General features: G+C 73.0%; 81 protein-coding genes and 4 tRNA genes (1 of these 85 only partly in view). 35 read left to right on the top strand and 50 right to left on the bottom strand.

Annotated elements, in window-relative coordinates:
* Positions 1-86 precede the first annotated feature (86 nt).
* Positions 87-854 carry a YcnI family protein gene (locus ACIQTO_RS26655; RefSeq protein ID WP_402392803.1) on the bottom strand — a complete coding sequence of 256 codons (768 nt, stop codon included), beginning with the start codon at positions 852-854 and terminating at the stop codon, positions 87-89.
* Positions 855-1,044: 190 nt separating this feature from the next.
* A complete protein-coding gene (locus ACIQTO_RS26650; protein ID WP_402392800.1) occupies positions 1,045-1,887 on the bottom strand; it encodes a hypothetical protein in 843 nt (280 codons plus the stop codon).
* Between the two features lie 228 nt (positions 1,888-2,115).
* Here ACIQTO_RS26650 and ACIQTO_RS26645 point away from each other — a divergent pair, with 228 nt between their 5' ends.
* Positions 2,116-2,760, top strand: a complete 645-nt coding sequence (locus tag ACIQTO_RS26645) for an ATP-binding protein (protein WP_402392797.1) — start codon at positions 2,116-2,118, stop codon at positions 2,758-2,760.
* Positions 2,761-2,826: 66 nt separating this feature from the next.
* On the opposite strand, the gene ACIQTO_RS26640 is transcribed toward ACIQTO_RS26645, so the two are convergent.
* Positions 2,827-3,813 carry an LAETG motif-containing sortase-dependent surface protein gene (locus tag ACIQTO_RS26640; RefSeq protein WP_402392795.1) on the bottom strand — a complete coding sequence of 329 codons (987 nt, stop codon included), beginning with the start codon at positions 3,811-3,813 and terminating at the stop codon, positions 2,827-2,829.
* Between the two features lie 159 nt (positions 3,814-3,972).
* On the opposite strand from ACIQTO_RS26640, the gene ACIQTO_RS26635 reads away from it, so the two are divergent.
* The 5 genes from ACIQTO_RS26635 (at position 3,973) to ACIQTO_RS26615 (ending at position 8,930) form a co-directional block, all read left to right on the top strand.
* Positions 3,973-4,881, top strand: a complete 909-nt coding sequence (locus ACIQTO_RS26635; protein ID WP_402392933.1) for a LysR family transcriptional regulator — start codon at positions 3,973-3,975, stop codon at positions 4,879-4,881.
* A 59-nt stretch (positions 4,882-4,940) separates the two neighbouring features.
* Positions 4,941-6,029: an allantoicase gene (alc, locus tag ACIQTO_RS26630; RefSeq protein WP_402392792.1), complete on the top strand. Its 1,089-nt coding sequence runs from the start codon at positions 4,941-4,943 to the stop codon at positions 6,027-6,029.
* A 122-nt stretch (positions 6,030-6,151) separates the two neighbouring features.
* Complete coding sequence (locus tag ACIQTO_RS26625) at positions 6,152-6,382, top strand: hypothetical protein (protein ID WP_402392790.1); 231 nt, start codon at positions 6,152-6,154, stop codon at positions 6,380-6,382.
* A gap of 24 nt (positions 6,383-6,406) precedes the next feature.
* Entirely contained in the window at positions 6,407-7,759 is a 1,353-nt protein-coding gene (locus ACIQTO_RS26620) for an amidase (protein ID WP_402392788.1), read from the top strand.
* 349 nt (positions 7,760-8,108) lie between these two features.
* Positions 8,109-8,930 (top strand): integrase, encoded by an 822-nt coding sequence (locus tag ACIQTO_RS26615; RefSeq protein WP_402392786.1) that lies wholly within the window; start codon positions 8,109-8,111, stop codon positions 8,928-8,930.
* Between the two features lie 139 nt (positions 8,931-9,069).
* Here the strand turns inward: ACIQTO_RS26615 and ACIQTO_RS26610 are convergent, their stop codons facing one another.
* Both ACIQTO_RS26610 and ACIQTO_RS26605 read right to left on the bottom strand, forming a co-directional pair.
* Positions 9,070-10,020 (bottom strand): pirin family protein, encoded by a 951-nt coding sequence (locus ACIQTO_RS26610; protein ID WP_402392783.1) that lies wholly within the window; start codon positions 10,018-10,020, stop codon positions 9,070-9,072.
* Positions 10,021-10,188: 168 nt separating this feature from the next.
* Positions 10,189-10,698, bottom strand: coding sequence for an SseB family protein (locus ACIQTO_RS26605; RefSeq protein ID WP_380574064.1), 510 nt, complete (start codon positions 10,696-10,698; stop codon positions 10,189-10,191).
* 215 nt (positions 10,699-10,913) lie between these two features.
* Here ACIQTO_RS26605 and ACIQTO_RS26600 point away from each other — a divergent pair, with 215 nt between their 5' ends.
* Together ACIQTO_RS26600 and ACIQTO_RS26595 are read left to right on the top strand one after the other, a co-directional pair.
* Complete coding sequence (locus tag ACIQTO_RS26600) at positions 10,914-12,743, top strand: acyl-CoA dehydrogenase (protein WP_402392781.1); 1,830 nt, start codon at positions 10,914-10,916, stop codon at positions 12,741-12,743.
* Positions 12,744-13,090: 347 nt separating this feature from the next.
* Positions 13,091-14,386: a M18 family aminopeptidase gene (locus tag ACIQTO_RS26595; protein WP_402392778.1), complete on the top strand. Its 1,296-nt coding sequence runs from the start codon at positions 13,091-13,093 to the stop codon at positions 14,384-14,386.
* A gap of 87 nt (positions 14,387-14,473) precedes the next feature.
* On the opposite strand, the gene ACIQTO_RS26590 is transcribed toward ACIQTO_RS26595, so the two are convergent.
* The 3 genes from ACIQTO_RS26590 to ACIQTO_RS26580 all read right to left on the bottom strand — a co-directional run bounded on the left by ACIQTO_RS26590 (position 14,474) and on the right by ACIQTO_RS26580 (position 18,086).
* The gene (locus ACIQTO_RS26590; protein ID WP_402392775.1) at positions 14,474-16,288 is read right to left on the bottom strand and encodes an NHL domain-containing thioredoxin family protein; all 1,815 of its coding nucleotides are present in this window, start codon (positions 16,286-16,288) and stop codon (positions 14,474-14,476) included.
* A 46-nt stretch (positions 16,289-16,334) separates the two neighbouring features.
* Complete coding sequence (locus tag ACIQTO_RS26585) at positions 16,335-17,366, bottom strand: Fic family protein (RefSeq protein WP_402392772.1); 1,032 nt, start codon at positions 17,364-17,366, stop codon at positions 16,335-16,337.
* Between the two features lie 177 nt (positions 17,367-17,543).
* Positions 17,544-18,086, bottom strand: coding sequence for a GNAT family N-acetyltransferase (locus ACIQTO_RS26580; protein WP_402392769.1), 543 nt, complete (start codon positions 18,084-18,086; stop codon positions 17,544-17,546).
* A 91-nt stretch (positions 18,087-18,177) separates the two neighbouring features.
* On the opposite strand from ACIQTO_RS26580, the gene ACIQTO_RS26575 reads away from it, so the two are divergent.
* On the top strand, positions 18,178-18,663 hold the full coding sequence (locus ACIQTO_RS26575; protein WP_402392767.1) for an LURP-one-related/scramblase family protein: 486 nt from the start codon (positions 18,178-18,180) through the stop codon (positions 18,661-18,663).
* Positions 18,664-18,712: 49 nt separating this feature from the next.
* On the opposite strand, the gene ACIQTO_RS26570 is transcribed toward ACIQTO_RS26575, so the two are convergent.
* Together ACIQTO_RS26570 and ACIQTO_RS26565 are read right to left on the bottom strand one after the other, a co-directional pair.
* Positions 18,713-19,942: a glutathionylspermidine synthase family protein gene (locus ACIQTO_RS26570; protein ID WP_402392764.1), complete on the bottom strand. Its 1,230-nt coding sequence runs from the start codon at positions 19,940-19,942 to the stop codon at positions 18,713-18,715.
* A 5-nt stretch (positions 19,943-19,947) separates the two neighbouring features.
* Positions 19,948-20,301, bottom strand: a complete 354-nt coding sequence (locus ACIQTO_RS26565; RefSeq protein ID WP_402392761.1) for a hypothetical protein — start codon at positions 20,299-20,301, stop codon at positions 19,948-19,950.
* 183 nt (positions 20,302-20,484) lie between these two features.
* Between ACIQTO_RS26565 and ACIQTO_RS26560 the strand changes: the two genes are divergently transcribed.
* Positions 20,485-20,907: a DUF350 domain-containing protein gene (locus tag ACIQTO_RS26560; protein ID WP_402392759.1), complete on the top strand. Its 423-nt coding sequence runs from the start codon at positions 20,485-20,487 to the stop codon at positions 20,905-20,907.
* Between the two features lie 68 nt (positions 20,908-20,975).
* On the opposite strand, the gene ACIQTO_RS26555 is transcribed toward ACIQTO_RS26560, so the two are convergent.
* A complete protein-coding gene (locus tag ACIQTO_RS26555; RefSeq protein WP_402392757.1) occupies positions 20,976-21,335 on the bottom strand; it encodes a winged helix-turn-helix transcriptional regulator in 360 nt (119 codons plus the stop codon).
* Positions 21,336-21,432: 97 nt separating this feature from the next.
* Here ACIQTO_RS26555 and ACIQTO_RS26550 point away from each other — a divergent pair, with 97 nt between their 5' ends.
* Positions 21,433-22,323: an NAD(P)-dependent oxidoreductase gene (locus tag ACIQTO_RS26550; protein WP_402392754.1), complete on the top strand. Its 891-nt coding sequence runs from the start codon at positions 21,433-21,435 to the stop codon at positions 22,321-22,323.
* A gap of 73 nt (positions 22,324-22,396) precedes the next feature.
* A complete protein-coding gene (locus ACIQTO_RS26545) occupies positions 22,397-23,248 on the top strand; it encodes a TIGR03619 family F420-dependent LLM class oxidoreductase (protein ID WP_402392751.1) in 852 nt (283 codons plus the stop codon).
* 48 nt (positions 23,249-23,296) lie between these two features.
* On the opposite strand, the gene ACIQTO_RS26540 is transcribed toward ACIQTO_RS26545, so the two are convergent.
* Positions 23,297-24,352 (bottom strand): aldo/keto reductase, encoded by a 1,056-nt coding sequence (locus tag ACIQTO_RS26540; RefSeq protein WP_402392749.1) that lies wholly within the window; start codon positions 24,350-24,352, stop codon positions 23,297-23,299.
* Positions 24,353-24,515: 163 nt separating this feature from the next.
* Between ACIQTO_RS26540 and ACIQTO_RS26535 the strand changes: the two genes are divergently transcribed.
* The gene (locus tag ACIQTO_RS26535) at positions 24,516-25,589 is read left to right on the top strand and encodes a hypothetical protein (RefSeq protein WP_402392747.1); all 1,074 of its coding nucleotides are present in this window, start codon (positions 24,516-24,518) and stop codon (positions 25,587-25,589) included.
* A gap of 244 nt (positions 25,590-25,833) precedes the next feature.
* Positions 25,834-26,913 carry a class I SAM-dependent methyltransferase gene (locus ACIQTO_RS26530; protein ID WP_402392744.1) on the top strand — a complete coding sequence of 360 codons (1,080 nt, stop codon included), beginning with the start codon at positions 25,834-25,836 and terminating at the stop codon, positions 26,911-26,913.
* Between the two features lie 35 nt (positions 26,914-26,948).
* Here the strand turns inward: ACIQTO_RS26530 and ACIQTO_RS26525 are convergent, their stop codons facing one another.
* The 3 genes from ACIQTO_RS26525 to ACIQTO_RS26515 form a co-directional block, all read right to left on the bottom strand.
* A complete protein-coding gene (locus tag ACIQTO_RS26525) occupies positions 26,949-27,335 on the bottom strand; it encodes a DUF6087 family protein (protein WP_402392741.1) in 387 nt (128 codons plus the stop codon).
* A 101-nt stretch (positions 27,336-27,436) separates the two neighbouring features.
* Positions 27,437-27,757: a DMT family transporter gene (locus ACIQTO_RS26520; protein ID WP_402392739.1), complete on the bottom strand. Its 321-nt coding sequence runs from the start codon at positions 27,755-27,757 to the stop codon at positions 27,437-27,439.
* Between the two features lie 64 nt (positions 27,758-27,821).
* Positions 27,822-28,184, bottom strand: coding sequence for a DMT family transporter (locus tag ACIQTO_RS26515; protein ID WP_402392736.1), 363 nt, complete (start codon positions 28,182-28,184; stop codon positions 27,822-27,824).
* A gap of 97 nt (positions 28,185-28,281) precedes the next feature.
* On the opposite strand from ACIQTO_RS26515, the gene ACIQTO_RS26510 reads away from it, so the two are divergent.
* Both ACIQTO_RS26510 and cutA read left to right on the top strand, forming a co-directional pair.
* A complete protein-coding gene (locus ACIQTO_RS26510; RefSeq protein ID WP_402392733.1) occupies positions 28,282-28,734 on the top strand; it encodes a MarR family winged helix-turn-helix transcriptional regulator in 453 nt (150 codons plus the stop codon).
* A 103-nt stretch (positions 28,735-28,837) separates the two neighbouring features.
* Positions 28,838-29,185 carry a divalent-cation tolerance protein CutA gene (gene cutA / locus ACIQTO_RS26505; protein ID WP_402392730.1) on the top strand — a complete coding sequence of 116 codons (348 nt, stop codon included), beginning with the start codon at positions 28,838-28,840 and terminating at the stop codon, positions 29,183-29,185.
* Positions 29,186-29,369: 184 nt separating this feature from the next.
* On the opposite strand, the gene metG is transcribed toward cutA, so the two are convergent.
* From metG to ACIQTO_RS26485, 4 genes are all read right to left on the bottom strand, one after another.
* Positions 29,370-31,106, bottom strand: a complete 1,737-nt coding sequence (gene metG / locus ACIQTO_RS26500) for a methionine--tRNA ligase (protein WP_402392727.1) — start codon at positions 31,104-31,106, stop codon at positions 29,370-29,372.
* Positions 31,107-31,379: 273 nt separating this feature from the next.
* Positions 31,380-32,555: a damage-control phosphatase ARMT1 family protein gene (locus ACIQTO_RS26495; protein ID WP_402392724.1), complete on the bottom strand. Its 1,176-nt coding sequence runs from the start codon at positions 32,553-32,555 to the stop codon at positions 31,380-31,382.
* Between the two features lie 85 nt (positions 32,556-32,640).
* Complete coding sequence (locus tag ACIQTO_RS26490) at positions 32,641-33,591, bottom strand: phosphotransferase (protein WP_402392722.1); 951 nt, start codon at positions 33,589-33,591, stop codon at positions 32,641-32,643.
* Between the two features lie 174 nt (positions 33,592-33,765).
* Entirely contained in the window at positions 33,766-35,733 is a 1,968-nt protein-coding gene (locus ACIQTO_RS26485) for an RICIN domain-containing protein (protein ID WP_402392719.1), read from the bottom strand.
* Positions 35,734-36,140: 407 nt separating this feature from the next.
* On the opposite strand from ACIQTO_RS26485, the gene argS reads away from it, so the two are divergent.
* A complete protein-coding gene (argS, locus tag ACIQTO_RS26480) occupies positions 36,141-37,904 on the top strand; it encodes an arginine--tRNA ligase (protein ID WP_402392716.1) in 1,764 nt (587 codons plus the stop codon).
* A gap of 245 nt (positions 37,905-38,149) precedes the next feature.
* Here the strand turns inward: argS and ACIQTO_RS26475 are convergent, their stop codons facing one another.
* The 11 genes from ACIQTO_RS26475 to ACIQTO_RS26425 all read right to left on the bottom strand — a co-directional run bounded on the left by ACIQTO_RS26475 (position 38,150) and on the right by ACIQTO_RS26425 (position 44,042).
* Entirely contained in the window at positions 38,150-38,614 is a 465-nt protein-coding gene (locus ACIQTO_RS26475) for a GNAT family N-acetyltransferase (RefSeq protein ID WP_402392713.1), read from the bottom strand.
* Positions 38,611-39,456 carry a hypothetical protein gene (locus ACIQTO_RS26470; protein ID WP_402392710.1) on the bottom strand — a complete coding sequence of 282 codons (846 nt, stop codon included), beginning with the start codon at positions 39,454-39,456 and terminating at the stop codon, positions 38,611-38,613. Before ACIQTO_RS26470 ends, ACIQTO_RS26475 begins: the two co-directional genes overlap by 4 nt.
* Complete coding sequence (locus ACIQTO_RS26465) at positions 39,420-39,983, bottom strand: DUF6875 domain-containing protein (protein WP_402392707.1); 564 nt, start codon at positions 39,981-39,983, stop codon at positions 39,420-39,422. The genes ACIQTO_RS26470 and ACIQTO_RS26465 overlap by 37 nt, the downstream gene beginning before the upstream one ends.
* An 89-nt stretch (positions 39,984-40,072) precedes the next feature.
* Positions 40,073-40,495: a hypothetical protein gene (locus ACIQTO_RS26460; protein ID WP_387884027.1), complete on the bottom strand. Its 423-nt coding sequence runs from the start codon at positions 40,493-40,495 to the stop codon at positions 40,073-40,075.
* A 134-nt stretch (positions 40,496-40,629) separates the two neighbouring features.
* Positions 40,630-41,478: a helix-turn-helix domain-containing protein gene (locus ACIQTO_RS26455; protein WP_402392703.1), complete on the bottom strand. Its 849-nt coding sequence runs from the start codon at positions 41,476-41,478 to the stop codon at positions 40,630-40,632.
* A gap of 42 nt (positions 41,479-41,520) precedes the next feature.
* On the bottom strand, positions 41,521-42,039 hold the full coding sequence (locus ACIQTO_RS26450) for a DUF6879 family protein (protein ID WP_402392701.1): 519 nt from the start codon (positions 42,037-42,039) through the stop codon (positions 41,521-41,523).
* On the bottom strand, positions 42,014-42,253 hold the full coding sequence (locus tag ACIQTO_RS26445) for a hypothetical protein (protein WP_387884036.1): 240 nt from the start codon (positions 42,251-42,253) through the stop codon (positions 42,014-42,016). The genes ACIQTO_RS26450 and ACIQTO_RS26445 overlap by 26 nt, the downstream gene beginning before the upstream one ends.
* 208 nt (positions 42,254-42,461) lie before the next feature.
* Positions 42,462-42,650, bottom strand: a complete 189-nt coding sequence (locus tag ACIQTO_RS26440; protein WP_402392698.1) for a DUF397 domain-containing protein — start codon at positions 42,648-42,650, stop codon at positions 42,462-42,464.
* 76 nt (positions 42,651-42,726) lie between these two features.
* Positions 42,727-42,921, bottom strand: coding sequence for a DUF397 domain-containing protein (locus tag ACIQTO_RS26435; RefSeq protein WP_402392695.1), 195 nt, complete (start codon positions 42,919-42,921; stop codon positions 42,727-42,729).
* Between the two features lie 77 nt (positions 42,922-42,998).
* Complete coding sequence (locus tag ACIQTO_RS26430; RefSeq protein ID WP_402392692.1) at positions 42,999-43,187, bottom strand: DUF397 domain-containing protein; 189 nt, start codon at positions 43,185-43,187, stop codon at positions 42,999-43,001.
* 6 nt (positions 43,188-43,193) lie between these two features.
* On the bottom strand, positions 43,194-44,042 hold the full coding sequence (locus ACIQTO_RS26425) for a helix-turn-helix domain-containing protein (protein ID WP_402392690.1): 849 nt from the start codon (positions 44,040-44,042) through the stop codon (positions 43,194-43,196).
* Positions 44,043-44,359: 317 nt separating this feature from the next.
* Between ACIQTO_RS26425 and ACIQTO_RS26420 the strand changes: the two genes are divergently transcribed.
* Positions 44,360-44,776 carry an ATP-binding protein gene (locus ACIQTO_RS26420; protein ID WP_402392687.1) on the top strand — a complete coding sequence of 139 codons (417 nt, stop codon included), beginning with the start codon at positions 44,360-44,362 and terminating at the stop codon, positions 44,774-44,776.
* 76 nt (positions 44,777-44,852) lie between these two features.
* On the opposite strand, the gene ACIQTO_RS26415 is transcribed toward ACIQTO_RS26420, so the two are convergent.
* Both ACIQTO_RS26415 and ACIQTO_RS26410 read right to left on the bottom strand, forming a co-directional pair.
* The gene (locus tag ACIQTO_RS26415; protein ID WP_402392685.1) at positions 44,853-45,455 is read right to left on the bottom strand and encodes a GNAT family N-acetyltransferase; all 603 of its coding nucleotides are present in this window, start codon (positions 45,453-45,455) and stop codon (positions 44,853-44,855) included.
* 122 nt (positions 45,456-45,577) lie between these two features.
* Positions 45,578-46,861 carry an adenylosuccinate synthase gene (locus tag ACIQTO_RS26410; protein WP_387884054.1) on the bottom strand — a complete coding sequence of 428 codons (1,284 nt, stop codon included), beginning with the start codon at positions 46,859-46,861 and terminating at the stop codon, positions 45,578-45,580.
* Positions 46,862-46,987: 126 nt separating this feature from the next.
* Here ACIQTO_RS26410 and ACIQTO_RS26405 point away from each other — a divergent pair, with 126 nt between their 5' ends.
* The 3 genes from ACIQTO_RS26405 (at position 46,988) to purM (ending at position 50,999) form a co-directional block, all read left to right on the top strand.
* Positions 46,988-47,839: a diacylglycerol kinase gene (locus tag ACIQTO_RS26405; protein WP_402392680.1), complete on the top strand. Its 852-nt coding sequence runs from the start codon at positions 46,988-46,990 to the stop codon at positions 47,837-47,839.
* A gap of 411 nt (positions 47,840-48,250) precedes the next feature.
* Positions 48,251-49,834 (top strand): amidophosphoribosyltransferase, encoded by a 1,584-nt coding sequence (gene purF / locus ACIQTO_RS26400; RefSeq protein ID WP_402392677.1) that lies wholly within the window; start codon positions 48,251-48,253, stop codon positions 49,832-49,834.
* Positions 49,835-49,913: 79 nt separating this feature from the next.
* Positions 49,914-50,999, top strand: a complete 1,086-nt coding sequence (purM, locus tag ACIQTO_RS26395; protein WP_402392674.1) for a phosphoribosylformylglycinamidine cyclo-ligase — start codon at positions 49,914-49,916, stop codon at positions 50,997-50,999.
* A gap of 239 nt (positions 51,000-51,238) precedes the next feature.
* Here the strand turns inward: purM and ACIQTO_RS26390 are convergent, their stop codons facing one another.
* Together ACIQTO_RS26390 and ACIQTO_RS26385 are read right to left on the bottom strand one after the other, a co-directional pair.
* A complete protein-coding gene (locus ACIQTO_RS26390) occupies positions 51,239-51,496 on the bottom strand; it encodes a DUF3073 domain-containing protein (RefSeq protein ID WP_329489015.1) in 258 nt (85 codons plus the stop codon).
* Between the two features lie 472 nt (positions 51,497-51,968).
* The gene (locus tag ACIQTO_RS26385; protein ID WP_402392671.1) at positions 51,969-53,132 is read right to left on the bottom strand and encodes a Glu/Leu/Phe/Val dehydrogenase dimerization domain-containing protein; all 1,164 of its coding nucleotides are present in this window, start codon (positions 53,130-53,132) and stop codon (positions 51,969-51,971) included.
* A gap of 216 nt (positions 53,133-53,348) precedes the next feature.
* On the opposite strand from ACIQTO_RS26385, the gene ACIQTO_RS26380 reads away from it, so the two are divergent.
* Positions 53,349-54,308: a hypothetical protein gene (locus ACIQTO_RS26380; RefSeq protein ID WP_402392668.1), complete on the top strand. Its 960-nt coding sequence runs from the start codon at positions 53,349-53,351 to the stop codon at positions 54,306-54,308.
* Between the two features lie 577 nt (positions 54,309-54,885).
* Entirely contained in the window at positions 54,886-55,092 is a 207-nt protein-coding gene (bldC, locus tag ACIQTO_RS26375; RefSeq protein ID WP_014137253.1) for a developmental transcriptional regulator BldC, read from the top strand.
* A gap of 391 nt (positions 55,093-55,483) precedes the next feature.
* On the opposite strand, the gene ACIQTO_RS26370 is transcribed toward bldC, so the two are convergent.
* Positions 55,484-55,557 (bottom strand) — tRNA-Asp (locus tag ACIQTO_RS26370).
* A 104-nt stretch (positions 55,558-55,661) separates the two neighbouring features.
* The gene (gene hrpA, locus ACIQTO_RS26365; protein WP_402392665.1) at positions 55,662-59,663 is read right to left on the bottom strand and encodes an ATP-dependent RNA helicase HrpA; all 4,002 of its coding nucleotides are present in this window, start codon (positions 59,661-59,663) and stop codon (positions 55,662-55,664) included.
* Between the two features lie 174 nt (positions 59,664-59,837).
* On the opposite strand from hrpA, the gene ACIQTO_RS26360 reads away from it, so the two are divergent.
* The gene (locus tag ACIQTO_RS26360; protein ID WP_402392663.1) at positions 59,838-60,368 is read left to right on the top strand and encodes a SigE family RNA polymerase sigma factor; all 531 of its coding nucleotides are present in this window, start codon (positions 59,838-59,840) and stop codon (positions 60,366-60,368) included.
* Positions 60,365-61,282, top strand: coding sequence for a hypothetical protein (locus ACIQTO_RS26355; protein WP_402392660.1), 918 nt, complete (start codon positions 60,365-60,367; stop codon positions 61,280-61,282). Before ACIQTO_RS26360 ends, ACIQTO_RS26355 begins: the two co-directional genes overlap by 4 nt.
* A gap of 123 nt (positions 61,283-61,405) precedes the next feature.
* Here the strand turns inward: ACIQTO_RS26355 and ACIQTO_RS26350 are convergent, their stop codons facing one another.
* On the bottom strand, positions 61,406-62,380 hold the full coding sequence (locus ACIQTO_RS26350) for a LysR family transcriptional regulator (protein WP_402392657.1): 975 nt from the start codon (positions 62,378-62,380) through the stop codon (positions 61,406-61,408).
* Positions 62,381-62,707: 327 nt separating this feature from the next.
* Between ACIQTO_RS26350 and ACIQTO_RS26345 the strand changes: the two genes are divergently transcribed.
* Both ACIQTO_RS26345 and ACIQTO_RS26340 read left to right on the top strand, forming a co-directional pair.
* Positions 62,708-63,628, top strand: coding sequence for a zinc-binding dehydrogenase (locus ACIQTO_RS26345; protein ID WP_402392654.1), 921 nt, complete (start codon positions 62,708-62,710; stop codon positions 63,626-63,628).
* Positions 63,629-63,729: 101 nt separating this feature from the next.
* The gene (locus ACIQTO_RS26340; RefSeq protein WP_402392651.1) at positions 63,730-64,818 is read left to right on the top strand and encodes an alpha/beta hydrolase family protein; all 1,089 of its coding nucleotides are present in this window, start codon (positions 63,730-63,732) and stop codon (positions 64,816-64,818) included.
* A 36-nt stretch (positions 64,819-64,854) separates the two neighbouring features.
* Here the strand turns inward: ACIQTO_RS26340 and ACIQTO_RS26335 are convergent, their stop codons facing one another.
* From ACIQTO_RS26335 to ACIQTO_RS26305, 7 genes are all read right to left on the bottom strand, one after another.
* Positions 64,855-66,375 (bottom strand): ATP-binding protein, encoded by a 1,521-nt coding sequence (locus ACIQTO_RS26335; protein WP_402392648.1) that lies wholly within the window; start codon positions 66,373-66,375, stop codon positions 64,855-64,857.
* Between the two features lie 100 nt (positions 66,376-66,475).
* Positions 66,476-66,745 carry a phosphopantetheine-binding protein gene (locus ACIQTO_RS26330; protein ID WP_402392645.1) on the bottom strand — a complete coding sequence of 90 codons (270 nt, stop codon included), beginning with the start codon at positions 66,743-66,745 and terminating at the stop codon, positions 66,476-66,478.
* 37 nt (positions 66,746-66,782) lie between these two features.
* Entirely contained in the window at positions 66,783-68,315 is a 1,533-nt protein-coding gene (locus ACIQTO_RS26325; RefSeq protein WP_402392642.1) for a class I adenylate-forming enzyme family protein, read from the bottom strand.
* Positions 68,312-69,376, bottom strand: coding sequence for a holo-ACP synthase (locus tag ACIQTO_RS26320; protein ID WP_402392640.1), 1,065 nt, complete (start codon positions 69,374-69,376; stop codon positions 68,312-68,314). Before ACIQTO_RS26320 ends, ACIQTO_RS26325 begins: the two co-directional genes overlap by 4 nt.
* A complete protein-coding gene (locus ACIQTO_RS26315) occupies positions 69,373-70,674 on the bottom strand; it encodes a type III PLP-dependent enzyme (protein ID WP_402392637.1) in 1,302 nt (433 codons plus the stop codon). Before ACIQTO_RS26315 ends, ACIQTO_RS26320 begins: the two co-directional genes overlap by 4 nt.
* Before the next feature lie 131 nt (positions 70,675-70,805).
* Entirely contained in the window at positions 70,806-72,146 is a 1,341-nt protein-coding gene (locus ACIQTO_RS26310) for an MFS transporter (protein WP_402392634.1), read from the bottom strand.
* Positions 72,143-73,939, bottom strand: coding sequence for a condensation domain-containing protein (locus tag ACIQTO_RS26305; RefSeq protein ID WP_402392631.1), 1,797 nt, complete (start codon positions 73,937-73,939; stop codon positions 72,143-72,145). Before ACIQTO_RS26305 ends, ACIQTO_RS26310 begins: the two co-directional genes overlap by 4 nt.
* Positions 73,940-74,475: 536 nt before the next feature.
* Between ACIQTO_RS26305 and ACIQTO_RS26300 the strand changes: the two genes are divergently transcribed.
* On the top strand, positions 74,476-75,762 hold the full coding sequence (locus ACIQTO_RS26300; protein ID WP_402392628.1) for a hypothetical protein: 1,287 nt from the start codon (positions 74,476-74,478) through the stop codon (positions 75,760-75,762).
* A gap of 121 nt (positions 75,763-75,883) precedes the next feature.
* On the opposite strand, the gene ACIQTO_RS26295 is transcribed toward ACIQTO_RS26300, so the two are convergent.
* From ACIQTO_RS26295 to ACIQTO_RS26280, 4 genes are all read right to left on the bottom strand, one after another.
* A tRNA-Phe gene (locus ACIQTO_RS26295) sits at positions 75,884-75,957 on the bottom strand.
* A gap of 27 nt (positions 75,958-75,984) precedes the next feature.
* Positions 75,985-76,058 (bottom strand) — tRNA-Asp (locus ACIQTO_RS26290).
* 66 nt (positions 76,059-76,124) lie between these two features.
* Positions 76,125-76,197 (bottom strand) — tRNA-Glu (locus ACIQTO_RS26285).
* Positions 76,198-76,309: 112 nt separating this feature from the next.
* A complete protein-coding gene (locus ACIQTO_RS26280; protein ID WP_380577198.1) occupies positions 76,310-76,651 on the bottom strand; it encodes a metallopeptidase family protein in 342 nt (113 codons plus the stop codon).
* A gap of 70 nt (positions 76,652-76,721) precedes the next feature.
* On the opposite strand from ACIQTO_RS26280, the gene crcB (ACIQTO_RS26275) reads away from it, so the two are divergent.
* The 6 genes from crcB (ACIQTO_RS26275) (at position 76,722) to ACIQTO_RS26250 (ending at position 82,486) form a co-directional block, all read left to right on the top strand.
* Complete coding sequence (crcB, locus tag ACIQTO_RS26275) at positions 76,722-77,237, top strand: fluoride efflux transporter CrcB (protein ID WP_402392625.1); 516 nt, start codon at positions 76,722-76,724, stop codon at positions 77,235-77,237.
* The gene (locus ACIQTO_RS26270) at positions 77,234-77,635 is read left to right on the top strand and encodes a DUF190 domain-containing protein (protein ID WP_402392622.1); all 402 of its coding nucleotides are present in this window, start codon (positions 77,234-77,236) and stop codon (positions 77,633-77,635) included. Before crcB (ACIQTO_RS26275) ends, ACIQTO_RS26270 begins: the two co-directional genes overlap by 4 nt.
* Positions 77,632-78,006 carry a fluoride efflux transporter CrcB gene (gene crcB / locus ACIQTO_RS26265; RefSeq protein WP_402392619.1) on the top strand — a complete coding sequence of 125 codons (375 nt, stop codon included), beginning with the start codon at positions 77,632-77,634 and terminating at the stop codon, positions 78,004-78,006. Before ACIQTO_RS26270 ends, crcB (ACIQTO_RS26265) begins: the two co-directional genes overlap by 4 nt.
* A gap of 249 nt (positions 78,007-78,255) precedes the next feature.
* Positions 78,256-79,062 carry a hypothetical protein gene (locus ACIQTO_RS26260; RefSeq protein ID WP_402392616.1) on the top strand — a complete coding sequence of 269 codons (807 nt, stop codon included), beginning with the start codon at positions 78,256-78,258 and terminating at the stop codon, positions 79,060-79,062.
* 195 nt (positions 79,063-79,257) lie between these two features.
* Positions 79,258-81,495: a DEAD/DEAH box helicase gene (locus ACIQTO_RS26255; protein ID WP_402392613.1), complete on the top strand. Its 2,238-nt coding sequence runs from the start codon at positions 79,258-79,260 to the stop codon at positions 81,493-81,495.
* Between the two features lie 154 nt (positions 81,496-81,649).
* Entirely contained in the window at positions 81,650-82,486 is an 837-nt protein-coding gene (locus ACIQTO_RS26250) for a TIGR02452 family protein (RefSeq protein ID WP_402392611.1), read from the top strand.
* A gap of 31 nt (positions 82,487-82,517) precedes the next feature.
* Here the strand turns inward: ACIQTO_RS26250 and ACIQTO_RS26245 are convergent, their stop codons facing one another.
* Both ACIQTO_RS26245 and ACIQTO_RS26240 read right to left on the bottom strand, forming a co-directional pair.
* Positions 82,518-82,853, bottom strand: a complete 336-nt coding sequence (locus ACIQTO_RS26245; protein WP_402392608.1) for a hypothetical protein — start codon at positions 82,851-82,853, stop codon at positions 82,518-82,520.
* 147 nt (positions 82,854-83,000) lie between these two features.
* Positions 83,001-84,122 (bottom strand): hypothetical protein, encoded by a 1,122-nt coding sequence (locus ACIQTO_RS26240; protein WP_402392605.1) that lies wholly within the window; start codon positions 84,120-84,122, stop codon positions 83,001-83,003.
* Between the two features lie 164 nt (positions 84,123-84,286).
* On the opposite strand from ACIQTO_RS26240, the gene ACIQTO_RS26235 reads away from it, so the two are divergent.
* Positions 84,287-84,359, top strand: the 5' portion of a protein-coding gene (locus ACIQTO_RS26235; RefSeq protein ID WP_402392602.1) for a low temperature requirement protein A. 1,076 nt of this gene lie beyond the right edge of the window; the window shows 73 of its 1,149 coding nt (coding positions 1-73); its start codon is at positions 84,287-84,289; its stop codon lies beyond the right edge, outside the window.

Here is an 84,359-nt window from a genome sequence, read left to right as displayed (position 1 = left end):
GCGGGTGGGTGCCCGCGCGCCGGGGGGGGGCCCCCGGGGGGGCCCCCCCGGCCCGGGGGGGGGGGTGCGGCCCCGCCGGTGCGGGGTCAGGAGGCGGAGCCGCCGTTCTTGCGACGCAGGCCGAGGACGCCGAACGCGGCGCCGACCAGGCCGACGACGATGCCGACCACGGCGAGCACGCGGGCGGTGGAGTCGCTGCTCTTGGTGGAGGAGCCGGCGGCGGCCTGGTTCGTGGCGTCGCCGTGGCCGTGGCCGTCGGCGGCGGCCGACGGGGAGGAGGTGGCGGTGACGCCGTGGTCGTCACCGGCGGCGGCCTTGTCGAGGGCCAGCACGGGGGCGGGCTTGGCCGGCTCGGGCTGGCCGTCCTTGGCCTCGTCGATCCAGCGGACGACGTCGCCGTTGTCGTAGCTCTGCAGCGCCTTGAAGATCAGCTTGTCGGTGTCGGTCGGCAGCGGGCCGAGCGAGACCCGGAACTCCTGGAACTGCCCGGGGGCGATCTTGGTGCCCGCGTCGGCGGTCCAGGTGATCTTGGAGACGGCCTCGTTGACGTCGTTGCCGTGCACCTTGAGCGGCTTGTCGAGCTTGGCCTTCTCGACGGTCGTGGTCCACCCCGGCATCGGCAGGGTGCGGACGGAGGCCAGCGGGTGGTCCAGCGGGAGGTTGACCTCCAGCTTCACCGTGGAGGCGGTGTCGTTCTCGTTCGGCACCCGGAAGTCGACGGCGGTGTAGCCGCCCTGCGGGGCGTTGCCCGGGTTCACGGTCACGTGCGCGAAGGCCGGGCCGGCCAGCAGCACCACCGACGCGGCGGCGGTGAGGGCGACGGCGGCGGTACGACGGGCGGGAAGGGAACGCATGATGCGGGTCTCCGTTCGGAGGCTCGGCGCAGGCCCGCTCCCGGACACGGTGATCCGTGCCTCGGCGGGGCCGCGCGGCGTGGGGACGAGTGGGGGGCCGCACGCCGCGGGGCGCGGCGGGTACGGCTCGGCTGCTGCGCACGCCCGGAGCCCGGAACGGCGGCCTTGCCGGCACACCGTCGGGGGTGGGTCAGTACGCGAGGGCCCCGAACGGGGGGCCGCGCCGCACCACGCTGTGCCGCAGTGCGGCGCGGGCCGGCGGCCGGCTGTCCCCGGCCCGGGCGCCGGACCGGCGGACGGGCCCGCCGGGCGTCCCGAGCAGACCGCGCAGCAGCGCCGCGGCCAGCGCGAACGCCGTCCGCAGCGGTGTGGCCCAGTGCTCCCGGGCCGCGGTGGCGGTGATCCTGACCAGCCGCCAGAGCGCCGCCTCGCCGCGCCGCAGCCACCAGCCGGCCACCAGGGCGGCGGCCAGGTGGCCCGCGAGCATCGACGGCGTCATGCCGAGCAGACCGCCCTGCCACCAGGGCGTGACGGCGAACGCCCGCGGGTCCAGCCCCGCGTTGGCGACCAACTGCTCGGCGGACGGGCCGCCGGCCAGGCCGGCCAGCGTGCCGGGGTGGGCCTCGTTGCAGATCAGCCGGCCGGCCACCTGGGGCAGGGTCAGTGGGCCGGAGCCGCCGCCGTGGTGCATGCCGGCCATCGCGCCGGTCGCCGCGGTGGCGTGACCGCCGAAGGTGTGGAACAGGCAGTGCAGTCCGAGCTGGCCCGCGCCGAGGGCGCCGGCGATGGCGCCGAGCGAGCGCTCCCGGCCGCCGAAGGCCACCGCGAGCACCAGGACGGCCGCGAAGCCGGTCGCGAGCGCGGGCGGTGCCACGTTCCCGCCGCCGGCCAGGGCGTGCCCGGCGGCCGCGATCAGTGTGCAGACCAGGGCGAACGGGACGGCCCGCGCAAGCCGCAGGTCCCAGGCGGCGGCCCCCACCGGCGCGTCCGGTGCGGGGGCGCCCGGGTGCGGGGCGGCGGCGAGGGCAGTCATGGCCGGGCCATCATCTCATCGCCCACCGCGCCGTCGTTGGCAGGGTGGGAAATCCCTACGAATGCCCCGTTCGGCCCGGCGTGCGGCCCCCGGTGTGCGCCGCTCGGCACAGACCACCGCGCCAGTCCATCCGCCGAACGGGCGGCAGCGGACCTCCGGAACGGTTCACCGCATGATCACGCGGAGATACCTAGTTGTATGTGGAGCCGCAGCCAGGAGGGACCTCCCGTGGACATCTGGTGGACTCTGCACCTCAAGCGCGACCCGGCCAGCGTGCCGCTGGCCCGGCGCATCCTGCTCGGTGCCATGGCGACGGCGGGCGTCGACCCGCAGATCGCCGACGACCTCGGGGTCGCCCTCAGCGAGGCCTGTGCCAACGCCGTGGAGCACGGCGCCGGCGGACGGCCGGACGACAGCTTCCAGGTCACCGCGTCGATCAACGGGGACCTGCTGCGGATCGAGGTGACGGACTCCGGCCCCGGCCTCTCCGCGCCGGCCGCGCCCGGCCCCGTGCCGTTCCCGCCGCGCCGCCCCACCGCTCCGCCGGCCCGCCCGGCCCCGCACCGCCGCGCCCGGCGCGGCCGCGCCAGCGTCCCCGGCCCGGTCCTCTCCGCCCACCGCACCCGCCGCGAGGACCGCCCCTACGACACCCACGTCCTGCCGCCCTGCCGCCCCGGGAGCGCGGCGCCCACGCTCCGCCCGGTCGACCTCGACACCCTCCCCGACCTCACCGCCGAATCCGGCCGGGGCCTCTTCCTGATCCACGCCCTGACCGACCACGTCCAGCTCCGCAACCACCCCCTGCGCGGCGCCATCGTCAGCTTCGACAAGGTCCTCAAGTGGCAGGACGACGCCCTGCTGCGGGCCTGCTGACCGGGGAGACGTGAGAAGGGGTACGGGCGTCGCGCCCGTACCCCTTCTCCGTCACCGCTGCCGGTGTCAGCCGTGCGAGCCGGCCTTGCGGCGGCGCAGCACGATCAGGGTGCCGGCGCCCGCGGCGAGCACGGCGGCGCCGCCGAGGGCGATCGGGAGGGTGTTGGAGCTGGACCCGGTCTCGGCCAGGTGCGGGCCGGCGGCGGGGGAGGCGGAGGCCTTGGCGGAGCCGGTGGTCGCGGGGGTGGTCGCGGCACCGGTCTCGGCGACCTTGAAGTCGCCCTCGTAGTAGCCGTAGAACTGGGTGCAGGCGTTCGGCTTGGTGTTGGCCGGGGTGGGGACCTTGTCGTTGTCGAACGCGTCCGAGCCGGAGTCGTAGTTGGCTCCGTACTTCCCGACCGGGGCCTTGGCCGTCGCGGCGATCCGGATCTGGAGGGAGTGCTTCTCGCCCTTGGCCAGCTTGAAGTCGGGTGCCAGGAGGTGGCGCTCGTCGAGCTTGGCGGGCTTCCAGCCGGAGCCGGTGTTCAGCTGCACGTCGAAGAAGTCGGAGCTCCAGTCGATCGGGCGGTCCCCCTCGAACTCGTCGGTGACGTAGAAGCCGTTCTCGATGACGGGCAGATCGACGCCGCTGTTGTTCTCCCAGGTCAGGGTGATCTCGGCGGCCGGGCCGCCCTTGACCAGGGTGGTGCCGTACAGGCCGGTGCCGGTGACCTTGAGGAGCGAGCTCTGGTACACCCCGCCGTGGCAGCGGTTGCTGATCGTCGGGGTCGGCGCCGGGGTGGTCGGCCGGATGGTGGGCCGCGCGGTGGTGGTGGCACCGGCGCTCGGCGACGCGGAGGTGCCCGCCGACGGGGTGCCGCTCGCCGGGGGCGTGGCCGGCGTGGTCGGCGGCGTGCTCGGGGAGGTGGCCGGCGTGGTCGGCGGCGTCGACGGGGTGCTGGACGCGGACGGGCTCGGCGAGACGCCGACCGCACCGGCGGTGGCCGCGCCGACCGTCGCGCCGAGCGACAGCGCGAGCAGTGTGGAGGCGGCCAGGAGGCGTGAAGAACGCACGGTCATTGCTCCAGCTTTGGGTGAATTATGTCCGAATGAGGGCGACTTGGGGCCTGGCGGTGATCGCCGGCGGGTCGCGCCGCCGCACCCTATCGGGGGGTGGGCGAAGCGTTCCGGCCGGGGTGGCCGAAAAAGAACTACGCTGGCGCGATGGGTGCGGTGGGCGAGTGGGATCTGCGGCGGCTGCGGGTGCTGCGGGCGGTCGGTGAGTGCGGCACGGTGACGGCGGCGGCCGAGCGGCTCAGCCTCTCGCCGTCGGCGGTCTCGCAACAGGTGTCGGCGCTGGCCCGGCAGTTGGGCGCGCCGATGCTGGAGCCGTACGGGCGGCGGGTCCGGCTGACCAGTGCGGCACGGCTGGTGCTGCGTCACGCGGAGCTGGTGTTCGGCCAGTTGGAACGGGCCGAGGCGGAGCTCGCGGGGTATCTGCACGGTGAGGCGGGCGAGGTGCGGGTGGGCGCCTTCGCCACCGCGATCGGCGGGTTGCTCGTCCCGGCGATCGCCCGACTGCGCTCGGAGGCACCGCGGTTGGCGGTCCGGGTGGTGGAGGCGGAGGCGGCGGGGGCGTACGGGCTGCTGGCGGCGGGGGACGTCGACCTGGCGCTCTCGCTCGCGGTGCGTCCGGCCGGCGGCGATCCCCGGTTCGTCGAGTCCGTGCTGCTCAGCGACCCGCTGGACGTGGCGCTGCCGCCCGGGCACCCGCGGGCCGACGCGGCGGGCCTGCGGCTCGCGGACCTCGCGGACGAGCCGTGGATCTACGGCGCGGCCGGCCCGTGGCGGGAGATCACGCTGACCGCGTGCGCGGACGCCGGGTTCGTGCCCGAGCGGGCGCACACCGCGGCGGACTGGTCGGCGATCCTGGCGATGGTCGCGGCCGGCCTCGGGGTGGCGCTGGTGCCCCGGCTGGCCTCGGCGGGGCGCGGTGGCGGGGCGGTGGTCCGGGCGCTGCCCGCGGACCTGCCGACCCGCCGGGTGGTCGCCGCGGTCCGCGCGGGGACGGAGGGGACCCCGCCGCTGCGCCGGGTGCTCGCGGCGCTGGCCGGGGCCGCCCGGGTTGTTCAGTCCGGCTGAACGTTTTGGTCAGATCTTTGTGATGGACCTGATCAGTTCTGCGGGGTCATGGTGGACGCATGGCTACCGACAGCACCCCCAGGACCCTGCCCGACGCCGACGCGCTGCCCTACGCGGGCGGCAACCCGTACGCCGACTACCGCTCCGGCACCTTCGGCTTCACCGCGCTGACCGACCTGGCCGACCGCCGGCTCGGCGGCGCCGTGATCGCCGCCAACGACGAGCTGTTCGCCGAGCGGGAGAACCTGCTGCTGCCCGAGCCCGCCGAGTTCCGCCCGCACACCTTCGGCAACAAGGGCCAGATCATGGACGGCTGGGAGACCCGCCGCCGCCGGGGCGCCGGCACCGACCACCCGCACCCCACCGCGCGGGACCACGACTGGGCGCTGATCCGCCTGGGAGTGCCGGGCGTCGTCCGGGGCGTGATCGTCGACACCGCGCACTTCCGGGGCAACTACCCGCGGCAGATCGGCCTGGAGGGCGCCGAACTCCCCGGCACCCCCGGCCCGGAGGAACTGCTCGCCGACTCCACCGTCTGGCACCCGCTGGTGCCCCGCTCCCCGGTGCGCGGCCACGCCGCCAACGGCTTCGTCGTCGAGGGCGGCCGCCGCTTCACCCACCTGCGGCTCAGCCAGTACCCCGACGGCGGCATCGCCCGGCTGCGGGTGCACGGCGAGGCCCGGCCGGACACCGCCTGGCTGGCCGCCCTCGGCACCTTCGACCTGGCCGCGATCGAGCACGGCGGCGCGGTCGAGGACGCCTCGGACCGCTTCTTCTCGCCCCCGTCCAACCTGGCCCTGCCCGGCAAGTCCCGGGCGATGGGCGACGGTTGGGAGAACCGCCGGCGCCGGGACGACGGCCACGACTGGGTCCTGCTGCGGCTCGCCGGGCGCGGCGCGATCCGCGCCGTGGAGATCGACACCGGCTACTACGTCGGCAACGCGGCCGGCTGGGCCGCGCTCTACGGCCGGGACGAGCAGGGCGCCGACCCGCAGGAGTGGTTCGAGCTGGTGCCCCGCACCCGGCTCCAGCCCGACGCCGTCCACCGCCTGGTGCTCGACGCGCCCCGCCCGGCCACCCACGTCCGGCTCGACGTCTTCCCGGACGGCGGCATCGCCCGGCTGCGGCTGCACGGCAGCCTGGTCTGAATCCCCGTCCCGGACGTGCCGTCGGTGGTGATCGGCGGCGCGTCCGGTGGTGCGTCCGTCCGCCGTCCGGTGGCCGTCCCGCCCCGGTTGCCGGTGCCGGACGCCCGCCGGACGATGGGGGCATGATGCACCAGATGCGCGCCGAGTACGGTGACGGCGGTCCGTCCGCCGGGGTGAGGCTCTGGCACATGGTCCGCGGCTCCGAGGCCGTCGCCATGTGCGGCCGGGAACTGGACGAGGGCGCGCTGCTGCGGGACCCGGCGGACTGGGGCAGGACGCCCGAGCTCTGCTGCCACACCTGCGGCGCGTACTACCTGCGCGAGACGCCGTACCTGGCGACCGAGCACCCGTAGCGGACAGCCCCTAGCCTGGTCGGCATGGAGAGCTCCCCGGTCCGCCCGCGGTCGTTGGCCGACGAGTCCGCGCGGGCACGGGCCGGCCGCCCCGGCCCGGTCGTCCGGGCCGACCGGCTGTGCGCCGCGATCGAGCGGCTGGACCCGCTGATCCACACCTTCGTGCCCGAGCCCGGGCGGCCGGGGCGGCTGCGGGCCGAGGCCCGTGCGCTGGTCGCCCGGTACCCCGATCCGGCCGCCGCGCCGCCGCTGTACGGGGTCGCCGTCGGGATCAAGGACATCGTCCACGTCGACGGCCTGCCCACGCACGCCGGTTCGGCGCTGCCGCCCGGGGTGCTGGCCGGGCCGCAGGCCGTCGTGGTGGACCGGCTGCGGGCCGCGGGCGCCCTGGTGGCGGGCAAGACGGTCACCGCCGAGTTCGCCGGCGGCGCCCCGGGGCCGACCCGGAACCCGCACCACCCCGGGCACACCCCGGGCGGCTCCAGCAGCGGCTCGGCGGCGGCGGTCGCGGCCGGGCTGGTGTCCCTGGCGATCGGCACCCAGACCGTCGGCTCGGTGATCCGGCCCGCCGCCTACTGCGGGGTGGTGGGCCTGCGGCCGACGTACGGGCGGATCCCGATGGACGGGGTGATCCCGAACGCGCCGAGCTTCGACACCCTCGGCCTGTTCACCGCCGACCTCGCCGGCGCGGCGCTGGCGGCGCCGCTGCTCTGCGACGACTGGCAGGACGCCCCCGTGCCGTCCGGTCCGCCCCCCGTGCTCGGCGTGCCCACCGGCCCGTACCTGGAGCAGGCCGGGCCGGTGGCGCTGGCGGCCTTCCGGGAGCAGCTGGACCTCCTCGCCGCGGCGGGGTGGACGGTGCGCGAGGTCGACCTGCTGCCGGACTTCGGGTGGCTGGTGGGCCAGGTGCGGACGATCAACCGCTTCGAGCAGGCGCGTAGCCACGCCGACTGGTTCGCCCGGTTCGGCGGCCTCTACCGGCCGGAGACGGCGGCCGGGATCCGGCACGGCCAGGCGGTCCGGCCGGAGGACTACGAGACGGCGCTGACCGCCCGGGAGCCCGCCCGGACCGGGCTGGCCGACGCGTGGGCGGCCGCAGGGGTGGACCTGGTGGTGGCGCCCGCCGCCACCGGCCCGGCCCCGCTCGGGCTGAGCAGCACCGGCGACGCGGTGATGTCCCTGCCGTGGAGCTACGCCGGACTGCCGGCGCTCAGCCTGCCCGCCGGGGTGAGCGCGGCCGGTCTGCCGCTCGGACTCCAGGTGGTCGGCGCGGCCGGGGCCGACGAACTCCTGCTCGCCCGGGCCGCCCCGCTGGAGCGGGCCCTGGGCCGGCCGGTCCGCCGAGCCCCTGATGAGGGCCCGTTGAGGGCCCGTTGAGGGCCCGTTGAGGGCCCGCTGAGGGTCAGTGCCCGTCGCGCCGCTCGTCGGGGAACCGGGGGCCGCCGATCAGGAACAGCAGGGCCGCGGTCGGAAAGCCGATCGAGGCGGCCACCAGCACGATGAACTCCCAGAACATCCGTCGCTCCTCGTCCTCGTCAGTCCCGTGCTGTCCGGCCCCTCGAAGGAGCTCGCAAACCTGACGGGCCCTGATTGGCCGAATTGTCCACTCGATATCCGACGGTATGGCCGAATTGCCCCCGCTGCCACCGGACAGCTCCGGCCGGGCCGGGACGCGCCGCGTGCACGGGTCTGGGCTCGCGCCCCACCCGGCGTCCACACTGTCGGGATGCAGGTACAGCTGGCAGGTGAAGCACGGCGGCCGGACCGCGAGAGCGAGGACTTCGCGGCGGCCTCACCGGAGGCGCTCGTACTGCTCGACGGTGCGAGCTCGCCGACCGGCCTGGAGTCCGGGTGTCGCCACGGCACCCCGTGGTACGTACGGCGGTTGGGGGTGCACCTGCTGGCCCGGCTCACCGACCGGGCGGACCGCTCGATCGCCGAGTGCCTGGCCGACGCCATCGTGGAGACGGCCGCGCTGCACGGCGGTCGCTGCGACCTCGCGCACCCCAACACGCCCGCCGCCATGGTGGTCGCCGCCCGGCGGCACGGCACCGCACTGGAGTACCTGGTGCTCGGGGACTCGCTGCTGGTGCTCCAGTACAAGGACGGCCCGCCCAAGGTGATCGGGGACAACCAGCGCTTCCCCGGCGGCGAGGCGCTGCGCCGGCAGGTCTGGTCGACGGTGCCCGGCTCGACCGAGCGGGCCGCGTTGCACCTGGAGTACGCGCTGGCCGTCCGGGCGGTCCGCAACTCCGGCGGCGGGCCGTGGATCGCCGCCGCGAGCCCCAAGGCCGCGCAGCACGCCGAGACCGGCTTCGTCGGCCTGGACCGGCTGCACGCGGTGGCCGCCCTGAGCGACGGCGCCTCGCGCTACACCGAGCGCTTCGGCCTGGGCAGTTGGGCGGACGCGCTGCGGCTGCTCGCCGAGTCGGGGCCGGGCGAGCTGATCGCCCAGGTCCGGGCGGTCGAGCGGTCGGACGCGGCTTGCGAGCGCTGGCCACGGGGCAAGGCGCACGACGACGCCTCGGCCCTCTACGCGCTGCTGTGACGCCGCGGCGGGGAACCGGCCGGGGGCGCGCGGCGGACCTCGGGTAGGACGCGCCGACGGCGCGGGCCCTCCGGGTGGGGAGGGTCCGCGCCGTCGAGGTCGGCCGGTGTCACCGGACTCCGGTGACGCCGGCCGGTGCTCATGAGGCCGGGATGGTTCCCAGGCGGCCGGCCTGGAAGTCCTCCATGGCCTGCTGGAGCTCACGGTGGCTGTTCATCACGAACGGGCCGTAGTGGGCGACCGGCTCCCGGATGGGCTCGCCGCCGAGGAGGACGACCTCGAAGTTGGCGCTGCGGGAGTCCTGGGTGTCGTCGGCCCGGATGGTGAGGGAATCGCCCTCGCCGAAGACGACGGCCTGTCCCATGTGGAACGGGCGCCGCTCCGTGCCGGCCGAGCCGCTGCCGGCGAGGCCGTACGCCAGGCCGTTGAAGTCGGACCGCCAGGGCAGGGTGACCTCGGCGCCGGGGTTCACCGACACGTGGATCATGGTGATGGGCGTGTGCGTGGCGCCGGGGCCCTGGTGGTCCGCGAGGTCGCCGGCGATCAGCCGCACCAGCGCGCCGCCGTCCGCCGAGGCGAGCAGCTTCACGCTGCCGCCGCGGATGTCCTGGTACTTCGGCGCGATCATCTTGTCCGCGGCGGGCAGGTTCACCCAGAGCTGGAGCCCGTGGAACAGGCCGCCGGACATCACCAGTGACTCCGGCGGGGTCTCGATGTGCAGCAGGCCGGAGCCCGCCGTCATCCACTGGGTGTCGCCGTCGGTGATGACGCCGCCGCCGCCGTGCGAGTCCTGGTGGATGAAGGTCCCGTCGATGATGTACGTGACCGTCTCGAAGCCGCGGTGCGGGTGCCAGGGCGTGCCCTTGGGCTCTCCGGCCGCGTAGTCCACCTCGCCCATCTGGTCCATCATGATGAACGGGTCCAGGTACTTCTGGTTGATCTTCGCGAAGGCGCGGCGGACCGGGAAGCCCTCGCCCTCGAAGCCGCTGGGGGCGGTCGACACGGCCAGCACCGGACGCGGGCGGGAGCCTTCGGCGGGAGCCGCGATACGCGGCAGGACAAGCGGGTTCTCGACGGTCACGGCGGGCATGTCGGCCTCCTTCGGCGGGGTTCCTCTGGCCTACGTCCACGAGATTAGTTCAATCCTCAACAAGAAGCAAGTTGAACTTTGAACTATATGGAGAGGGTGCGGTCCGGAGGGGGCGGTTCGAACGGGGCCGCCGGCCGCGCGGGAGTCGTGGTGGGCTGTGCGGGCGGGTCAGCCGTACATGCGGCGCATGGTGAAGTCGACCATCTGCTCGACCGCCTTGGCGTCGAACACCATCCGGTGCTCGCCCTCCATGTCCAGGGCGAAGCCGTACCCGGTCGGCAGTAGGTCGAGCACCTCGGCGCCGGTGACCGTGAAGTGCTTGGAGTCCTTGCCGGCGTAGCGGCGCAGCTCCTTCAGGGAGCTGAACATCGGGATCACCGGCGTCGGTGTGTTGTGCAGCGCCAGGAAGCCGGGGCGGTCGCCGCGCGGGCAGTGCACCTTGGAGGTGATGAAGATCGCCTGGAAGTCCTCCACCGCCATCGACCCGGTGGTGAAGGCCCGGACGGCGTCCGCCAGTGACGGCGGGGACGGCTCGGGGTAGAGGGACTGCTGCTGCTGCGACGCCTGCGGCTGCTCGCCGTACGGGCCGGGGCCGGGCATGCCGTTCATGCCCGGCTGCGGTCCCGCCTGCTGCTGGTAGGGATCGCCCGGGTATGCGTTCTGGTCATAGCCGTACACACGGACAGGCTATCGGGAGCGCAGCCGCCTGTGCTGGCGTTGATCCTGACAAGGAGTGGCCGTCCCGGCTTGTGGGACGTGACCACGTTCATAGGGGATTCACCGCCAGGGGCTTGAAACAAGTTACCGCTGGGTAGCATCATGATGCGTACTGGTGGGTACGGGGCGCCCGAACACGGCGGTCTCCCGGAAGCGACGAACCGGAGAAAACGGCGATGGGTCACTACAAGTCCAACCTGCGGGACGTGGAGTTCAACCTCTTCGAGGTGTTCGGCCGCGAGCAGGTCTACGGCACCGGACCGTTCGCGGACATGGACGTCGAGACCGCGAAGAACATCCTGAGCGAGATCGCGCGCCTTGCCGAGAACGACCTCGCCGCGTCGTACACCGACACCGACCGCAACCCGCCGGTCTTCGACCCGGAGACCAGCACCGCGCCGATCCCGGCCTCGTTCAAGAAGAGCTACCAGGCCTTCATGGACGCCGAGTGGTGGCGCCTGGGCATCCCGGAGTCCATCGGCGGCCAGGTCACCCCGTCCTCGCTGGTCTGGGCCTTCGCCGAGCAGATCCTGGGCTCGAACCCGGCCATCTGGATGTACTCCTCCGGCCCGGCCTTCGCCGGTGTCATCGCCGAGGAGGGCACCGAGGAGCAGCTGGAGGTCGCCAAGCGGATGACCGACCGCCTCTGGGGCTCGACCATGGTGCTGACCGAGCCGGACGCCGGCTCGGACGTCGGCGCCGGCCGCACCAAGGCGATCAAGCAGGAGGACGGCTCCTGGCACATCGAGGGTGTGAAGCGCTTCATCACCTCGGGCGAGCACGACATGTCCGAGAACATCATCCACATGGTGCTGGCCCGCCCCGAGGGCGGCAAGCCGGGCACCAAGGGCCTCGGCCTCTACATCGTGCCGAAGTACGACTTCGACTGGGAGACCGGCGAGCTCGGCGAGCGCAACGGTGTCTACGCCACCAACGTCGAGCACAAGATGGGCCTCAAGGCCTCCAACACGTGCGAGATGACCTTCGGTGCCAAGCACCCGGCCAAGGGCTGGCTGCTGGGCGAGAAGGTCGACGGCATCCGCCAGATGTTCAAGATCATCGAGTTCGCCCGGATGATGGTCGGCACGAAGGCCATCGCCACCCTCTCCACCGGCTACCTGAACGCGCTGGAGTACGCCAAGGAGCGCGTTCAGGGCGCCGACATCTCGCAGTTCCTGGACAAGACCGCGCCGCGCGTCACCATCACCCACCACCCCGACGTGCGCCGCTCGCTGATGACCCAGAAGGCCTACGCCGAGGGCATGCGCGCGCTGGTCCTGCTCACCGCCTCCACCCAGGACGACGTGCTCGCCGCCCGCCTGCGCGGCGAGCACGACGAGGCCGCCGAGCGACTGAACGACCTGCTGCTGCCGATCGTCAAGGGCTACGGCTCGGAGAAGTCCTACGAGCAGCTCGCCCAGTCCCTGCAGACCTTCGGCGGCTCCGGCTACCTGCAGGAGTACCCGATCGAGCAGTACATCCGGGACGCCAAGATCGACACCCTCTACGAGGGCACCACCGCGATCCAGGGCCAGGACTTCTTCTTCCGCAAGATCGTCAAGGACGGCGGCCAGGCGCTCACCGCGCTGTCCGAGCAGATCCAGAAGTTCCTCGGCTCCGCCGCGGGCGGCGACGCCCTGGCCGCCGAGCGCGAGCTGCTCGCCAAGGCCGCCGGTGACCTGGAGGCCATCGTCGGCAAGCTGCTGGCCGACCTCTCCTCGGTCGAGCAGGACGTCAAGAACATGTACAAGGTGGGCCTCAACACCACCCGCCTGCTGATGGTCTCCGGCGACGTCGTGGTCGGCTGGCTGCTGCTGCGCCAGGCCGCGGTGGCCCTGGCCAAGCTGGAGGCCGGCGCCTCGGAGAAGGACGTCGCCTTCTACCAGGGCAAGGTCGCGGCGGCCCGCTTCTTCGCCAAGAACATCCTGCCGACCGTCGCCTCGCAGCGCCTGATCGCCGAGGGCATCGACAACGAGATCATGGAGCTGGCGGAGCAGGCGTTCTGACGCCTGCCCCCCGATGACCGCCTGACCCAACCCTCACACCGAAGGGCCCGGTTCCTCGACCGGGCCCTTCGGCGTGCCACCGGTCGCTCCCGCTCGCGCCACGCCCCCCGGCCTGCCGCGCCGTCCCCCCGGCCTGCCGTTCCACGCCCGTCGCCGGCCCGGTATGACCGTCCGCGACCGGGCGCAACCGCTGGGTGCGCGGTGTCCGGCGCGGCGTCAGTTCACGTTTCTGTCTGCGTTCTGCATCCGTTGGGGGGATCAGACTGTCCTGTCCGTGTACGGGCATATGCTCAAGGTGCGAAGCCGACCCCCATCCGGTTTCAGCCCTCCCTCGACTCAGGAGCAGCATGTCGACCGCCGCCCGTCAGGTTTTCTTCGACCGGACGCACACCGATGATCTGATTGCCTTCCTCGGTACCTCACCGTCGCCCTACCACGCGGTCGCCAGCGCCGCCGAGCGGCTGGAGAAGGCGGGTTTCCGGCAGGTCGCCGAGACGGACGCCTGGGACGCGGTGGCCGGGGGCCGCTACGTGATCCGGGGCGGTGCGCTGATCGCCTGGTACGTGCCGCAGGGCGCCGGCCCGCAGACGCCGTTCCGCGTCGTGGGCACCCACACCGACTCGCCCAACCTGCGCGTCAAGCCGGTGCCGGACACCGGTTCGGCGGGCTGGCGGCAGGTGGCCGTGGAGATCTACGGCGGCGTGCCGCTGAACACCTGGCTCGACCGCGACCTCGGCCTCTCCGGCCGCCTCGCGCTGCGGGACGGCAGCTCGCGGCTGGTGCAGCTGGACGAGCCGCTGCTGCGCGTGCCGCAGCTGGCGATCCACCTCGACCGCCAGGTCAACGAGGGGATGAAGCTCGACAAGCAGCGCCACCTCACCCCGATCTGGGGCCTCGGCCCGGTCGACGAGGGCTCGCTGATCGAGTACGTCGCGCAGCGCGCCGGTGTCGACCCCGCCGACGTGGCCGGCTGGGACCTCATGACGCACGACGTGCAGCCCGCCAGCTACCTGGGCCGGGACCGCGAGCTGCTGGCCGGTCCGCGCCTGGACAACCTGCTCTCGGTGCACGCGGCCACCGCCGCGCTGGCCGCCGTGGCCGGCGAGGACCTGCCGTACATCCCGGTGCTGGCCGCCTTCGACCACGAGGAGACCGGCAGCGAGTCGGACACCGGCGCGCAGAGCCCGCTGCTCGGCAACGTGCTGGAGCGCAGCGTCTACGCGCGCGGCGGCAGCCCCGAGGACCGCGCCCGGGCGCTGGCCGGTACCGTCTGCCTGTCCTCCGACATGGGCCACGCCGTCCACCCGAACTACAGCGAGCGGCACGAGCCGGGGCACCACCCGATGCCGAACGGCGGGCCGATCCTGAAGGTCAACGTCAACAACCGGTACGCGACCGACGGGGTCGGCCGGGCGGTCTTCGCGGCGGCCTGCGAGAGGGCCGGCGTGCCGTGGCAGACCTTCGTCTCCAACAACGCCATGCCCTGCGGGACGACGATCGGCCCGATCACCGCGGCCCGGCTCGGGATCAGCACGGTGGACTGCGGCATCGCGGCGCTCTCCATGCACTCGGCGCGCGAGCTGTGCGGCGCGGACGACCCGTACCTGCTGGCGAGCGCGGTCAAGGCGTTCCTGGAGGGCTGACGCCGCCCCGGAGGGCTGAGCACGCACCCGCGCGAAGGGCCCGGCAGTTGCCGGGCCCTTCGCGCTGCCGTCACCGGCCGGTGCCGGCTACTCCATCCCGGCGAGCACCAGCGGCAGCCGGCGCGCACCGTCCTCGGCCAGCTTCACCGGCACGCCCCAGTCCTGCTGGTGGACGTGGCAGGACGGGTACTCGATCTCCGGGTCGTCGTCGCAGGAGGCGGCCATCGCCGAGACGTGCAGCACGCCCTCCGTCACCCGGTCGGAGAGCACCAGCTCGCGGGAGAGCGCGGTGTCCGCCCCCGCCCCGGAGACCAGCAGCTCGGGCGGGGTGGAGCTGACCAGCAGCCGGGTGGACGGGCCGTAGCGCTCGTCCAGCTTCTGGCCGGTGGGCGCCGAGAAGACCACGTCCAGCCGGAACGTGCCGGGGGCGACCTCGGTGGCGGCCCGCTGGGTGCGGTGCGCCACCGACTCGACCCGGACGGCCTCCTCGGGCAGCCGCAGCCGGGTCAGCCGGTGCCGGGCCGACTCGACCACCACGATGTCGCCGTCGACCAGCACCGCGCCGGAGGGCTCGCGCAGGTCGGTGGCGAGCGTGGTGACATCACCGCTCGCCGGGTCGAAGCGGCGCAGCGCGTGGTTGTAGGTGTCGCTGACGGCCACCGAGCCGTCGGGCAGCACGGTGACGCCCAGCGGGTGCTGGAGCAGTGCCTGCCCGGCCGCGCCGTCGCGGTGGCCGAAGTCGAACAGTCCCGTGCCCACGGCGGTCCGGACCGTCTTTGTTTCACGTGAAACCGAACGCAGGGCCGAAGTCTCCGAGTCGGCCACCCAGAGCAGCTCGCCGTCCGCCGAGACGGCCAGGCCGGACGGCTGGGCGAACCAGGCCTCTGCGGCGGGGCCGTCGACCAGGCCCTCGTTGGTGGTGCCGGCCGCGACGCCGACGGTGCCGGTGGCCGGGTCGTACGCCCAGAGCTGGTGGACGCCGGCCATGGCGATCCAGACCTTGCCGTCGAACCAGGCGACGTCCCACGGCGAGGAGAGGTCCACCTCGCGGGCCGGGCCCTCGGTCGAGGAGCCCTGCCACCACTGCCGGCCGGTGCCGGCCAGGGTCTCGACGCTGCCGTCGGCCAGCCGGACGCCGCGCAGCGCGTGGTTGACGGTGTCGGCCACGATCACGTCGTAGGCCGAGCCCGCCGGGAGCAGGGCCAGCCCCTGCGGCTCGCTGAACCGGGGGGCGGCGCCGTCGACCAGGCCGCGCACGCCGTCCCCGATCCGGCGGACGACGCTCTCGCCGTCCTCGGCCAGCTCGACCAGCGAGTGGTGGCCGGAGTCGGCGACCAGGAAGTGGCCGTTCGGCAGCCGGACGGCCTTGCCGGGGAACTTGAGGTCCCCCGCGGTGGGCTCGGGCGGCACGTACGGGCCGTCGCCGCGGCGCAGGGTGCCCTTGGCCGCGTGCTCCTCCTCCAGCTCCTCGACCAGCCGGGCGATGGCGTGCGCGTGCCCCTCGCCGGCGTGCTGGGCGACCACGTACCCCTCCGGGTCGATCACCACCAGCGTCGGCCAGGCCCGCACCGCGTACTGCTTCCAGGTGACGAGCGCCGGGTCGTCCAGCACCGGGTGGTGCACCTCGTACCGGGCGACGGCGTCCACCACGGCCTGGTGGTCGGCCTCGTGCACGAACTTGGGGGAGTGGACGCCGACGATCACCACGGTGTCGCGGTGCTTCTCCTCCAGCTCACGGAGCTCGTCCAGGACGTGCAGACAGTTGATGCAGCAGAAGGTCCAGAAGTCTAGTACGACACACTTACCTCGCAGGTCGGCAAGCTTGAGTTCCTTGCCGCCTGTGTTGAGCCATCCACCAGCGCCGACCAGCTCGGGGGCGCGGACACGTGCACGAGAAGCCATACCCCCATCAAACCGCACCCGCCGTGCCCGCATTCCGGTGCGTGGCTCAGCCGGTGCCGGGCGGCCTGCGCTGGTGCTTGGCCGCCTTGTATGCGGCGACCGACCTCCGCGATGACCGCCACACTCCGTCCGGGCCCTGTGCGGCGCTCAGGCGGCCACGCTGTGCCGCTTGCCGGAGCGCTGCCATGGACAGCTCATCGTCGACCAGGGCGGCGAGCGGCACCATTCTGGCGGGGCCGGCGACATTGGGGACGATGAAGCGGTTGAGGTTGTCCTCCATGGCCCGTGCGATGAGTTCGCCGAGGGCGCCGCAGTCGCCTGCGTCCGCCCTGCGCAGTGCGGAGAGGTATGCCTCCCGCTGTCGCTTGAAGATGATGATCGGTGGGTATCCGACCCGCACCAGCACGAGGTTCATGACGAGCCGTCCGGTACGGCCGTTGCCGTCGAGGAACGGATGGATTCGTTCGAACCGGTTGTGGACTCGGGCCAGCTCCTCCGGCAACGGGCTCATGAGAGCTTCGTGCTTCTCGATTCGCTGTCCGAGATCGCAAACGTCGCCGACCCACTGCTCGACCTGCGCCGGGACCAGGGGCCAAGGCGGCGGAGTCATGCCCTCGGCGAACGGCGCGATGTCGTGTTCGCGGAAGTTGCCGGGGCCCTCGCCGTCTCCGGCGTCGGGGTGGGGGGCGATGTTCCAGACCGGAGTCATGGCCGCGTGGTGGATGTGGCGGATCTCGCCGAGTGTGATGAGCCGGCCGTCGTGCCAGGCGTCCGGTTCCAGGGCCTGGCCGTACACCCACCGGGCCGCGTCGGCGTAGCCCTGGACCTCGTTGTACTCGCGGAGCGGCTTCGCCCCGACGGCCCGACCTTGGTCGAGGAGCGCCTGGACTTCACGAAGGACCAGCGTGTTGCCCTCCAGCGCGGTTGAGTGGTGCGCCTCCTGGTGCCAGATGTCGTCCCAGATCTCCTGGGCCTCCCTAGGGCTCGGAAGCCCGCCGAAGCGCTCGTTCAGCTCGGTCAGCGCTCCGCCGAGTCGGCGGTAGACAGTGCTGCGGCTGGGCCTTCCTCGTCCGGCCACTGCCGTTCCTCCCCAGAGTTGATACAGGCCATGGGTAGCCAATTGAACTTATCAACTCTGTCGGCTGCGGAAGGCCGGTCATGGGCTCCTGTCACTCGTACGTGGAGGATTCGCTGCCAGGACCTCCGGAGGATCCAGGGTGGCGGGCCCAGGCACCGGGCAGCCCGGACGCCGGGCTCAGCCCAGTGGGGTCGGGGGGAGGAGCCAGCGGGTCTCGCCGTCCTGGTGGTCGGCGGTGGGTGTCAGGCCGAGGGCGCGGGCGACGGCGGCCGAGGCGTGGTGGTCGGGGTGGATGTGGGCGAGCACGGTGGTGACGCCGGCGGCCCGGAGGTGGGTGAGCAGCCCGCGGGCGGCCTCGGTGGCGAGGCCGCGGCCCTGCCAGGGGGTGCCCAGGACCCAGGCGATCTCGGTGGCGGCCGGGCCGACGGTGGCCTGGACGTAGCCGGTCAGCCGGCCGTCGGCGCGCAGCCGCAGGGCCCAGTTGCCCCAGGTCTCGGCGGGGTCGGGGGAGCCGGCGGCCAGCCGGGTGTAGCGGGTGCGCAGGGCGTCGGCGGTGGGCGGCTCGCCGCCGGTGAAGGTGTACAGGGCCGGGTCGGCGAGGGCGGCGGCCATCGCCTCGGCGTGCTCGGGCCCGATCGGGAGCAGGTCGAGGCGTTCGGTGCGCAGGATGACGGCGGTGGGGACGGCGTTGGTGGCGTCGGCGGGGTTCACGGGGTTCATGGGGTCATTCAACGCCGATGTGTGGCGGTGCTTCGCACGGGGAGACCGATCGGGTCGAATGGACGCACGTCCACGCGCAGGAGGAGGCGGTATGCGGTACCTGGTCAGGGAGAAGCTGTTCGCGATCGGTGACGACTACTGGATCGAGGACGACCGGGGGCACAAGGCGTTCCTGGTGGACGGCAAGGTGTTGCGGCTGCGCCACACCTTCGAGCTGAAGGACTCCGGCGGCCGGGTGGTGGCGGTGGTGAAGGAGAAGGCGTTCACCGTCCGGGACGCGATGAAGATCGAGAACGCCGACGGCGACGTGGTCGCGACCGTCCGGGAGAAGCTGTTCACGCCGTTTCGCGACAAGTACCTCGTGGAGCTGGCCGGTGGCGGCGAACTGAAGATCCACGGCAACCTGATCGACAAGGACTACCGGATCGAGAACGACCACGGCGACGACCTCGCCCGGATCTCCCGCAAGTGGTTCCGGGTCCGTGACACCTACGGCGTGGAGGTGGCCGACGGTGCCGACGCGGGGCTGCTGCTGGCGGTGGCGGCCTGTGTGGACCACCTGACGGAGGAGGACTGACCCCGGGCGGTCGGGGCGGGCCGGGCCGAACGGGCCCGTCCCGTGCCGGTCAGACGATGATGTGCGGCAGGAAGCGGGCGCCCTGGTGGGTGATCGGGCTGTCGTCCGTCTCGCGGATGCCGAGGCCCGCCGCCTCGCCGTCGATCACCCAGGTGCCGAGGACCGGGCGGTTGCCGTCGAAGTCGGGCAGCGGGTGGTACTGCTGGTAGCAGTGGCCCTCGGCGCCGTAGCGGTCCGGGTCGCCGGCCCAGGCGGCGAGCCGGGTCTCGCCGCCGTCGGGCCCGACGATCCGGATGCCGGCGCCCTCCCGGCCGAGCAGCGGCTTGGCCGCGTACCCGGGCCCGCCCGGGTCGGCGAGTTCGCGCGGGCCGTCCAGGTAGGCGGGCAGCAGGTTGGGGTGGCCGGGGTGGAGCTCCCAGAGCACCGCCAGCAGCGCCTTGTTGGAGAGCAGCATCTTCCAGGCCGGCTCGATCCAGAGCGTGGAGCCGGTGCCGCCGCCGTGGTCGATGACGTCCAGCAGCTGCGCGCCGAACTCGTCCTCGGCCAGCCACTCCCACGGGTAGAGCTTGAACGCCGAGCGGATGAAGCGGTGTTCGAGGTCGACGAAGCGGCCGGAGAGGCCGTCCCAGCCGATGCCCTCCATGGCGATGCCGACCGTGTCGAGGCCGGCCTGCTCGGCGCACTCCTGGAGGTAGAGGGTGGTCATCCAGTCCTCGCCCTCGGTGTCGCCGCGCGAGTGGGCGAAGTGCACCGGGCCGGGCGGCAGCAGGTGCTTCTGGCGGGCCCAGGAGGCGACCAGCCGCTCGTGCAGCGAGTTCCACTGGTCGGCGGCGGGGAAGCGCTCCTCCAGCCAGAACCACTGCGGGCCGGCCGCCTCGATCAGCGAGGTCGGGGTGTCGGCGTTGTACTCGAACAGCTTGGCCGGACCGGTGCCGTCGTAGGCGAGGTCGAACCGCCCGTAGACGGCCGGCTGTTCGGCGCGTCGCCGCCAGGACTCGGCGACGGCCGCCGCGAGCCGGGGGTCGGTGATCCCGTAGTCGGCGAACCGGCCGGTGCGGACCACGTGGTCGGCGGCGGCCAGGCACAGCTCGTGCAGTTCCTCGACCACCTCCTCCAGCGCCTCCACCTCGGGCAGCGAGAACTCGTAGTACGCGCTCTCGTCCCAGTAGGCGTGCGGGCCGCCCTGGTTGCAGGGGTCGGAGCACATGGCGTAGATCAGGCCCTGGCCCTCGACGGTGGCCAGCCAGTCGGGGCGCGGGTCGATGGTGCGGCGGCGCATCGCGGTCAGCCCCCGCCCGAGCCGCTGGAGCCGGACGGGCAGCCGAAACCGCCGCGCTTGGTGGCGGCCTGGTCGAAGGTGCCGCCGATCGCGGTGGTGCTGCCGGAGCCGCAGTAGTACCAGCGGCCGGCGGCGGCCGTCGTGGTGCCGCCCGCGCACGCGTGGCTGTCCAGCACCTTGAGCGTCGACGGGTCGACGCAGCGGCTCGGCGCGGAGCCACCGCTGCCGGAGGAGCAGCCGGACAGGGCCAGGGCGAGGGTGCCGACCATGCCGAGGGTGACGAAGCCCGACCGGCGCCGGGCGTCCTGGCCCGGGCTGCCGGGTCCGGGGGCTGGGGTGGGTGACTGCGACGGCGTCATGGCGCCCGATGGTACGCGTGGGCCCGGATGGTACGCGTGGGCCCGGATGGTACGGGAGGGGCCCCGGATTCCTGTTCGGCCACGGGGCCGGTGGGATATGTTTTGCCGATCCTTGACCGTCGGACCGGGCCGTAGCCGGACCCGGCGGGATTCAGTGAGCGGACACGGGGGACGGACACACCCATGAACGACATCCTGCACGGCCTCGGTGCGGCGGCCGCCTTCGGCGCCGTCGGTGTGGTGCTGCTGCTCCTCGGCATCGGCCTGGTGGACGTGCTGACGCCGGGCCGGCTCGGTCACCAGATCTGGGTCGAGCGCAACCGCAACGCCGCCGTGGTGCTCAGCTCCGCGCTGCTCGGCATCGGCGGCATCGTCTTCACCGCGATCATGTACACCTACGCGGACTTCGGCAAGGGCCTCGTCTCCACGGCCTGCTTCGGTCTGCTCGGTCTGGTGCTGATGGCCGTCGCGTTCTGGGCGGTGGACATCCTGACGCCCGGCAAGCTCGGCGCGATCCTGGTCGACCCCGAGCCGCACCCGGCGGTCTGGGTCACGGCCAGCTGCAACGTCGCGGTGGCGGCGATCGTGGCGGCCGCGATCGCCTGAACCGCCGTCGGGGCCCGCGCCGTCGCCGTGTCGGCTCCGAGACGTCGCGCGGGCCCCGGCCCGGCGTGTTACGCGGGCCCCCGGCCGGGGTGCGCGTCCCCGCCGAGGACGTGCTCGCGACCCCAGGCGCCCAGCGGTGCCAGCGCCGCGTTCAGCCGCGCCCCGACCGCCGTCAGCGAGTACTCGACGCGCGGCGGCACCTCCTCGTACGACTCGCGGTGCACGATCCCGTCGGCCTCCAGCTCGCGCAGATGGGCGGCGAGCACCTTCTCGGTGATCCCCGGCACCAGGCGGCGCAGCTCCCCGAACCGGCAGCCCGGCCGCTCGTCCAGCGCCCAGAGGATCAGTACCTTCCACTTGCCGCCGATCACGTCCATCGCCGCGTCGATCCCACAGACGTGCCCGCCCGGCCTCGGCACCGTTGCCATGCCCCACCCCTCCGACCTCGTCGCTCACCCCAGGGTAACCACCCACTTCGAGGTGCGTACTTGTCCGCCGGCGGCCCCGGCGACGAGCCTGATCGACATGGCACAGAACAGCGTTGACTCCGTTTCGAAGACCTCCCTCACCCTGCTCGGGCTCGGCGCGATGGGCGCCGCGCTGGCCCGGACCTGGCTTGCCGCCGGGCATCCGCTGACCGTCTGGAACCGCACCGCCGTCCGGGCCGAACCGCTCGCCGTCCAGGGCGCCACCGTCGCCGCCACCCCCGCGGAAGCGGTCGCGGCCAACCGGCTGGTGGTCGTCTGCCTGCTCGACGACGACTCCGTCGAGGAGGCGTTGGACGGCGTCGACCTGGCCGGCCGGGACGTGGTCAACCTCGTCACCAGCACGCCCGGACAGGCCCGCGCCCGCGCCGCCTGGGCCCATGAGCGCGGCGCCCGCTACCTGGACGGCGGGATCATGGCCGTCCCGCCGATGATCGGCGTCGAGGCGGCCGGCCCGTACGTCTTCTACAGCGGCTCGCGCGCGCTGTTCGACGAGCACGGCGACACCCTGGCCGTCCCGGCCGGCACCCGCTTCGTCGGGGAGGACGCCGGCTTCGCCGCCCTGTACGACGTGGCGCTGCTGAGTGCCATGTACGGCATGTTCGCCGGGGTGGCGCACGCCTTCGCGCTGATCGGCAAGGAGACGGTCGCCCCGGGCGACCTCGCCCCGCTGCTGACCTCCTGGCTCCACGCGATGGCCGGCTCGGTGACGCGGACCGCCGCGCAGTTGGAGGCCGGCGACTACACGCTGGGTGTGGTCTCCAGCCTCGCCATGCAGGTCGCCGGCACCCCCACCTTCCTGCGCACCGCGGCGGAGCAGGGCGTCAGCGCCGAGCTGCTCGCCCCGTACTTCGAGCTGATGGCGCGGCGGCTCGCGGAGGGGGCCGGCGTGGAGGACCTGACCGGCGTGGTCGACCTGCTGCGGCGCTAGGCCGTGGTGGGAATCCCGTGCCCGGCAAGGGGGTTGACAGGACGACACTGCTGACGCGGGGAAGTGGGACAGCATGGAACTCGGAGTTGCGCCGCACCGCCTCTGGCCGAGGGACGTCGGGGACCTCGACGCCGTGCTGGGCACCGCGCAGGAGGCGGAGCGGCTCGGGTTCGACCACCTGATCGCCGGCAGCCACGTGCTCCGCACCGAGACCGGCCTCTCGCACGACCCGCTGGTGCTGCTCTCCGCCGTCGCCGGCGCCACCTCGCGGATCCGGCTGGTGACGAGCGTGCTGATCCTGCCGCTCCACAACCCGGTGCTCCTCGCCCACCAGAGCGCCACACTGGACCGGCTCTCCGGCGGCCGGTTCACCCTCGGCGTCGGGACGGGGTGGGACGCCGGGGAGTTCGAGGCGGTCGGCGTGCCGTTCGCGGGCCGGGGCCGTCGGGCGGACGAACAGCTCGCGGTGGTCCGGGAGTTGTGGCGGGGCGAGGGGGACGTTCGGATCGCGGTGCCGCCGTTGCGCCCGTCCGGCCCCGCGGTCTGGGTCGGCGGCCAGGGGGACGCGGCGCTGCGCCGGGCCCTGCGGTTCGGCGAGGCCTGGCACGGCGCGGGGGTCGACCCGGCGGGCCTCACCGCCGTCCGGGCCCGGCTGGCCGTCCTCGGGGAGGAGACCGGACGGGACCCGGGCACGCTGGCGCTCACCGCCGGTGTCTTCCTCGTCCCGCCCGGCCACACCCCGGCCGGCCCGGTGCCCGGCACCCCGCTCGGCGGCGCCGCCGCGTCGGCGGAGAGCGTCCGGCACGCGCTCGGCGAGCTGGCCGAGGCCGGGCTGAGCTCCTGCTCCCTCTGGTTCCCGGTCACCGCGGGGGCGCTGCCCGACGCGCTGGCCTGGGCGGCGCGGGAGCTGCTGCCCCGGGGGTGATCCCTCGGGGCCGGGGCTCCCGGCCCCGAGGGATCGACGGGACGGGTGCTATCCGGCCGCGCGGTCGGCGGCGGGGCGGCGGCGCTGCACCGGGTCGGTGAGGGCGGGCGGCTGCCAGACGCCGTCCGGGTGGTAGATGTTCGCGCCGGGCGGGACGATGGCGTCGATCCGGTCGAGGGCGGCGTCGTCCAGGGAGAGGTCGGCGCCCTTGAGGGCCGCCGCCAGCTGCTCCCCGGTGCGCGGGCCGATGATCACCGAGGTGACGGCCGGGTGCGCCAACGGGAAGGCGAGGGCGAGTTCGGGCAGCGTGCGGCCGAGGTCGTCGGCGAGCGCGGTCAGCTCCTCGACCGCGTCCAGCTTGGCCGCGTTGACCGGCAGCGCCGGGTCGAAGCGGGCCGGGGTGAGGGCGGCCCGGCCGGTGCCGAGGTCGATCGGGCGGCCCTTGCGGTAGCGGCCGGTGAGGAAGCCGGAGGCGAGCGGACTCCAGGTCAGCGCGCCCATGCCGAGCCGCCGGACGGTCGGCAGGACGTCCCGCTCGATGCCCCGGGCGAGCAGCGAGTACGGCGGCTGCTCGGTGCGGAAGCGGGGCAGGCCGCGGCGTTCGGCGACGTGGTACGCCTCGACGATCTCCTCGGCGGGGAAGGTCGAGCAGCCGAAGGCGCGGATCTTGCCGGCCGTGACGAGGTCGCCGAGCGCGGAGAGGGTCTCCTCGATGTCGGTGGTGTGGTCGGGCCGGTGCACCTGGTAGAGGTCGATCCGGTCGGTGCGCAGCCGGCGCAGGCTCTCCTCCACCTCGCGGACGATCCAGCGCCGCGAGTTGCCGCCCCGGTTGCGGCCCTCGCCCATCGGGAAGTGCACCTTGGTGGCGAGGACGACGTCGTCGCGGGTGCCGCGGCTCTGCAGCGCCTTGCCGACGATCTCCTCGGACTCGCCCCCGGAGTACATGTCGGCGGTGTCCACGAAGTTGATGCCCTGGTCGAGGGCGGTGTGGATGATGCGGGCGCAGTCGTCGTGGTCGGGATTGCCGACCGCTCCGAACATCATGGTGCCGAGGCAGTAGGTGCTCACCTCGATGCCGGTGCCGCCGAGGACGCGGTAGCGCATGGTTCAGTCCCCCTTGTTCAGGATCCGTGCCGAGGTGACGACAGTAGGGGCTGGAGCGCACTCCAGGGCAAGGGGTGGCCGGGGTCGACGGCCCCCCTCGCGGGGGAGCGGGTTCCCCCGCGAGGGGGAGGTCCGGCCCGGCGGCCGGTGTGACCGTGGGGCCATGACGAAAGCGGCGGGCGGGCCGGCGGTACGGGCGGCGGACGACGGGGACCGGGTGGTGCCGGGTGCGGTGGAGCGCGGCGCGGTGGAGCGCGGCCCGGTGGGGTGGGGCGCGGTGGGGTGGGGCGCGGACGGTCGGGGGGTGGCCGTCTGGGGCGTCGCGTACGCGGGCTTCGGGCTCGGCTGCGCGGTGACGGGGGCGGCGCTGTTCGGCGCGGTCCGGCCGGGTTGGGCGGTCGCCGCGGTGGGCGCCGTCGCGGCGGTGACCGGGGCGGCCGCGGCGCGGGGAGGACGGCGCCGCCCGGCGCGGCCTCGGGTGCTGCGGCCGGTGCTGTGGACGCTCTGCGCCCTGACCGGAGCGGCGGCGTTCGGCCTGCTCATGGACGTCATCACGCTGGTCTTCGACCAGGACGTGGACAGTTGGCCGGCCGCGGTCCAGCACGCGCTGGCCGCGCTCGGCGCCGTCCTGCTGGCGGCCTGCGCCCGTACCGGCGGTCCGACCGTTCCGGAGGCCGACGCGGGAGCGCCCCCGGCTCCGTCGGCGGCCTCGGGTGCGGTCCAACTGGCCGCTCTCGCGGGGACGCTGGCGTTCGCGCCGTACATCGCGATGAAGCTGACCTGGGCCCTCGGCGGTACGTTCGCGGGCCTGAGCGGGGCGCGGATGCGGGCCCTCGCCGTGCGCAACGGCGCGTCCGGGCTCTGGCTCACCCTGGAGTCCTGGGGCGTGGACGCGACGGCGCTGCTGGCGGCGCTCGGGGTGTTCCTGCTCTGGGGTCTGGTCCGCCCGTGGGGCCAGGTGTTCCCCCGGTGGACCTGGTTGCTGCGCGGTCGTCGCGTCCCCCGCTGGCTGCCGCTCACCCCCGCGCTGCTCGGCGCGGCGACGCTCGCGCCGTACGGCGTCTTCGGCATCGGCTACCTGGCCCTCGCCGGCACGGGCGTGGTGACCGTGTCGCGCGGGGACTTCCCCACCGAGGCGGACGTGCTCCTGGTCGGCTGGACCGGCCTCGGGGCCTTCGCCGTCTTCGGCGTCGCCCTGGCCGCCGCCGCCCGCTCGTACTGGCACCGCACACGGTGACGCTCCCCGTCCTTTTGCGGAACCGGCAAGACGGCTTGCCGGCGAGGCGGGCCCTGTCGCAGCCTGGCGGCGGAGGTGATCGCCATGGTCGACGGGCAGCACGGCAACGGGGACGGCACGTCGGCGGCGTTCGCCGTCGATCGCGCACGGCCTGGTGGGTGAGGAGACCGAACAGGCCCGCACGGCCGCGAAGGTCCGGAGACCGAACCGCGGTGAACCCCCGTCCACTGGAACGGAGAACGTCATGAACCGCTCGCACCGCCCCGCACCCGGGGTCGTACCCGGCCCCGGTCACGGCCACGCCCACGGTCAGGACCGCGGGCACGCGCACCAGCACCAGCACGGGCACGACCACGAGGCCGGCGGCGATGTCGACTGGGACGCCCTCGCCACCCTGCTGGAGCGCGAGGCCGAACTGCGCGCCCCCGCCATCACCGAGGCGGCCCACTGGCTGCGGGAGTTGCTGAGCGGCAGCGCCACGAGCAACGGCAGTCCCACGAGCAACGGCAGTGCTGCTAGCAATGGCAGTCGTACCGCGAGCAATGGCAGGGGATCGGGCAACGGCAGTGGCACGAGCGAGGACAGCCGGCCGAGCGGCGGTGTCCGGCGCGTCCTGGACGTCGGCAGCGGGCCGGGCGTGATCGCGGGGCTGCTGGCCGAGGTCTTCCCGGACGCCGAGGTGGTCGCGGTCGACCAGTCCCCGGCCCTGCTGGAGCGGGCCCGGGTCCGCTCGGCCGGCCGCCTCACCACTCAGCAGGCCGACCTGCCGGGCGACTTCGCCGCGCTCGGCGCCGCAGACCTGATCTGGTCCGCCAACGCGATCCACCACCTCGGCGACCAGCAGGCGGCGCTGACCGCGCTGGCCGGCGCGCTGCGCCCGGGCGGTCTGCTGGCCGTCGCCGAGCGCGGACTGCCGCTGCGCTTCCTCCCCCGGGACATCGGCCTCGGCCGCCCCGGTCTCCAGGCCCGTCTGGACGCCGCCCTGGAGGACACCTTCGCCGAGATGCGCGCCGAAGTCCCGGACGCCGTCGACACGGTGGAGGACTGGCCCGCGCTGCTGGCTGCGGCCGGTCTCGCCCCCAGCGGTACGCGGACCTTCCTCACCGACCTGCCGGCGCCGCTCGACCGCACGGCCCGCGAGTACCTGCACACGCACCTGGCCCGCCAGCGCGGCCGGCTCGGCGAGGGCCTCGACGCCACCGACCGCGCGACCCTGGACGCACTGCTCGACCCCGAGGCTCCCACCGGCATCCTCGCCCGGCCGGACGCCTTCTACCTCACCGCCACGACCGTCCACACCGCCCGGGCGGCCGGCGCCGAGTGAGGCGGGGACGGGCTCCCGCCGCCGAGGGCCCGTGCTCACCGGTCCGGCTTGCGGTGGCGCCCGGTGCCCTTCCGGAACAGGGCCACCGGGGTGTCCGCCTGGGGGAACGTCGCCCCGGGGGGCCGGGGCCCGGCCGCCGCGCCGCCCGCCGGTGAGGCCTCGCCCACCACCGGCGCGGGGGAGGCGTCGGGCGGCCCGGAGCGGACGATCAGCGAGTACGCCTGCGCAAAGCCCTCCGCCACCGCGACCGGCTGCCACCCGAAGCCGTCCCACTCGACGACCAGGCGCGGCGCGTCCCGGAAGAGGTGCGACCCGCGGCGCGGTCCGGGTGCCAGGGTGATCGCGTCCCGCGTCCCGGGTGCCCGCCGGCGGCCCTCCCACCTGGCGTACCACTCCTCCAGCGGCTCGTCCTCGGCGTCCATCGCCGCCTCCCTCGGATCGGTCGGGAAGCGCCAGTCGCGCGGATGGCCCGAGGCCGGGGCGATGCCACGAACGGGTGAAACCCGCTGGTGACGGCGCCGGCTCAGATTCCGGCGGCGAGCTTCAGGGTGATCGCGCCGGCGATGATCGAGGCGAAGGAGATCAGCTTGGGGAGGGTGATCCGCTCCTTGTAGAGCACCGCGCCGAAGACCACGGTGCCGATCGAGCCGAGCCCGGTCCAGATCGTGTACCCGACGCTGACGTCGAGGGTCTTGAGCGCCTGGCTCAGGGTGAAGACGCCGGCCGCGGCGGCGACCAGGGTGAACACGGACGGCCAGAGCCGGGTGAAGCCCCGGGTGGCGTTGGTGCCGAGGGCGAAGGCGATTTCGAAGACGACGGCGATCGCGAGGAAGACCCAGGCCATGACGGACTGCTCCTGTGGGTGAGAGGGGTCGGTGTGTCGAACTGCGGTACCGGGCGGGGGCGGTTCAGGCCGAGGCCGCCTCCCGGCCGCCGAACCGGTCGGCGAGCTTGAGGCCGAGCACCCCGCCGATGATCAGCACGAAGGCGACCGCCTTTCCGGCGTTCATCGACTCGTGGAAGATCAGGGAGCCGAGGAGGACGGTGCCGACCGAGCCGATCCCGGTCCACACGGTGTAGCCGACGCCCACGTCGAGGGTCTTCAGCGCCAGGCTGAGGAAGAAGATCCCGCCGGCGGCGGCCGCGGCGCTGAGCAGTGACGGCCCCAGCACGGTGAAGCCGTGGGTCGCGTTGGTGGCGAGCGCGAAGACGACCTCGAAGACCGAGGCGATGAGCAGGTGGATCCAGGCCATGAGAACCCCCGGGGTCATAGTTGTTGTATGTATGTGCAAGTAGATCTCTGCTGGGCAAGAGCATGCATGTACAAGTAATCTGTGTCAACCACCCCGCCCGGCCAGGGAGCAGCCCATGTCCACCCGACCCAGTCCCACCGGCGAAGACGCGGACGCCCGGATGTGGAGCCGGCTGACCGCTCTGCACACGCACATCGAGAGCCGCCTGGCCACCGCCCTCCAGCGCCGGCACGGCCTCGGGCTCTCCGAGTACCGCGCCCTCGGCCTCCTCGCCGAAGCGCCCAAGGGGGAGCTGCGGATGCAGGACCTCGCCGCCGGCCTCGGCCTCAACCAGAGCTCCGTCACCCGGCTGGTCGCCCGCCTGCACGCCGCCGACTTCACCTACCGGGACTCCTGCCCGGACGACAAGCGCGGCGTCTACACCGTCCTCACCGCCACCGGCCGCGCCCGTCAGGAGGAGGCCCGGACCACCTACCGGGAGACGCTCACCGCGAGCCTCGACGAGGCCGCCAGCGACGCCCCCGACATCGCCACCGTCCTCACCGCGGCCCGCGACACCCTCGCCTGAACGCCGGTGCTGTGCCTCGTCACGCCGTCACCCCCGTGCGGCGGAGGGCGGCCGGTCCGATGTCCCGCTCGGCGTGACGGCGGCCCGGCGGTACGGTCGCGCCATGGCAGCTTCCACTCCTGACGTCGTCGTCGTGACCACGACCCACGACACCGAGGACAAGGCGCGCGCCCTGGCCGTCGCCGCGGTGCGCGCACGCCTGGCCGCGTGTGCGCAGGTCCACCCCGTCCGGTCGGTCTACTGGTGGGACGGCGAGGTGCGGGAGAGCGCCGAGTGGCGCGTCGACCTCAAGACCCGCGCCGAGCTGGTCGCCCGGCTGGCGGCCTTCCTCGCCGAGGAGCACGACTACGACACGCCCGAGGTCATCGCCGTCCCGGTGGTGGCCGGCAGCGCCGACTACCTGGCCTGGGTGGCCGCCGAGACCGCCGGTTCGGCCCGGCGCACCCCCTGACCGCACCCCCTGACCGCCCGCCCGGCTCTGCCGGGGGTCCGGACACCGGTACGGCGCACCCCCCTGACCGCCCGCCCGGCTCTGCCCGGGGGCCCGCTGCACCGGTGCGGCGCGGCCCCGCTGCCGGCCGGAGGCAGCGGGGCCGCGCCGTCGGGCCGCTGTCGCGGCCCGGTACGACTCGCCGTCAGGTCTGCTCGCCGCCGCCGAAGCGGGTGGTCCAGGCGGCCAGGTCCTCGTCGGTGATCTTGGCGAAGAGCACCGGCGGCACGGTGAACGCGGTGCCCGCCGGGACGAAGTCCAGCGTGCGCGCCTCCTCGGCACCCACCCAGGCGCGCGTCCGGGCCGGGGCGTCGTCGGCGAGCGCGAACGCCTCCCGCATGGCCTGCGCCGCGGCCGGGATGAACGGCTCGGAGACCACCGCGTACAGGTGGATCAGGTTCATCGCCGTCCGCAGGGTCAGCGCGGCGGCCTCGGGGTCGGTCTTCACCTGGAGCCAGGGCGCCTTCTCGTCCAGGTAGGCGTTTCCGGCGCTCCACAGCGTGCGCAGGCTCTGCGCGGCCTTGCGGAAGTTCAGCGCCTCCAGCTGGGCCTCGTACTCGGCCAGCAGCTCGACGATCTGCGCGCCCAGCCGCTCCTCCGCCTCGCCCGCCGTGTGACCGGCGGGGACGTCGTCGCCGAACCGCTTGCGGCTGAAGGTGAGCACGCGGTTCACGAAGTTGCCGAGGGTGTCGGCGAGGTCCTTGTTGACGACCGAGGCGAAGAGGTCCCAGGAGAAGCTGGAGTCGTCCGACTCGGGGGCGTGCGCCATCAGGAAGTAGCGCCAGTAGTCGGCCGGCAGCAGCTCCAGCGCGACGTCGGTGAAGATGCCCCGCTTCTGGCTGGTGGAGAACTTGCCGCCGTAGTACGTCAGCCAGTTGAAGGCCTTGACGTAGTCGACCTTCTTCCAGGGCTTGCGCGAGCCGAGGAGGGTGGCCGGGAACATCACCGTGTGAAACGGGACGTTGTCCTTGGCCATGAACTCCGTGTACCGGACGGTCTCGTCGGCCTCGTACCACCAGGACTTCCAGTCCCGGACCTCGCCGTCGGCCGCCGCGTCCGCCCACTCCTTGGTGGCGCCGATGTACTCGATCGGGGCGTCGAACCAGACGTAGAAGACCTTGCCCGCGGCCGCCAGCTCCGGCCACACATCGGCCGGCACCGGGACGCCCCACTCCAGGTCACGGGTGATCGCGCGGTCCTGCAGGCCCTCGGTCAGCCACTTGCGGGCGATCGAGGAGGCGAGGACGGGCCACTGGTCGCCGTGCGCGTCGACCCAGGCCTCGACCTGCTCGGTCAGCTTCGACTGGAGCAGGAAGAGGTGCTTCGTCTCCCGCACCTCCAGGTCGGAGCTGCCGCTGATCGCCGAGCGCGGCTCCAGCAGGTCCGTCGGGTCGAGCACCCGGGTGCAGTTCTCGCACTGGTCGCCGCGGGCCTTGTCGTAGCCGCAGTGCGGGCAGGTGCCGACGATGTACCGGTCCGGCAGGAACCGTCCGTCGGTGACCGAGTACACCTGGCGGATCGCCCGCTCCTCGATGAACCCGTTGGCGTGCAGCTCGCGGGCGATCTCCTGGGTGATCTCCCGGTTCTGCCGCGACGAGCTGCGCCCGAAGTGGTCGAACGACAGCCGGAACCCGTCGTAGACGGCCTTCTGCTGGTCGTGCGCCCGCGCGCAGAACTCCGCGACCGGCAGCCCGGCCTCCTGGGCGGCCAGCTCGGCCGGCGTCCCGTGCTCGTCGGTGGCGCAGATGTACAGCACCTCGTGCCCGCGCTGCCGCAGATAGCGGGAGTAGACGTCCGCCGGGAGCATGGACCCGACCATGTTGCCCAGGTGCTTGATCCCGTTGATGTACGGAAGGGCGCTGGTGATCAGGTGCCGAGCCATCCTCGGATGCTCCAATTTCTCCCGCACGCACCCCAGCCCGGAGTGCCGTGACAGGCGCAGGGTCTGGGGGCCGCAACGGAGTTCCGGCACGCGCGGCCGGACTCCGGGCTGCCACAGAGCGACGTTCCACTGTGGGCGTGCGCAGTGTATCGAAGCCGGGGCGGCCGCTTCTCGCCCATTTCGCCGGCCGGACGGCTGGTCGGCAGCTGATCGGACGGCTGGTCGGGCAGCCGGTCGGACAGCTGGTCGGGCGATCTCCGGGGCGACTCGCCCTCACCGCTCCGGCGGCCTCCGGTGGACCTGGACCACCGCGTACCGGCCGCCGGTGCGCCACCCGGCCCCGGTGGCGTCGAGCCGGGCGACGACCGCCGGCTCGACGCCCACGACCACCTCCGACTTGAGCGTCCGCAGCGCCGCGACGGACGACGGGAAGTGCTCCACCACGTCCGCGAACGGGGTGGTCGGCGGCCAGAGCCGGTCGCCCACCAGGCGCCGGTAGTTGAGGTCCCCCTTGAAGACCGTCAGCGCCGCACCGGCGAACTCCGCCCGGAGCTCGGCGGGCAGCTCGTGGAAGGTCAGCGGCGCACAGAAGAACGCGTGCGTGCGGACGGCGAGTTCGCCCGCGCCGAGCGCCCGCCACAGCCGCCGGCCGACCGCCGCCGCCCGGGGCGAGGGGGCCGCCCGCAGGCGCTCGACCGTGGCGAGCAGATCGGCCGTGGTGGCGTCCGAGACGAAGTACGGCCGGGGCTTCACGTACAGCACCACCTCGGCCGCCAGGCCCTCGGTGAGCAGGTGGTCGACCAGCACCAGGTCCGGCAGCAGCTCCCGGCCGGCGTTGTCCGCGACGACGCAGACCCGCCCGCCCCGGGCCCGCTCCAGCTCGGCCCAGAACAGCGCACCGTCGTCGACGACCAGGCCGGAGGCGGCTCCGTCGTCGTCCGTCGCCGTCATCCCGAAGCTGAGGTCCGCGCGGTTGCCCCACAGCGCGGACGCCAACAGGGCCTCCTCGCGCTGCCGTCGGGGCAGTTCGCCCAGCGGCTCCAGTGCCGCCAGCTCGTCGTCCACCGCGGGGCCGGCCAACTCGGCTGCCTTGAACGGGCCGAAGGGGTCGATGCCCCGCCACGCTCCGGGCCGGAACCAGCCGGTGGCGTCGAGCAGCCGGTGGTAGAACCAGTTCTCCGCCCACAGGAACGGCGCCTCGCCCCAGGGCCGGCCCCACAGGCCTTCGCCCCACGCCAGCCACCGCTCCCGGTCGTGCACGCCCTCGCCCGGCGGCTCCAGGACGCCCGTGGTGCTCTCCGTCAGCAGCCCCCGCACCGCGGCCCGCTGGGCGGGCCCGTACGGCAGCGCGTCCAGGACCTGCCGGACGAGCTCCGGGTGGCGTTCGTGGAACACGCTCCACGGGAAGGAGCCGGGGGCGGCACTGCGGATCACGGGTGCGGTCGGCACGTACGGCTCGTCTCTGTCGGTCGGTCGGCGTCGCCCGGTCCGGTCGGCGCGGTCCGGTCCGGGCCGGAAGGAGTGGTCCGGTCCGTCAGTGCCACCCGGTCCGGTGGGCGATCCAGGTCCGTCCGACCGCCGCCATCCGGGCCTGGTAGTCGCGCAGGTAGGGCACCCCGGGCGGGGCCGGGAGGCGGGAGTTGCGCTCCCAGTATCCGGCCTGGGCGACCGCGAACGAGGTGACCGCCTCCGGCGGGGCGTCACGCCAGGAGGCGGCGGTCCCGATCAGGGCCTCGGCCCGGCCGGGGGTGTGACCGGCCCGGATCAGCTGCGGGAGGAGGAAGGCCGGGTCGATCCAGGCGGCGCCCTGGTGGAGGTAGCTCCAGTCGACGGCGAGGGCCGTCCCGTCGCGCAGCAGCATGTTGTCGGCGCGCAGGTCCACGTGGAGGAGGCAGTCACCGCCGGAGTGGTCGAACCAGTCGCGCTCGACGGCCGCCAACCGCTCGATGTGGCGGGCCGACCAGGGGTCGAGCTCGGCCTGCTCCGCGCCGAGGACGCGCCAGCCGTGGAAGCGGTCCCCGAGAACGGCGGCCACGGTCGGGCCGTCGGGTACCGGGGAGGGGCTGAGTGTTTCGGGGAGCGCGTCGAGGAGCCCCAGCACCGCGGGCAGGTCGGGAGAGCCGGGCCCGAGGTCGGGGTGGCCTCCGGCGAGGTCCTCGAAGGCCATCAGCAGCCAGCCCCCGCCCTCCCAGGAGTCGATCATCCGGGGCGCGGGTACCCGGGGCCCGAAGCCGCGGTTGACGGTCGCCTCGGTGGCGTACGTGGGGTGGATCGGATGGTCGGTGGCGACACCCTTGAGGAACAGTGCCCGACCGTCGGCGAGCGCGGCCCGCACCGCGAGCCCCGGGCTGAACCCGGCCGTCTGCGTCGTCGCCGCGACCACGGGCGAGCCGAGCACCGATCGCACGGACTCCCGGACGGCGTGCGGGAGTCCGCTCCAGGAGGGCCGCACGGAGCTGGCGGAGAAGAGATCGTTCGAGGTCACAGCGGATTCCCAGCCTCGGGTGCTTCGGTCGGCCGAGCCTATTCCGGGCCCGGAACCGGTTCCACCGACTTCTCCGGGCCCGGCGGCGGCGGACGGCACGTCCGTCCGCCGCCGGGCCCCGCGGTCGCGCGGGCGACTCGGATCACCGTGGGGCACGGCCCGAGGACGGGGCGTTCAGAGGAGCTGGAAGGACCACTCCTGCTTCCAGCCGCCCTCGCAGCTCCACACCCCGAGCTGCTTGAAGTCGGAGTCGTGGGTGAGGCAGTCGTCGTCGGAGATCTGGATCCGGTACTTGCCGTTGCCCAGGCTGACGAACTGCCACTTCTGGTTGGAGGTGTTGCCCCAGGCCTGCTGCTCGGCGACGTACGTCTCGGGGTTCTCGGTGAGGTTGTAGCCGAGGTCGTTGACGATCCGGTAGCGGTCGCCGCCCAGCGGCTTGATGGTCCAGCGGGACCCCTTGTATCCCAGGATCCCGCCCACGATCGGCGCGCCCCAGCTCGCGGTCTCGTTGGGGGCGCTCGCGCCCAACCCGTTGGAGAGCTTCAGGAACAGCGGCCGTTCGGTCGGGACGCTCGCGCCGCCGCCGGTGGTCGGGGGCTTCGGGTCCTTCGGGTCGGTCGGAGTACCCGGTTCGGCCGGGGTGATCACGCCGCCGGACTGGGACTCCAGGACCCACTCCTGCTGCCAGCCCTGCTTGCAGGTCCACACGCCGAGCTGCTTGAAGTCGGCGTCGTGGGCGAGGCAGTCGTCGTCGGAGATCCGGATCTGGTACTTGCCGTTGCCGACTCCGACGAGCTCCCACTTCTGCCGGGAGGAGTTGCTCCACGGCTGGAGTTCGGCCATGTAGTTGCTGTTCTCGGTGAGTTCCAGCCCGTAGGAGCTGGTGATCCGGTAGCGGCCGCCGCCCACCGGGGTGAGCTTCCACTTGGACTCGTTGCCGCCCCGGATCCCGGGGACGACCGACGCGCCGGCGGAGCCGCCGACCGGGACGGCGCCCAGCCCGTTGGAGAGCTTCAGGTACACATCGGCGCCGTTGGCGGGTGTGGTCGGGGTGGTGGTCGGCGGGGTGCCGCCCCAGGCCCAGTTCTGGTTGGGCGCGTCCCGCCGGTCCTCGGAGCCGCAGGCCCAGGCCGCCACCGTGCTGCCGTTGGCGGTCCGGCCGCTGAAGTCGTCGACGCAGACGTCCTTGGACCGGTCGTCCTGGTCCGTCATGTGCCGAAAACCGCCGCTCGCCGACATGTTCCAGCGCTGACCGGGGATCTCCAGGCAGTCCCAGACCTGGAGCTTGGCCCCGTTCGCCGCGTTGTTGTCCGCCAGGTCCAGGCACTTGCCGTTGGCCGCCCGGAGTTTGTACCCGTTGTAGGTCCACTTCTGGGCGTCGCCGCCGTTGCACTCCCACATCTGCACGGGGGTGCCGTTCGCGGTGCCGTTGCCGCTGACGTCCAGGCAGGCGTGGTTGCCGGCGCTGGAGTCGGGGGTCAGGCTGCCGGTCCGGCTGCCGTAGCCGGACCGCGCGGGGAAGTGGATGGTGCGCACGTCGCCGTCGCACTTGTAGGGCCGCGCGGTGCCCATCCGGCAGGTCCACGGCTCCTTCTTGACGGTGTCGCCGTCGTTGCCGACGAACGCCCAGTTCATGTAGCCGCCGTCGCCCCGGTTACGGAAGGTCGAGTCCCCCTGGAAGACCCAGATCCGGAACTTGTCGTAGCCGGAGGGCTCCTTCTTCTCCTTGTCCAGAAAATGGTTGAGCTTGTAGGTGGTGTCGAGCAGCACCCCCCTCATATCGGCCTTGTGCTCGTTCGTGAACCATTCGGTGTCGTAGAGGTCGGTGCCCACGGTCTTGAACACCATGACGTTGAACCCCGGAAACTTCTGGCTCAACTTCGTCGCGGTGTTCTGGGTGAACTCCGCGTTGTCCAGTTTGTTGAGGTTGGCGGCACTGTGCATGAGCTTGATCGTGTCGAAGGCGGAGCTGATCAACGAGCTCATGCAGTTGCCGCCACCAGGCACGGCCGGGGTCCCGCAGGTCTTGTCCACGGGGCCCGCCGCCGGCGCGGCCTGGGCCTGCGCCGTCAGGCCGGAGGTCAGGGCGACCGCGGCGACCCCGCAGGCGAGGGCGCGTTTGAGGCGGGACAGGGGTTTCATGTCAGAAGCATCTTTCGGCTCGGCTCGGCGACATCTTTCTTGTCGTCAGAGACGGACGATAGGGCCGCGAATTCGTCGTCCCGGGATTCCTGACGCCATCCATACGGCGCGGCCGGAAAGTTTGACGCCCATTCGCGTGCGACGGATTCCGCCGGGCCGCGCCGAAGCGGTCGGACCCGCCCGGCCGGCGCCCGCGCGCCGGCCGGTGGCCGGTGGGCACGGGGCCGGCCGACGGCTGCCCACCGCGTCCCCCGGGGGCGGGCCACGGGGGGACGGCCCGGCGGGCCGGGAGAGCGGGTCCCGCCCGTCCGCGGCCGCTAAATCAGAGGTGAACGATCGGTCCGCGGCCCTACCATTCAGGCCCATTGGCGGCGAGGCAGCCGTTTCGCGCCGGAGAGGGAATCCCCGTGACTGAGGTAATCGCAGTGATCGGCCTTGCTGAGCACGCCGTGTCGGCCGCCATGGCCCGCGTCCTGCCGGCTGAGCTGTCCGGGCGAGACCCTCTCGTCCGACCCTCCGAGCACGCCGACTTCCAGTCGAACGCCGCCCTGTCGCTGGCCAAGCGGGCCGGGCTCCCGCCGCAGGCCCTGGCGCGGGAACTCCTGGGCGAGCTGGACGGCGGGGTGATCTCGGCGACGCTGTCCGGCCCCGGGTTCCTCAATCTGACGGTGGCGGACTCGCGGCTCTGGGGGCAGGTCGAGGCCCGGCTGGCGGGCGAGCGGCTGGGCGTCGGCGTCCCGCTGGCCGGCACGCGCACCGTCATCGACTACTCGGCGCCGAACATCGCCAAGGAGATGCACGTCGGCCACCTGCGGACGACCGTGATCGGTGACTCGCTGGTCCGGCTGCTGACCTTCCTCGGCGGCGAGGTCGTGCGGCAGAACCACCTGGGCGACTGGGGGACCCAGTTCGGCATGCTGATCCAGTACATCGACGAGCACCCCGACGTGCGGTGGCGCGGTGGCGACACGGGTGCCGACGCCGGCGCGCAGGTCTCCGTGCTCGACGGTCTGTACCGGGCGGCACGGCAGGAGTTCGACGCCGACCCGGAGTTCGTCGAGCGGGCCCGGCGGCGGGTGGTGGCCCTGCAGGGCGGCGACGAGTCCACGCTGACGGTGTGGCGGGAGCTGGTCGCGGTGTCCGCCCGGGCGTTCCAGCAGCTCTACGACCGGCTCGGAGTCCTGCTCACCGAGCAGGACTCCGCCAGCGAGTCGACGTACAACCCGTTCCTGGACGAGGTCGTCGGGGAACTGGTCGAGGCCGGCATCGCGGTCGACAGCGACGGCGCGCTGTGCGTGTTCTTCGACGACGTCACCGGCCCGGACGGTGAGCCGGTGCCGCTGATCGTCCGCAAGAAGGACGGCGGCTACGGCTACGCGGCCACCGACCTGGCCACCCTGCGCCACCGGATCCGGACGCTCGAAGCGGACCGGATCCTGTACGTCGTCGACGCCCGGCAGTCCCTGCACTTCCGGATGGTCTTCGCCACCGCCCGCCGGGCCGGCTGGCTCACCGACGAGGTCGAGGCCGTCCATGTGCCGTTCGGCACGGTGATGGGGCCCGGCGGTACTCCGTTCAAGACCCGCTCCGGCGGCACGGTGCGGCTCGCGGAGCTGCTGGACGCGGCGGTCGAGGGGGCGCGGGAGGCGATCGCCGAGAAGCCGCACGACCTGACCGGCGAGGCGCTGGAGGACGTGATCCGGGCGGCCGGGATCGGCGCGGTCAAGTACGCCGACCTGTCGACCTCCCGCGCGAAGAACTACGTCTTCGACATCGCGCAGATGGTCTCGCTCCAGGGCGACACCGGCGTCTACCTGCAGTACGCCCACGCCCGGGTCCGGAGCATCCTGCGCAAGGCCCCGCAGGAGGCGCTCGACCGGCCGGTCGACACCTCGCTGCCGCTGCACCCCGCGGAGCGCGCGCTGATCCTCCTGCTGGACGGGTTCGACGCCACCGTGCGCGAAATGGCCCAGGAGCTGGAGCCGCACCGGCTCTGCGGGTACCTGTTCTCGCTGGCGAAGGCCTTCACCGAGTTCTACGGTGCCTGCCCGGTCCTCAAGGCGGAGGCGGCCGCGATGCGGGCGAACCGGGTGGCCCTGTGCCGGCTGACCGCGCGGACCCTGGCCCAGGGCCTGGACCTGCTCGGCCTCCAGGCCCCGGCCCGGATGTAGCAGATGGTTACCCCGGTGGGCGGGACTATGCGCCTACCGGGGTCTCGCGCAGGGTCCTCTTTAAGCGTGCGCAGCGCCGCGACGGGCGAGGGAAGTGCCCGACGGCCTCCGCGAACGACGTGGTCGGCGGCCCAAGCCGGTCGCCGACCAGGTGCCCTTGACGATCGTGAGTGCCGCGCCGGTGAACTCCCCCGAGAGGTCGACCTTGGGCACCTGCACCTCAGAGGGTCCGGCCATGTCGTGACTCACGGACGAAGCAATCGAACTTCGTAACGCTCAAATCCGTCCTCCGCCCCCGTGTGGGAGAACCCGGCCTTGGCCAGCACGAGGCCAGAGGCCGAGTTGTCCGGGTGGTGTTTGGCCCGCACGACCGGAAGGCGCAAAGCACCGAAGGCCAGGGCCAGGAGACGGGTTGCCGCCTCGGTGGCGTAGCCCTGGCCCCAGGCGTTCGGTCGCAGGATGTAGCTCAGCGTGCCGGCACCATGGGCTATGCCCAGCTTGGCGATGCCGACCAGGTCGCTGGCGGCTTCAATGCCGAGGATGAAGTGCGTCCGAGGAGACAGTCCGGCCGCTACCACGGCCCGGCTGACGTAGATCCTGGCTTCATCCTCACTCATTGGGCCCCGGGCCAGATACCTGACCGACGCGGGACTGTAGATCCGCTGGAGAGCCTGCTCGTCCCCGGCCCGCAGTTCCCGCAGCCGGATCACATGCTCACCGCCGCCAAAGTGTCACCGAGGTCGGCGGCGGTCGGCCGATCAGCCGGCCCGGAGAGCAGCACGGGACGGAGCACGTCCTGAAGCTCCGGCCATGGCGTCGCCGGGGCAAGAGGCAGTTTCCCCGTGGCGATGGCGTCGCGCAGCCCATCGGGTCCGGCCTCTTTCCGGTCGATTCCGGCCGCCTGGTAATCGAGCGGCCAATCGCCGGTCGCGCAGGTCCAGAGCACTCCCGACAGGGCATACACCTCTGCGGCCGGTGACGTCTTGACCGGCTGCGACCCGGCGGAGATCCAGGCGGCCAGCTCCGGTGCCATCAGATGCACCATGGCCCCCTGGAAGGAGGTCCAGGGCGTTGTCCCCTCGTGCCATGACCAGGCGAAGTCGATCAGCTTCACCTCGCTCTCGGTGTGGATGCCGTGCGACGGCTGCAAATCGCCGTGTACCCAGCTGGCGGCGTGGAGGCCGGCGACCGCGCGACATAGATCGACTGCTCCGGCGAGCGCGATCGGACGGCCGGCGGCCCCTTCTCGGGCGGCTCGGAAGACCTCCCAGGTAGATCGCCCAGCCAGCCACGGCGTGACGAACCAAACGGCCTCACCAGCTCGGCCTGCCGTGACCGTGTAGCCGGAGAGCTGATCCAGAACCGACGCCTCTCGCGCTGTCACCTCGGCGACCTCCCCTGTCCCGAGCTTGATGGCGACAGCGGCCATGGGGCCGGTGGCTTTCCAGACGGCAGAGCCGCGTCGGTCGGTGATCTCCTTCAGCTCGACCGGCCCGCAAACAGCTTCCGCGGCTTTCACCGCTTCCGGGGGACAGGAAGCGAACTCGCCCATGCTCGTACTGCCTTCCACTCACAGGGGGTGTGCTCGAACACGTCGAGCCCATCGTCTTCGGCAGCGGCCAGTGCCGCAGCGAGATCGGGCGTGTCCTTCAGGAACTTCGGGTCTCGTGGGCGGACGGATGCCCGCACTGGCAGGAACGAGAACGGGGCCGGCGAAATGCTCTGGCCGAAGCGGTCCCGCTCCTGTACGCCCCTGGCGAACTTGCCGAACATCACTCCAACTGGCCCGTACAGGTTCTTGAGCGCCCAGTGTGGCCAGGTCATCAGCTCGCGGTGGTCAGCGTCAGTGGTTTGGCCGAGGATGACGATGTTCTCGCAGGTGAGGACACCGTTTGTTCTGCGTGCCAGGGGTCGGACCCACTCCGCAGCCTGAACCCCGGCGTGGAACAACTCGGTCTCGACGGCGTACAGGTGGGCGCCGGGAGCGATCTCGTATACGGTCCAGCCGGTCATGCCACGAGCCTGGGAGGGTTCGAGGAACGGGCAGTGCTCGGCCAGCGCGTTGACGTAGTCGGTCACGTTGACGCTACGCGGATTCTCTGACCTGGCCTCGATGAGGCGGAGCGCCCCGGCGGTAGGCCGGGGCGCTCCGCCCGTTGGGGCGGTGATCACCGGGTGGTCTTCTCCGGCACCACATCATCGCCGTCACCGGGGCCGGGCTTGGGGCCGCAGTCCCACTCGGCCACCACGGTGCCGGTCTCCCGGTACTGCGCCAGGGCTTCGGTGTTGAGAGTGCCGTCGGCGTTCGTGAACCAGATCTCGGGGAGCGGCCCGTACGCCTCCTCGTACGCCTTCACCCAGGCGATGTGGCCGTGGCCGGCCCACGCGATGTGGGACAGCTCCTGCCCGGCGTGCGCGATGGTGAACTCGCGGTGTGCCTGGGTGTTCTGGGCGAGCACGTGCCACGTGGCGTCAATCGCCAGGGAGAACATCTCGGGCGCGGTCTGCCCAGCGTCGAACCGCTGGCCGGCGATCCTGAAGAACCTGCCCAACTCGACCAGCTCGGGGCTGGACTCGATAGTGGTGCTCATCCACTTCCTCCAACAGGTTGGTGGTGCCGCATCCGGCCGGACAGCCGGTATCGGCCTAGACGCTCGGTGATGTCTTCGACGCTAGGGAGAGCGACCAGCGGCCCTCTACGAAGTTGCGACTAGTTGCGAGTCGGTCACCCAATGGCGTCAATGGCGGCCGTGATCACCGCACGAGCGTTCGCTCCGTAGACGGCCATCCGGGACAGCTCGGTGAAGGTCTGGGCGTACAGGGCCATTTCGTGGGGTTGCGTCAGCCGCAGGTGGCCGGAGACCAGCTCGACGGAGGTCTGGGCGTCATCGAACATGTAGAAGTCTTCGGCCGGCGACCGGCTGCGGCCGTGCTGCAACGGGATCACGCCGAAGCTCACGTTCCCGAGCATGCTGATCGTGATCAGGTGCCCGAGCTGCCCCGCCATCGCGTCGGTGTCGCAGACGCTGCCTCGAAGGACCGACTCCTCAACGACAAGCGCGAACGTCCGAGTTCCGGAGAACAGCATGCGCTGGCGCTCCATGCGGGCATGGACAGCGGCTTCGACATCGTCCACGGTCACGCGAGCGCGCTGAACGGCCTGGAGTACAGCAGTGGTGTAGGCCCGCGTCTGGAGCATCCCTGGAATGACCCTGCTGGCGTAGACACGGAACATCCGAGCCCGCTCGTAGAGCGAGTAGACCGCTTCCTGGGCCGGGCGGAGTCCCGCACGCTCCATGCGTCGCCATTCGACGTACATGGACTCGATGGCGCGGGACGCCGTGATCAGGGCCTCGGCCTGGTCGTCGGCTCCGCAGGCGCGGCACCAGGCCCGAATGTCAGCGTCGGTCGGGGCCGCCTGCCCGCTCAGCAGTCTGGAGGTTTTGGACGGGTGCCAGCCACACCGGGCAGACAGCTCTCGGCCGGTGATTCCCGAAGCCTTGAGCACGTCTTCGAGACGTTCCGCGAGTGCCTTCCGGGCAGCGACAACGCTTGATGACGGCGAATACGACATGATGGGCTGGCTGTCGGGGGTGCAGTAGTGACGGAGTGAGGTTCAGACGTTGTACTTCTCGTGTGGCGTCGCGCCGGCCCATACCGCCTCGAACGCCTCGGCACACAACTGCACCGCGGCCGGGTCCTCACTCAGCTCGCCTCCCAATGAGTCGCCGTCACCCGAGAAGTGACCCCAGCGGACGAGCCGGCCGTCGAACAGCCAGAAGTCGTTGCCGGGCAAGGCGAGGTCCGAGGCGTTGCGCCGGGGCAGCCACCGGACCTCTTCACCCGCTGCCACGTTGGGGAACGTGACGTCGTACTCGTAGCGGATGTAGTCGCTCACCGGCTCAGACACGATGCGAGCCCGGCGAATCGCCACACCCCGGCCCGTCGCCTCGGCGATCACGTCCAGCCATGGCCGCCACCATGAGTCGCGGTCGCTGGGATCGAGCCGGTGCCCCGCCTTCCAGGCGATGAAGGCGGGGTCGTCCTGCATGTAGCCGTCGCGCATCTCCAAGTGGACGGCCGAGCGCTGAGTTTTCCTCAGCAGATCGTCAATCTTCGCCGCGCTCAGCGACATCCAGTGCCTCCCTCAAGGCCCGTGCCAGCCGCACGGGCACCCGGACCACGGTCTCGTGGTCGGGAATGTTACCCACCGTCAGGCACTCGGCTTCGGTGTCTGCGTCGATCTTCCAGCCCTGGATGACGAGGTCAAAGGTGTCCTCATCGACCCACACGGTCGGAGAATCGCCATCCGGGGAGTTGGGGTCCTTCGCGATGAACCGTAGCGACACGGTGCCCTCCAAGGATCGTGGGTTGCGAGATCTTGCGCAGTTCCCACCCATGGTGGCTCTGCGAGAGCCGGGCTGTCCGGGGTTCGAGCAACTTGACCCGTGAGGAGCAACGACAACGACGTTGACCGAACGGGTGGTCCTTGTCCGTGCGGGAGTTCGCCTGTCCGGTGGCCCCTTGCGCCTCGCAAGGGGCCACCGGGATGGCTCGTCAGGCGACGAAGTGGTCGAACTCGCCGGCCTTCACCCCGAGGAGGAAGGCCTCCCACTTGCGGTGGGTGGTGCGGACGATGATGTCGCCGGTGTCGGGGTCGCGGATCTCGACCATGTCGTCGGCGGTGCGGACTTCGAGGCACTGGTTGCTGTTCCCGCTGTACGAGGACTTCTGCCAGTCCTGCATGGTTACCAACCCTTCAGATCCATGTACGTGGCCCGGTGGTCCCTTGCATGTGGCAAGGGCAGCCGGAACGATTCGGTTAAGCGGTGAAGTGGTCGAACTCGCCGCGCTTGACGCCTTCGAGCCAGAGGGCGAACTTCCTGGGCGTGGTGACGACGATCGAGTCGGGGGCGTCGGACTCGCGGATCTCGATCAGCCCAGCACCGTTGGTGGAGACCTCCACGGAGTTGCCGCCGTCCTGACTGCTGCTGGTCGACTTCTGCCAGTCGGTCACGCTCATCAGCCTCTCAGATCAGTGGACTTGGACCGGCTGCCCCTTGCGCGTCGCAAGGGGCAGCCGGAACGATTCGTCTAGGCGCCGTGGTGATCGAACTCGCCGGCCCGGATGTCGTGCAGGAAGGCCGCCCACCTACGTGGGGTGGTGCGGATGATGACGTCGGGGGTGTCAGATTCTCGTATCTCGACCATGCCGTCGACGGCGCGTACTTCGATGCACTCGTTGGCCTCCCCGCTCAGTGATGACTTCTGCCAGTCGACCATGCCTTGCTAGCCTTTCAGATTCGTCATTATCTGATGAATGAACGCGCGGGATTCCTCGGGTGTGAGCGCCTTTTCGGCCGTCTCCGAATTGATGCCCCGGTAGGTCTCTAGATCCGCTGTGGAGTGGACGAAATGTGGGCCTTGACTGAGGTCGATCTGGACGATATCCAGCTCCGGAACGGCTCCCGTGGCGAAATATAGGCTCTCGCCGGATCCTGGGAACGTGTCCACGTCGAATGGAATCGCGCGGATCTCGACCCCGGGGCGCTCGGAGTCCTCCAGCAGGCTCCCGAGCTGGTCGCGCAGGACATCCGGGCCGCCGAACTGCATGCGCAGGGCAGCCTCGTGGATGAAGGCGGTGTAGGGCTTGAGCGTGAGGACCTGCTGGCGCTCGACGCGAAATGCCGTGCGGGTGTTGACCTCGTGCCGGGGCGGCGGTGGACGGAGTCGGGCGAAAACCGCCGACGCGTAGCGACTGGTCTGGAGAAGGCCTGGGATGAAGGTCGTGTGCAGGATGGTGAGCGATTCGGCGTGATGCTCCATCTCGGCAATGTCGATGATCCCACTGGGAACTCTTCCTTGGAAGCTGTCCCACCAGTATTTGCGGCGATCATTGGTCATGGCGACGAGTGCGGCGACCAGATCGGAGTTCATGCACTTGCTGGCGATCGCCCAGGAGTGCAGACGGTCGGCGCTGATGCCCGACTTGCCGTTCTCCATCTGTGAAATTTTGGGCACATCGGTGCCAAGAGCTGCCGCCATGGCCTTGGGGGTCATGCCCGCGTGCTCGCGCATCTTTCGCAGCTCGATGCCGAGGCGTTGCTGGCGCACGGTTGGTGACAAGCGTGGTGGCATGCCGATCTCCCCTCGGTCGGAGCTTCCGGTGAAGTCTGCCGCTCCCGTGCCAGAGGGTCCACCCGAACGGACGCCTGCCAGGGGCGGGTCCCTCGGTGGGGTGAATATGTACCGACGCAGTAGCAAATCTTCTACCGCGACTCTAGCGTCGTTCCCACAAAGCTTGCTGACGTATCGCCAGACATCTCGAAGTGCACCCTGGATGGAACGGGCGCAGGCTGCCGACGCCTGTCCTCGTTCCATCGTCGGCGGGGGTAGGCCACGAGTGGATGGGCCCGTCATCAATGCCCTCACCTCAACTGGACTGGAGACAGTCGATGTTGCTCCCGCTCCTTCGCCCGGTCGACTCCGACCCGGCCGTCGAGTTCAGGCTCGACCTCTTCCCGCCGGCCCTGCCGGAGATCGTCGGGGCGCTCCGCCGCCTCCTGCGCGATACCCTCCGCAGCCTCCGCCTCGACCCCGAGGCCCCCTGCCTGATCCTCTCCGAGCTGGTCACCAACGCCCTGCTCCACGGCGACGGCCCGCCGACCGTCGTGCTCGAACTCCGTTGCGGCAGGCTCTACATCGCCGTCTCGGACGCCTCCGCTGCCCCCGTCGTCCGCCCGGCTCCGGACGACTCCCGTACAAGCGGACGGGGGCTTGACCTGGTGGGCGCGCTTGCCGATGAGTGGGGTGTGAAACCTATCGGGCCGTACGGCAAAGCGGTGTGGGCCACGATCACGGTCGGCGGCTGATGAGCGCCGTCCTGCTCGCCGTCCTGCTGCTCTCGGTGCTCTTCGTCGGCGTCGTGGCCCAGCTCGTCGCGAGCCGTCAGCCGCGGGAAAGGCGCTCCGCCAGGCGGGACTTGGCCGCCGGCCACTCGTCCGCCAGCATCGAGAAGTAGGCGCTGTCGCGCCAGACTCCGTTGGCCCGCAGCTTCTCCCGGCGGTGAATGCCCTCGTACTGGGCTCCCAGTCGCAGGATCGCGTTGCGGGAGCGGTCGTTGAGCGCGTCCGTCTTCCAGAACACCCGGCCCATGCCCAGGTCCTCGAAGGCGTGGACGAGCAGCAGCAGCTTGGCCTCCGTGTTGATCGCCGTCCGCCAGGCCGACCGGGCGTACCAGGTGCCGCCGATCTCGACGAGTTCGTTGGCGGCGTCGAAGGCGTAGAACCCGGTGATCCCGACGGCCCGCCCGCTCGCGAGGTCGATCACGGCGAACTTCACGGCGGTGCCGGCCGTCACCTCGGCCAGGCGGATGTCGAGGATCTCGCCCAGCTCCTCCTCCGTCGTCGGCGGGTGGAACGGGATCCAGCGCCAGACGTCCGGGTCGGGGCCGACGGTGGCCCACAGGTCGGACGCATGGTCCCGGCTCAGCGGCTCCAGGCGGACGTGGCGGCCGGTCAGGGTCACGGGGGCAGGCAGCTTCGCAGTCATGATCCAGAAAGTAGCCAAACTCTGCACTAGATGCAAGAGATTATTGCACTAGTGCAGAGTGAAGAGGTCAAGAGGAAGGCCCTGCGGGACGCAGCGTCCCGCAGGGCCTCACATGCTCAGGCTCAGACGAACGAGTTGATCTGGATCGTCTCGTACCGGCCGGGGCCGACGCCGATGGCGGAGATCGGGGCGCCCGACATCTCCTCCAGCGCCTTCACGTAGGCCTGCGCGTTCTTCGGCAGGTCGGCGAAGGTCTGGGCCTTGCTGAGGTCCTCGGTCCAGCCCGGCAGCGTCTCGTAGATCGGCTTGGCGTGGTGGAAGTCGGACTGGTTGTACGGGAGCTCCTCGACGCGCTTGCCGTCGATCTCGTACGCGACGCAGACCGGGATCTGCTCCCAGCCGGTCAGCACGTCCAGCTTGGTGAGGAAGAAGTCGGTCAGGCCGTTGACCCGGGTCGCGTAGCGCGCGATCACGGCGTCGAACCAGCCGCAGCGCCGGTCACGGCCGGTGGTCACACCGCGCTCGCCGCCGATCCGGCGCAGCGCCTCGCCGTCGGCGTCCAGCAGCTCGGTCGGGAACGGGCCCGAGCCGACGCGGGTGGTGTACGCCTTCAGGATGCCGATGACCCGGTCGATCTTGGTCGGGCCGATGCCGGCGCCGGTGCAGGCGCCACCGGCGGTCGGGTTCGACGAGGTCACGAAGGGGTACGTGCCGTGGTCGACGTCCAGCAGGGTGCCCTGGCCGCCCTCCAGGAGGACGACCTTGTTGGCCTTCAGCGCTTCGTCGAGCACCAGGGTGGTGTCGGCCAGGAACGGCTTGATCTTCTCCGCGTAGCCGAGGTACTCCTCCAGGACCAGCTCGGCGGGGATGGCGCGGCGGTTGTACAGCTTGACCAGCAGCTGGTTCTTGTCGTGCAGCGCCGCTTCGATCTTCTGCTGCAGGATCGACTCGTCGAAGAGGTCCTGGACCCGGATGCCGACGCGGTTGATCTTGTCCGCGTAGGTCGGGCCGATGCCGCGGCCGGTGGTGCCGATCCGGCGCTTGCCGAGGAAGCGCTCGGTGACCTTGTCCAGGGTGCGGTGGTACGGCGTGATCAGGTGGGCGTTGCCCGAGATCAGCAGCTTGGAGGTGTCGATGCCGCGCTCGTTGAGCCCGCTGAGCTCGGAGAGCAGCACGCCCGGGTCGATGACGACGCCGTTGCCGATCACCGGCGTCACATTCGGGCTGAGGATGCCGGAAGGGAGCAGGTGCAGGGCATACTTCTGGTCGCCGATGACCACCGTGTGACCGGCGTTGTTGCCGCCCTGGTAGCGAACGACGTAGTCGACGGAGCCGCCGAGGAGGTCGGTCGCCTTCCCCTTGCCCTCGTCCCCCCACTGAGCGCCCACGAGCACGAGTGCCGGCACAGGCGTACACCCCTTCCGGTTGGGGCATCCTGCGAAAGCCGCAGTCTGCCCCGAGATAGACGAAGCCCCTGGCGCAATAGCGCAAGGGGCTCTTGCACCGAGAGATTACCTGAGGAAGGACCGGTCGTGTCGTCCCTGTCCACGCCCGCGAGCGGCGGCCCCGAACCGCTCCTCCTGCTCCTTGACCCGGCGGCCCGGCAGACCGACGGCGAGTCGGTGCGGATCGCCAGGGACGTCCTGTGCGGAGGGACGGACGCCAAGGTGGCCTATCCGGAGAGCCCTTCCGAACTCGACCGGGTGCTTTCGCACCGGGGTCGGCGCCGACCGGTGGTGATCGGCTCCGACCTGGCGATGCAGCGGGTGCTCCAAGCCCTCTACCGGCAGCGTGAGCTGGGTGCGGACCCGGTGGGCATGGTTCCGGTGGGGCGCTCGGACGAGCTGGTGGCGGCCCGTGCGCTCGGCGTGCCGGGCGAGCCGGTGCCGGCCGCGCGGGCGGTGCTCGCGGGGGTGCCGCGCAAGCTGGACCTGCTGGTGGACGACGGTGGTGGAGTGGCGCTCGGCGGGGTCCGGATCTCCGGCGGCGGGTCGCGCCGGACGGTGAGCCGTACGGGTGGCTGGCGTTCGCTATGGGCGAAACTGGCTGCGGCCGAGCAGGGGACCTCACTCACGATCGAGCCCGGCAGGGGCGAGCACAGTGCCCGGCTCCGGGTCGAGGCGGACGGCCGGCTGCTCGCGGACGTCCACGAGCCGGTCCGGGTGGTCGAGGTGACCCTGCCGGGCGGGGACGCGGTCGGTGCGGGGGTGATGGAGATCGTGGTCCGCGCGCCCGGCGCACTCGTGCGCGCCCGGGCGGCGACCGTCTCGGTGACCGGGCGCGGGTTCGACTACGAGGCGGACGGTCACCCGGTGGGTCCGGTCCGGGTCCGGACCTGGACGGTCCACCCGGGAGCCTGGGGGCTCCTGCTCCCGGCCGGCTGAGCAGCGGGGCACGCCATCCGGCGCCCGGGGCCGGAGCCCGGAGCACGCGCCCGGCGCCGAGCGCCGGTCCGGATCGAGCCCGAGGCCGGGCCACACCCCCGCCGAGACCCCGGCGCAGCCCCGGCTGCACCCGTCACACGCAGTCCGGGCCCTCCGCGCCCCCTCCGCCGCCCCTGTCGGCCCCTCGGGTGAGCAGGCTCACGTTGCCCGCCGTTCACCCCGGTGTCGTCTGTGTACGGAATGCGCCAACGGGCGCGAACCACAAGGCCAAGCGCCCCTCCGCCGAATTCCGCCACCCCGAAATCCGCCCCTGGTAAGGGGTTTTGTCTACGCGCGTTGCCGAGCGATCGCCCAACAATCCCGGCCTCCCCGGTTCCGGAAGCCTGTGCCAACTGCCCTAGACTCGAAGGCGTGCCACGTGGTGACGGAAGACTCAACCACGATCTTCTTCCCGGTGAGAAAGGCCCCCAGGACGCTTGCGGCGTCTTCGGTGTCTGGGCTCCCGGCGAGGAGGTCGCCAAGCTCACGTTCTTCGGCCTTTACGCCCTGCAGCACCGCGGTCAGGAATCCGCGGGCATCGCAGTGAGCAACGGCTCCCAGATTCTCGTCTTCAAGGACATGGGACTCGTCTCCCAGGTCTTCGACGAGGCCTCCCTGGGGTCGTTGCACGGGCATATCGCCGTCGGACACGCCCGCTACTCGACCACCGGTTCCTCGGTCTGGGAGAACGCCCAGCCGACCTTCCGCGCGACCGTTCACGGTTCGCTGGCCCTCGGGCACAACGGAAACCTGGTGAACACCGCCGAACTGGCGGAGATGGTCGCCCAACTGCCCGGGGAGGAGCACGTCTCCCGCTCGGGCCGCTCGGCCGCGACCAACGACACCGACCTGGTGACCGCCCTGCTCGCAGGCCATCCGGACCTCTCCATCGAGGAGACGGCCAAGCTGGTCCTGCCCAAGGTCAAGGGCGCGTTCTCGCTGGTCTTCATGGACGAGCACACGCTCTACGCCGCCCGCGACCCGCAGGGCATCCGCCCGCTGGTGCTCGGCCGGCTGGAGCGCGGCTGGGTCGTCGCCTCCGAGACGGCGGCCCTGGACATCTGCGGCGCCTCCTTCATCCGTGAGGTCGAGCCGGGCGAGCTCATCGCCATCGACGAGAACGGCATGCGGACCTCCCGCTTCGCCGAGGCCAAGCCCAAGGGCTGCGTCTTCGAGTACGTCTACCTGGCCCGCCCCGACACCTCCATCGCCGGTCGCAACGTGCACCTCTCCCGCGTGGAGATGGGCCGCAGGCTGGCCGCCGAGGCGCCCGCCGACGCGGACCTGGTGATAGCGACGCCGGAGTCCGGCACCCCGGCCGCCATCGGCTACGCCGAGGCCAGCGGCATCCCGTACGGCTCGGGCCTGGTGAAGAACGCCTATGTGGGCCGCACCTTCATCCAGCCCAGCCAGACCATCCGCCAGCTCGGCATCCGGCTGAAGCTCAACCCGCTGCGCGAGGTCATCCAGGGCAAGCGCCTGGTGGTCGTGGACGACTCGATCGTCCGCGGCAACACCCAGCGCGCCCTGGTGAAGATGCTCCGGGAGGCCGGCGCCGCCGAGGTCCACATCCGGATCTCGTCGCCGCCGGTGAAGTGGCCGTGCTTCTTCGGCATCGACTTCGCGACCCGCGCGGAGCTGATCGCCAACGGCATGACCATCGAGGAGATCGGCCGCACGCTCGGTGCCGACTCGCTCTCCTACATCTCGATCGACGGCATGATCGAGGCCACCAAGCAGCCGAAGGACCGGCTCTGCCGGGCCTGCTTCGACGGTGAGTACCCGATGGAGCTGCCCGACCCGGCGCTGCTCGGAAAGCTCCTGCTGGAGGCCGAGATCAAGGGCGGCCAGCAGCCGCCGGCGATCCGCGGCAAGCCGACCAGCGGCAGCGACCTGGACGGCGTCCAGTCCCTGCTCGGCGGAGCGGGCGCGGCCGACGCCCTGCGCCGCCCGTAACGACCCGACGGTGGGGTCCCGGAACCCCGGGACCCCACCGCTGTTCCAACCCCCACTGACCCGAAAGGGCCGCACCGCAGTGACCACGAACCAGAACGGCGCCACCTACGCCGCCGCCGGCGTCGACATCGAGGCGGGCGACCGCGCCGTCGAGCTCATGAAGCAGTGGGTGAAGAAGGCGAGCCGCCCCGAGGTGGTGGGCGGCATCGGCGGCTTCGCCGGGCTCTTCGACGCGTCCGCCTTCAAGCGCTACGAGCGGCCGCTGCTGGCCTCGGCCACCGACGGCGTGGGGACGAAGGTCGCCATCGCCGCCGCCATGGACAAGCACGACACGATCGGCCACGACCTGGTCGGCATGGTCGTGGACGACCTGGTGGTCTGCGGCGCCGAGCCGCTGTTCATGACCGACTACATCTGCGTCGGCAAGGTCGTGCCGGAGCGGGTCGCCGCGATCGTCAAGGGCATCGCGGAGGGCTGCGCGCTGGCCGGCTGCGCCCTCGTCGGCGGCGAGACCGCCGAGCACCCGGGCCTGCTCGGCCCGGACGAGTACGACGTCGCGGGCGCCGGTACCGGCGTGGTCGAGGCGGACGCCCTGCTGGGCGCCGAGCGCGTCCGCGCGGGTGACGTGGTGATCGCGATGGCCGCCTCCGGCCTGCACTCCAACGGCTACTCGCTGGTGCGCCACGTGCTGCTGAACGAGGCCGGCTGGAAGCTGGACCGCAAGGTCGAGGAGTTCGGCCGCACGCTCGGCGAGGAGCTGCTGGAGCCGACCAGGATCTACTCGCTGGACTGCCTGGCGCTCACCCGGGCCACCGAGGTCCACGCCTTCTCGCACGTCACCGGCGGCGGTCTGGCGGCCAACCTGGCGCGGGTCGTCCCGGAGGGCCTGCACGCCCGCCTGGACCGCGGCACCTGGACCCCGCTGCCGGTCTTCCAGACCGTCGCCGAGGTCGGCAAGGTGGCGACCCTGGAGATCGAGAAGACGCTGAACATGGGTGTCGGCATGGTCGCGGTCGTCCCGCCGCACTCGGTGGACGTCGTGCTGTCGATCCTGGAGGACCGCGGCGTCGAGTCCTGGCTGCTCGGCGACATCGTCGAGCGCTCCGGCGAGCACGAGGGCGGCGCGGCGCTCTACAACGCCTACGAGGGCTTCACGGCCGGCTGAGCCGGTCCACCGGCCCGAGCGAACGGCCCCCTCCGGCGCAGACCGCCGGAGGGGGCCGTTCGCGTCCGCGGAGGCCGCGCAGGAGCGGGGGAGCACGTCGGGCGGCAGCGGAGACCCGGCAGGCCGGTGAACGGGCGCACGGGGACGCGCGGCCCGTCGGCCGTCTCCAGTCCGTCCCGGGAACGCCGAAAACCGGCCCGGGCGCTCTGGGCGCTCGGGCCGGTCAGGCCAGACTGTGACTACGCGCGGCGGCGGGCCTGCGAAGGCCCGGTACCCGACGTGCTGTCATCGTCCTCGTCGTCGTCGGCGTAACGAGCCGCGTATTCCGCGTAGGGGTCGTCGTCCTCTTCTTCCTCGATCGGCTCAGGCTCGATCGAGGCGGTAGAGGGCGATACGCCCAGCTCGTTGGACAGACGATTGGCGTCGAACCCGCCGCTGTTGTACTTCAGCTCGCGGGCGACCTTCGTCTGCTTGGCCTTGGCCCGGCCGCGCCCCATGGGTCGACCCCCTCAACGATGGGGCTCACGGCCCCGAGTCTGACACGTGTTCATGATCAAGAGCGGCCTGCCCGAATGGGGAGAACCGTCCCTTGGAGCATTAACGGTACCTGTTTCTGCCGCTGGACGGTACGTCGTCGGTGTGACGTGGCGCGCACCGGCCGCACCCAAGACCAGGTCTTCCCAGGTCACGGGAGGTTTTGCGGCAGTTTGCACGCTGTCCGGAGGTAGTTGAGGTCCGTTGTTCCGGGATCGATTATCCCCCCAAGGGGGGTGATGGATCACCCGATCGGGCGCAGAAGTGAGAATCCGGTTCCACATTGTGATGCGTGGGGGGCGAGCCGGCCCCGGCCCCCGCCGACGGGCCGGGAGGTGTGCCCCGGCCCGTCGGCGGGCCGGAAAGGGGAGGGCCGCCCCCCGGTGCGCCACGGATCCCGCGACGCACCGGGGAGCGGCCCCGGCCGCGCGGAGGTCAGCCCCGGCGGGCGGCCGGCAGCAGCACCGAGCGGAGCGCGCTGATCTCGCGCATGCGCTTCTCGGCGAGCCGGTCGGCGGCGACGGCGGGCGGGACGCCGTCGGAGGCCGCCCGGGTGAAGATCTCCAGGGTGGTGTCGAAGATCCGGGTGGCCTTGTTCTTGGCCCGCTCGAAGTTGAAGCCCTCGATCTCGTCGGCGACCTGGATCACGCCGCCGGAGTTCACCAGGTAGTCCGGCGCGTAGAGGATGCCGCGGTCGGCGAGGTCCTTCTCGACGCCGGGGTGGGCGAGCTGGTTGTTGGCCGCACCGCACACGACGGAGGTGCCGAACTCGCCGAGGGTGCCCACGGTGGCGTCGGTGAGGGCGCCGCCGAGGGCGCAGGGGGCGTAGACGTCCAGCTTGCTCTGGAGCAGGGCGGCGCTGTCGGCCACCACCTCGACCTCCGGGTGGGCGGCGCGCACGCGGTTCACGGCGGCCTCGGAGACGTCGGTGATGACGACGGTGGCGCCGTCCGCGACCAGGTGGCCGACCAGGTAGTGGCCGACCTTGCCGACGCCGGCCACGCCGACCCGCTTGCCGCGCAGGGTGGGCTGGCCCCAGCGGGCCTGGGCGCTGGCGCGCATGCCCTGGAAGACGCCGAAGGCGGTGAGGATCGAGGAGTCGCCGGCGCCGCCGTTCTCGGGCGAACGGCCGGTCACGAACTCGGTCTCGCGGGCGATGACGTCCATGTCCTGGACGTAGGTGCCGACGTCGCAGGCGGTGATGTAGCGCCCGCGCAGGGACTCGACGAAGCGGCCGTAGGCCCGCAGCATCGCCTCGTTCTTGGCCTTGTTCGGGTCACCGATGATGACGGCCTTGCCGCCACCGAGGTCGAGCCCGGCCAGCGCGTTCTTGTACGACATGCCGCGCGAGAGGTTCAGCGCGTCCTCCAGGGCCGCCTCCTCGGAGGCGTACGGGAAGAAGCGGGTGCCGCCGAGGGCCGGGCCCAGGGCGGTGGAGTGGATGGCGATGATCGCCTTGAGGCCGGAGCCGCGGTCGTGGCAGAGGACGACCTGCTCGTGGCCGTCGCCGGGGGCGGCGCCGTCCTGTTCGGTACGGAAGATCCTGCTGAGCACTCCGGGTGCGGGGTACGCGGCGGACGTGGTCTGTACGTCGGTCACTGTGGTGACTCCAGTATCCGAGGCCCGCTGCTGTGGTGCGGGCGCCTAAGGCGAAGCGTAGTCGCGCGGGCGTCCCCGATCTGCCCTCTTGTACGAGCTTGCGCGGGTTGTCCGCGCACTGAGACGGGGGTGTGCGGAGTGCGTTCGCGAACGGCTCCCGGCCGAAGCCCTCCCGGGCGGGGGCCGGTGCGTGCGACGATGCAGAACGTGACCGTCGTGCGCACGTCCGTACTGCCGCCCTACGCCGCCCACCTGCGGGTCTACGAGCCGCTGGCCGCCTACCCGGAGGCCGAGCGGGCCCGCTGGCAGGCCTACGCCGCGGCGCACGGGCCGGACGCGGCCGAGGCGGGCCGGCCGGTGGCGGCGGCGGCGCTGGAGGAGCAGCGGGCGGCACTGGCGGAGCTGGTCGGCCGCACTCCCCGGGCACTGCCGGAGCGGGAGAGCGAGCGGGCCTTCGTGCGGTCGGTGGACGGGGTGCTCTACATCTGCCCCTGGGCGACCAGGTTGCGCACCTGGCAGGCGCTGGACGAGTTGCGGGCGGCGGCGCCGGTGGCGCTGCTGGACACCGCGCTGCCGCCGGCCACCCGGGCGGCCGCGGAGGCGGACCGGGAGCGCTGGCGGACCGAGCACCCGGACGCCCGGCCGTGGATCGTGACCAGCCGGTGGGAGGTGCCGGTGCGCTGGTTCCTGCCGTTCGGGGAGGAGGACCGCTGCTTCGTGCCCGCCGCGGCGGGCGACGCGACGGCGGCGGGTACGGGTACGGGTGCGGGTGCGGGCGTGGGCGGTGCCGGCGGTGCCGTCGGGGAGCCGGACCGGGGGGAGAAGGGGGAGCAGGCCGCGCTGTTCTACCTGACGCCGATGGCGCAGGCACGCCGCCGGGTGGCCCGGGCCTACCGGGCGCTGCGCGAGGCCGTGCCGGAGGGGGACCTGGTGCGCGGGGCGGAGCTGGTGGGACGGTGGCTGGAGGAGTTCCACCCGCGGTCGCTGGTGGAACTGGACTACGGGGGGCTGGTGCACCTGCTGGGGCCCGAGCAGCTGTTGGCGGACCGTTCGGCGGGGGAGCTGGAGGACGGCCTGCGCGCGCTGCGGGCCGGCGAGGCGGCGGAGGCGCTGCGGGTGTACGAGGAGCTGACGGTGCGCTGGCGGCGGGTGCTGGCGCTGCGGTACGCGAACTGAGCCCGGGGGAGGGGCACGGAGAGTCGCCGGGGGAGATGGCGGCGGGGTCTTCGCGGGCCCGGCCGACGGGGCGTCAGCGCTGGTGGGGCGGGGTGTCGGTGGTACTTGTAAGACTGTAAGAGTCCTACGGTCCGAGCCGTATGACCAAGGTCCTGGTTCGGGTCAATACCTGTCGAACGTGACACTACTCACCGTTGACGCGAACTAACCCCTATGTGCAAAAATGGGACAACCAGCCCAACTTCACGTGAGCGTGCCCACTTTTGGGTGGTTCTGGAGTCGATGCGTGCTTTGCGGGAAAACGGCAGGTCTGGTCCGCGCGTAACCGGATGTCACTATAAGGTGACTGCCCGTTATGGGGTGGTCCATCGCCATCCGTCAGCCTTGAACCCGTGAGGGGTCAATTTTGGCGGTTTGGTCGATAGGGCTGGACGGATGGTGTAGTTGTAGACACCAGGACAAGCCGTTCGTCCTATAACCGACTCGGCCCGTCTATGCCATTTCGGGCATCGCGGGCCAAGGTGCAGAATTTGAAGGATAGAACCGCCCTGGTTCGGTTCTCCCGAGGAGGCCGCTCATGACCGCTCGTACCCCTGATGCTGAACCCCTGCTGACGCCGGCAGAGGTCGCCACCATGTTCCGCGTGGACCCGAAGACGGTTACCCGCTGGGCCAAGGCAGGCAAGCTGACGTCCATTCGCACGCTTGGCGGGCACCGTCGTTACCGCGAGGCGGAGGTGCGCGCTCTGCTGGCCGGTATTCCCGCCCAGCGAACCGAGGCCTGATAGGCCGAAGGCTCTTTCAAAGGGGCCGCTTACCGGACTCCGCCGGGTCCGGTAAGCGGCCCCTTTGCATGCCCGCACGCATGTCCGCCCGCACTCTCTCCCGGACTCCCTCCCGCACTCCCGAGATCATGCCGGTCGTCCGGAATGTTGAACTCCGGATAACGATTTGAGGCGCCTGGGACGGGGGGGATATACAGTTCATAGCTGTGCAATTTTACATATTAAATTGGTGCCCCCTGGGAGGGGGTGCGATGTGCCCGATCTCGGGAAAAGATAAGTGACGACGATCACGTGAGCCGTTGCTTGTGGTCTAGACCTAGTCCGGGGTAGCGGCGTCCCGGGCAAACGCGAGAGGCCCGGAACCAAACGGTTCCGGGCCTCTCGGCTACGGCGATCCTGACGGGACTTGAACCCGCGACCTCCACCTTGACAGGGTGGCGAGCTAACCAACTGCTCCACAGGACCAGACTGTTCTGCCTTGTTCACCCGCTTGCCGCGCTGCGAACAAGACAGACTCTAGCCCATGGTGGGCCCCCAGGTCGAACTGGATCCTGAGGGCCCCGCCCAGCTCAGAGCGTGGCCCTGGCGGCCTCCATCGCCTTCATGATCCGCTTCTCCGAGACCGGGGTCGGCGTCCCCAGCGACTGGGCGAAGAAACTGACCCGCAGCTCCTCGATCATCCAGCGGATCGCCAGGACCTCCGGGGACGGCAGCTGCCCGGCCGGCACGGCCGCCAGCAGCTCCCCGTACTCCTGCTGCACCTGCTGCACCTTCAGCAGCTGCTGGGCGTCCCGCTGCGGGTGGTTGGGCAGCGCCTCCAGCCGGCGGTCCACCGCCAGCAGGTAGCGCTTGAGGTCCGGCAGCCGCCGCCAGCCCGTCTCGGTGACGAAGCCCGGGTGCACCAGCGAGGCCAGGTGCAGCCGGATGTCGTTCACCGCGGTCAGCAGCACCGGGCTGCTCACCGCCTTCAGCCGGGTCGAGGCCTTGTGGAAGGCGATCAGCGCGGTGGCGGTCTTCAGCGTGGTGTCCGCCGAGAGGTCGTAGAGGTCGGACCGGACCTTCTCGTGCAGCTTGCCGAAGGCCGCCTCGTCCCAGGCCGGCCCGCCGGCCGAGGTCATCAGCCGGTCGGTGGCGCAGGCCACCACGTCCTCGAACAGGGCCGGGACCGAGCCGTGCGGGTTGTACGAGAGCGCGAGCTTCGCCTGGTTGCCCAGCCGGCCCTGGATCGACTTGGCCGGCGAGTTGGTGGTCAGCATCAGCAGCCGCCGGGTGCCCTCCCACATCGCCTGGGCCTGCGCCTGCGGGGTGTCGAAGAGCTTGATCCCGACCGCGTCCCGCTCGTCCACCAGCGCCGGGTAGGCGCGCAGCGAGTGGCCGCGCGAGCGCTGCTCGAAGGTGCGCTGGAGCACCGGCAGCGAGGCCGGCCAGGCGGTCAGCCCGGACTGCTCGATGCCCTGGCCCGAGGCGGCCGAGGAGAGCGTCTCCTTGAGCTTGGGCTTCAGCTGGAGCCGGAGGTCCTCCAGGTCCTTGGACTCGGCGAGCTTCTTGCGGCCGTCCACCACCCGGAAGGTGACCCTGAGGTGGTCCGGTACCCGCTCGTCGTCCCAGGCCTCCGGCGGGACGGTGATCGCCGTCAGCCGCTTGAGGATGTGCTCCAGGGTGGGCAGCAGGGGCTCCTGGCGGTCCCTCACCTGGCGCAGGGCGGCCTTGGCGAAGTCCGGGGCCGGGACGAAGTTGCGGCGGATCGCCTTGGGCAGCGCCCGGATGTAGGCGGTGACCAGCTCCTCGCGCAGGCCGGGGATCTGCCAGTCGAAGCCCTCGGCGGTGACCTGGTTGAGCACCGGCAGCGGGATGTGGACGGTCACGCCGTCCGCGTCGCTGCCCGGTTCGAACTGGTAGGTGAGCTTGAAGCGGAGCTTGCCCTGCTGCCAGTAGTCCGGGTAGTCGGCCTCGGTGACGCCGCCCGCCGAGTCGTTGATCAGCATCGACTTCTCGAAGTTGAGCAGGTCCGGCTGGTCGTGCCGGGCCTTCTTCCACCAGGAGTCGAAGTGCCGGGTGGAGACGACGTCGTCGGGCAGCCGGCTGTCGTAGAAGTCGAACAGGGTCTGGTCGTCGACCATGATGTCCCGGCGGCGGGCCCGGTTCTCCAGCTCCTCGACCTCGCTGAGCAGCTTGCGGTTCTCGGCGAAGAAGAGGTGGTGGGTCTCCCAGTCGCCCTCCACCAGCGCGTTGCGGATGAACAGCTCGCGGCAGAGCTCCGCGTCGATCCGGCCGTAGTTGACCTTGCGCTGGGCGACGATCGGCATCCCGTAGAGGGTCACCTTCTCGTAGGCCAGCACCGCGCCGGCCTTCTTCTCCCAGTGCGGCTCGCTGTAGCTGCGCTTGATCAGGTGGCCGGCCAGCGGCTCGACCCACTCCGGCTCGATCTTCGCGTTGATCCGGGCCCAGAGCCGGGACGTCTCGACCAGCTCGGCGGACATCACCCAGCGCGGCGGCTTCTTGAACAGGCCGGAGCCGGGGAAGACCGCGAACCGGGCCCCGCGGGCGCCGCCGTACTCGCGCTTCTCGACGTCGTAGAGGCCGAGGTGCGAGAGCAGGCCGGCCAGCAGCGACTGGTGGATCCGGTCGGCGTCCGGCTCGGCGTCCGGATGGGGCTCCTCGATCGTGACGCCGAGCTGTTTGGCGACCGTGCGGAGCTGGGAGTAGATGTCCTGCCACTCCCGTATCCGCAGGTAGTTGAGGAACTCGGCCTTGCACATCCGGCGGAAGGCCGAGGAGGAGAGCTCCTTCTGCTGCTCCCGTACGTAGCGCCACATGGCCAGGTAGGAGAGGAAGTCGGAGGTCTCGGACTGGAAGCGGCGGTGCCGGTCGTCGGCGGCCTGGCGCTTCTCGGTGGGGCGCTCGCGCGGGTCCTGGATGGAGAGCGCGGCGGCGATCACCATGACGTCGCGGACACAGCCGTTCTTGTCGGCCTCCAGGACCATCCTGGCCATCCGCGGGTCCACCGGGAGCTGGGCCAGCTGCCGGCCGAGCGGGGTGAGGCGCTTGCGGACGTCCTTCTCCTCCGGGTCCAGCGCGCCGAGCTCGTGCAGGAGGTTGACGCCGTCCTTGATGTTGCGGGAGTCCGGCGGGTCCAGGAACGGGAAGGCGGCGATGTCGCCGAGGCCGGCGGCGGTCATCTGGAGGATGACCGAGGCCAGGTTGGTGCGCAGGATCTCGGCGTCGGTGAACTCGGGGCGGGAGAGGAAGTCCTCCTCCGAGTACAGCCGGATGCAGATGCCGTCCGAGGTACGGCCGCAGCGGCCCTTGCGCTGGTTGGCGCTGGCCTGGCTGATCGCCTCGATCGGCAGCCGCTGCACCTTGGTCCGGTGGCTGTAGCGGGAGATCCGGGCGGTGCCCGGGTCGATCACGTACTTGATGCCCGGGACGGTGAGGCTGGTCTCGGCGACGTTGGTCGCCAGCACGATCCGGCGGGAGCTGGAGCGCTGGAACACCTTGTGCTGCTCGGCCGAACTCAGCCGGGCGTAGAGCGGCAGGACCTCGGTGAACCTCAGCTTCAGCTTGTTGAGGGCGTCGGCGGTGTCGCGGATCTCGCGCTCGCCGGAGAGGAAGACCAGGATGTCGCCGGGGCCCTCGGCCTGGAGCTCCTCGGCGGCCTCGCAGATCGCCTGGATCTGGTCGCGGTCCCGGTCGGCGTCGCTGGGCCCGTTGTCGCCGTCCGGGTCGTCGGCGTCCTCGACGATCGGCCGGTACCGGACCTCGACCGGGTAGGTGCGGCCGGACACCTCGACGATCGGGGCGTCGCCGAAGTGGTGGGCGAAGCGCTCGGGGTCGATGGTCGCCGAGGTGATGACGACCTTGAGGTCCGGGCGGCGGGGCAGCAGCTGCTTGATGTACCCGAGGATGAAGTCGATGTTGAGGCTGCGCTCGTGCGCCTCGTCGATGATCAGGGTGTCGTACTGGCGCAGCTCGCGGTCGGTCTGGATCTCGGCGAGCAGGATGCCGTCGGTCATCAGCTTGACCAGGGTGTCCGGGCCGACCTGGTCGGTGAACCGGACCTTCCAGCCGACCGCCTCGCCGAGCGGCGTGCGCAGCTCCTCGGCGACGCGCTCGGCCACCGTACGGGCGGCGATCCGGCGGGGCTGGGTGTGCCCGACCAGGCCGCGGACCCCGCGGCCCAGCTCCAGACAGATCTTGGGGATCTGGGTGGTCTTGCCGGAGCCGGTCTCGCCCGCCACGATCACCACCTGGTGGTCGCGGATCGCGGCGAGGATCTCGTCCTTCTTCTGGCTGACCGGCAGCTCGGCGGGATAGCTGATCTCGGGGACGGCGGCACGGCGCTGCGCGACCAGCAGCTCGGCGCGCTCGATGTCGCCGGCGATCTCGGCGGCGACCTTCTGCCGGGCCTCGGGCTTGCGGACCCGCCGGGCGCCCTCCAGCCGGCGTCCGATCCGCACCTGGTCGCGCAGGGTCAGTTCGGGCAGACGGGCGGCCAGGTCGCCGATACCGGGGCCGCCGCCCTCCGTGGACGCGTCGGCGGACTGGACTGCGGGAGAACTCACTGCGGGCATCCCTCTAGGTTCGCAAGGAGATGCGTCGGCGCGCACCTCGGTTTTCGAGCCCCTCCAGTGTCACAGCCGCTGCCGGGGATGTGCGAACCCCGTCCGGGGCGGCGTTCCGGGAACCGCGACGGCCGGGGCAACGGTCCGGGGCCGGCGCGGGCTCTGGAGGGTGAGGGGGTGCTCATGGGAGCGCAGAAGACCGAGCGGGACGAGGAGTTCCGCGCGTTCATCGCCGGGGCCTGGACGCGGTTGCTGAGGACGGCGTACCTGCTGGCGGGGGACGCCCACGCGGCGGAGGACCTGGTCCAGCAGGCCCTGGAACGGGCGTACGTCGCCTGGGGCCGGGTCCGCGCCGCGGACGATCCGCACGCCTACGTCCGCCGGATCCTGGTCAACGAGCACGCCCGGCGGTTCCGGCGCAGGCCGCCGGAGCAGCTGGTCACCGCCGTGCCCGAGCGGGCCGGGCCGGAGGGCCCGGACGGTTTCGAGCGGCTGGACGAGCGCGCCGCGCTGCTGGCCGCCCTGGGCGCGCTGCCGCCGAGGCAGCGGCAGGCGGTGGTGCTCCGTTACTGGGAGGACCTCAGCGAGACCCGGACCGCGGCCGCGATGGGCTGCTCGGTCGGCACGGTGAAGAGCCAGTCGGCGAAGGGCCTGGCCAAACTGCGGGCGGCCACCTCACTCAGCGGGATGACGACGATCGGAGGCAGGGGATGAGCGTGCGGGACGGACAGGACCTGAGCGAGGACGAGGCGGCGGCCGTGCGGGGGCTGACCGACCTGGCCGAGGCGGCCGAGCTCCGGCCGGCGCCGTACGAGCTGCTGGTCACGGGCGGCCGGCGGCGGCTGCGGCGGCGGCGGCTCTCGACGGCCGGGGCGGCGGCGGTCCTGCTGGCGGCGGTGGTCGGCGGCGGCACGGCCCTGGGCGGGATCGGCCGGGGCACGGCGGGGGCCCCGGCCACCGCCGCGGTGCTGCCGGCCGCCGGGCCGGCCGGCGCGTCCGTGAGCGCGACCGCCGCGGCGACGGCGACGCCCACGACCGCCGCACGGGACCCGTTCACCCCCGTCCGGGTGGTGGTCGGGAAGGGCACCACCGACGGCAGGGAGTGGAAGGCCTGGGCCGCGCTCTGGCCCGCCGGGACCAAGGAGCAGGCCCTCCGGCAGGCCGGACTGATGTGGGCGGAGCGGCGCGCCGCCATCCCGCAGCTGCCGGAGCCCGTGGAGGCCGACGTGCTCCGCTCCTGGCGGGCCGGCCGGGACCTGGTGAACCTCTACCTCACGGTGGACGGCGCGCGGCAGGTCGACGACTCGGTGCACGACAGTGCCGGACCGGGTGCCCCGGGCCCGCTGTCGACCGACCGCGAGGCCGGTCTGGAGGGTACGCTGCTCGGCTTCAAGGGCGGCGAGATGCGTGCCTCGCCGGTGCTGCTGGCCGCCGTCGCCCTGGACGTCGCCCGGGTGGTCGTCACCTGGGACGACGGCAGCACCACCGAGCCGGTACCGGTCGGCGTCGGCGACTCCCCGGTCCGGTGGTTCGGGGTGGCGAAGAAGGCGGGCGGCAGCGCGAAGTCCATCACGCTCCTAGGGCAGGACGGCCGTGTGCTGGCCACCAGCAAGGACTGGATGAACTGACGGGCGGCGGCGGCGTGCGGCGCCGCCCCGGTCCGGGCGGGCCGGTCGGGCGGGTACAGGGGTCCCGCCCGGCCGGCGGCCGTCCGGGGCGGCTTCGTCCGGGGCGGCGCCGGGCCGGTGGCGTCAGCCGTCCAGGGCCGCCTCGTCGGGGCCGGGCAGCCAGTCGCGGGCCGGGTCGTACTCCAGCCAGCGGTGGCGCCGGGCCGCCTCGGTGAACGCGCCGAGCAGCGGGTCCAGCCGGTGGTGCGGCGGCTCGTCGGTGTCGCGCCAGAGCAGCGACCAGGCGTAGAGCGGGGTGGGGCCGGCCAGCGGGACGGTCCGGACGCCCGGGCGTCCGGGGCCGGCCGGCAGCTCGGGGAGCGGGCAGTCGGCGGGGAGCAGCGAGAAGCAGGACGGATCGGTCCTGACCCGCTCGGCGAAGTGCTCCAGGCCCAGATTGGTCGAGCCGGTCCGCTCCTCGACGCCGAAGCGGTCGGCGAACCGGGTCAGGAAGTCCAGCCGGTCCACCGCCGCCGGGTAGCGCAGCACACTGCCGCGCAGCTCGTCCGGGCGCAGGACCGCGCGGTCGGCCAGCGGGTGGTCGGTGCTCAGCAGCGCGTCCACCGGCTCCAGCCGGACCAGCCGGTGCGCCAGCCCCGCGTCCCGGCCGTCGGGCAGCGGGTGCACCCGGCCGAAGCCGGCGTCCGACTCGCCGCGCAGCAGGGCCGCGGCCACCGAGGGGAGGTCCCGCCCGGGGACCGGCTCGACCTCCAGCCCGGGCACCCCCTCGACGGCCTGCGCGACCGTCCGCATCGGCGCGTACAGGTGGCCCCAGACGTCGACGCGCAGCGGGCGCCGGGCGCAGGCCACCGCCGCCACGGCGCGGTCGCCCTCGGCGAGCAGCCGCCGGGCGGGCTCCAGGAACCGGCGTCCGGCCCCGGTGAGCCCGACGCCGCGCGGGTCGCGGTCGAGCAGTCGGGCGCCGAGCGCCGCCTCCAGCCGGGCGACCCGCTTGGACAGCGCCTGCTGGCTGATCGCCAGCCGGGCGGCGGCGCGTCCGAAGTGCAGCTCCTCGGCGGCCGTCGCGAAGGCGCGGACCTGGGCGAGATCGAGATCCATGGGCGCCCACCCTAGGGCCCGTCGCCGAGACCCCGCCGGCGGGGCCGCCCGGCCCGGCCGCCGGGCGACAACGATCGGTTGTCGGGCCCGCCGGACGGTTGTTGGACCGGGTCCGCGCGGCCGGGGTCTGCTGGTGCCACCCCCCCCCGGCCGCGCGGCCGGGGGGGGGGGGGGGGGGGGGCGCGGCCCCGGGGGGGGCGGGCCCCCCCCCGCCGGGGGGGCGCCGCGGGGGGGGGTGGGGGGGGGGGGCCGGGGGGGGGGGGGGGGGGGGGCCCCCCCCCCCCCGCCCCGCGGGCCCGGGGAGGGGGAGAGGGAGGTCCGAGGACCATGAGGGCGCTGACACCGACCGGACGGGCGGACGCCGCGGTGGCGTTCGCGGAGGTGGACCAGCCACGACCGGGCCCGGGCGAGGCCCTGGTGAAGGTCGAGGCGTTCGCGGTGAACCGCGGCGAGACGTTCCAGCTGGAGGCCCCCCGGCCGGGCTGGCGCCCCGGCAAGGACGTCGCCGGCCTGGTCGTGCAGGCCGCCGCCGACGGCTCCGGGCCGGCCGTCTGCCGCCGGGTCGTCGGCCACCCGCCGGCCGCCGGCTGGGCCGAGTACGTGTGCGTGCCCGTCGGCTCGCTCGCCGAGATCCCCGACGGGCTCGACGCCGTCCGGGCCGCCGCCCTCCCGCTGGCCGGGCTCACCGCACTGCGGCTGCTGCGCACCGCGGGCGCGCTGGCCGGCCGCCGGGTGCTGCTCACCGGGGCGTCCGGGGGCGTCGGTCACTACGTCACCGAGCTGGCCTCGGCGGCGGGTGCGGAGCTGACCGCGGTCACCGCCTCGGCGGAGCGCGGGCGGCGACTGCTGGAGCTGGGCGCGGCGGAGGTGGTTCACGAGGTCGGCGCGGCGCGCGGCCGCTACGACCTGGTGCTGGAGTCGACGGGCGGGGCCGGCCTGCCGCTCGCGCTCGCCCGGCTGGCCCGCCGGGGCACCCTGATCTGGTTCGGCCAGGCCTCCCGGACGCCGGTGACGCTCGACTTCTTCGACTTCTTCGCCGGACCGGAGTCCGCGACGCTGCGGCACTTCCACTACGCGGACTCCGACGTGGCCGACGGCGAGGACCTCGCCACCCTGGTCCGCCTGGTGGGGGAGGGGCGGCTGACCCCGGAGATCGGCCGGGTCGCGCCCTGGGCGCGGACCGCCGAGGTGCTCACCGACCTGCGGGAGCGGCGGATCCGCGGCAAGGCCGTGCTCACGCTGTCCTGACCCGGGCCTGGGCGGGCCGTCCTTCGCCGGCCGCCGCCCATCGCCAACCCACCGCTGCCGCCGCCGACCGCCGCCGACCGTGAGATGAGCGTGACTCCTCCATGACCGACTCCCCCGACCTCTCCTTCCTCGACCACCCCGACCTGCTGCCGGCCTTCGTCGAGGAGAACCGCCCGCGCGCCACCGGCGCCGGGCTGGACCCGCACGAGTACACCCGGGTCACCGCCGCGCTGCGCTCCGTGCGGGAGTGGCCCGAGGCCTTCCGGGCCGCCGGCCGGCGGCACCGTGACACCGCCGACCGCGCCGCCGCCGAGGGCCGGACGGTGACGGCCGGCGAGGCCTACCGGACGGCCGCCCGCTGGCTGCACTGCGCCGGCCTGCTCCCGCACCCCGACCGCGCGGCCGCCGCCCGCACCGCGACCGAGGCGGACGCGGCGATGCACGCCGCGCTGGCCCTCCTCGACCCGGCGGCCGAGCGGGTCGGGGGCGAGTGCTTCGTGGGCCGGCTCCGGCGCCCGGCCGGGCCCGGCCGGGCGCCGCTGGTGATCGTCGTCCCCGGGATGGACTCCGGCAAGGAGGAGTTCCACGCGGTCGCCGAGGCGCTGCTGGTGCGCGGTGCGGCGGTGTTCGCCCTGGACGGCCCCGGTCAGGGCGTCCTCGCGGCGACCAGCGCCCCCGAGCCCGACTACCACCGGGTGGTCGGCCGGGTGATCGACGCGGTGGCCGGCCGGGAGGGCGTGGACGTCGACCGCGTCGGCCTGGTCGGGCTGAGCCTCGGCGGCTACTACGCCGCGGTCACCGCCGCCCGCGAGCCGCGGATCCGGGCCACCGCCGTGGTCAGCGGCCCGTACCGGCTGGACTGGGACACCCTGGTGCCGTTCGTCACCGCGACCCTGACCCAGCGCTGCGGGAGCGCGGAGGCGGCCCGCGCCTTCGTCCGCCGGGTCGACCTGACCGGTGCGGCTCCGGAGATCACCGGCCCGCTGCTGGTCGTCGAGGGCGGCGAGGACCGGATCCCCGGTGTCACCAACGCCGAGCCGCTGGCCCGGCTGGCTCCCCGGGCCGAGCTCCTGCGCGTCCCGCACGGCAACCACCTGCTCGGCAACGCCCTGGCGGACTGGCTCCCCGCCACCGCGGACTGGCTCACCGCGCGGCTGGCCGGCGCGACGACCGGCGCGACGACCCGCTGACCCGCTCCGCCGGACGGCCCGGCCGGGTGCGTCCGGTCAGGCGTTCGGGCCGGGGCGGCCGAGTGCCTCCGAGAAGCAGAGTCTGGTCCGCATGATCCGGGTCCAGAGCACCAAGTCCCCCAGGACGCGGGCGTGGTGGGCGGCCGCGCGGACGTTCTCCTCGTCGCAGGGCAGCAGCCGGACGGTCATCCCGGACTCCACCAGCCGGGCGTGGTGCTCGGCGAGGGTGCAGTAGTACTGGGCGTGCCGGTGCCGCAGGGCTGAGTGGTGCCCCGCCTCGACACTGCGCTCGACCGCGAACGCCCGCAGCGGGCCGATCAGCCGGTACCGCAGCTGGTCGTCGTACCGGTGGACAGTGACCAGGGACTGGGTGACCAGGTCGCGCAGCGCCCGGGCGGTGTCCAGCGCGCTCCCGGCCTCCGCCCCGCGGCCGGTGCCGGCGACGAGGTGCTCGGCGGCCTCCAGGGAGAAGCCGCCGCGGAAGACCGAGACGGCGGCGAAGACCCGCTGCTCGATCGGCCGCAGCCGGATCCAACTGCGCTGCAGGGCCTGCCGGAGCGACTGGTGGTGGCCCTGCTGCGGGGCGCGGCGGCGCTCCAGCAGGTCCAACTGGTGGGGCATCCGGGAGAGGATGTCCTCCAGGGTCATCGCGCTCAGTTGGCTGGCGGCCAGCTCCAGGGCCAGCGGGTGGCCGTCCAGCGCGGTGCAGAGGTGGGCCACCGCGGCGCAGTTGGCCTCGGTGAGCGACCAGAACGGCGCCGCCTCGGTGGCCCGTTGGACGAACAGCCGGCCGGCGGGGGAGCCGAGGACGCCCTGCCGGGTCGGGCCCCGGGGGGCGGTGATCGGGCCGAGCTGCCAGCTGGACTCCAGGGCGAGGCCGAGCGGTTCGCGGCTGGTGGTGAGCAGTCTGGTCCGGTTGTCGGCCGAGCGCAGCAGGAAGGCCGCGAGCCGGGACACCGCGTCGAGGGCGTCGTCGGCGTTGTCGAGCACCAGCAGGGCGGGCGGCCGGGTGCGGCCGCCGCGCAGGTCGGCGGTGAGCGCGGCCAGGACCTCGCGGGTGTCGTCCTGGGCGAGGTCGACGAACCAGACCGGGCCCTCCGCCCGCAGCGCGTGCTCGGCCGCCACGCGGGACTTGCCGATGCCCGGTGGCCCGGTGAGGGTGGCCGCCCGGTGCTGCTCCAGGACGTGTCCGAGCCTGCGCAGATCCTCGGCCCGGCCGAGCAGTTCGGTCCCGTGGACGGGCGGCGCCAGGCAGCCCGGATCGTGCGGGGGCTGCCCGCCGCGCCGTGGCGGTGCCGGGTCCGGGACGGCGGCGGGGCGCCGGGCGCGGCGCAGCTCGCGCAGCACGCGGTCGGCCTCGGCGCGGGAGAGCTGCAGCGCCCGGCAGAGCGCGAGGACCGAACTCTGCCGGGGCCGGCCGATCCGTTCGTTCTCCAGGTTGCCGATGGTGCGGACGCTGACCCCTGAGGCGTTGGCCAGTCGTTCCTGCGTCCACCCCCGGGACTCCCGGAAGGTGCGCAGAAGACGGCCGGACTCCCCGGCACCCGCCGACGTCACGTCATCGGCATACACGCGGCCACCCCCACAGTGATCTGCCCCGGGGGTGAAGATACGACCTACGCGATGTCAGGTCTAGACCAACCTGGAACGCCGCAGGTCAGGCCGTCGCCGAAAGCTCACCGCGGGTGGTCAGGACGAAGTCGGTGAATGTTCCGACGGAGGCGAAGTCCTCGATGTCCAGCGTCTCCGGGTCGACGACCAGCTCGATCGAGTCCTCCAGGGCCATCAGGAGCTCCAGCATGGTCGTCGAGTCCAGGTGCAGGTCGTCGAAGAGCCGGATGTCGTCGGCCAGGCCGGCGATCTCGCGCTCCAGCACGTCGCTGAGGGCGGTCTCCAGGGCGTTCACGATGTACTGACGATCAGTCATGATGAGTCCTTTGCTTGTCGGTTGGATGTTCGGAAGGTCAGACGGTGGCTTCGGCCAGGGCTGCCGCGAGCCGGCGGCGGTCGACCTTGCCGTTGGCGCTGAGCGGCAGCTCGTCCAGCACCACGCACCTGCGCGGGATCTTGTACACCTCGATCTGCTCGCGCATCAGTTCCAGCACCTCGGGTCCCTCGATCCGTCCGACCACGGCGAGCAGCGACGGCCGGCGGCCCTCGGGCGGGAGGACGGCGGCCGAGACCACGCCCGGCACCCGGTGGGCGGCGGCCTCCACCTCGGTCGCGCTGAGGCGGAACCCGTTCTCCTTGTAGAGGTCGTCGCGGCGGCCGCTGAAGTAGACGAAGCCGTCCTCGTCGAGCCGGCCGTAGTCGCCGGTCCAGAGTTCGGGGAAGAGGCCGTCCCGGTACCGGAACCGCTCGGCGTTCAGCTCCGGACGGCGCCAGTAGCCGGCCATCACGTGCGGGCCGCGGACCACCAGCTGACCGATCTCGCCGGGAGGCAGGACGGTGCCGTCGTCGTCGACGGCGAGGACCTCCGTACCGGGCAGCGGCAGACCGCACGAACCGGGCCGGTCCAGGTCCCCGTCCGGCGGCATGATCGTGGCCCGCTTGCACTCGGTCAGGCCGTACATGACCTGGACCTTGAGGTCCGGCAGGACCGTGCGCAGGGCGGCGATGGTCTCCGTCGACAGGGCGGCCCCGGTGTTGGTGAGCAGCCGCAGGGCCGGCAGCTTCCTCGCCGACCGGGGCAGCAGCCAGGCCAGGCCCTCGGCGGCCGAGGGGACACCGGGCAGGACGGTCGCGCCGGTGTCGGCCAGCCGGCGCAACAGCAGCGGCCCCGCCTCGTTCGGCCGGCCGAGCCACAGGTGGGCGCCGCTCAGCACGGCCAGGTGGACCTGGTAGAGGCCGTAGTCGAAGGACAGCGGCAGCGGGCAGTAGACGACGTCCTCCGCGCGGTAGCCGAGTACGGACTGGATGGCCCGGGCCGCGAACAGCACCTGCTGGTGGGTGCTGACCACGGCCTTCGGCAGGGCGGTGGTGCCGGAGGTGTAGATCAGGCTGACCGGGTCGACCACCAGCACCCCCGGGTCGGGCAGCGGCTCGGCCGGGTCGGCCGGGGTCGACGGGAGGGCCGGGAAGGCGGCGTCGGTCAGGGCCGACAGGGGCACGGCGGCGATCGAGCGCGCGTCGGCGTCGGCCCGGTCGGCCGCGTCCTCGGTGATCAGCAGCCGCGGCTCGCAGTCGGCGAGGACGTGGGCCAGCGGCGTGCCGTGCACCTGCTCGTGCAGCAGGGTGTAGGCGGCGCCGACCCGGGAGGCCGCGAAGACCAGCACCGCGAGGGCGGGTCCGGACGGCGCCGCCACCACGACGCGGTCGCCCCGGCCGACCCCGGTCGCCCGCAGCCAGCGGGCCACCCGCACACTGGCCGCCGCGAACGCGCGGTAGTCCAGGGTCAGGTCGTCCTGCGACAGCGCGGGGCGCTCGGGCCAGCGGCCGGCCGCCCGGTCGAGCAGCTCGTGCAGCAGGGACGGCGGCGACGGCTCCGGTCCGGTCATCGTGAACTCCCATCGGCGGGGGTGGACTTGGTGGAATCTGTGCTCGCGGCGGCCGCGGCCGGCCCGGCGGGGGCGGCCGTGCGGGCGCGGGCCGGCGGGGGCACCACGGCGGTCGCCGTGGCGGTGCAGACGAGCAGGGGTTCGGCCAGCACCTCGGCGGCCGAGGGCGACCGCTCCGGCCGGGCGGCGATCACCTTGTACGCCTCGAACTCGACCACCCGGCGCAGCCGGGTGCGGCGGACCAGCCGGGCGGTCAGCTCCAGGTAGTCGCCGGGGCGGCAGGGCGCGGTGAACCGGACGGCGGAGTACTCGGAGAGCAGCCCCTCGTCGCCGTCGGTGCGGACGGTGATCTCGGTGATCAGGTCGCCGAACAGGCCCAGCAGGCGGGCGCCGGGCACCAGGCCGCCGCCGTAGTGGGCGTCCTCCTGGCCGAGCCGCAGCCGCAGCCGGGCGACGACCGGCCGCTCGTCCGGCCGGGCCGGGTGCGCCCCGGCGGTGGTCTCCGGAGCGGGGTGGGGCTGCGCCGCGCGCGGTGGGGCGGCGGGTGGTCGGTCCATGCGGGGTTCCTCCGGGTCGGCGAGGTCGGAGCGGGCGGCGAGGTCGGAGTGGGCGGAGCGTTCGGAGCGGGCGGCGGGGCCGGCCGGGGTGACGGGGGCCGGGGCCGGTGGGTCGGGCGGGTCGAGCCGGCCGACCGCCACGGCGGTCACCGTCCGGCGCTTGTGGGCGATGGACACGGCGGCACCGGCCAGACCCAGTTCGGCGGCCCGGGCGGCGGCCCGGCCGTGCAGCCGCAGCGCGGGCCGGCCCGTCGGGTCCTGGCCGACGGCGATCTCGCGCGGTGCGATGCCGCGCAGCAGTCCGGTGCCGAGCATCTTCAGCACGGCCTCCTTGACGGCGAACCGGCCGGCCAGGAACTCCCGGCGCCGGCCCGCCCCGAGCTGCCCCGCGCGGGCCAGCTCCTCCTCGGCGAAGCAGTGCCGCAGGAACCAGGGCCGCTCGCAGAGCCGGTCGAGCTCGCCGAGCTCCAGCACGTCGATGCCGACCAGGGGCGTACCGCTCACCGCCCGACCTCCGCCCCCACCCCGGTGGCCGGGTCCACCAGCCGCTGCTTGGCCAGCAGATCGGCCAGGGTGTCCCGCTCCCGGACCAGATGGGCCACCCCCTGGTGCACCAGGACCTCGGCCGGGTAGCCGTGGCTGAGGAACAGCCCCGGTGAGGCCGTCGGCCCGTACGCGCCGGACCGCTCGACCCCGAGCAGGTCGCCCGGGGCCACCTCGGGCAGTTCGACCTTCTTCGCGATGACGTCGTTCGGCGTGCAGAGCGGCCCGGTCACGGAGTAGGCGCGCACCGCGGCCTCGGCGGGCCGCCCGAGGTGGCGGATCGGGAAGTTGCGCTTCACGAAGCTGCCCACACCGACCGCCGCCATGTGGTGGTTGGTGCCGCCGTCGGCCACCACGAACCACTCGCCCTTCGACTGCTTCACATAGCGGGCCCGGACGACGTACGTGCCGGCCCAGGCGGTGAGGTAGCGGCCGAGTTCCATGATCAGCCGGCAGTCCGGGTGCCGGGTCGCGAACGGGGCCACCACCTCGCGCAGGCCGGCGCCCAGTCGGGCCAGGTCCAACTCCTTCTCGTTGTCGAAGTACGGCACGCCCAGGCCGCCGCCGAAGTCCACCGTCCCCAGCGGGACGCCGAGTTCCTCCGACACCCGTTCGGCCTCGGCCAGGATCTCGCGGGTGTTGTGCACGACATCGGCGTGGTCGAGGAAACGGGTGCCCATATAGGCGTGCAGGCCCGCGAGTTCGACGTGCCGAAGGCCCGCCAGGGCCGGACGGGCCGCCCGCAGGACGTCCAGGTCGATGCCGAACTGGCGCGGCTTGCCGCCCATCGCGAGGCCGGAGCCCTTGGTGGCGAAGTCCGGGTTGATCCGCAGCATCGCGCGGCACGGGCCGGTGCCGGCCGCCGCCACCAGCTCGTCCAGCTGCAGCAGCTCCTCCACCGACTCGCACACCACCGCGTGGATGCCGGCCTCGACGCACGCGGCCAGCTCGGCGGCGTCCTTGCCGGGCCCGAGGAAGATCACGTCCTGCGGTGCGACGCCCGCCCGCAGCGCGGTGACCAGCTCGACGTGCGAGGAGACCTCGGCCCCGGCGCCCAGCGACCGCAGCAGGGCGCAGACGCTGATGTTCGGGTTGGCCTTCAGGGAGAAGAAGACGTCCACCTCGTCGGGCAGGACGGCCCGGAGGCCCTGGAAGGTGCGTTCGAGCACCTCGCCGTCGTAGACGAAGAGCGGAGTGCCGAACTGCTCGGCCAGCTCCGTGATCGCGATTCCCTGGAACCGCGTCTCGCCTGTGCTCATCGGTTGGTCCCCCTCGGAGACTCGTTCGGTGACTCGTTCGGTCGGATGGGTGTGCGGGCCCGCCGGCGGCCGTCCGGCGGGCCGGCGCTCACGCGGCGGGCACCCGGTCGGCGGCGGTCGGCGGCCGGCGTTCATGCGGCGGGGGCCCGGTCGGCGGCCGGCGTGACGGCCCGCAGGCCGCGGATCGCCGGTACCGCCGGCAGCGCGACGCAGCAGCCCAGGGCCAGGACGGTGGCCCCGATCAGGACGTGCTGCCCGCCCAGCCGCTCGGCCAGCGGCCCGGCGAAGGTGCGGCCGAGCGCCATCGCGGCCAGTGAGCCGGTGACGTCGTAGGCGTACATCCGGTTCAGCAGCGCGGTCGGGACCTGCGTCTGGACGGTCGTCGCCCAGATCACGCCCCAGAACGCGCAGCCCACGCCGGCCGCCGCCCACCCGGTGGCGACCGCCCACGGCGGCAGGCCGAGGGCCGGTGCCAACGGGTAGACGGTGAAGAGCGTCAGCGCCGCGGCGCCCGCCAGCAGCGGCCGTTGCGGACGGGCCTTCATCGCGATCGCGCCACCCACCGCGCAGCCGCCGCCGAAGGCCGCCATCGCGGCGCCGTAGGCGGTCGCCCCGTGCTCCTCGATGATCATCACGCCGCCGAGTGCCAGCGACACCCCGGCGACCGTGAAGCCGTAGACGGTGTAGAGCGAGATCACGCCCCAGAGCCAGGTCCGGGCCCGGAACTCGCGCCATCCATCGGCCAGTTGACGCAGCAGTGAGCCGCCCTCGGCAGCCTGCGGCACGAGCTTCACCCGCAGGGCGAGCAGGCACCAGCCACTGATGCCGTACGTCGCCGCGTACACCGCGAAGACCGCCCCGGGCGAGAGCCCGGCGACCATGGCACCGGCCAGGGCCGGGCCGAACAGCGCGGCCAGTGCCTCGGCGACCCGCAGCGAACCGTTGGCCCGCTGGACGTCCGTCGACACCGCCGGCACCATCGACGCCACGCCCGGCTGGAACATCGCCGTCGCCACGCCGCTCACCACCTGCGCCGCGATGATCTGCCAGAGCGAGGGCGTGCCCAGCAGGAAGCCGAGGGCGACCACGCTCTGCACCACCAGGCGCACGCCGTCGGCCCAGACCATCAGGCGGCGCGGGGTCAGCCGGTCGGCGAGCGCCCCGCCGAAGAGCATGCACAGGGCCAGCGCGGCGGTCCAGGAGCCGAGTGCGTAACCGACCCCGCTCGGGCCGTACCCCGCGTCCAGGATGCCCACCGAGAGGGCCACCGGCAGCATCGCGTCGCCCAGCATGGCCACCGTGCGGGCGGTGAAGAAGAGCCGGAAGTCGCGGCTCCAGAGCCGGTCGGGGGACGGCTTCCGCGGGGGCGTGTCCGGGGGCGTCGCGGGCGGCGAGCCGGTGCTCCGGTCGGTGCTCCGGTCTGTGCTCCGGTCGGTGGGGGCGACGGCGGGGGCCTCCTCGACGCTGCTCACCGGCCCGGCCCCTCGGTCAGCACGGGCAGTGCCCGCCAGGCGTCGGCCGCGTCGGCTCCGGGAGCGTCCGGCGCCGGACCGGTGTGCACGACGTACCACTGCGGGGTGATGGCGCTCGGCCGGCCCGGCAGCAGGTCGAGCATCCGCCGGTGCACCCCGGCCGGGTCGGCCGGGTCGGTTGCGCCGTCGGCTGCGGGCCGGTCCCCCGGCGCGGCCAGGTGGCAGACCAGGCGGTGGCCGAGCCGCTCGTCCGGCTCGGCGAGCACGAGGTGCGGCCGGTCGCCCAGCACGTCGGCGGCCAGCCTCCGCACGGCCACCAGGTCGACCCAGCAGCGGTCGCTGCGCACCCAGTCCGCGCCGCGCCGCACCGGCGTCAGCGCGGTCAGCCCGGGCAGCCGGTCCAGTGGCAGGTCGCCGTCGGCCGCCGCGGCCAGCAGCCGGACGAACGAGCGCCCGAACTCGGCCGCCTGTCCGGCCGTGAGCACCTGCGGATCGGCCCAGAGCCCGAGGTCCAGCCAGTCCTCCAGGCGGTGGGCGATCAGCACCAGCCGGCTCGGCACCAACTCGGCGGGCAGCGGGTCGAGCCGCAGGTCGAGCGTCTCGTCGTAGTCGCCCCGGTCCTTCTCCTCGCCGGGCGTGCGCACCGAGGGGAACCGTCGCCCGGACGGGCCGGCGGTTCCCCTGCCGAGCGCGCTCATGTCGTTGAAGACCAGGTCGCGGGCGAAGGAGATGCCGCGCTGCGCGCCAACCCCGTTGATCACCTCCCAGGCCCGGATCGGGTCGAACCAGCTGGCCCGGTAGGCCCGCATCGCCTCGGCCCGGCACTCCCGGGCCAGCTGGTCGAAGGTCTCCGGAGCGGCGGTGTCGAGCAGCAGCACCGCGTCCTGGGCGAGCGTCCCGAAGTAGCCGCGCAGCTCCTTGACCACCCGGTTGGCGGAAAGCGAGGTGATCGCGCAGTCCGGTTCGGCCACCCGCCGGGCGACCAGCGCGCCGAAGGCCGCGAGCGTGATGACCGAGCGGGAGACCCCGGTGCGTTCGGCGATCCGGCCGAGGTGCTCGGCGGCCCGCTCCGAGACGATCCGCAGCCCGGTGTGGTGCCAGTCCTTCTCCGCCGGGTCGGTCAGACCGGGGAGGGCGAAGGCGGCCTGCGGCACGGCGCGCATCCGGGCGTCCCAGTAGGACAGCGAGGACTCGGTCAGCCGGCGTACGCTCGGCCGCTCCTCCAGGGCCACCACGTCGATCGGCTGCAGCGCGGCCGCGGCCGGCAGCTCGCGGCCGTCCATCAGGGCGGCCCACTCCTCGACCAGGATCTCCCAGCTGGTGGCGTCCATGGCGGTGTGGCAGACCACGCACACCAGCAGCGCGGGGGCTCCGCCGGAGAGCACCACCGCCAGGCGGACCGGCAGGTCGGCCTCCAGGTCGAAACCGCCGGTCCGCAGCTCGCGGGCCAGGACGACCCCGGTCTCGGCCGGATCGCCGTCGGCCTCCACCAGCAGCAGGTCCAGTGAGCCCTCGCCCGCCACCACCTGGACGGTGTCCGGGCCGATGCCCGGTGCGATCCGGTAGGTCGTGCGCAGCGACTCGTGCCGCTCCAGCAGCACGCCGACCGCCGCCTCGACCCCGCCGAGCCCGGTGCCGTCCGGGACGGGCAGCACCGAGGTCAGGTTCAGATGGGACGGGTCGTCGTCCACGATGACCGCACGCAGCAGGTTGGTGAGCCCGAAGGCCAGTGGACCGCTGCGGGCGGAAAGCCCCGAGAACCCGACCTTCGACAACAGCCTCTGCTGTGCCATGCCGCTCCGCCTCCTCCGCGCCTCTGGGCCCGGGAAGGAGCCCCGGGCCTCGTGCGGTGCAAGTGAAGGCAGGGGCGGAGGCGGGCGGCCAGGAAGCGGGGTCGGCAATATTGCCGGTCCCGCTGGCGGCGCGGACGGGCCTGGAGTGCGGCGGCCCGCCGGCGGCCCCGCTGACCGGAAGCTTCCGATCCGTCCGGAGTTGCCGGTCGTTTGCCTCCCCGGTGCCGGTCGAGCCGGTCCCCGGGGCGGGTGCCGGCCCTGCGGCTCCGCGGGAGGGTCGCGGACCGGCGTGGAGCCGGTGCGCGAAGCCGGTCCGAGAATTCTTCGAACCCACCTGCAACCCCGGCGGGGGATGCGCGTCTGGTCAAGTGAGAGGCACGGAAGGGAACACCCTTCCGACGGCGGGGGGATCTTCCGCCCGTGACCCGGTGGTTCACGGGCCGCCTCAGCCGCTCACCCGATCACCCACCCAGTCACCGACGGCGCCGCCGACCCGACGTTCGGCGTGCCCGCGACCAGAAGTTCCAGGGGGAACCATGTCCAGCACCATCCGTGTCCGCCGTTCGCGCCGCACCGTCACCGCTGCCGCCGCCCTCGGAGTCGTCGCGCTCGGCGGCTCGCTCGCACTCCCGGCGCAGGCCGCCTTCGCCGGGAGCGCGCCGGGTGTGAAGCTCGCCGTCCAGGCACCGGCCTCGGTCGGGTTCGCCGGTCAGCCGGTCGCTTTCACCGAGACGATCACCAACACCGGTGCCGAGGCCGCCACGTACGTGCTCTCCCTGTCGACCACGAGCGAGCTGGGGACGCCGCCGGAGTCGATCACGATCGACTACAAGGACCCGGCGAACGGCGCGTGGACGTCGGTGCCGCTGGCGTTCCACGTGGGGTCCGGCGCGGCCACCTACGACGGCACGGTGCGCGGCATCACCGTCCCGGCCGGCAGGACGGTCAAGCTGAGCATGCGCATCGGCGCGCCCATGGGCCTGCCGCACCAGGGGGCCTCCAACGGCGGCTTCCGCTCCATGGTCCTGCGTTCCGTCGTGACCCTGCCGGGATCGGACGTGGCGCCGGCCGAGCAGGTCAAGACGATCAAGGTCGAGTCCATCCGTACCTCACTCGCCTCGGTGCCCGCCACGGCGGTCGCCGGCGGCGCGCCGATCGAGTTCGACGCCGTCCTCGCGAACCCCACGCCGTCCGCCTACATCAACCTCGGCAACGTGCTGTTCAGCGACGCCCACGCCACCGTGCAGGTCCGCAAGGCGGACGGGACATGGACCACCCTGACGAAGGTGACCGGCGGAACCGACGGCGACCCGACCGGTGTCTACCTGCAGGGCCGCGACTCCACCATCGGCGCCGGGAAGACCCTGGTGACCCGGGTCCGCGTGTCGTACGACCGGAACACGCCGCTGGGGGCGAGCGCGATCAGCCCGTGCGTCTTCGTCAACGAGGGCTCCACGCCCTTCCAGGGGACGACCCTCTGCGGCCAGGGCAGCCAGGTACGGGTCGTCGCACCGACCGGGGCACCCGCCGAGCCGACCGCCACACCGGCTGCCAAGGTGCCCGCCAAGGTGCCCGCCAAGCCGGTGGCGAAGGCACCGGCCAAGCCGGTCGCCGAGGTCCAGCCCGCCGCCGTCCCGGCCGCCCCGGCCACCGCCGCCACCCCCGCCGCCCCGGCCACCGCCGCCACCGCCGCGCCGCTCACCGGCGAACTCGCCGCCACCGGAGCCGAGTCCAACCTGGCCCCGGCCGTCGCCGCCGCGGTCCTCTCCACCCTCGGCGCCGGCGCGGTCCTCCTCGCCCGCCGCCTGCGCCGCCGCGCCTGAGCCACCGCCGCTCCCGTACCGCCCGCGCGACCGGCTCACCCGAGCCGGTCGCGCACCGCCCGGTGCACGGAGCACGCGAAAGGCCCCGGAGAGTGAACTCTCCGGGGCCTTCCCAGTGCGGTGGCCAGGGCCGGGGTCGAACCGGCGACCTTCCGCTTTTCAGGCGGACGCTCGTACCAACTGAGCTACCTGGCCGTACTGCACCGTCTCTTGCGAGACGAGCGATCCCGACGGGACTTGAACCCGCGACCTCCACCTTGACAGGGTGGCGAGCTAACCAACTGCTCCACGGGACCTTGTGTGGATTGCTCCACTGAGGTCTTGCTAGGTCTTGCGCACTGCACTTTACTACGGTACTGCTGTGCCCCCAACGGGATTCGAACCCGTGCTACCGCCTTGAAAGGGCGGCGTCCTGGGCCACTAGACGATGAGGGCTTGCGGCCTGTCCCGCTGTTTCCAGCGTTCGGGGACGTCGAGAAGCATATGGGATGTCGGGCCGATCGCCAAAACGGGTTTGGGCCGGCCGGGTGGAGGGCCCGGCGGGCGGTCAGGACCAGCCGAGCTCGTCGAGTTCGTGGTCGTCGAAACCGAAGTGGTGGGCGACCTCGTGGATGACCGTGGTGCGGACCTCCCCGACCACCTGCTCGCGGGTCTCGCAGTGCCGCAGGGTCGGGCCCCGGTAGATGATGATCCGATCGGGCAGGACGCCCGCGTACCACTCGCCGCGTTCGGTGAGCGGGGTGCCCTCGTAGAGGCCGAGGAGCTCCGGGTCGGCGGGGTCCGGCTCGTCCTCGACGAACACCGCGACGTTGTCCATCATGGCCGCGAGCTTCGGGGGGATCTGGTCGAGGGCGTCGCTGACCAGCGTCTCGAACTCTTCCCGGGTCATCTCCACCCGATCATTGTCGGGTCTGGGGTGACGGTGTGCCAGGCGGTGGAGGCCGGTGTTTCATGGGCCTATGGCGACCTCGGAGGACGCGGTGGACGACGCGGTGGACGCGGGCGGGGCGGGCGGTGCGCTGCGGACGGCGCCCGCGCCGGTGCCCCCACGCCGGGCGCCGGTGCTGAGCGGCCAGGGGCCCGCCGTGGCGGTGGTCGCGCTGGGCGGGGCGGTCGGGGCGTCGGCCCGGTACGGGGCCGGGTTGCTCTGGCCGACCGGGCCGGGGGGCTTCCCGTGGACCACGCTGACGGTGAACGGCGCGGGCTGCGCGGTGATCGGGATCTTCCTGGTGGTGATCACCGAGGGGCGGCCCGCGCATCCGCTGCTGCGGCCGTTCTTCGGTACGGGGGTGCTGGGCGGGTTCACGACCTTCTCCACGTACGCGGTGGACGTCCGGCAGCTGCTGGCGCAGGGGCGGCCCGGTGCCGGGGCGGCCTACCTGGGGCTGACGCTTGTGGTGGCGCTGACCGCGGTCTGGGCGGCCGCCGGGGTGACGCGCCGTCTGGTCCGGCGCGGGGCAAGGAGGCCGGGATGACGCGGCTGACCGGTCCGGCGCTGCGGCTGACCGTGCTGGTGGGTGAGAACGACCGCCGGCACCACCGCCCGCTGTACAGCGAGATCGTGCACCGGGCACGGGCCGCCGGGCTGGCCGGGGCGAGCGTGTTCCGGGGCATCGAGGGCTTCGGGGCCTCGTCGCTGGTGCACACGGCCCGGCTGCTGTCGTTGAGCGAGGACCTGCCGGTGGCGGTGGTGATCGTGGACACCGAGGAGCGGGTGCGGGCCTTCCTGCCGCAGCTGGACGAACTGGTGGTGGAGGGGCTGGTGGTGCTCGACCCCTGCGAGGTGATCCGGTACGTCGGGCGCGACGGCGACAGCGGTGGCCTCGGCGGTCCCGCAGGCGACGCCGGCGACGGGACGGGGGCGGGGCGGTGAACTGGCTGCTGGTGGTGGTCGGGGCGGTGGTCGGGGCGCCGCTGCGGTACCTGACCGACCGGGCGGTGCAGGCCCGGCACGACTCGGTGTTCCCGTGGGGCACCTTCACCGTGAACGTGGCCGGCTGCCTGGTGCTGGGGCTGGTGACCGGGGCGGTCGCGGCCGGCGCGGCGTCCTCGCACGGCCAACTCCTGCTCGGGACGGGGCTCTGCGGGGCGCTGACGACCTATTCGACCTTCTCGTACGAGACGCTGCGGCTGGCCGGGGGCGGGGCCGGGCGGTACGCGCTGGCCAATGTGGTCGGCAGCGTGGCGGCGGGGCTGGCGGCCGTGTACGCCGGGGCGGGACTGGCCTCGGCGTTCTGGGGGTGAGCGACCGGGTGGGCGTCCGGGCCGTGTCCGGGCCTGGCCCGGGGGCTGCCGGGGGCTGCCGGGCCTCGCCGGGGGCTGTCCGCCGCGGTCCGGTCCGGGGGTTTGAACCGGCGGGGTTGCGCCGGGTGGATGGCGTCCGGGGCTTCCTGTCGGACCGCCCGTGTCCCGTGGCCCGGGGCGCGCGTTGGGCACCGAAAGTGCCGCGCGCGATGGCGGCGGCCCGGGTGGGGCGGCGGAAGAGGGAGCTCGGTGGCGGCGATGCGTTCGGTGCGCGAGGTGGGCGCTCAGGAGGAACGTTCGGCCGGTCGTCCGGCGGTGGTGCGTCCGGCGGTGGTGCGGGCGGTGGCGGTCCGGCAGGCGGAGCCCAGGGCGGTGGCGGTGCGCAACGGTGTGGTGCGGGCGGCGGCGGTGCTGGCGGTGGCCGGACTGGGGCTGACCGGGTGCATGTCGGTGGGGCCGGGCGCGGACGAGAAGCACGGCGCCGTCCCGGTCGGACAGGCCGGGACGGTGGGCAAGGCCGGTGGCGGGGCGTCGGCCTCGCCGACCGGCGGCCGTCAGGGTGGTGTGTCCGGGCGCCCGGAGCGCCCCGGGGGCGTGCAGGTGGCGAACACGCCGGGGGCAGCTCCGCCCCCGGCCCAGGGCGAGGTGTCTCCCGGCGTGAACGGCGCGGTCGCCGGTGCGGACACGGCGCAGGGCGCTGTGCCCGGCGAGGCCGCGCCCGGCGCGAACGGTGCCGCCGGGGGCGTGAGCGCCAGTAACGCACCTCACTCGGGCACCGGTTCCTCCGTCGGCGGGACGACGGCCGACACGGGTGGCACAGGCGGTACGGGAGGCGCCGCGGGCACCGGTGGCAGCGGTGGCTCCAGCGGCGGTACGGGCGACGGGCGGTCCGGTGGCGGCACGGCGACCGGCCCGGCGGCGAGCCCGACCGCCCGGCCCTCGGCCTCCCCCGACGCCAGCCCCGTCACGCCCGCCCCGCCGGTCACACCGGCCCCGGAGCCCTCGGCCGGCAACTCCGGATCTTCGGCCCCGAGCCCCGGTTCGGGCGGGCACTAGCGCTCTGGCCAGTGCATTTGCCTCAGATCCCCAGGTTCCCCTATGGTGGTAGATCGTTCGTTTGATTCATTTGACTGGCGCCCTAATTCCCATCTGGCGCCCTTGGCGCGTACCGGCGATCCGTGGCTGACCGCATAGAGGCGGTTGTGAAACAGAACCCGGACTTTGGCGCGTGCCACTTCCGGAAGGTTTTGCATGTCTCTCGTTGACGACGCCCGCTTCGCCATGCCCGCGAGCGAGTCCGCCGCCGATGTCACCCCCACCGATGCCCCCGAGGTCGAGCTGATCGACGCCGACCAGGACATCGACCTCACCGCCGACCAGGACGCCGCCGACGAGGCCGCGTCCGAGGAGAGCGCCGAGGCCGCCGAGCCCACCATCACCTTCAGCGACCTGGGCCTGCACGACGACGTCGTGCGTGCCCTCGCCAAGCGCGGCGTCACCACCCCGTTCCCGATCCAGGCCGCGACCATCCCGGACGCGCTGGCCGGCAAGGACGTGCTGGGCCGTGGCCGTACCGGCTCCGGCAAGACCCTCAGCTTCGGCCTGCCGCTGCTGACCCGCCTCGCCGACGGCGAGCGCACCAAGCCCAAGCACCCGCGCGGCCTGATCCTCGTCCCGACCCGTGAGCTGGCCATGCAGGTGGCCGACGCGCTGGAGCCGTTCGGCTCGGTGCTCGGCCTCAAGCTCAAGGTCGTCTGCGGCGGCACCTCGATGTCGAACCAGATCTACGCGCTGGAGCGTGGCGTCGACGTCCTGGTCGCCACCCCCGGCCGACTGCGTGACCTGCTGAACCGCGGCAGCGCCAAGCTGGGCGACGTCCGGACCGTCGTGCTCGACGAGGCCGACCAGATGGCCGACATGGGCTTCCTGCCCGAGGTCACCGAGATCCTCGACCAGGTGCCGGCCGGCGGCCAGCGCCTGCTGTTCTCCGCCACCCTGGAGAACGAGATCGACACCCTGGTCAAGCGCTACCTGAAGAACCCGGTCACCCACGAGGTCGACCCGTCGGCCGGCGCGGTCACCACCATGACCCACCACATCCTCGTGGTGAAGCCCAAGGACAAGGCGCCGATCACCAACGCGATCGCCGCCCGCAAGGGCCGCACGATCATCTTCGTCCGCACCCAGATGGGCGCCGACCGCGTCGCCGAGCAGCTCATCGAGGCCGGCGTGAAGGCCGACGCGCTGCACGGCGGGATGACCCAGGGCGCCCGTACCCGCGTCCTCGGCGACTTCAAGGACGGCTACGTCAACGTCGTCGTCGCGACCGACGTCGCCGCCCGCGGCATCCACGTCGACGGCATCGACCTGGTCCTGAACGTGGACCCGGCCGGTGACCACAAGGACTACCTGCACCGCTCCGGCCGCACCGCCCGGGCCGGCCGCTCCGGCGCCGTCGTCACCCTGGTGCTGCCGCACCAGCGTCGCGGCGTGTTCCGCCTGATGGAGGACGCGGGCGTGGACGCCTCGCGCCACATCCTCGACCACGCCTTCGACGCCGAGGTCGCCAAGATCACCGGCGCCCGTTCGCTGATCGAGGTCCAGGCCGAGAGCGCCGCCGGCATCGCCGGTGCCGCCGAGCGCGAGCTCGCCGACATGACCCGCCAGCTGGAGCGCGCGCAGCGCCGCACCACCGAGCTGCGCGAGGAGGCCGACCGCCTGGCCGCCCGTGCCGCGCGCGAGCGGGCCGACCTGGGCATCGAGGACGAGGCGCCCGCCGCCGAGGCCGAGACCGCCGAGACCGCCGAGACCACCGAGGCCCCCACGGAGACGGCCGCCCCGGTCGCCGCCGTGACCGAGGAGCGGGCCCCGTCGTACCGCGAGGCGCGCACCGAGCGCCCGGCGTACGGCCGTGACCGTGACGACCGCGGCCGTGATGACCGCGGCCGTGACGACCGCGGTGGCCGCTCCGGTGGCTTCAACCGTGACGACCGTGGCGGCAGCCGTTCCTTCGGTGACCGTGACAACCGCTCCGGTGGCTTCAACCGTGACCGTGACGACCGCGGTGGCCGCTCCGGTGGCTTCAACCGTGACGACCGCGGTGGCAGCCGTTCCTTCGGTGACCGTGACAACCGCTCCGGTGGCTTCAACCGTGACGACCGTGGCGGCAGCCGTTCCTTCGGTGACCGTGACAACCGCTCCGGTGGCTTCAACCGTGACGACCGCGGTGGCAGCCGTTCCTTCGGTGACCGTCCGGCCCGCACCTTCGGTGACCGCCCGGCCTATGGCGACCGCGACAACCGCGGTGGCGGCAGCACCGGCAGCAGCAGCAGCCGTCCGTTCGCCCGCCGCGACGACCACCGCTCCGGTGGCCGCCCGCAGGCCTCCGGTGGTTTCAACCGTGACCGTGACGACCGCGGCGGCCGCTCCGGTGGCTTCAACTCCGGTGGCTTCAACCGCGACGACCGCAAGCCGCGCTGGAAGAACTGACGCCGCGTAGCGCCTCGCACTGACGCCCGACGGGCCCGCTCCACTTCGGTGGAGCGGGCCCGTCCGCGTTCCCGCCCCGGCCGGCCCGGCTGTTGTTCTGCCGGTGAGAATAACCTGTGGCGCGGGGGAGCCCGGCTCCCGTACGGTCACCGTCATGAGCAGCAGACTGCACAACGTGGCGGTGGTGAACGAGGAGATCGCCGAGCGGGGGAGCTACCGGGCGGCCGGCGGCGAGCTCGTCCAGGTGGCGGAGCACGTGGCGGCGGCCAGGGCGGGGACGGTGTCGTACGCGCCACAGGCGCTGGACGCGCTCCTGCGGGCCGGCGCACCGGGCCCGGCGGCGTCGGGGCAGCCGGCCGTCGAGGTGACGGCCGAGGGCAGTACCGGGGCCGCCCGGCGGCTGGTGGAGGCCGGGGCCGGCCGGGTGGGCGTGCTCAACTTCGCCTCGGCGCGCAACCCGGGGGGCGGCTATCTGCGCGGTGCCCGCGCCCAGGAGGAGGACCTCTGCCGGAGCGCCCTGCTGTACTCCTGCCTGCTGGAGGCTCCGGACTACTACGAGGCGCACCGGGCCTCCGGCGACCTGCGGTACAGCCACCGGGTGATCGTCTCGCCCGACGTTCCGGTGATCCGGAGCGAGCGGGGGGACTTGCTGGCGCGGCCCTTCCCCGTGACCTTCCTGACCTCGCCGGCGCCGAACGCCGGCCAGTTGGAGAGGCGTTCCGAGAGCGTGGACGTCCGGGGCGTGCTCGCCGAGCGGGCGGTCCGGGTGCTCGCGGCGGCGGCCCGGCACGAGATCCGCGCGCTGGTGCTGGGGGCCTGGGGCTGCGGAGTGTTCCGCAACGACCCGGCGCAGGTCGCGGAGGCCTTCGAGGGGGCGCTGGCCCAGTACGGTTCGGCCTTCGAGCGGGTCGTGTTCGCGGTCTGGGACCGCACGCCCGTCTCGGCGAACCGGGCCGCCTTCGAGGCCCGGTTCGGCGCGGCCGTCGGCTGACGGACGACCGCGCCGGGAGCGGCGGGGCGCCTCAGTGCTCGCGCGCGCCCAGGGCGGTCGCGGCGGTCGAGGCGGCGGCGACCACGCCGGTGACGGCGAGGACGGACGGCCAGGCGCCGATCTTCTTCGCCAGCGGGTGCGAGCCGCCGAAGGCCGCCACGTAGAGCCCGGTCAGCGCGGCCGCGGTGGCCGCGCCCGAGTGGCGGTGCCACTGCGCGGCGGCCCCGGCACCGGCCACGGCCAGGACGGCGCCGCCCAGTTCACGCCGACCGGTCCACCGGGCGACGCCGTAGCCGCCGACCAGGCCGCTCGCCGCGGTCAGCGCGGCAGGCGCGGCGGCCGAGAGTACGTGCGGGATCCTCGCCATCGTCGACTCCACTCCTCAGAATCCTCGGGTCCGTCCGACCATAACCCGCCCGGTTCCCGGTTCGGTTCGCGGCCCGGTGCCGGGTTCGGCGGCCGGCGCGGCGCTCCCGGCGCCGCCGCCCCCTCCCCGGCCGCCCGACGGGCGCCGCTACCGGAACGCCTGCTCGAACGGGAGGGCCTGAGCCACCCGGGAGAGCCGGTCCGCGGCCTCGGCCGGCGCCAGCACCCGCTCCAGCCGGAGATCCCCCGGGACCTGCTGGATGAACCGGCCGGCCGACCAACTGCGCTCGTACGCCTGCGGGTCCAGCACCAGGGTGCGGAGGCCGTCCACCACCGGGATGTCGGCCGGCGTGCCCTCGTTCCAGATCCACGTCCCGTCGGGCGCGACCAGGTTGAACGAGCCGTACGCGGTGACCCGTCGGCGACCGTCCAGTTCCCGGGTCCGGCTGAGCGCGACGACCTCCGGGTCCGGCAGGGGACCGGGCAGCTGTCCGCCGCCGATCAGCACGTCGGCGAGCAGCGTGTGCAACTGGAAGTTGTCGGTCAGGCCGTCCATCCGCAGCAGGTAGCCGGTGCCGCTCGGGCGGTCCAGCACCAGCAGCGGCTCGTCGTCGAGCGTCTTCGCCAGGTGGAGCAGGCCCTTGAGGTCGTGCCTCCCCTCGCCGTACCGGTCGATCAGTTCGACCAGGACGTCCGTCACGCCGGAGGCCCGGGCCGCGGTGCGGACGGCGGTGTGGCGGTAGACCGCGAACGAGGCCATCTGCCACAGGTGCAGCGTCCACCAGCCGATCACGGCCCGGTGCGCGTGCCGCTCGTCCAGCCGGTCCGGGTCCTCGATCCGGGCGTGCGCCAGGCCCGGGTCGTCCTCGTCCGGGTCGGGCAGCTCGCCGCCGCCGGTCTCCCGCCAGCGGTCCACCAGCAGCAGCGCGCCGCTCAGCGCCCCGCGCAGGCCCGCCAGTACGTGGTCGGCACAGGCCGACGGGTCGGCGCCGCGCTCGACGCAGGCGCCGACCATCATCGCCAGCTGGGCCCGGGGGAACGGCGGGGTGTCCGGGAGCAGCGCGGCCAGCCGGGGGCCGACCGCGGCGGACTCCCGTTCCCCGGCCGGTCCCAGCAGCCCGCCGAGCCGTCGGAACGCGGCTTCGAGGTGTTCGGCGTCGCCGGCCGCGGTCGCCGCCTCCAACGCGGCTGTCGCCCGGTCGAGGGTGGGCTGTTGACGGTCCGACGGATCGGCGGACCCGTCGTGCGAGGCAATGCGGTCGGACACCATTCGCCGCAGCATAGGCGTCCGTCCGGACACCCCGGGCGCCGGGTGGCGGCGCACCCGCCTGCCGTCCCCGGCGAACCCTCCGTCCCCGACCGGTTCGAGGCCGCGTCGGTCCGTCTGGCGAAATCGCCCGCGCGGGACGGGCGGTGTGATCCATACTCGCGCGGGTGACCGCGACCCGCGCCCTGACGGCCCCCTCCACCGCCGTGGCGGAACCCGCTCTGCAAGTGGCCCCGCTCG

Source organism: Kitasatospora sp. NPDC091207, from assembly GCF_044768625.1.
GTDB lineage: Bacteria > Actinomycetota > Actinomycetes > Streptomycetales > Streptomycetaceae > Kitasatospora.
The sequence above is the reverse complement of the archived record's forward strand: the minus strand, read 5'-3'. Positions and strand labels throughout refer to the sequence as shown.

What these genes read in the sequence shown, in the direction of transcription:
- ACIQTO_RS26300 (WP_402392628.1), top strand. Translation starts at nt 74,476, where the DNA reads ATGTCCAGCACCATCCGTGTCCGCCGTTCGCGCCGCACCGTCACCGCT.
- ACIQTO_RS26360 (WP_402392663.1), top strand. Translation starts at nt 59,838, where the DNA reads ATGGGAGCGCAGAAGACCGAGCGGGACGAGGAGTTCCGCGCGTTCATC.
- ACIQTO_RS26325 (WP_402392642.1), bottom strand. Translation starts at nt 68,315, where the DNA reads ATGACCGGACCGGAGCCGTCGCCGCCGTCCCTGCTGCACGAGCTGCTC.
- ACIQTO_RS26315 (WP_402392637.1), bottom strand. Translation starts at nt 70,674, where the DNA reads ATGAGCACAGGCGAGACGCGGTTCCAGGGAATCGCGATCACGGAGCTG.
- bldC (WP_014137253.1), top strand. Translation starts at nt 54,886, where the DNA reads ATGACCGCTCGTACCCCTGATGCTGAACCCCTGCTGACGCCGGCAGAG.
- ACIQTO_RS26270 (WP_402392622.1), top strand. Translation starts at nt 77,234, where the DNA reads ATGACGCGGCTGACCGGTCCGGCGCTGCGGCTGACCGTGCTGGTGGGT.
- ACIQTO_RS26250 (WP_402392611.1), top strand. Translation starts at nt 81,650, where the DNA reads ATGAGCAGCAGACTGCACAACGTGGCGGTGGTGAACGAGGAGATCGCC.
- ACIQTO_RS26330 (WP_402392645.1), bottom strand. Translation starts at nt 66,745, where the DNA reads ATGACTGATCGTCAGTACATCGTGAACGCCCTGGAGACCGCCCTCAGC.
- ACIQTO_RS26515 (WP_402392736.1), bottom strand. Translation starts at nt 28,184, where the DNA reads ATGACCCCGGGGGTTCTCATGGCCTGGATCCACCTGCTCATCGCCTCG.
- ACIQTO_RS26540 (WP_402392749.1), bottom strand. Translation starts at nt 24,352, where the DNA reads ATGCGCTACCGCGTCCTCGGCGGCACCGGCATCGAGGTGAGCACCTAC.
- ACIQTO_RS26425 (WP_402392690.1), bottom strand. Translation starts at nt 44,042, where the DNA reads ATGCCACCACGCTTGTCACCAACCGTGCGCCAGCAACGCCTCGGCATC.
- ACIQTO_RS26590 (WP_402392775.1), bottom strand. Translation starts at nt 16,288, where the DNA reads ATGGCTTCTCGTGCACGTGTCCGCGCCCCCGAGCTGGTCGGCGCTGGT.
- ACIQTO_RS26460 (WP_387884027.1), bottom strand. Translation starts at nt 40,495, where the DNA reads ATGAGCACCACTATCGAGTCCAGCCCCGAGCTGGTCGAGTTGGGCAGG.
- alc (WP_402392792.1), top strand. Translation starts at nt 4,941, where the DNA reads ATGGCTACCGACAGCACCCCCAGGACCCTGCCCGACGCCGACGCGCTG.
- ACIQTO_RS26615 (WP_402392786.1), top strand. Translation starts at nt 8,109, where the DNA reads ATGCAGGTACAGCTGGCAGGTGAAGCACGGCGGCCGGACCGCGAGAGC.
- ACIQTO_RS26530 (WP_402392744.1), top strand. Translation starts at nt 25,834, where the DNA reads ATGAACCGCTCGCACCGCCCCGCACCCGGGGTCGTACCCGGCCCCGGT.
- ACIQTO_RS26245 (WP_402392608.1), bottom strand. Translation starts at nt 82,853, where the DNA reads ATGGCGAGGATCCCGCACGTACTCTCGGCCGCCGCGCCTGCCGCGCTG.
- ACIQTO_RS26355 (WP_402392660.1), top strand. Translation starts at nt 60,365, where the DNA reads ATGAGCGTGCGGGACGGACAGGACCTGAGCGAGGACGAGGCGGCGGCC.
- ACIQTO_RS26565 (WP_402392761.1), bottom strand. Translation starts at nt 20,301, where the DNA reads ATGACGCCGTCGCAGTCACCCACCCCAGCCCCCGGACCCGGCAGCCCG.
- ACIQTO_RS26625 (WP_402392790.1), top strand. Translation starts at nt 6,152, where the DNA reads ATGATGCACCAGATGCGCGCCGAGTACGGTGACGGCGGTCCGTCCGCC.
- ACIQTO_RS26345 (WP_402392654.1), top strand. Translation starts at nt 62,708, where the DNA reads ATGAGGGCGCTGACACCGACCGGACGGGCGGACGCCGCGGTGGCGTTC.
- ACIQTO_RS26305 (WP_402392631.1), bottom strand. Translation starts at nt 73,939, where the DNA reads ATGGCACAGCAGAGGCTGTTGTCGAAGGTCGGGTTCTCGGGGCTTTCC.
- ACIQTO_RS26415 (WP_402392685.1), bottom strand. Translation starts at nt 45,455, where the DNA reads ATGACTGCGAAGCTGCCTGCCCCCGTGACCCTGACCGGCCGCCACGTC.
- ACIQTO_RS26485 (WP_402392719.1), bottom strand. Translation starts at nt 35,733, where the DNA reads ATGAAACCCCTGTCCCGCCTCAAACGCGCCCTCGCCTGCGGGGTCGCC.
- ACIQTO_RS26600 (WP_402392781.1), top strand. Translation starts at nt 10,914, where the DNA reads ATGGGTCACTACAAGTCCAACCTGCGGGACGTGGAGTTCAACCTCTTC.
- ACIQTO_RS26520 (WP_402392739.1), bottom strand. Translation starts at nt 27,757, where the DNA reads ATGGCCTGGGTCTTCCTCGCGATCGCCGTCGTCTTCGAAATCGCCTTC.
- ACIQTO_RS26655 (WP_402392803.1), bottom strand. Translation starts at nt 854, where the DNA reads ATGCGTTCCCTTCCCGCCCGTCGTACCGCCGCCGTCGCCCTCACCGCC.
- ACIQTO_RS26560 (WP_402392759.1), top strand. Translation starts at nt 20,485, where the DNA reads ATGAACGACATCCTGCACGGCCTCGGTGCGGCGGCCGCCTTCGGCGCC.
- ACIQTO_RS26550 (WP_402392754.1), top strand. Translation starts at nt 21,433, where the DNA reads ATGGCACAGAACAGCGTTGACTCCGTTTCGAAGACCTCCCTCACCCTG.
- ACIQTO_RS26545 (WP_402392751.1), top strand. Translation starts at nt 22,397, where the DNA reads ATGGAACTCGGAGTTGCGCCGCACCGCCTCTGGCCGAGGGACGTCGGG.
- cutA (WP_402392730.1), top strand. Translation starts at nt 28,838, where the DNA reads ATGGCAGCTTCCACTCCTGACGTCGTCGTCGTGACCACGACCCACGAC.
- ACIQTO_RS26440 (WP_402392698.1), bottom strand. Translation starts at nt 42,650, where the DNA reads ATGCAGGACTGGCAGAAGTCCTCGTACAGCGGGAACAGCAACCAGTGC.
- ACIQTO_RS26650 (WP_402392800.1), bottom strand. Translation starts at nt 1,887, where the DNA reads ATGACTGCCCTCGCCGCCGCCCCGCACCCGGGCGCCCCCGCACCGGAC.
- ACIQTO_RS26610 (WP_402392783.1), bottom strand. Translation starts at nt 10,020, where the DNA reads ATGCCCGCCGTGACCGTCGAGAACCCGCTTGTCCTGCCGCGTATCGCG.
- ACIQTO_RS26420 (WP_402392687.1), top strand. Translation starts at nt 44,360, where the DNA reads ATGTTGCTCCCGCTCCTTCGCCCGGTCGACTCCGACCCGGCCGTCGAG.
- ACIQTO_RS26570 (WP_402392764.1), bottom strand. Translation starts at nt 19,942, where the DNA reads ATGCGCCGCCGCACCATCGACCCGCGCCCCGACTGGCTGGCCACCGTC.
- ACIQTO_RS26350 (WP_402392657.1), bottom strand. Translation starts at nt 62,380, where the DNA reads ATGGATCTCGATCTCGCCCAGGTCCGCGCCTTCGCGACGGCCGCCGAG.
- ACIQTO_RS26580 (WP_402392769.1), bottom strand. Translation starts at nt 18,086, where the DNA reads ATGAACCCCGTGAACCCCGCCGACGCCACCAACGCCGTCCCCACCGCC.
- ACIQTO_RS26390 (WP_329489015.1), bottom strand. Translation starts at nt 51,496, where the DNA reads ATGGGGCGCGGCCGGGCCAAGGCCAAGCAGACGAAGGTCGCCCGCGAG.
- hrpA (WP_402392665.1), bottom strand. Translation starts at nt 59,663, where the DNA reads ATGCCCGCAGTGAGTTCTCCCGCAGTCCAGTCCGCCGACGCGTCCACG.
- metG (WP_402392727.1), bottom strand. Translation starts at nt 31,106, where the DNA reads ATGGCTCGGCACCTGATCACCAGCGCCCTTCCGTACATCAACGGGATC.
- ACIQTO_RS26535 (WP_402392747.1), top strand. Translation starts at nt 24,516, where the DNA reads ATGACGAAAGCGGCGGGCGGGCCGGCGGTACGGGCGGCGGACGACGGG.
- ACIQTO_RS26620 (WP_402392788.1), top strand. Translation starts at nt 6,407, where the DNA reads ATGGAGAGCTCCCCGGTCCGCCCGCGGTCGTTGGCCGACGAGTCCGCG.
- ACIQTO_RS26340 (WP_402392651.1), top strand. Translation starts at nt 63,730, where the DNA reads ATGACCGACTCCCCCGACCTCTCCTTCCTCGACCACCCCGACCTGCTG.
- ACIQTO_RS26525 (WP_402392741.1), bottom strand. Translation starts at nt 27,335, where the DNA reads ATGGACGCCGAGGACGAGCCGCTGGAGGAGTGGTACGCCAGGTGGGAG.
- crcB (WP_402392625.1), top strand. Translation starts at nt 76,722, where the DNA reads ATGGCGACCTCGGAGGACGCGGTGGACGACGCGGTGGACGCGGGCGGG.
- ACIQTO_RS26430 (WP_402392692.1), bottom strand. Translation starts at nt 43,187, where the DNA reads ATGGTCGACTGGCAGAAGTCATCACTGAGCGGGGAGGCCAACGAGTGC.
- ACIQTO_RS26240 (WP_402392605.1), bottom strand. Translation starts at nt 84,122, where the DNA reads ATGGTGTCCGACCGCATTGCCTCGCACGACGGGTCCGCCGATCCGTCG.
- ACIQTO_RS26455 (WP_402392703.1), bottom strand. Translation starts at nt 41,478, where the DNA reads ATGTCGTATTCGCCGTCATCAAGCGTTGTCGCTGCCCGGAAGGCACTC.
- ACIQTO_RS26450 (WP_402392701.1), bottom strand. Translation starts at nt 42,039, where the DNA reads ATGTCGCTGAGCGCGGCGAAGATTGACGATCTGCTGAGGAAAACTCAG.
- ACIQTO_RS26255 (WP_402392613.1), top strand. Translation starts at nt 79,258, where the DNA reads ATGTCTCTCGTTGACGACGCCCGCTTCGCCATGCCCGCGAGCGAGTCC.
- ACIQTO_RS26595 (WP_402392778.1), top strand. Translation starts at nt 13,091, where the DNA reads ATGTCGACCGCCGCCCGTCAGGTTTTCTTCGACCGGACGCACACCGAT.
- ACIQTO_RS26510 (WP_402392733.1), top strand. Translation starts at nt 28,282, where the DNA reads ATGTCCACCCGACCCAGTCCCACCGGCGAAGACGCGGACGCCCGGATG.
- ACIQTO_RS26555 (WP_402392757.1), bottom strand. Translation starts at nt 21,335, where the DNA reads ATGGCAACGGTGCCGAGGCCGGGCGGGCACGTCTGTGGGATCGACGCG.
- ACIQTO_RS26575 (WP_402392767.1), top strand. Translation starts at nt 18,178, where the DNA reads ATGCGGTACCTGGTCAGGGAGAAGCTGTTCGCGATCGGTGACGACTAC.
- ACIQTO_RS26470 (WP_402392710.1), bottom strand. Translation starts at nt 39,456, where the DNA reads ATGGGCGAGTTCGCTTCCTGTCCCCCGGAAGCGGTGAAAGCCGCGGAA.
- ACIQTO_RS26280 (WP_380577198.1), bottom strand. Translation starts at nt 76,651, where the DNA reads ATGACCCGGGAAGAGTTCGAGACGCTGGTCAGCGACGCCCTCGACCAG.